This window comes from Halomonas kalidii, from assembly GCF_030010475.1.
Classification (GTDB): domain Bacteria; phylum Pseudomonadota; class Gammaproteobacteria; order Pseudomonadales; family Halomonadaceae; genus Halomonas; species Halomonas heilongjiangensis.
In genome coordinates this window covers 395,606-510,948 of the sequence record NZ_JASCQN010000051.1, presented here as the reverse complement: position 1 = coordinate 510,948, position 115,343 = coordinate 395,606, and the positions used below count along the sequence as shown (strand labels likewise).

Below are 115,343 nucleotides of genomic sequence, written 5' to 3'. Positions count from 1 at the left end.
TGTCGGCGTAGGGCAGCAGGTCGGTATCGGCCACGCACTCGGAGACGATCACCAGCGGACACTTCGCCAGGGCCCGGCGCACCCGGTGAACGTCGGGCAGACTGACCGCCGGGTTGGTGGCCATGATCCATACCGCCCGCACCTCGCCTCGTTCGATCGCCTCGAACAGCTCCAGCGCCTTGTGGCCCGGCCCGTCCGGCACATCCGGCGCCAGGTGCTGCGTGGCCCAGAAGCGGGTGACGCGGTCGATGGCCCCGGGACTGTGGTAGTCCATGTGAGCCGCCAACTGGTTGGCCAATCCGCCCACCTCGCGGCCCCCCATGGCGTTGGGTTGGCCGGTGATCGAGAAGGGCCCGGCGCCCGGCAACCCGATCTTGCCGCCGGCCAGGTGGCAGTTGATGATGGCATTGCACTTGTCGGTACCGCTGGAGGACTGGTTGATTCCCTGGGAGTAGAGGGTCACCACGTGCAGTTGGCTGGCGAACCAGTAGAAGAAGGTCTCGAGGCGTTCCGGGTCGACATCGCAGTCGGCGGCGATGGCCTCCACCGCGCCGTCGCCCTCCCGGGCCGTGGCCAGGGCGTCATCGAAGCCGGTGGTGTGCTTCTCGAGATAGACGCGGTCCAGCCTGCCCTTGTCGGCCATCCAGGCCAGCAGGCCGTTGAACAGCCGGGCGTCGCTGCCGGGCTTGAGGCCCAGGTAGAGGTCGGCGATCTCGCAGGTGTCCGTCACCCGGGGATCGATCACCACCACCCGCATCAGAGGGTTGCGACTCTTGGCGGTGCGCAGGCGCTGGTAGAGCACCGGGTGGTTCCAGGCCAGGTTCGAGCCGACCAGCACCACCAGCTCGGCCTCCTCGATGTCCTCGTAGTTGCAGGGCACCGCATCGGCCCCCAGGGAGCGCTTGTAGGCGGCGACCGCCGAGGCCATGCAGAGCCGCGAGTTGGTATCCAGGTGTGGCGTACCGAGAAAGCCCTTGAACAGCTTGTTGGCGACATAGTAGTCCTCGGTGAGCAGTTGCCCCGAGAGATAGGCCGCCACCGCCCCCTTGCCGTGGTCGCGGCGAGTCGCCTGCAGTCGATCGGCCACGGCGTCGAGTGCCGTCTCCCAGTCGACCTCGGCACCGTCGACCCGCGGGCGGGTCAGTCGGCCGTGGTCTCCCAGGGTCTCGTGCAGTGCCGAGCCCTTGACGCACAGCCGCCCGAAGTTGGCCGGGTGATCGGCATCGCCGTCCACCCCGGTGATCCGGTCGTTCTCCACGCAGGCCAGCACGCCACAGCCGACGCCGCAGTAGGGGCAGGTGGTTCGGGCCTGATGCATGACGATCTCCTGTCGCGGTAGGTCTGGAAACGGCGACGCCCGCCAACACCCCCCTGAGCAGGGGACCGTTGGCGGGCGTCGTTGCCTGGTCGGAGAGCCGGCATGGCTCTCCTTACCGTGTGATCAGCTAGTGCCACCCCTCAAGCAACACACATGCCATGCTGTAATTTCTGCTGTCACTCCAAAGACCTGAGGCTCCCTCGCCCCCCCTGCCGGGAACCTTGGCTCTCGCCCACCGCACCAATGACTATCATGACCGGCCACACCATGCACCACCCTGGTGCCGACAGCCCTCGACACGACGGCCACGCTTCCCTCCCACCCGCCCGGGACTGGCGTCCCGCCTCGAGGTAGCGGTAACTGGAATGCATCTTGCAGTGCAGTAAACGCACGCAACACGACGAGCGACACAGCCATGCCACCACCCCTGAACATCCTGCTGATCGACGACGAGGTCGTGCGCGCCGCCATGGTCGAGGAGGCCCTCACCAGCGAGGGTCATACGGTCATCTGCCATCTGCAGAGCCCGGCGAGCCTCAACGAGATGGTCGCCCGCCACCAGCCCGACGTGGTGATCATCGACATGGAATCGCCCGATCGCGACACCCTGGAGAGCATGGCCCTGCTCAATCGCGAGAACCCGCGTCCGGTGGTGTTCTTCGCCGACCAGCACGACCCCGATACCATGCAGGCGGCACTGCAGTCGGGCGTCAGCGCCTACGTGGTCGATGGCCTGGTGCCCGGCCGGGTCAAGGCCATCATCGAGGTCGCCATCGCCCGTTTCGATGCCTTCCAGTCCATGCGCCAGGAGCTCGACCAGGCGCGTAACCAGTTGGCCGACCGCAAACGCATCGAACGCGCCAAGGGCCTGCTGATGAAGCACCAGGACTGCGACGAGGAGCAGGCCTATCGCATGCTGCGCAAGCTGGCCATGGATCGCGGCCAACGACTGGCCGAGGTCGCCGACAGCGTCATCGACATTCTCGAACGCCTGAACCCTCGATCACCCGAGTAGGGGCCCCTGTCATGAACGAGACAGCCATGAGCACGACGGCCATGCCGCCATCCCCCGAACTGGAACGCCTGACCCTGGGCTTCATTCCCCTGCTGGATGCCGCCCTGCTGATCATCGCCCGGGAGCGGGGGTTCTTCGCCGAGCAGGGCCTCGAGGTCTCGCTGTCGCGGGAGAACGCCTGGTCGACGCTGCGTGACAAGGTCGCCGCCGGCCTGCTCGATGGCGCCCAGATGCTGGCGCCACTACCGCTGGCCATGAGCCTGGGACTGGGCCGGGCGCCCTGCGATGCCCGGGCACCGATCATCCTGAGCCGCAACGGCAATACCCTCACGCTCTCCGAGACGCTCTGCCGCGACAGCGGCGCGGCACTCGGTGAGGATCCCGCGATGGGCGCACGCGCGCTGGGCGACTGGCTGCGCCGGCAAGCGGGCGAACGTCGCCCCCGCCTGGCCATGGTCTATCCCTTCTCCTGCCAGCACTATCTGCTGCGCGAGTGGCTCTCGCTGGCGGGCATCGACGCCGAGCGAGAGGTGGAGCTCATCGCCCTGCCGCCCCCCCGCATGGTGGAAGCCCTGCAGGAGGGGCGCATCGACGGCTTCTGCGCCGGCGAGCCCTGGGGGACCCTGGCCCGCCACCGCGGCGCGGGGCGGCTGGTCGCCACCGGCGCCCAGTTGTGGCCCGACCATCCGGAGAAGGTGCTCGGCGTGACCGGCTCCTGGGCGCGGCGCTACCCGGCCACCCAGGCGGCGCTGATCCGCGCCCTGGAGCGGGCGAGCACCTGGCTCGCCGAATCCCCCGAGCATGGGCGCCGGGCACGGGACTGGCTCGCCCTGCCGCCCTATCTCGACCGCTCGATCTGCCACCTCGACGGCCTGGGGCTGGACAGGGCGCCGATTCACCAGCGCCTCCACGGCGAGGGTGTGCTCCGCCCCTCCCCCGCGACAGCGGGCCGCTTCGCCGAGCACATCGGCCGGCACATGCGCGACCACGGCCGCACGCTCGATCTGCACACCCTGGAGGAGTGCTACAGCCCTGTGCATTTCGATGCGGCCACGCACCACTGATGTGCAACAGCACGCCTGACCAGGCTGGCATTGGCACACCAGCCCGCTCACAACCACATGAATTAACTTAAAAAAACTGAGCTTCCTGGCATTCTGGCCGGATTCTTGACTGAGTAACGGCACCAGGCGATCAATGGCGATCGCACGCCATATCATGACGAAGACGTCTCTGCGCACTCCCCGAAGGGAGGCGGCGCCGAGGCGTCTTTTTCGTTTCATCATTTCTGCATCAAAGAAGAGAGGTGTCAGGACATGCGTCATCGACATCCCGACTCCCCGGCGACCGAGCACCTGGTGATCGTTGGTAACGGCATGGCCGGCCACCGGCTGGTCGAGACGCTGCTCAAGCGCGACGACCGCCCCGCCCGCATCACCGTGATCGGCGAGGAGCGGGTAGCGGCCTACAACCGCATCCTGCTCTCGCCGCTGCTCGCCGGTGAAATGACCCGCGATGCCCTGACCCTGCGCGAGGCCGACTGGTACGCCGAGCAGGGCGTGGAGCTGATCCTCGGCGAGCGTGTGGCGACCCTCGACGGCGAGGCACGCCGCCTCACCACCGATGCCGGTCGCACCCTCGGTTACGACCGCCTGGTACTGGCCACCGGCTCGCGCCCGGCCATGCCGCCGCTGCCCGGCCTGGAGCTCGACGGGGTACGCGCCTTCCGCGACCTGGACGACGCCGCCGCCCTGACCCGCACCGCCGAGGCCGGCGGCAACGCCGTGGTGATCGGCGGCGGCCTGCTCGGCCTGGAGGCCGCCGAGGGGCTGCGCAAACGCGGCATGGACGTCAGCCTGATCCAGCGCGACGACCGGCTGATGAACCGCCAGCTCGACGCCACCGCCGCCACCCTGCTGGAGGCGGAGTTGACCCGCCGCGGTCTGACCATCTTCACCGAGGCCAACATCGCCGCGCTCCTCGACGACGGCCAGGGCCGGGTGCACGAGGTGCGCCTCGAGGACGGTACCCGGCTGCCCGCCGACTGCGTGGTGGTGGCGATCGGCATCACCCCCAACGCCGAGCTGGGCCGCCAGGCCGGACTCGCCACGGAGCGCGCCATCCTGGTGGACGCCCACCTGACCACTTCCGACCCGGCGATCCACGCCCTGGGCGAGTGCTGCCAGTTCGAGGGCCAGCTCTACGGCCTGGTCGAGCCGATCTGGCGTCAGGTTGACGTCCTCGTCGAGCGGCTCTGCCAGCGTCCCGGCGACGCCCCCGTGGCCGGCTACCGGGAGGCCCCCACCGCCACCAAGCTCAAGATCAGCGGCGTCTCGCTCTATGCCTTCGGCCCCATTGATCCCGACGACGACCACGAGGTGCTCGCCTACCACGACCCCGAGCAGGGTGATTACCGCCGCCTGCTGCTGCGCAACGGACGCATCGAGGGTGCCGTGCTCTATGGCGACACCGCCATGGGGCCCTGGTACTTCGAGCGCTCCCTGGCCGGCACCGATCTCGGCCCCTGCCGCCAGGCGCTGCTGCTCGGCGCCGCCGACGCCCAGTTGCTTCTCGACTCCCCCGAACCCCAGGACAGCCCCCTGAAGGAGGCCGCATGAACACGCCAAATTCCGACAAACAGCAGTTGATCATCATCGGTAACGGCATGGTCGGCCACCACCTGGTCGAACAGCTGGTCGAGCGTGGCGCCACCGAGCGCTACCACGTCATCGTCTTCGGCGAGGAGCGCCACCTGGCCTACGACCGGGTGCACCTCTCCGAGTACTTCAGCGGCCGCGATGCCGACTCGCTGGCGCTGTCCACCGCCGACTACTACGCCGAGCACGGCATCGAGCTGCGCCTTGCCGAGGCGGTGACCGCCATCGACCGCGACGGCAGCGAAGTGCTGACCCCCCAGGGCCGCTACCGCTACGACCGACTGGTGCTGGCCACCGGCTCCTACCCCTTCGTGCCGCCGATTCCCGGCAACGATCGCGACGGCTGCCTGGTCTACCGCACCCTGGAGGATCTCGACGCCATCCGTGAAGCGGCCGAGACGGCCACCACCGGCGTGGTGGTGGGCGGAGGCCTGCTCGGCCTCGAGGCGGCCAACGCCCTGCGCGGGTTGAATCTCGACACCGCCGTGGTGGAATTCGCCCCGCGCCTGATGCCGATGCAGGTCGACAGCGAGGGCGGCGAACTGCTGCGCGAGAAGATCGAGGCGCTCGGCGTGCAGGTGCTTACCGGCCGCGCCACCCAGGAGATCGTCGACGGCGAGGCCAGCCGCCACCGCATGGTGTTCCAGGACGAGAAAGTGCTGGAGACCGACCTGATCGTGTTTTCCGCCGGCATCCGCCCCCGCGACGAACTGGCCCGCGACGGCGGCCTGGAGATGGGCGAACGCGGCGGCGTGGTGATCGACGACAACTGCCTGACCAGCGACCCGGCGATTCTCGCCGTGGGTGAAGTCGCACTCTGGAACAACAGCATCTTCGGCCTGGTGGCTCCCGGCTACCAGATGGCCAAGGCCGCCGCCTCCACCCTGCTGGAAGGCGGCATGACCTTCGGCGGCGCCGACATGAGCACCAAGCTCAAGCTGATGGGCGTCGACGTGGGCTCCATCGGCGACGCCCACGGCGACCGCACCCCCGGCGCCCGCATGTATCGCTTCCTCGACCCCATCAAGCAGCAGTACCGCAAGCTGGTGGTCTCCAGCGACGGCAAGCGCGTGGTGGGCGCCATGCTGGTGGGCGACAACAGCTACTACGACACCCTGCTGCAGTACTACGCCAACCGCATGGAACTGCCCGAGGACCCGGCCGCACTGATCCTGCCCGCCGGTGGCGAAGCCGCCCCGGCGCTGGGGCCGGACGCCCTGCCCGAGACCGCGACCATCTGCTCGTGCCACAACGTCTCCAAGGGCGACGTGTGCGCCTCCATCGACGCCGGCGCCGTTGACCTCGGCGCGGTGAAGGGAGCCACCAAGGCCAGCACCGGCTGCGGCGGCTGTGCCGCCCTGCTCAAGAACCTGGTGGACCATGAACTCGAGAGCCGCGGCGTAGAGGTCGACAAGTCGCTCTGCGAGCACTTCGCCCATACCCGTCAGGAGCTCTACGACATCGTGCGAGTGGAGGGCATCAAGACCTTCGGCGAGCTGGTCGAGAAGCATGGCGCTTCACACACCCCGGGCCTCGGCTGCGATATCTGCAAGCCGGCGGTGGCCTCGATACTGGCCTCCTGCTTCAACGAGCCGATCACCGATGCGGCGCACATCCCGCTGCAGGACACCAACGACACCTTCATGGCCAACATGCAGAAGAACGGCACCTACTCCGTCGTTCCCCGCGTGCCGGGCGGCGAGATCACCCCCGACAAGCTGGTGGTGCTGGGCCAGGTGGCGCAGAAGTACGAGCTCTATACCAAGGTGACCGGCGGCCAGCGCATCGACCTGTTCGGCGCCCGCCTGGAAGACCTGCCGGCGATCTGGGGCGAGCTGATCGAAGCCGGCTTCGAGACCGGCCACGCCTACGGCAAGTCGCTGCGTACGGTGAAGTCCTGCGTGGGCAGCACCTGGTGCCGCTACGGGGTGCAGGACAGCGTGGGCATGGCGATCCAGCTGGAGCACCGCTACAAGGGCCTGCGCGCCCCGCACAAGATCAAGTTCGGCGTTTCCGGCTGCACCCGCGAGTGCGCCGAGGCCCAGAGCAAGGACATCGGCGTGATCGCCACCGAGAACGGCTGGAACCTCTATGTCTGCGGCAACGGCGGCATGCGCCCGCGCCACGCCGAACTCTTCGCCACCGACCTCGACGACGAGCAGCTCTACCGCATCATCGACCGCTTCCTGATGTTCTACATCCGCACCGCCGACCGCCTGCAGCGCACCTCGGTATGGCGCGAGAACCTCGAGGGCGGCCTGGACTACCTCAAGCGGGTGATCCTCGAGGACAGCCTCGGCATCGGCGAAGAGCTCGATCGGCAGATGCAGGCCGTCATCGACGCCTACGAGTGCGAATGGGCCAACGCCATCAGCGACCCGGAAAAGCTCAAGCGCTTCCGCAGCTTCGTCAACGACGCGCGCCCGGACCCGGACATCATTTACACCACCGAGCGCGGCCAGCTCCGCCCTGCCTGATGAGCCGGGCCCAACGCCCCTGGTCAGCCGATAAAAGGCGCCGAGGCCGCCCCTCCGGGGTCAGACCCCAACCGGGTTACCGAGGCCAGTGTCGTGCCGTTCGCGGGCGGCATCACCGCCGCCGGGGTCTGACCCCGGAGGGTCTCCCAGCGCCGGCAACTCGCCAACCGAACACAAGGAGTTTTCCATGTCCAACGCAACTGCAGCAGCCAAGACCATGACCCAGACCTGGCAAACCCTCTGCACCCACGCCGACCTGGTGCCCTTCTCCGGCGTCGCCGCCTGGGTGGAAACCGCCGAAGGCCCGGCCCAGGTCGCCCTCTTCTACCTCCCCGGCCACGAACAGGAACTCTACGCCCTGGACCATCACGACCCCTTCTCCAACGCCAACGTCATTGCCCGCGGCATCGTCGGCGACCTCAAGGGCCAGCTCGTCGTCGCCTCACCGATCTACAAGCAGCACTTCCGCCTGGAAGACGGCCAATGCCTGGAAGACGACAGCGTCGCGCTGCGCAGCTGGAAGGTAAGCTTCAAGGGCGATGAGGTGTGGATCGAGGCGTGAGGAAGCCGCCGGTACTCGGGGAGTGCCGGCGGATAGAAGCGGTGGATGCTGGTGGTGAGACTGGTGAGTGTTCGTTACCCATGGCCGATTCCCTGGCAAGGACTTCGCATCAGGTAGCAAGGCTGCAACAAGCCCTCCAGTCAGTACTTACTCACCTGACATACCCGGGATCAGCGATCGTTCAAGCCCTTTCCCTCGAGAATGCTCGGGATGCACTTCTCGATTCTCGACGTTCGCGTACTGGACTGCTTGGCGCCGGAGAAATGCAGGATATAGCCCCTTTGTCGTCCCGGCGTGAGTGCTTCGAAGGCGGCTTTCAGGGCAGCGTTGTCATCCAGCACGAGCCGGAACTCCTCCGGGTATTCCAGCTCGTGCTTCTCCTTGAAATCCACTGATAGGCCGGCCTTCTCCACGTCGACAGCTTCCTGGAGATAGGCCTTCAAGGTGGCTTCCCGCGCATCGATCTCTTGCGCCTGGGCAAAGCGAATCTGGCGCATCGCCTGGGAATGCTCTCCCGGTGCGACGAGAATGCCTTCGGGGTCCTGCAACAAGCTACCCTTGAAGAAGCCCAGCGCACAGTATGTCTTCATACCGAAGATCATGGCCACGTTGCCTTTCTGGAACGAATAGCACAGCTTTCCCCATTTCACCTCTTCGTCCAGTTGGCAATCAAGGAGCACCGCCCTCAGCTTCTTTCTCTCTTCCTGCCACTCGGTCTTGTTCAAGAGCGCTTCCACTTTTGGATTTATTCTTTTCATTGCATCCTTGCTCCTTGTCAATGGGCTGACGGCTTCACCCCAGTCAGCGCTTACTTACACCGCAGCCCTTTCAACACGATTCGCCACCTTCGAGAGCGCGTATCACCCGGCACGGATTGCCAGCGGCAAACACATCCTCGGGGATGTCCTTGGTCACCACGCTGCCGGCGCCGATGACCGAGCGGGCGCCGATCGTGACGCCGGGACAGAGGATCGCCCCGCCGCCGATCCAGACATCATCGCCGATGGAGATGGGCCTGGCGGCTTCCAGGCCGCTGCGGCGCTGCTCGGCATCGAGCGGGTGGGTGGCGGTATAGACCTGCACATTGGGGCCGAACAGCACGTGGTTGCCGATGGTGACCTGGGCCACATCCAGGATCACGCAGTTGAAGTTGAAGAAGACCCGCTCGCCCAGGGTGATGTTGCTACCGTAGTCGCAGTAGAAAGGCGGCTCGAGGAAGCTGCCCTTGCCCATGGCGCCGAACAGTTCGAGCAGCAGCCGCTTGCGCTCCCTCCCCTGGTCGTCGCGGGAGTCGTTGAACGCCTTCATCAGCAGGCGGGCGCGATGCCGCTCTTTGGCCAACTGCGGGTCGAGCGGGTCGTACAGATCGCCGCTCAGCATCTTCTCTTTTTCCGTGCGCATCGTTTCCTCATCCGTTGGCGGTAAGCAGCCCACCCATCCAGCAAGCACTGACTCACTCTAGATCACCCGATGGGAACGGTCTCGTGCTGGGCGGACCGGCGAACGCACCGTCCAACGGCAGCGTCACGTCACAGGCCCAGCAGGCGCCACGCCAGCGGCAGGAACAGCGCGGTGAACACCCCCGTCAGGCTCATGCCGAGCGAGGCGAAGGCGCCGGCCGTGGGGCCGAGTTCGAAGGCGCGGACGATGCCGATGGCGTGGCCGTTCACGCCCAGCGCGAAGCCGAGGATACGTTGATCGGTGATTCTGAGCAGTCTGGCCAGCAGCGAGACGAAGATGGTGGTCAGCACGCCAGTGATCAGCAGGCCACCGAGCATCAGCGAGAGTGAGCCGCCGATCTGCTCCAGGATGCCCATGGCCAGGGGGGCGGTGACCGACTTCGGCGCCAGCGAGGCCAGCACGACAGGCGGCGCCCCCAGCAGCCAGGCGATCAAGACGGAATACAAAGCCGCCAGCACAGCGGCGAGCGGCAGGCAGCACAGGATCGGCTTCCATAGCGCAAAGATATGCTGTCGCTGCTGGTAGAGCGGTACCGCCAACGCCACGGTGGCGGGGCCCAGCAGCAGGGTCAGCCAGGCGACGTTGCGCTGGTAGTCGGCGTAATCAAAGCGTAGCAGCCACAGGCTTGCCGCCGTCAGCACGGCGCCGATCAGCACCGCCGGGCACCAGCTTGGCCGGCCGAGCCGCTCGAAGAGGTGAATACCGCCGAGATAGGCCGCCAGGGTCAGCGCAACGGCGAGTATCGGGGTATTCAGCAGCGAGGCGTGGAGCCCGTTCATGCCCGGGGATTCCGTTCGTCCATGTTCGCGGCTTCCCTGGGCATGAAGCGCCACATCAGCCAGAGCGTGGTCAGCACGCTGAGGAAGGTGCCCACGGCCAGGGCGACCATGACCGCGGTCCAGTGGCCGGCGAACTCGTCGATCACGAAGAAGACGCCCACCACCCCGGGCATGATCAGCATGGCGAGCAGCGGTATCAGCGCCTGGCTCGCCGTGGCCACGCTTTCATTCAACCGTCGCTTCACCAGCAGCCAGGCCAGCAGCAACAGCAGCCCGGCCATGGCGTGGGAAACAGGAAGGGACAGCAGTTCGACGACGACATGGCCGAGCAGTTGGAAACCGAGCAGCCACAGGAACCCACGCAACAGCTTCATGCCATCTCCGCAATAGCAACGACAGGTGGAAACCGCTTGCTGCCGGCGTTTGGCAAGGCAGCGAGATTCTGAACGAATCGCCAATTATGTTAACACGCTATCGTTCTGGCGCGAGTAGGCCGGCGCGGGCATCGGCTGCCATCGCGATACCCTCTTCCACCGGATCGACACCGATGGCACTCTTGGCGTGGAGAGCGTCTACACGGATACGGAGGCATCTCGCTGAGAGAGCGTTGATCGCACTGCTTTGCAGCATAAACAATTCATGTCCATGCTGATCGCATGGACATATCCAGTGTCCAAGCAGAAACAGGAGGTGAACAGACGCGCTAAGTAGGACGGCACGACCAGCGCCCTGTCACATGGTTGACATCGTGCGCGGTGAGTGTCGACACCATGACGACAAGGAGAGCTGCGCCGATGGTACGCATCGACAAGAAGGCCACCCGGCTGTATGTGCTGGACACCAATGTCCTGATCCACGACCCCGCCGCCCTCTACCAGTTCGACGAGCACGAAGTGGTCATCCCCATGACCGTGCTCGAGGAGCTCGACAAGCACAAGAACGGTATCCGCGAGATCGCCCGTACTGCCCGCCAGGTCAGCCGCACCCTCTCGGACCTGACCGCCAACGTCAACGTCGACCTGATTCGCGACGGCATTCCCATCACCCGGCTCGCGGGCCCCGAGGGACGCCTGCGCCTGCTGTGCTACAACGACCTCAAGCCCCTGGACCCCCTGCCCGACAGCCCCGACAACCGCATTCTCGCCGAGACCTTCCGGCTGCGCGAGGAGCGCACCGATGCCTCGGTGATACTCGTCACCAAGGACATCAACCTGCGGGTCAAGGCCGCGGCGCTGGGCGTGCCGGTGGAGGACTACCTCAACGACCGCGTCTTCGACGACTCCGACGCCATGATCGATGGCGCCCGGATCTACCCCGATGCGGGTCACGACGGCAGCGGCCTGTGGGACAGCCTGAAGGTCGACGTACGGGTCGAGCGCCATGCTGACAAGGTGGTCTATCAGCTCGCCGGCGACATCCCCGCCGAGTGGCACCTCGGCATGCTGGTCTCCGACAGCGACAACGGCGCCAGCTTCGAGGCCATCGTGCGCGAGGTCAGCCCGCAACAGGCCAGCCTCGAACTGCTGACCAACTACCGTCACGGCGCCAGCGTGTGGGGCGTGCATGCCCATGACAGCCGCCAGAACTTCACCCTCAACCTGCTGATGGACGACGACATCGACCTGGTCACCATCGCCGGCAGCGCCGGTACCGGCAAGACCTTCATGACGCTCGCCGCCGCCTTCCAGCAGACCCTGGACACCAAGCGCTTCGAGCGCATCGTCTTCACCCGGGCGCCGATCTCCATGAGCGAGGACATCGGCTTCCTGCCCGGCACCGAGGAGGAGAAGATGTCGCCCTGGATGGGCGCCTTCCACGACAACATGGACAACCTGCTGCGCGACGAGGATGGCGGGAGCAACTGGGAGAACGGCGCCACCCGTCAACTGCTCGGCTCGCGGGTGCAGATCCGTGCCCCCGGCTTCATGCGCGGGCGCACCCTCAACGACACCTTCCTGATCATCGACGAGGCACAGAACTTCACGCCCAAGCAGCTCAAGTCGCTGGTCACCCGGGCCGGCCGCAACACCAAGATCGTCTGCCTGGGCAACGTCGGCCAGATCGACACCCCCTACCTGACCGCCAACACCTGCGGCATGGCGGCCGTGGTCCAGCGCTTCCGCGACTGGCCCCACGCCGGTCACGTCACCCTCAAGAGCGTCGAGCGCTCGCGTCTGGCGCTGGCCGGGGAGGAGATGCTCTAGACCCACCGGGGCGCCACGGGTCGCTCGGGCACGTCGACCGGCCCTCAGGCAGGGCCCAACATGGTCATCGCCAGCACGATGGCGATGACCATCATCCACACCGCCGCGTAGCGGCGTAGCCACCCCTCGGCACGGACCGCGACACGAGCCGACATCCCCTCGGGTCAGTCGGAGGGGCTGTTGGCGGCCTTCTCGATCAACGCTTCGCTGTCACTGCCCGGCCCCTGCTGCAGCACGGTCTGGGCCTCGTGATAGAGACAGACGTAGCGTTTGCAGGACGCACAGAACACCTTGTCGTCGGGATTCTTCACCTGGGAGACCCGCATGCGATGGCTCCCACAGTTGGGACAGGCCACCGGCAGGCGAAAATCGGTAGACAGATCGGGCATGCTCACCTCCTCCATGCCATGGCGGGAAACGAGGGCTCTTCTCCAGTCATGGGGGTTATCCTGCGCCCTTCAAGGTGAGGATGCCAATCCGGTCACGTCACGAAACACCGCGGGGCGTGACGGAGGGGCCCTGGCCGCTGATACGGTTGCGGCCTTCGCGCTTGGCGCGGTAGAGCGCCCGATCGGCCCGGGATAACGCACCGTCCAGGCTGCCGCCCGGCTCGAGGATAGTGAGCCCGAGGCTCACGGTGAAGCGAAGCATCACGCCATCCACTTCCAGCTCGATGGCTTCCACCGCCTGACGCAGACGCTCGAGAATCTCCCAGGCCTGATCGGGGTCGCTGTCGACCAGTATCACCGCGAACTCCTCGCCACCGATGCGGGCGAAGAGATCGTACGGTCGCAGGCTGTCACGGCAGCTCATGGCGAAGGCCTGCAGCGCCAGATCGCCGGCCGCGTGGCCATGGGTGTCATTGAGGTGCTTGAAATGGTCCAGGTCGAGCATCGCCAGCGGCACCCGACGACCATGACGCTCGGCAAGGGCGAGCACGGCCTCCCCCTGCTCGAAGAAGGCGCGACGATTGAGCGCGCCGGTGAGCATGTCGGTGCCGATCAGTTGCTGGACCCGCAGCTCGGCCTGCTTGCGATCGCTGATGTCGATGAGCAGGCCATCCCAAAAGGTCTGGCCGTCACGCCGGCGACGAGGTACCGCCCGGCCCTCCAGCCAGCGCACGCCGTCCGGCACGACCAGCCGGTACTCCAGCCACCAGGGCTCCAGGCTCACCGACGACTGGGCGATCGATGCGGTGAGCCGGTCGCGATCCTCCGGGTGGACCCGCTTGAGCAGCCGAACGGCATCGTCCAGCACCGCTTCCGGACTCAAGCCACAGAGCCGCTGCAGCTCCTCGCTGAGGTAGAGGAAGCCGATCCGGCCACTGGTATCCTGCCGGGCCTGGAAGATCACCGCGGGCAGCCGGGAGACGGTACCCTGCAGTTGCTCGAGCAGCATCTGATCGTGGAGGTAGCGCTGGCGCATGCGGGTAACGTCGCGCTGGACGAGCAGCAACCGCCGTCGGCCGTCGGGCTCCTCGAGCAGCGGCAACACCACGGTATCCTGATAGCTTCGCTCGCCATCGGCACGCCGACAGGCCAGCACCCCCTGCCACGGCTGGCCACGGGCGGCGGCGAAGTTCAACGCATGGTGCATGTCGCCATGCAGCGGCTTGACGTCCAGGGTGGTGACACGCCTGCCGAGCAGCTGTCCGGGCGGGTAGCCCGCATGGTGCTCGAAGTCGGGGTTGAGTTGTTCCACCACCCCCGCGTCATCGACCAGTATCACCGCCCCGGGGAAGCCGGCCAGCAGGCGGTCGGCCAGGCGTTCCTCGGCGCTGCGTCGCCGATCGCGGGCGCGGGCCTCGAGGCGCCGGATCACCACCAGGGTGACGGCCAGGGCCAGCCCCACCAGCCCCAGGGCCGGCCAGACACCGAACAGGGCACCGGCGCCGCCGACCATCAACGCCAGGGCAAGCGCCGCCATGGCGCCGAACGCCCAGCGGCGTCGCACCCGATGCTGACCCTCATGTCTTTCCCTACGCCCTGGTCTGGCTCTATCCATGCGCCACAAATACCCCGGGATGTCTCGCCAACGAAAGCGATCGGCCTCTCGTGGGCCTTCTCGGCCTACAGTACCCCAACTTCGGCGGCAAGACATCCTGACCCGTCGTACCGAGCCCGCCGACGCGAGCTTGGCCACGGCGTCAAGCGGCGAGCCGCTCGGAGAGCCAAGTGCCGATATCCGTGACCTGCTGCGGGCAGACCGCATGGGCCATGGGATAGCGGCGGTAGTTCGCCGGGTAGCCCAGCGACCGGACCTTCTCGAAACCGGCCCTGCCCAACGCCTCGGGCACCACCGGATCGAAGCTGCCGTGATGCACCTCGATGGGCAGGCCGCGGTTGGCCTCGGCGAGCTCGATGCTGTCGGCGGTGGCGAAGTAGGTCGACAGGGCCAGCAGCCCCCCCAGCGGCTGGGCGAACGACAGCGCCGCCTGGTAGGCGACGGCGCCCCCCTGGGAGAAACCGGCGAGGATGATTCGGCGGCTGTCGATGCCCTGTGCGATCTGTTCGCTGATCAGGGCCTGGATGCGCTCGGCCGAGGCCATCAGCTGCCGCTCGTCGATGCGGCGGTCGAGGTTCATCTCGAGGATGTCGTACCAGGCCGGCATCACCATGCCGCCGTTGATGGTCACCGGCAGGCGTGGGGCATGGGGCAGGATGAAACGCACGGCGTCGTCGCTGGGCAGCGGGAGCGCCGGCACCAGCGGCTCGAAATCGCTGCCGTCGGCACCGAGGCCATGCAGGATGAAGACACAGGCGTCGGCAGGCCGGCCGCTGCGCGGCTCGATGATCAGTTCACCAGGAGTGCTCATGGGGTCGGTTCCGGGGACAGTGAATGGGGCGATCGAAAGCCGACACCCTACCGCAATCGACGAACGGCGGCGAGATGACGGTGCGCCTCAGAAGGGCCAGATCAGCGGAATGAGGGTCAACGCCACTGCCCCGGTGAGCAGGTTGAGCGGCCCGCCGAGGCGCAGGAAGTCGCTGAAATGGTAACCTCCCGGGCCGTGGACCATCAGGTTGGTCTGGTAGCCGATCGGCGTGAGGAAGCTCGCCGAGGCGGCGAACATCACCGCCACCACGAAGGGCATGGGATCGACCCCCAGGCTGTCGGCACTGGCCATGACGATGGGGAAGGTGATCACGGCGGCCGCATTGTTGGTGACCAGGGCAGTGAGCAGGGCCACCAGCACATAGACCGCCACCAGCAGCGTCCACGGGTTGCCGTCGGCCAGGTCGAGGACGGCGCCAGCCAGGACGGCCGCCGCCCCGGAGGCCTCGAGTGCGGCGCCGAGCCCGAAGGAGGCGGCGATGGTCAGCAGCACCTGGGCGTCGAGGCCACGCTTGGCCGCTCCCACCGAGCAGCAGCCGGTCAGTAACGCCAGGGCCGCCCCCAGCATCGCGGCATTCATCATGCTCATCACCCCCAGGGTGGCCAGCAGCACCACGCCACCGAGGATGCTCCAGGCCAGCCGGGCCTTCTCGTGAACCGGACGCGCCGCCCCATTGACCTGGCTGATCAGCAGGAAGTCCCGCGACTGGCGATGGCGCTCGATGAACGGTGGCCGAGCCTCCAGCAACAGCACGTCGGCGGGCTGCAGGCGGACCTGGCCGAGGTTGCCGGCGACCCGCTCGCCGCCACGACACACCGCCAGCACGGCGGCGCCATAGAGGGTGCGGAAATGGCCGTCCCGGATGCGCTGGCCGACGAACTGGCACTGGTTGGAGACCACCGCCTCGACCAGGCGGCGCTCCTTGAAGTCCTTCTCCAGGCTGGATTCGCCCTGGCGCGTGGGCACCAGGCCGCGCACCTGCTGCAGTTCCACCGCGCCCTCGCTGGTGCCGGCGAAGACCAGCCGGTCGCCGCCCTTGAGACGCTCACCGGGGCCCACCACGCTGACCACGTTGCCATCGCGCTCGATCTCCACCAGGAACAGCTCCTGCAGGTGGCGCAGGCCGGCCTCCTCCACCGTGCGATCGACCAGCGGACCGGAGGCATCGACCTCCATCTCGATGGTGAACTCGCGGGGGTTCTCGAAGACCGCCTCGGCCCCTCGCCGCGCCGGCAGCAGCCGTGGCCCCACCAGGATCAGGTAGGCCAGGCCGACCACGGCCACCGGTATGCCCACCCAGGCGATGTCGAACAGCCCCATGGCCAGCGAGGGGTCACGATCGATCAGCAGGCCATGCACCACCAGATTGGTGCTGGTGCCGAACAGGGTGATGGTACCGCCGAGGATCGAGGCGAAACTGAGCGGCATCAGCAGCCGATGCGCCGGCACGCCCACCCGTCGGCTCCAGCTCAGCACCGCCGGGATGTAGGTGGCGACCACCGGCGTGTTGTTGAGGAAACCGCTCAGCGAGGCCACCGGCAGCAGCAGGCGAGCCAGCGCCTTGCCCTCGCCCCGAGGCCGCCCCAGTACATGGCGGATGATCAGATCGATGCCACCGGTCTCGCGGATGCTGGTGACCAGCACGTACATGAAGGCCACGGTGAACAGGCCACTGCTGGAGAAGCCGCCGAGCGCCTGATCGGCGTCGATCACCCCAAGTGTCAGCAGCAGGATCACTGCCCCGAGCAGGACGATATCGGGGCCGAGGCGAGAGAAGGCCATCAGCGGGAAGACGGCGATAACGACGACGAGGGAAATCCAGGCATCCAGCGGCATGGGGCATCCGATCACTCAGGAGGACAACCGGCCTATTGTGAACGCCATCGTATATTCTAAAAAGTTATTTTTAGAAATTCATCTATTCGATAAATGAATAATAAAAGCGAGTCTCCGCACAGCAAAAAGGCCCGCTTGCGCGGGCCTTCTTCGACTGCCGTGAGGCAGTCACATCAAGATCGAATGGCGATTAGCCGATGACCTGGATGTTGGAAGCCTGGAGGCCTTTCTTGCCCTGGGTGACGTCGAAGGAGACCTTCTGACCGTCCTGCAGGGACTTGAAGCCTTCGGCCTTGATCTCGGAGAAGTGAGCGAACAGGTCGTCACCGTTGTCGTCCGGAGAGATGAAGCCGAAGCCTTTGGTGTCGTTGAACCACTTGACAGTACCGGTAGCCATTATCGAATTCCTCGAATAGCGTTTGATTGTGCCGGGAAATACCCGAGTTGCAGTGGGTAAAACAAGAAACTTTCACCGGGAAATCGACGCCATGAGCATTTCGATGACCGCTTGCGATGTTCCACTTGCTAACCAACTGCACGCAGCATGCCCCCTTGCCGGGCGCACGTCAAATCTTATTTGCACCGCATGACAAGAAAGTTACGCGCCGGCAAGGATCCAGCCCGCCGCCTTCTCGGCGATCATCAGCGTCGGCGAATTGGTGTTGCCGCTGGTGATGGTCGGCATGACGCCGGCATCGACCACCCGCAGGCCCTGTACGCCGCGCACCCGCAGGTGCGAGTCGACCACCGCCCGGGGATCGTCGTCACGGCCCATCCTCGTGGTCCCCACCGGATGGAAGATGGTGGTGCCGATATCGCCGGCGAGCCGCGCCAGGTCATCGTCGCTCTGGTACTGCACCCCGGGCTTGACCTCCACCGGCTCGTATCTCGCGAACGCCGGCTGCTCGGCGATGCGCCGTGTCACCCGCAGCGAGTCCGCCGCCACCTGGCGATCCTCCGGTGTGCTCAGGTAGTTGGGCGCGATCGCCGGCGCCTGGTGCGGGTCGCGACTGCGGATGCGTACGGTGCCGCGGCTGGTCGGGTTGAGGTTGCAGACGCTGGCGGTGATCGCCGGGAAGTCGTGCAGCGGCTGGCCGAAGGCCTCCAGGCTCAGCGGCTGGACGTGGTACTCGAGATTGGGGTGCTCGTACTCGCTGGAGCTGCGGGTAAAGGCCCCGAGCTGGGAGGGCGCCATGCTCATGGGGCCGGTGCGGCGCAGCAAATACTCCAGCCCGATGCGCGCCTTGCCCAGCCATGACGCGGCCAGGGTGTTGAGGGTCCTGGCCCCGGTGAGGCGGTAGACAGAGCGGATCTGCAAGTGGTCCTGCAGGTTCTCGCCGACCCCGGGCAGCTCGCACACCACGGGAATGCCGAGCTCGGTGAGCAGGTCGACGGGGCCGATGCCGGAAAGCTGCAGCAGTTGTGGCGAACCGATGGCGCCGGCGGAGAGGATCACCTCGCCACGTACCTTCACCCTGTGGGCCTGGCCGCCACGCTCGACCTCCACCCCGCTGACCCGCGGCCGGCCGCCCTCCCCGTCCTCGAACAGCAGCCGCCGCACCTGGGTCGAGTGCCAGAGCACGAAGTTGCTGCGCTTCGCGCAAACCGGGCGCAGGAAGGCCTTGGCGGTGTTCCAGCGCCAGCCCGCACGCTGGTTGACCTCGAAGTAGTCGACGCCCTCGTTGCAGCCGCGGTTGAAGTCGTGGGTGCGGGGAATCCCGGCCTGGACCGCCGCCTCGGCGAAGGCGTCCAGCACCTGCCATCTCAGGCGCTGCCGCTCCACCCGCCACTCGCCGCCGTGGCCATGGAAGCGCCGGTGCTCGCCGTCGGCGTCGGCGTTCTCATCCAGGCGATAGTGGTTCTCGTGCCTGATGAAGTCCGGCAGGCAGTTCTCCCAGCGCCAGGCCTCGTCACCGGTCGCCTCGGCCCAGCCGTCGTAGTCCCTGGCCTGCCCACGCATGTAGATCATGCCGTTGATGCTCGAGCAGCCGCCCAGGGTCTTGCCCCGCGGATAGATCAGCGAGCGACCGTTGAGGCCGGCATCCGGCTCGGTGCGAAAGCACCAGTCGGTACGCGGGTTGTTGATGCAGTAGAGGTACCCCACCGGGATATGCACCCAGTGGTAGTTGTCGCGCCCGCCCGCCTCGATGAGCAGCACCCGGTTGGCGGGGTCGGCGCTCAGGCGGTTGGCCAGCAGGCAGCCGGCGGTGCCGGCGCCCACCACGATATAGTCGAATTCCTGCTCGGCCATGACGTGCTCTCTCTCGCTGGCCCGGGTTCGGCGTGCCGGGCCAGCGCCTCGTTGTTGTGGATGACGACTATACGCCCTTCACGGCACCGGCCGCCTCACGCCGCCGCTTCACCTCGTAGGCAACGGCCAGCACCACGGTGAACAGGATCAGGACCAGCCCCAGGGCGTTGACAGCCGGGGTCAGGCCGGTGCGGACCTTGGAGGCGATATAGACCGTCAGGGTGGTGTCATAGCCGACCACGAACAGCGTGGTGTTGTAGTTCTCGAAGGACTGCAGGAAGGCGATCACCGCCGCCGAATAGATCGCCGGCTTGAGATAGGGCAGCAGGATGCGGCGAAACATCTGCCACTGGCTGGCGCCGAGATCGAGGGCGGCGCGCTCCATGGTGCGGTCGAAGCGCTGCAGCCGGGCGGTGACCATCAGCATCACGTAGGCGGCGATGAAGGTCGCCTGGCCCAGCACCGTGAGAAAGATGCCGCCGCTGACGCCGAACTGGCGCCAGAAGATCAGCGTCGAGATACCGATGATCACCCCCGGGGTGAGCAGCGGCGAGAGGATCAACGCGTAGAGGAAGGGCTTGGCGCGGCTCGAGACGGTGTTGAGGAACAGCGCCGTGGCGATGCCGATGGGCACCGCCACCACCAGCACCCCGACGGCGACGATCAGGCTGTTGGTCAGCGCCTGCCACATGCCGCCGTCGGCGGCGAGCTCGCCGAACCAGCGCAGGGTGGTGCCGTCCCAGGGAGTCACGGTGGGAAAGCGGCTGTCGTTGAAGGTGGCCGCCCCCATCACCAGCAGCGGCAGGAACAGATAGGCGAAGAACACCACCACATAGAAACGCAGCCCGAAGGCCAGCAGTCGCTGAGAGCTCATCCTGCCCCCGCCTGACGCCTTTGCCACGCTGCTCATTTGGCCCAGTTCCTCATTTGGCAATGTCCCCCAGCCCTACCTTGAAGACCTTCATCACCAGCGACATGAAACCGATGCACAGCACCAGCAGCAGGAAGGCGTAGGCCGCGCCCTGGTTCCAGTTGCCGCCCTCGAAGAACCAGTTGTAGATGATCTGGGTGAACCAGCGGCTGCCCGGCGAGCCGAGCAGCGCCGGCACCGCGTAGCTGCCCGCCGCCAGCATGAAGGTCATGATGCAGCCGGTGGCGATGCCCGGCTTGGCGTGGGGGATGACGATGCGCCGATGGGTGCGCACCGTGCCCGCCCCCAGGTCACGGGCGGCGCGCACCTGGTTGTCGTCGAGGCTCTCGATGGCGTTGTAGACCGGGAAGACCATGAACAGGATGTAGGCGTAGACCATGCCCACCATCACCCCGCCGTCGCCGCTGAGGAAGCGGATCGGCCGATCGATCAGCCCCAGCATCATCAGCACCTCGTTGAGCGGGCCGCGAAACGCCAGGATGATGAACCAGGAGTAGGTGCGCAGGATCTCGTTGATCCAGAAGGGCACGATCAGCAGCAGGATGCACAGCGCCGCCTGCCGCGGCGTGGCCACCTTGGCCAGGTACCAGGCCAGCGGATAGCTCACCGCCAGGGTCAGCAGGGTGACCAGCACGCTGGACCACAGGGTCTTGAAGAAGATCCCCCGGTGGATGTCGTTGGCGAACAGGGTGGCGTAGTTGGCCAGCGTCCAGCCGTCCTCGGGCCCGCCCACCTGGGCCGGCAACAGGTTGGGCCGCAGCGAGTAGTCGATCATCTGCAACTGCGGCAGGGTGACCATCACGATCAGCCAGATGCCGAGCAGGGTCAGGATGGCCGCCGCCAGGGGGCCGCCGAAACGCGCCCTAAGCTGACGGAACATGGGCCCCTCCCGCTGGCGCGGCATCGCGATCCGTCTCCACCACCTCACCGGTGGCCTCGTCGACCACCGGGCTGCCGTCATCGGGCAGCACCACCGCATCGGCCGGGTCATAGCCGAAGGTCATCCGCCGGCCGACGGCAAGCGAATCGGCAGACTGCCGCGAGACCTCGTGGCCGAGCTGTACCCGCAGCGTCTCGCCGGAGGCGAGCAGTCGTGTCTCCAGCATCACCCAGGCCCCCTCGAAATGCACCGCCGAGATCTCGGCCTCGAATCGCGGGATGCCGGTGGTATCGTTGACCGGCCGCAGATGCTCGGGCCGCACATAGAGCGCGACTCGCTCGCCATTGCCCAGTCGCGCGCCCTCCCCGGCATAACCGCTCAGTTCGCCCAGCGCCCCGCCGTCGAGGCGCACCCGCTGGCGCTGGCCCTCGACATCGATCACCCTGGCCTCGAGGCGATTGTTCTCGCCGACGAAGGCGGCGACGAAACCGGTCGCCGGGGCACGGTAGAGAGTCATGGGATCGGCCACCTGCTGGATGCGCCCCGCCGACATCACCGCCACCCGATCGGACATGGTCAACGCCTCGCCCTGGTCGTGGGTGATATAGATGAAAGTGATGCCGGTCTTGCGCTGGATCGCCTTGAGCTCGGCACGCATGTGCTGGCGCAGCTTGAGGTCCAGCGCCGAGAGCGGTTCGTCGAGCAGCAGCACCCGCGGCTCCACCGCCAGCGCCCGGGCGATGGCCACCCGCTGCTTCTGGCCGCCCGAGAGCTCGGTGACCCGCTTGGGGCCGCTACCCTCCAGCGCCACCAGCGCCAGCAGCCGCTCCGACACCTCGCGGCGCTGCTTCCTGCCGACCCCGCGCACCTCCAGGCCGAACTCGATGTTCTCGAACACCGTCATCAGCGGGAAGAGCGCCAGGTTCTGGAAGATCATCGCCGTGGGCCGACGATTCACCGGCACCCCGGCCACCGGCTCGCCACCGATGAACACCTGCCCCTCGCTGGGCACCAGGAAGCCGCTGACGATATTGAGCAGGGTGGTCTTGCCGCAGCCCGAGGGGCCGAGGAAGCTGAAGAACTCCCCCGACCCGATCTCGAGCGTCGTCCTCTCGATGGCGGTGAAGTCGCCGAAGCGCATCACCACCTCCTCCAGCCGGACGCTGCCGTCCATGGTCACCTCGCTGTCGATGCCCGCATCAGGCGGAGAGATAGCGGTCCTGATACTCGTTGCGAAGCGCCACGTACCAGGGCTCCTGGATCGGCCACCACCAGAGGTTGGCCAGATCCTCCTCGGTGTAGGAATCGGTGAAGAACTGGCGGGTCGCCTCGGGCAACAGCTCGGTGGCGCCCTTCGAGGTGGAGTTGTAGCCGGTGGCCTCGACGAACATGGCGCCGGCCTCCGGGGTGTAGTACCAGTTGATCAGCTCGTAGACGGCATCGGGATTCTGGGCGTTCCTGGGAATCACGAAGCCCTCCATCCACGCCAGGGCCCCCTCCTTCGGCGCCCCGTAGGCGATGTCCTCGCCCTCCTGCTGCAGGCGGAAGGCGGTGGAGTCCCAGGTCTGGCCGATGATGGCGCCGTTGGTGCGGAAGGCCGCCTGGGCCTCGTTCTCGGTGTCCCAGAACTGCACCAGCACCTGCTTGTGCTTGACCGCCTCCTCGAGGATGACGTCGAAGTTGGCGCGCATCGCCTCTTCGCTCTTGTAGGAGTCGAGCAACGGGAACGGCAGCCGCCCCTCGCGCTCCAGCCACAGGCCGATGCCCACCAGCGCCGAGTGACCGCGCACCGTCACGCCCTGGCCGTGCTCGGGGTTCCACAGGTCGGCATAGCTGAGGTCGGCGCGGTCGACCTGGGCATCGCGACGGTGCCAGGTGATCGCCTCGGTGCCCCAGTCGCTGGGGGCGAAGTAGCGCTTGCCGTCGACCACGCCGCCGACCTCGGAGCCCTCGATGGCACTGTCGAGCGCGCCGTTCCAGTTGATCCGGGACTCGTCGAGCGGCTGGACGAGGTCATAGTCGAGATACCCCGGCACCCTGTCCACGGTGGGCATGATGACGTCGAAGCCGCTGCCGTCGGCGGCCCGCAGCGAATTCATCAGCTCGTCGTTGGTGCCGTAGGGGGTGAAGGTGGCGCGAATGCCGGTCTTCTCGGTGAAGTCGGCCAGCATGGCGTCGGAGAAGTAGCCCGCCCAGGCATAGATGCGCAGGGTCTGCTCCTGGGCCAGCACCTTGTTGATATAGAAGGACGGCACGGTGGCGGCCGCCCCGGCGGCCAGGGTGCCCTGCAGGAAACGGCGACGAGTGAACGACATGACGAGCTCTCCATAGATGGGTCAGGCACAGGGTCATCGGATCGGATGCCCAGGCTGCTGCCACCCGACCCTTATCTCGCGATTTCATGACGGCGGGATGAACATTGAATGGCCGTTCAATGCCGTTGGAATCTAGAGTAGCACCCCGTGCCGAAAGCCCCAGTCGCCGTTTCAACGTTGCTCAGCTGGCGGAGATGGCCACCTTCAGCACGCCGTCGCGCTGGTGGGAAAAGAGCTCATAGGCCTCGACGATCCGCTCGAGCGGGTAGCGGTGCGTGACCATGGGGCCGAGGTCCAGGCGGCCCGACTCGATCACCTGCATCAGCCGGCGCATGCGCTCCTTGCCGCCGGGGCAGAGCGAGGTGATGATCCGGTGGTCGCCCAGCCCGGCGCAGAAGGCATCCAGCGGGATGGTCAGGTCGCCGGAGTAGACCCCGAGGCTCGACAGGGTCCCGCCGGGCTTGAGCACCCGCAGCGCCGACTCGAAGGTCGACTGAAGCCCCAACGCCTCGATGGAGGCATCGACGCCGCGGCCGCCGGTGAGCCTGAGGATCTCCGCCACCACATCGACCTTGCGGAAGTCCAGGGTGATGTCGGCGCCCATCTGCCTGGCCATCGCGAGGCGCTCGTCGACGCCGTCGACGGCGATGATCAGCCCCGCCCCGCGCAGCCGTGCCCCGGCGGTGGCGCACAGCCCGATCGGCCCCTGGGCGAACACCGCCACCGCATCGCCGATCCGGATGCCGGCGGACTCGGCCCCGGCGAAGCCGGTGGACATGATGTCGGGGCACATCAGCACCTGCTCGTCGGAGAGGCCGTCCGGCACCGGCGAGAGGTTGGCCTGGGCGTCGGGCACCCGCAGGTACTCCGCCTGGGCACCGTCGATGGTGTTGCCGAATCGCCAGCCGCCCATGGGCTTGTAGCCATGGGCGTGGTGACCGCCGTCCTGGGCGCTGCAGCCGTCCTGGCAGGCGTAGGAGGTGAAGCTCGGGCAGATGGCCCCGGCGATCACCCGCTGACCCTCGGCATAGCCCTGGACGTTGGCGCCGAGCTTCTCGATCACCCCCACCGGCTCGTGGCCGATGGTGAGCCCCTTCTCCACCGGGTACTCGCCCTTGAGGATATGCACGTCGGTGCCGCAGATGGTGGTGGTGGTCACCCGGATCAGGGCGTCGTTGGGGCCGATCTCCGGAACCGGCTTGTCATCGATCTCGATGCGCCCCGGCTCGACGAAGATCGCGGCTTTCATCATGGCAGGCATGGTCGTGGTTCCCCCTGGTCGGCTGGTCGTTGGCGAAGGTGGATCGCTGCCCACTACTATCCATGACAGGCAGCACCCCGCACCTTGATGCAGGTCAAGATAGCCCGGACGGCCGACACGCAACGCGGAGGCCGGCCGCACCGGCACACCGCCAATCGCCTTCACGGAGCTTCGCGCCCGCCCAGGCCCTCGTCTTGCCGCCGTTTGACACCCAAGGGTCGAATTCATCGCCACCCGGCCGACAGGAAGGTGCCAGACTGACGGCAGACCCTAGACGAATCGACCCGAGGAGGTGACCCATGACGACCCATATCGGCCTGTCCGCCGAGGCCGCGGTGCTGGAACAGCTGGAGAGCTGGGTGGCCGCGGTACGCGACCAGGACATCGACGCCATCGTCGCCCACTATGCGCCGGATATCGTCGCCTTCGACGCGGTGACGAAGCTGCAGTTCAAGGGCGTGGAGGCCTACCGCGACCACTGGCTGGCGTGCATGGAGCTGTGCCCGGGGCCGATGGTCTTCGAGCTCCACGAGGTCACGATCCACGCCGATGGCGAGGTCGCCTTCTGCCACGCCCTGCACCGCTGCGGCGGTACCAACGACAAGGGCGAGACCGAGGCTGGCTGGCTGCGCATGACCAGCGGCTACCGGCGCCTCGAGGGCGAGTGGAAGGTGGTCCACGAGCACTTCTCCGTCCCCTTCGAGATGGAGAGCGGCAAGGCGTTGTTCGACCTCGAACCCTGAGACTCGACGCCGCGAGGGTGTCGAAGGCGTCGCCTGCCCCGCCATGCACGGGGGAGGCGACGCGTTCGACGGCCTTACATCACCGGCACACCGGCGACCCACACGTGCAGATGGAAGGCGAAGAGATAGTAGGCGACCAGGCCGCCCACCACGGTGATGGCGGTGCCGGCCATGCCCGGTGTGGCCACACTCGGCCGCGGGCGACGGCGGGCGGCGCGGAAATCGAACACCGCCCAGAGCAGGAAGGCGCCGAAGAAGACGATATCGCCCAGCCGGCCGTTGGCCAGCAGGTGGGCGAAGGCCCAGAGCTTCACCGCCAGGATCATCGGGTGACCGAGCTTCGCCTTGATGTGGTTGCCCGGCACATAGGTGGCCACCAGCAGGATGAAGGCGGGAATCATCAACAACGCGACGGCGTGGCGCAGCCCGACGGGCGGGGACCACACCCAGGTCGGGTCGAGGCGCATCTGGCCATAGCCCCAGATCGCCAGGGCCAGGCCGATGACCGCGATCACCGAGTAGGCCCCCTTCCAGGGCCTCTCTCCCCGACGCTGGATCTGCGCGGTACGCCAGTCGTCGGCGACGATGCGCACCGAGTGCACTCCCAGGAAGATCAACAGGCCGAGAATCATCACGGTCATGGGCAAGGACTCCATCCATCAGCGATTAGGGGAACGAACCGTTGCCAGCCTAGTCACTTGATCTGATCCCGACCAGCATTGTCCGCCAGGGCGGCGGCATTTCGGCAACGGATGGCCCATGACACACGACACCTCCACGCTTCCCGATGTGCTGGCCGGCCCGCTGCTGCGGCGAATCACCCCGCAGCGCCTGGTGCTCTGGCTGGTGGGCACGCGCCGGCTGGACCTGCGGTTGATGCTGCACCCCACCGGCCAACCACCGCGTCGGCTGACGCTGCACGAACACCGGCTCAGGCGCGTGCCGGTGGGCCGTCACGCCTGGCTGCACCTGATCGACCTGCCCCTCGCGACACCGCTGCCGAGGGGGGTGAGCATCGACTACGACCTGAAGGTCGTCGGCGACCAGGGCGAGGCCGGCATCGCCGACTGGGCCCCCCACCTGCTGCACGCCGGGGCCGCGCACCCCACCTTCGTGATCGCCGAGCGTCACCACCGCCTGCTGCACGGCTCCTGCCGCAAGCCCCACCACGACGGCCCCGACGGTCTGGTGCGCGCTGATGCCTGGCTGGGCGAGCGACGCGATACCCCCGCCGAGTGGCCCGCCTGGCTGCTGATGACCGGCGACCAGGTCTACGCCGACGATGTCGCCGGCCCCATGCTGGTGGCCGTCCATGCGTTGATCCGCCGCCTGGGCCTGTTCGACGAACCCCTCCGGGGCGCCACGGTGACCGACAGCCAGGCCCTGTACGGTGCCGCTGCCACCTACTACCGTCGCGAGGAGCTACTGCCCGACATCGAGAGCACCGAGGATCTTCGCGAACGTTTCTTCGGCGGGGTGTGCAAGCCGGTGTTCACTTCGGCCAATGCCCACAACCACCTGATGACCTTTGCCGAGGTCATCGCCGTCTATCTGCTGTCGTGGTCGCCGGTACCCTGGCGCCTGATCGAACCGCAGGCGCCGGCGCTGGACGAGACGAACGCGACGACCTTCGCTGCCGAGCAGCGCATCATCGACCGCTTCGTCGAGGGGCTCCCCGCCTGCTCCCGGCTGCTGGCACACCTGCCGTCGCTGATGATCTTCGATGATCACGACATCACCGACGACTGGAACTTGACCGCGGACTGGGAACAGGCCGCCTATGGCCATCCCTTCTCGCGGCGCATCATCGGCAATGCCCTGATGGGCTACCTGCTCTGCCAGGGCTGGGGCAACGACCCGGACCGCCTGGCCGGCCCGCTGGAGGAGATCGCCGCCCTGCTGCAGCAGGCCTGGGAGGGAGGGGGCTGGCTGGAGGAACAGGCCCACGACGCCCATGTCCAGCGGCTGCTGCGCTTCGAGGGCTGGGAATACCAGGTACCCGGCTCGCCGCCGCTGCTGGTGCTGGATACCCGCACTCGACGCTGGCGCAGCGAACGCAGCCCCAAGCGCCCCTCGGGACTGATGGACTGGGAGGCACTCACCGAACTGCAGCAGGCCCTGCTCGATGCCCCCGCAGTGATCATCGTCTCGCCGGCGCCGATGTTCGGCGTCAAGCTGATCGAAACGGTCCAGAAGCTCTTCGCCCTGGCCGGCAAGCCGCTGCTGGTGGATGCCGAGAACTGGATGGCCCACCGGGGTGCGGCCAGCGTGATGCTCAACATCTTCCGCCACAGCCGCACGCCGGGCAACTACGTGGTGCTCTCCGGCGACGTGCACTACTCCTTTGCCTACGACATCCATATCCGCCAGCGCCGCGAGGGCCCGAGGCTGTGGCAGATCACCTCCAGCGGCATCAAGAATGCCTTCCCCGACACCCTGCTCGACTGGTTCGACCGCCTCAACCGCTGGCTCTATGCCCCCCGCTCGCCGCTCAACTGGTTCACCCGGCGACGGCGCCTGGCGATCCACCCCCGCGACCCCGACCGCGCCAAGGCCGGCGAGCGGCTGTGGAACGGCAGCGGCATCGGCCTGGTCGACTTCGACGACCAGGGACGGCCGCGCGAGATCCGCCAGCTCGATGCCCGGGGCTTCGACGTGTGCTTCCCCCCGACGCGAGGCCATGAACGCGACGCCCTCGCCGCCCCGGCCCGGGGGAGCGTCACCGGGCCAGGGTGGTGAGCGCCCCCACGCTCAGCCGGCCGCCAGCGCCTGGCGCTCCAGCTCCCCGGCCAGCGCCGGCTCGAGGTCCAGCGCCTTGGCCAATTGATCGAGCCAGGCCCGCTCCATGGGGTTCTGCTCGTCGATCACCGCCACGCTGACCAGGTAGATCTCGCGGGCAGCCTGGGGCGAGTCGGCCTGGCGGGCCAGCGCCTCGGCGTCCAGCGGCGCGCGGAGCTGCTGCTCCACCCAGTCATGCAGCTCCCGGTCGGCGCCCAGCGCATCGATCTGCTCGGTGATCAGCGCCTGCTCGCTCTCGTCGATATGCCCATCGGCCCGCGACGCCAGGATCACCGCCTGCAGCAGCTCGAGGCTGCGCTGCTCGTGTGCCTGGCCCCCCAGACGCTCCACCGGCTCGCCCTCCGCCGGCGCCGCCGGCGCACCGCCGCGGGAATTCTGCCAGGCCTTCCAGGCCAGCGCGCCCACCCCGGCGATGGCGCCGTACTTGAGCGCCTTGCCGCCCAGCCGGCGGCCGCGCTTCGAGCCCACGAGCAGCCCCAGGGCACCGCCACCGAGCAGGCTCTTCATGTCGATACCGCCGCTCGCCTGTCCGCCCTGCTGGCCACCCTGCTGGCCGCCGCCGAACTGGCGCGACAGCCCCTCCAGCATGCCCTTCACGTCCACCCCACCGGCCGCCTGCTTGCCGCCGGCCTGCTGCATCAGTTGCCCGAGAATCCTGCTGGCGTTCATCCTGCTCTCCTTGGCGTCATGATCGAGTAAAGGTCGAGGATGCCTCGACAAGCATCACGTTGACCCGCCGAAACCCGACGAGTTTCGACATTCGTCACCGTGCATCGCATCATGGCGGATAATGCCGACACCTGCCGATGCTATCCATGACCCTCGACACCACCCTGCTCAACCGGCGCATGACCCATTTCGACGGCCACGACGAGATCTGGCTGTTCGGCTACGGCTCGCTGATCTGGAAGGCGGACTTCCCCTTCCTGGAACGCCGCCCGGCGCACATCCATGGCTGGGTGCGGCGCTTCTGGCAGGGCTCCCACGACCACCGCGGCACCCCCGAGGCACCGGGGCGGGTCGCCACCCTGGTCCGCGAGCCCGGCGCCATCTGCCACGGCATGGCCTATCGCATCGCGCCCGAGGTGCTGCGTCCCCTGGATGTGCGCGAGAAGAACGGCTACCTGCGCGAGGTCATCCGGCTGCACTTCGATGACGGCCAGGGCGAGGGGGAGAGCGCCGAGGGGCTGCTCTATCTCGCCAGCGAGGACAACGCCGCCTTTCTCGGCGAGGCACCGCTCGACGCCATCGCCGAGCAGATCGCCATGGCGCATGGCCCGAGCGGGCCGAATCGCGACTACCTGCTGAACCTGGTCCAGGCACTTCGCGACCTCGGCGTGGACGACCCCCACGTGTTCGCCCTGGCACGGCGGCTGCCCCACCCGTCAGCTGCCTCCGGCCCCTGAACCACGACCACGGAGAGGCACCGGACAGGCGCAAGGAACGCACATGAACAGGACATCACGGCAACACCCATCGACACGTCAGCGTCAACGGCCCACCGGGGACGTACGCTGATGGCGGACCTGGCATGGTACCAGCTCGCCCTCATCGGCCTGATCTTCGTCTGGAGCGGCTTCGTCAGGACGAGCCTGGGCTTCGGCGGCGCGGTGCTCTCCCTGCCGTTCCTGCTGCTGGTACTGAACGAGCCGCTGGTGTTCCTGCCGATCATCGCCGTTCACCTGATGATCTTCTCGAGCTGGATCGCCTGGCGCGGCCACCGACAACTGGTGGCCGAGAGCGAGAACGGCCGGCCCGCCGCCAGCAACATCGACTGGGCGTACCTGCGCAAGGCGATGAAGGTCATGATCGTCCCCAAGCTGGTGGGGGTCGTGGGGCTGCTGACGCTGCCCGGCAACGTCATGACCAGCATCATCTTCGTGATCGTGCTGGTCTATGCGGTCGGCTACGTGCTCGACAGGCCGTTCCGCAGCAACCACCGCTACGTGGACTACGCCCTGCTGGCGATGGGCGGCTACGTCAGCGGCACCTCGCTGATCGGCGCCCCGCTGATCGTCGCGGTATTCGCCTCGCATGTGGCCGCGCACCAGCTGCGCGACACCCTGTTCGTGCTCTGGTTCATCCTGGTGGTGATCAAGATGGTGTCGTTCGTGATCGCCGGCGTGGACCTGCAACTCATCCACCATCTCTGGCTGCTGCCCTGCGCCCTGGTCGGGCACCTGCTCGGCGAACGCGCCCACCGCTACATGCTGGCCGGCACGACGAGCCTTTACTTCCGGGTGCTGGGCGTGGTGCTGATCATCGTCAGCGTGGTGGGGCTGCTCAACCCGGCGGGGTGAGGCGCGCGGCCCGGCACTCGCCAAACCGGCGTCCTGCTGCTAATGATGAGGGTGTCATCCCCAGCGGAGGGTGAACCCAGTGCCCCAGCACGAAACGACCATCATGGCCTTCGACGACCAGGGCCGCGAGTACATCATCGACGTCTTCGTCAGCGTCCGGGACATCAGCGACCTCCAACACTCCGGCGCCACCCAGCGTGGGCTGCCCTCCTTCAGGACCCGGGAGGGCCACGAGGTCACCTACCTGGGCGGCGGCGAGTTCTCGGTCATGGTGCCGGGCGACGAGGTCGGCGTGACGGTCAGGACGGACGACCCAGAGTTCGTGTGACGGCGCGACCGGCCGCGAGGAACGGCTCCTGCCGCGCCTGGCCGCCCTTCACAGAAGGGCACGCTCTGCCTTGATCCCGGTCACGGATCGACGCCCCGGCCACGGATAACGCGGCCCTCAAGCCGCGTGGATCAAATTTCCTTCATGACAACATGAAGGATGCTGCCTTCACATTCATGGTGCAGTCTGCGAGACTCGTGCACTCATTTTGTGCACCCCCCCCCCTGACAATGAAGACATATCTGGACAAGATGCGCGGAGAACGCGCACAGCCAGGCAGCGCCGACTGGCAGGACGCCCTCTGGTCGTGGCTCGGCGCCTTCACCGGCATGGGCGCCATCTGCTGGCTCAGCACCCACTGGCTGTCACAGCACCTGCTGATCGTGGCCTCCTTCGGGGCCACCTCGGTGCTGATCTATGCCGCCCCCGAGAGCCCCTTCGCCCAGCCGCGCAACGTGCTGGTGGGCAGCGTGCTGTCGGCCCTGACCGGCGTGGCCTGCTTTCAGCTGTTCGGCTCCACGGCGCTGGCCGTGTCGCTCGCCGTGTCGCTTTCCGTCCTGCTCATGCAGCTCACCCACACCGTGCACCCGCCGGGCGCCGCCGCGGCCCTGGTGGCGGTGATCGGCGGTCCCCAGATCACCGCCCTGGGCTGGTGGTATCCGCTGATGCCGATCGGCATCGGCTGCGCGGTCATGCTGGTGGTCGCCATCCTGGTGAACAACCTGGCGCGGCATCGCCGCTATCCGCGTTTCTGGTAGGGGTGGGGGCGGTCGCCGCCTCGGCACCCGGCCGGACGTGAGCCGGGAGCGTTTGCCGAGGGTACATCGAGGGCTTACTCTGAACCGAATGAGCGGCAGTCCCGATACCACCTCGTGAAGAGGAGGCAGGCGATGAGCGGCAGGATCAAGGTGACCTCACCACTGGTCATACTGCACGGCGACGAGATGGCCCAGGTGGCCTTCGAGAAGATCCTCGAGAAGTTCGTGAGCTCACCCCTGGATATCGGGCTCGTCGAGATCGACCTCTCCGCGGAGCATCGCTTGCTCACCAACGGGCAGGCGGTGATCGACGCCATCGAGGCCCTCAAGCGGTTCGGGGTGGGCGTGAAGAACGCCGGCATGACGGTCAACCGCGCGCAGTTGGGAGAGTTGCTCGCCAAGCACCCGGAGCTGGACGGCACCCGCCTGCATCCGCTCGCCACCCGGTCACCCAACGGCGCCATCCGCAAGGGCATCGGTGGCAACATCACCCGGGAGGACATCCAGTTCCGCAACCTACAGGTCCGGCGGCCCGACTGGATCGGTCGCGACATCGAGGTCGACACCATGGAGCGCGGCGGCATCAAGGACAGCTTCAACGCGCTCTCCACCGCCACCGGGGTGATCAAGCTGATGTTCGTCGGCGCCAGTGGCGACCCGGTGGAGCTCCACCGCCGCGAGGTGAACAAGGGCGACCCCTGGCTGCTCGCCACCAACGACCTGGATGACGTCAAGGCCTGGGCCCACCACTTCTTCCAGCGCGCCATCGACGAGCAGCGCGATGCCTACCTGGGCCTGAAGGACACCGTGATCGCCGGCTACGACGGGGTGATGCGGGCCGCCATCGAGCGCATCTTCGAAGCCGACTACCGCCGGCGGTTCGAGGCCCTGGGGCTCGAGTACCACTACGAACTGATCGACGCCCAGGCCGCGCGCCTCGTCGCCAACCCGCCGGAGCGGGCGCTGTGGGGCGTGCCGGACAACAACACCGGCCGCAAGCTCTTCAAGCTCGTCAACCAGCTCAAGCAGCACGGCATCCCCACCCGCAAGGCCCATGTCTCGCTGTCACGGATGAGTGCCGGCGGCGGCGACCAGTACGGCAGCTACAACATGCCCGCCGAAGAGGACGGCATCCTCAAGGTCGTCGTCGATGGCGACGAGAAGCACGCCCGGCGCGTCAAGAAGGGCGACCCCATCCTGCTGATGTCCAACGACCGCCAGGCGATCAAGGACTGGGTCGGCCAGGTGTTCCGCGACGCCTCGCGCAAGGCGAAGGAGGTCTACTTCGGCCTCAAGCGCGAGTACATGGAGTACGACGAGGTCTTCAGCACGGTGATCACCGAGGTGCGCCTCGAACTGGCCCAGGCCGATACCCCACCGCCCTCTTTCATGATCATGCGGCCCTCCAGCCAGCTCATCAAGATGATAACCGACCCGCCGCGCAATGCCCTCTACCCGGCGCAGAACCTCGACGGCGACATCTTCTCGGACATCTCCGCGGCGCTCGGCGGCAGCCTGGCCACCGCCAGCTCGATCATCGAGAGCCGAAGCGGCACCATGCTCTTCGAAGCCCCCCACGGCACCGCCCATGACCTCTACCTGACGTACCTCGAGAGCGACGGCAAGGAGGCACACTTCAACTCCTCGGCGCTGATCTACGCCGTGGCCAACGCCCTCGAGACGCTGGCCGAGCGCGAGGGCAACGACGCGCTGATCGACTACTCCCAGCGACTCAAGGCCGCGCTGATCGACACCGTCGCCGACGGCATCATCACCGGCGACCTCAAGGGCAAGACCACCGACCCCACCAGCGAGACCCTGGTCGACATGGAGGGCTTCCTCGATGCCGTGGAGATACGCCTCACGATGAGCCTCGACGGCCAGGGGTGATCGCTCGCAGGTATCAGCCGGCGTGCCATCGCCGGCGACGTGCCCGGGTGGCCCTTCGCGGCGCCCCCAATCGATCTCACGCTAACAATGCCGAACAGGCGAAAAGAATCTCTATCTTTCGCCTAATCACTAGAACTATCACCCACTCGTCTCGAGAATCTTGCTAGAATCCCGCGCGTCTTGCAGGCGCCCCTGCCCTGGGCCACCCGCCTGGAGCGGCTCGCTCGGATCGTCCATGCACTTACCCGTGCCGGCGGCTCGACCGCCCGAGCTCCCGGCAGCGTGGCGCCTGCCCGCTCATTACAACTCCCGAGAGACGCTTCATGATCACCACCGTCCAGAATCTCAGCCGCCCGTTGCTACGCCTGGGGCTGATCCCCCAGATCGCCATCGGCATCGTCTGCGGCATCCTGCTCGCCTCCGTCTCGCCCGAGGCGGCCCAGTCGGTATCGCTACTCGGCCAACTGTTCATCTCCGCGCTGAAGGCGGTCGCCCCGATCCTGGTGTTCGTGCTCGTGGCGGCGGCCATCGCCAGCCACCGGCAGGGCCAACCCACCCATATCCGCTCGGTCCTGATGCTCTATGTGATCGGTACCCTGACCGCCGCCCTGGTGGCCGTCGTCGCGAGCTTCGTGTTTCCCACCACCCTGGCCCTGGATATGCCCGAGGTCAGCGGCAACCCGCCGGGCGGCATCGTCGAGATCCTCAGGAACCTGCTGCTGAGCGCCGTCACCAACCCGGTCAGCGCCCTGATGGAGGGCAACTTCATCGCGATCCTGGTGTGGGCCATTGGCCTCGGCATCATGCTGCGCCAGGCCGAGGAGAGCACCCGGACGATGCTGAGCGACCTCTCCGAGGCCGTGTCGAACATCGTCCGGATCGTGATCCGCTTCGCCCCGCTGGGCATCTTCGGCCTGGTCGCCACCACCCTGGCGGAGTCCGGCATGGGCGCCCTGCTCGACTATGGCCACCTGCTGATGGTGATCGTCGGCTGCATGCTGTTCGTGGCGCTGGTCACCAACCCGCTGATCGTCTACTGGCAGACCCGTCGCAACCCCTACCCGCTGGTCTTCACCTGCCTGCGCGGCAGCGCCATCACCGCCTTCTTCACACGCAGCTCGGCGGCCAACATCCCGGTCAACCTGGAGCTGTGCAAGCGGCTGAAGCTGCACGCCGACACCTACGCGATCTCGATCCCGCTGGGCGCGACCATCAACATGAGCGGGGCCGCCATCACCATCAGCGTGATCACCCTCGCCGCCGCCCACACCCTGGGCATCGGCGTCGACTTCCCCACCGCCCTGCTGCTGTGCATCGTCTCCGCCCTGGCCGCCTGCGGCGTCTCCGGGGTGGCCGGCGGCTCGCTGCTGCTGATCCCCATGGCCGCCAGCCTCTTCGGCATCTCCACCGACGTGGCCATGCAGGTGGTGGCGATCGGCTTCGTGATCAGCGTGGTGCAGGACGCCACCGAAACGGCGCTGAACTCCTCCACCGACGTGCTGTTCACCGCGGCCGCCTGCCAGAACGAGGAGAACCGGCAGGCGTGACATGACGACGCCGGCCCCGCGAGGTAGTGGGGCCGGCGCGTTTGGCCCCAGGCCTGACGCTCCCCGCCTTACCAGCGCCCCTCCCGCCGCCCGGCGAGAGGGGCGTTTTCGCACCGGGCGCGTTCACTCAGGGCAAAGCCGACGGGAAACGATTGACAGCCGCCTGTTCCTTTAATAGAACGTTCGTTAAAAGGAACGGCAAAGAGGCTTCCCATGGACAAGCTTTCGCTCGGCACCCTCGGCCAGCACCTGCAGACCCTGCGACTCGCCCAGGGCTGGTCGCTGTCGCAGCTGGCCGCCGCCGCCGGCATCGCCAAGTCGAACCTGTCGCGGCTCGAGCAGGGCAACGGCAACCCCACCCTGGACACCATCTGGCGACTGGCGGTGCAACTCAACGTGCCCTTCGGCACCCTGGTGGCGCCGATCCGCGTGCCGCTGGGCGAGGACGGCGTGGAGGTTCGGCTGCTCGACCAGGGCAAGGACACGCCCCAGGTCGACGCCTACTGGATGCGCTGCGCGCCCCACACCGTACGCCACGCCGAGGCGCATACGCCGGGGGCCCGCGAGTCGCTCACCCTCATCAGCGGGCGGCTGGAGGCCGGCCCGGAAGGCGCCATCGAGACGCTCTCGGCCGGCGACACCCTCACCTTCGCCGCCGACCGGCCACACCTCTATCGCACCCAGGACGCCTGGGCCACGCTGCTGCTCACCATCGTCTACACCGGCCAAGGAGACCCCCCATGAGCCAGCAAGCCACCCACGCCCTACCCCGCCCCTGGCTCGCGGGCCTGCGCGAGGCCATCCCGCTGCTGGGCGGCTATGTGCCGGTCGCCATCTCGTTCGGGCTGATCGCCATCCAGGCCGGCTTCAGCACCTGGGAGGCGGTGATCATCTCGACGCTCGTCTACGCCGGGGCCTCGCAGTTCCTGTTCGTCGGCATGGTCGCCGCCGGCGCACCGCTGTGGCTGGTGGTCGTCATGACGCTGCTGATCAACGCACGCCACGTGGTCTATGCCCCCAACCTGGCGCCCTGGCTGACCACCAGCCGCTGGTGGCCCTGGCTGATGCACGGCCTGACCGATCAGGTCTTCGCCCTGGCCCACAGCCGCCTGCCGCAGCTGCCGGCCTCGCAGCGCCTCGGCTGGTTCACCGGCGCCGCGCTGCTGGCCTGGGCCAGCTGGATCGGTGGCACCGCGCTGGGTGCCGTGGCCGGCGACGAGCTGACCACGCGCTGGCCGCTGCTCGGCGAGGTCATGCCCTTCGCCCTGCCGGCCCTATTCCTGGTGCTGGTGGCGCCGCGCTTCACCTCCCGGCGCTGGTCGCTGGCGCTGGGCAGTGCCATCGCCATCGCGGCGCTGCTCACCGTGAACGGGCTGACCAACGCCGCCATCCCCCTCGCCGCCGCCTGCGGGGCCCTGTGCTTCTACCTGGTGAAGTTCGACGTGACAACGAGAGGAGAACGAGATGAGTAGCGCACTCTGGCTGGCGGTCATGGCCACAGCCGTGGGAACCCTGCTGATGCGCCTGCTGCCGCTGCTGTGGATGCAGCGCCGTCTCCAGAAGTCCGCCAATGAAGACGGGGTCGAGGCCATGCCCCAGTGGCTCGGCATCCTCGGCCCCTTGATGATCGCCGCGGTGCTCGGCGTCTCGCTGGTCCCGGCGACCACCGACGCCAGCTCCTGGCTCGCCACGGCGATCGGCGTGCTCGTGACCCTGCTGGTCTGGTGGCGACTGCGCTCGCTGGGCTGGCCGGTGGCCGCCGGCGTGGCGGCCTATGGGGTGGTGGTGATGCTACTCGGGTGAACCATCAACCCGCAATTGGACGGGGCATCAGCCAGCAATTGGACGGTACCAGGCAGCTCATCGCTACAGTTTCCCCCCACCTCGCCGATACTGCATTGACCAAATGGTCAACAAGAGCGCATCCGCCCTGACGATGCGCGAGCCTGGGGGAAACAGTGAAGCATCTAACCATTGCCCAAAAGCTGATGATCGGCATCAGCATGTGCATGATCCTGATCGTCGGCGGTGCCACGGCCATTCAGTATCGCCTGTTCAGCGACCTGATCACCGACCGGGTCACCCGCGCCGAGTTGCCGGCGACCCTCGAAAGCATTCGCAATGACATCGAAGCCACATTGACCGGGCCGATCACCACGGCCCAGAGCCTCGCCAATAACGGCTATCTGCACGAGTGGCTGGCAGAGGGTGAGTCGCGGGCGGATGGCGAGCGCGCCGTGAACCACTTCGAACGGCTGCAGCAACGCACTGGGGCCAACACCGTCTTCTACGTGTCGGCGCTCAGCGGCAACTACTACACGGCGGGTGGGATCGAACGCACGCTGAACCGCGAACGAGACCCATGGTTCTACCACCTGGTCGACGATGCCGGCAGCCCCGACTACACGCTGGATGTCGATTCCGACGAGGGCGAACTGAAGGTCTTCATCAACCACGTGGTCGAGCTGGACGGCGAACGCGTGGGGGTCGCCGGGGTCGGCTATACCCTCGACGCCATGGCCGAGACGATCAGCAACTACCAGCTCGGCGAGACGGGATCGGTGTTCCTGGCAAGCCAGGACGGCATCATCAGCGTTCACCCCGAGGGGGCCTCCATGGCCGGCCAGCCGGTAGCGAACCTGCCCGGATGGGAGACCCAGGCCGACGAGCTGCTGTCCGGGGACGGCTATCGCTACGCCACCATCGCCGACGAACACGGCGCCGAACAACTGGTCGCGGCGATCGAGGTGCCCGGCACCGACTGGATCGCCTTCGCCCGGATACCCCGCAGCGAACTGTTCGCCGACCTTAATCGCGCGGTGCTGCTGGTCATCCTGATAGTGGCGGTGATCATGCTGGCGAGCCTGGTGGTCTTCGCGCTGCTGCTGCGCGCCCTGTTCCGCCCCATTCGGCGCACCGCGGAAGCCATGCGCGAGATCGCCGAGGGGGATGGCGACCTGACCCTGCGACTGCCCATGCAGGGCAGGGATGAAGCGAGCGAACTCGCCATCCAGTTCAACGCCTTCGCCGACAAGATGCATGACGTGCTCGCCCAGGTCAGGAGCAGCAGTGACGCCGTTCGGCATGCCGCCCAGGAGATCGCCAGCGGCGGGCAGGACATGTCGCGACGCACCGACCAGGCGGCGTCCAGCCTGCAGCAGACCTCGGCCTCGATGGAGCAGATCACCGGCACGGTGGAGAACACCTCGGCCTCCTCACGCGAAGCGAGCCACCTCTCGCAATCCGCTGCCCAGCTCGCCCAGGGCACCGGCGACACGGTATCGCACGTGGTAACGACGATGGGCGATATCCAGCACGCCTCCGAGCGTATCGGCGACATCATCAAGGTCATGGATGACATCGCCTTCCAGACCAACCTGCTGGCGCTCAACGCCTCGGTGGAAGCGGCCCGCGCCGGCGAGAGTGGCAAAGGTTTCGCCGTGGTGGCGGGCGAGGTTCGTCAACTGGCCACGCGCAGTGCCCAGGCCTCACGGGATATCCGCGGCCTGATCGAGGCCTCCGGCGAGAAAGTACAGGACGGCACACGGCTGGTGCGCGACGCCGGCAGTGCCATGCACGAACTCGTCGAGGTGGTGAACCGCGTGGCGGGCATGCTGGGAGAGATCAGCCACGCCACCACCGAACAGAGTGATGGCATCGGCCAGGTCAACATCGCCGTGGCCGAACTCGACCGCATGACCCAGCAGAACGCCTCGCTGGCGGAGGAATCCACCTCCGCTGCCGAACAACTCCGCGAACAAGCCGACCGCCTCGCGGAACTGGTCGGCAGCTTCAAGCTCAACGACGCACGGCAGGAAAGCCAGCGATACCTGGCATTGACGTAGATCCGCGAACCGGACGAAAGATCGTGGGCGACCGACATGGAGGTCGCTCGCCCTATCAGCCCATCCGGAGCAGTCCGGTAGGCAGCCTGCCGCAGCGACAGGTAAGTGAGTTATGGTGGGCCCAGCTGGACTCGAACCAGCGACCAAAGGATTATGAGTCCTCTGCTCTAACCAACTGAGCTATAGGCCCTTCCGGAAAGCGCCGAACAGCGCTGCCGTATGATAGCGAATGCCGATGCGCGAGGCCAGAACCTCGGTGCCGTGGCTCGTTCTTCTCGCCCCCTTCGGGCACTTCCGGCCAGTTCCCGTGTCTTCATGCCAGGACATGACCCCTCTGGAGATTTGCTGGTGACGAAACGACTTCTTGGCCTCGGCATGGGGCTCGGTGCGGTATTGCTGCTGGCGCTGCCGGCGGTGGCGGCGGCGTGGGAGCTGGACCCGGCGCAGTCGCGGGTGGCGGCGACGGTGGTGCAGATCGGCCCCGACGGGCCGGTCCCCCGCCATCACGAGGTGCGCCGGCTGGCCGGCAGCGCCGATGCCAGCGGTGCCCTGGAGCTGCCGTTACGGCTGAACCAGAGCGACGTGATCGAGAAGCTGGGGCCGCTGCCGCCCTGGCTCTCGGGCCTCACCGAACGCCCCCTGGCCACCCTGACCACCCGCTTCCCCCCCGAGCGGCTGGAGCGGCTGGCCGTGGGCGAGTCGCTGGTGGAGGTGCTCGAGCTCTCAGTGCAGTCGGGCAATGCCACCCGGCAGGAGCCGCTGGCGGTGCGCTTCACCCGGGAATCCGCCGACCGGATCCGGGTGACCAACGCCGAGCGGGTGGCGCTGGACGGCCAGGAGCTGATGGCCGACCCCACCCTGCGCTCTGTACTGCTGCTGCTCGGCTACGAGCGGATCGGCGACGAGGTACCGGTCAGTCTCGATGCCGTACTGGTACGGCGCTGATTCGCTGGCCGGCGGCTCGCGCTTTCGGCGTCTTCTTGCGGTGCATCTTGCCTTCAGCGAAGATGCCTCTGCCGTCACCCACGGCAGCCCCAGGCCACCAAATGAGACCCCATGTTGCTGCTCGTTGCATTCGCGACCCTGTCCATCGTCGTTTCCTTCCTCTGCTCGCTGCTGGAGGCCGCACTTCTCTCCATGACGCCCAGCTATGTGGCACAACTGCGTGACACGCGCCCGGAGCTTCACCAGCGGCTCACTCGACTCAAGCAGAATATCGACCAGCCGCTTGCCGCCATCCTGACCCTGAACACCATTGCCCATACGGTGGGCGCCACCGGCGTTGGCGCCCAGGTCACCGTGGTGTTCGGCGAGGCCTGGCTGGGTATCGCCTCCGCGGTGATGACGCTGCTGATCCTCTTCGTCTCCGAGATCATCCCCAAGACCATCGGCGCCACCTACTGGCGGCAGCTCTCCACGGTGATGGCGCCCATGCTCGACGGCATGGTCTGGATCCTCAAGCCCTTCATCTGGCTCTCCGAGCGCATCACCCGGCGCATCGGCAAGGACGTCCTCGACACCGACATGCGCGGGGAGATCAAGGCACTGGCCCAGATCGGCCAGGAGGAGAAGGCGCTGGACCCGGAGGAGACCCGGGTCATCGTCAACATCCTCAACCTCCACGACATCCTGGTGAAGAACGTGATGACCCCGCGCACCGTCTCGGTCACGGTCAGGCCCGGCATGACGGTGGCCGAGTTCGATGTCGAACTCGGCCGCTCACCCTTCACCCGCTTCCCTGTGATGGACGGCGGCGAGCAGGCGCTGGGCTACGTCCACAAGGCGGACACCTACCACGCCGAGGGCGACACCGACCTCAAGTCGCTGATGCACCCGGTCAAGTCGGTGCTCGCCGACGACAATGTCGAGCAGATCTTCACCACGATGGTGCTGGATCGCCAGCACCTCTGCGTGGTGTATGACGACCTGGGCACCTGGGTGGGCATCATCACCCTGGAGGACGTCATCGAGACCATCTTGGGTCAGGACATCGTCGACGAGACCGACAATGTGGCCAACCTGCGCAAGTACGCCCGGCAGCGCTGGACCAAGACCCTGAAGAAACAGGAAAGCTGAGCACGGCCCACCCGGACGAGGGGAGGCCGCAGCGATGCACGCCTCCCCTCCCGAGGCACCTCGGGAGGCTCACCCCATCGTTGCGCCTTCCGCCACGGCCCCGGTCTGCACCCGCCACTGGGCGGCGTAGCGGCCATCCCGGGCGAGCAGGTCGGCGTGGGTGCCCTGCTCCGCCACCCGGCCGGCGTCGATCACCACGATCTCGTCGGCGTGGACGATGGTCGAGAGGCGGTGGGCGATCATGATCACCGTGCGGCCGTGGCCGATCTTGCGCAGCGAGCGCTGGATCGCCGCCTCGGTCTCGTTGTCCACGGCGCTGGTGGCCTCGTCGAGCACCAGGATCGGCGGGTCCTTGAGCAGCGCCCGGGCCAGCGACAGGCGCTGGCGCTGGCCGCCGGAGAGGCGCACGCCGCGCTCGCCCACCGGGGTGTCGAGCCCCTGGGGCAGCGCCTGGATAAACTCCCAGGCTTCCGCCGTCTTGGCGGCATCCACGACCTGCGCCTCGTTCGCCTCCGGCCTGCCATAGGCGATGTTGTCGCGGATCGAGCCCTCGAACAGGTAGACGTCCTGGCTGACCAGGCCGATGGCCCCGCGCAGCGAGACCAGGCTCACCCCATCGATCGGCTGGCCGTCGATGCACACCCGCCCCGCGCTCGGGTCGTAGAAGCGCAGCAGCAGCTTGATCAGCGTCGACTTGCCGGAGCCGGTGGCGCCCACCAGCGCCAGGGTATGGCCCGCCGGCACCCGCAGGCTGACATCGTCGACCCCCACCCCACTTGCCGCATAGTGGAAGCGCACCGCCTCGAAGCTCACCTCACCGCGCACCGGTGCGGCCAGCGGCCGGCCGTGGTTGTCGCGCACGGTGATCGGCACCGCCAGCAGGTCGAGAATGCGTCGGGTACTGGCCATGGCGCGCTCGAACAGGTCGATCACCTCGGCCAGGCCCGTCAGCGGCCACAGCAGGCGCTGGGTGAGGAACACCAGCACGCCGTAGGCGCCGACGTTGAGGTCGCCGCGCAGCGCCAGCATGCCGCCCACGGTGAAGGTGGCGAGGAAGCCGGCGAGGATCGCCATGCGGATTACCGGGATGAAGGCCGAGCTGACCCGGATCGCGCGGCGGTTGGCCTCCACGTAGGCCTCGCTGGTGGCGCGCAGCCGCTCGGCCTCGCGGGCTTCGCTGGTGAAGCTCTTGATGGTGGCGATGCCGGCCAGGTTGTTGGAGAGCCGGCTGGCGAGATCGCCGACCTTCTCGCGCACGTCGGCGTAGAGCGGCCCCGCCTTGCGCTGGAAGAAGAAGGCACCCCAGATGATCAGCGGGATCGGCGTGAAGGCGAGCAGCGCGATCAGCGGCGAGATGACGAAGAACACCGCGCCCACCGCGACCACGGTGACCCCCACCTGGATCAGCGAGTTGGCCCCGCCGTCGAGGAAGCGCTCGAGCTGGTTGACGTCGTCGTTCATGGTGGCGACGAGCTGCCCGGAGCTCTGCGACTCGAAGAAGGCCATGTCGAGGCGCTGGGCGTGCTCGTAGGTGTCCAGGCGCATGTCGGCCTGCAGCCGCTGGGCCAGGTTGCGCCACAGGATCTTGTAGAGGTATTCGAAGATCGATTCGCCGGCCCAGATAAAGAAGGTGAGCACGGCCAGCATCAGGATCTGCTCCTGGGGCGTGTCGAAGCCGAGCCGGGCGACGAAGCTGCGCTCCTGGTTGACCACCACGTCGATGGCCACCCCGATGAGGATCTCCGGGGCGATGTCGAAGAGCTTGTTGATGATCGAACAGGTGGTCGCCGCGACGATGCGACGACGGTAACCCCGGGCATAGCGGAGCAGGCGCACCAGCGCCTGGAAGCTGTTGGCGGAAGCGGTGGAGGGCATGAATGTTTCCTTGTCGACAAGGGGAGCAGCTTACCGGAGAGTCGCCCGCCTCCACCAATGCCGCGCGCCGCTTCGGCTTCCGGGCGCGGCCCGGCGCTTGCATCGCCACTCGCCGATTCACCACAATGATGGGCTTCCCCCTCTCGCAAGGACGCTCGATGCTCGCCGAACTCTTTGCCGTCATGGCCCCCGTACTGGCCGGTGCCGGGCTGGGTTTCACCTGGATCCGTCTCGGCCATCCCTACCCGGTGGAGTTCGTCACCCGACTGGTCTTCAACATCGGCACCCCGGCGCTGGTGCTTGCCTCGCTCTCCGGCGCCGAGATCGATGCCGGTAGCTTCGGCCGCACCATGCTGGCCACGGCCCTGGTGCTGATCAGCATGGCGGGCCTGGCCTTCGTGCTCGCCAGGGTGCTGCGGCGCGACTGGCGGGTGCTGCTGGCCCCCACCATGTACCCCAACACCGGCAACATGGGGCTGCCGGTGGTGCTCTACGCCTTCGGCAGCGCCGGCTTCGCCTTCGGCATCACCGTGATGGTGACCGTCTCGCTGTTCCAGTTCACCGTCGGCAGCATGCTCGCCAGCCGTGGCAACCCGCTGAAGACGCTGGTCAAGACGCCCACGGTCTACGCCATCCTGATCTCGCTGGGCCTGCTGATCACCGACACCGCGCTGCCGCTGTGGCTGCACAACAGCGTCGACCTGATCTCCGGCTTCACGGTGCCGCTGATGTTGATCACCCTCGGGGTCTCGCTGGCCAGCATCCAGGTGAAGGGGCTGAAGTCGGGCATCGGCTTCAGCCTGATCCGCATTCCCGTCGCCGCCCTGGTGGCCTGGGGCATCGGCACGCTGCTCGGCCTGCCGCCGCTGGCCCAGAGCATCCTGATCCTGCAGATGAGCATGCCGGTGGCGGTGTTCAACTACCTCTTCGCGCTGCGCGCCGGCCAGGGGGCCGCCTATACCGCCAGCCTGGTGTTCTGCTCGACCCTGCTCTCGCTGCTCTATCTGCCGGCCCTGCTGGCGCTGCTGATGTACTGAGCCCGACCGGGCACCCAAGGCCGCCGAAGACCTGAGTGCCCATGCATCGCCCGGCAGCCTCAGCCCTGGCGGCGGCGGGCCAGGTGGGCGTGGAGCGCGCGCAACCCGAAGGTCCAGGGCGGCAGCCGATCGCTGCGATCGACGACGTTGACCAGGGCGCCGAGGCTCGGGGTGGCGATGGTCACCCGGTCGTTCAGATGGTGGGTGAAGCCCTGGCCCCGGCCATCGCGGTCCTTGATCGGCGAGAACATGGTGCCGAGGAACAGCATGAAGCCGTCCGGGTACTGATGGTGGGCACCGATGGTCTGGTCGACCAGTTCCAGGGGGTCGCGGCTGATCTCGCGCATGTCGCTGGCGTCCTCGAGCACGAAGCCGTCGTCGGCGCCCTCGATGCGCAGTGCGACCCGCGCCTGGCGCACGCTGTCGAGGGTGAAATGGTCGTCGAACAGGCGGATGAAGGGGCCGATGGCGCAGGAGGCGTTGTTGTCCTTGGCCTTGCCCAGCAGCAGGGCGCTGCGCCCCTCGATATCGCGCAGGTTGACGTCGTTGCCGAGGCTGGCACCACGCGGCGTGCCGCCGGGGTCCACCGCCAGCACGATCTCCGGCTCGGGGTTGTTCCATTGTGATGCCGGGTGCAGGCCGACCCGGTCGCCGAGGCCCATCGAGGAGAGCGGCTGGGCCTTGGAGAACACCTCGGCATCGGGACCGATGCCCACCTCCATGTACTGGGACCAGGCCCCCTTGGCCTGCAGCTCGGCCTTGAGCGCCATGGCCTCCGGCGAGCCGGGACGGATCTGCGACAGGTCGCCGCCGATCAGCGCCTGGATCTCCTGGCGGAGCTCATGGGCACGCCGGGGACTGCCGGCGGCCTGCTCCTCGATGACGCGCTCGAGCAGGCTGACGGCGAACGTCACCCCGCAGGCCTTGATCGCCTGGAGGTCACAGGGGGCCAGCAGCCGGGGGGTGATCCCGGGGTCGGCCAGGGAGTTGGCCAGCAGGGCCTCGACCGGCCCCAGGTCCTCGCCTTCGGCTCCGGCGGCGAAGGCGGCGGCATCGTCACGGTCGAGCAGGTCCGCCATGGTGGCGACGCGGGCCGAGATGTCATGCACCCGACCGTCGCGGACCACCACGATGGCCGGCCCGGGGGGCGGGGTGTCGCGCCACACCCGGCCGACCAGCAGGGCGCGGTCGAGGTCCTCGGGCAGGCAGTGACTCGGGGTGATGGCTTGCATGGTGGCTCCTGTCATGACGGTGGAAGGGAGAGCCTCCCGGCCGGGGTCACGGGCCCCCGACGGCGACGCTCGTCGAGCAGCGTGCCACAACTTTCGAGTGGAGGGTTATCGCGCCTCCCATCTAGGCTGTCACCATGACGCCACCACCAAGGAAGCCAACCGCGATGACCTCGATCACCCGCCTGGACGTACAGGACATCCGTTTCCCCACCTCACGCTCGCTCGACGGGTCGGATGCCATGAACGCGGCCCCCGACTACTCCGCCACCTACGTCACGCTGCACACCGAGGCAGGCCTCGAGGGCCATGGCCTCACCTTCACCATCGGCCGCGGCAACGAGATCTGCGTCAAGGCGGTGGAGTCGCTGGCGCCGCTGATCGAGGGGCGCACCCTGGCCTCGATCACGCGGGACATGGGGGACTTCTGGCATCACCTGACCAGCGGCGACAGCCAGCTGCGCTGGATCGGCCCCGAGAAGGGAGCCATCCACCTGGCCACCGCGGCCATCGTCAACGCCATCTGGGACCTGTGGGCCAAGTCGGAAGGCAAGCCGGTCTGGAAGCTGCTCGTCGACATGTCGCCCGAGCAGCTGGTGAGCTGCCTCGACTTCAGCTTCGTCACCGACGCCCTGACGCCGGGCGAGGCCCTGGCCCTGCTCAGGCGCCATGCCGCCGGCAAGGCAGCGCGGGAGCGAGAGATGCTCGAGCATGGCTACCCCGCCTATACCACCTCGGCCGGCTGGCTCGGCTACCCCGACGACAAGGTACGGCGCCTGGCCCGCGAGGCCCTGGCGGAGGGCTGGACCCACTTCAAGCAGAAGGTGGGGGGCGACCTCGAGGAGGACCGCCGTCGGGCACGAATCCTGCGCGAGGAGATCGGCTGGGAACGCCCGTTGATGATGGACGCCAACCAGGTGTGGGACGTCGACGAGGCGATCGCCAACATGCGCGAGCTGGCCGAGTTCGACCCGCTGTGGATCGAGGAGCCGACCAGCCCGGACGACATCCTGGGACACGCCGAGATCCGCCGCCGGCTGGCGCCGATCGGCGTCGCCACCGGGGAGCACTGCCACAACCGGGTGATGTTCAAGCAGCTGCTGCAGGCGGGCGCCATCGACTACTGCCAGATCGACGCCGCCCGCCTGGGCGGGCTCAACGAGGTCATCGTGGTGCTGCTGATGGCCGCCAAGTATGGCGTGCCGGTCTGCCCTCATGCCGGCGGCGTGGGCCTGTGCGAGTACGTGCAGCATGTCTCGCTGTTCGACTACATCGCCGTCTCCGGCTCCCTGGAGGGGCGGATCCTCGAGTACGTCGACCACCTGCACGAGCACTTCGTGGATCCCGTGGTGATCCGCAACGGCCGCTACCAGGCCCCGCGAGCCCCCGGCTACGGCATCACCATGCACCCGGAGTCGCTCTCCCGCCACGCCTATCCCGGCGGCGCCGCCTGGGCCCGGTAGTCGCTGTTCGGCTCGGCGGTGAAGCGCCCCCGGCGGCCCCGGCTCCGCCGCACCACGGCAGCCGGGAACACCACGCCCCCGAGAGAGTCCCTATGCTGGTAGGGGCATGCTGGTAGGGGCACGCCGCGCTGCCATGGAAATCACGCAAAGGGAGAACGGAATGGACAGGTCAGTGAAGCCGCCGCGGAGTTCGTTGCCGTCGACCACGTCACTGTCGACCGCCCTGCTGCTAAGCGGCGCCCTGCTGGCCGCCCCGGCCCAGGCCGTCGAGGTGCTCGAGGAGCGCATCGCCACCGACCACCATGACCTGCGCCTGGAGCGTGTCGCCTCCGGCCTCGAACACCCCTGGGCCATGGCGATGCTGCCCGACGGCCGCTACCTGGTCAGCGAACGCCCCGGCCGCCTGGCGCTGATCGACGAGACCGGCGAGATCACCCACCTCGACGGCGTCCCCGAGGTCAATGCCCGCGGCCAGGGCGGGCTGCTGGATGTGGTGCTGCATCCGCAATACGGGGATGGCGACCATGACTGGCTCTACTTCACCTGGAGCCAGGCCGGCGACGGCGGCACCGCCACCACCCTGAGTCGTGCCAGGCTCGACGGCGAGGCGCTGGCCGAGGTCGAGGAGCTGTTCGTCCAGAGCCGCTATTCCGATCCCGGCCGCCACTACGGCTCGCGGCTCGCCTGGCTACCCGACGGCAGCCTGCTGATGAGCATCGGCGATCGAGGCCGTGAGCCGCCCAGAGCCCAGGATGGCGGCGACCATGCCGGCAGCATCCTGCGCCTGACCGAGACCGGTGGCGTCCCCGAGGACAACCCCTTCGTCGACGATGAGACGACCCTCGACGAGCTCTACACCCTCGGCAATCGCAATCCCCAGGGGCTGACGGTGGCCGCCGACGGCACCCCCTGGTCGACGGAGCACGGGCCACGCACCGGCGACGAGCTCAACCGCCTCGAACCCGGCGAGAACTACGGCTGGCCCGAGGTATCCCTGGGATTCGCCTACACGAGTGACAAGCGTATCGGCCGTGACAGTGCCCCCGGGATGCGCGACCCGGTGCATGTCTTCGAGGGGCGTTTCGCGCCGTCCGGGCTGGCCGAGGTAACCGGTGATGCCTTTCCCGCGTGGCAGGGCGACCTGCTGGCCGGCGGCCTGCTCAGCGAGCGCCTCATCCGCCTCGATCTGGAAGAGGGCGCCGCCACCGGCAGCGAGGTGATCCTCGACGGCCAGATCGGCCGCATCCGCGACGTGCGCCAGGGGCACGACGGCTACCTCTACCTGCTCGAGGACGCTGCGCGCGGCGGCCTCTACCGGCTGGTGCCTGCCGACTGACCATCGACGCGCCCGCCAGCCTGGCCGCCGTCGCCTGGCTGGCCGGCATCCGCGCGCCCCGCTCCCGCCCACCCGATCGGATAATGCCATGCGCCTGCGCAACATCATCATCCTCACGGTCATCGTGCCGCTGTTCCTCATTCTGGTCGTCTTCAGCCTGGTCGCGATCAAGTCACTGGAGGACAACGTACGCTCCAAGCTGCAGACCGAGGTGCAGATCATCACCCACGCCATCGGTACCTCGCTGGGCTATGCCATGGAACGCGACACCCCGGTAGCACTGCAGGAGTCGCTGCACTCGGCCTTCTCCTTCCACCGCATCTACGGCGCCTATGTCTTCGACACCGAGGGCGAGGAGATCTATGGCCTGGGCCTCGGCAGGGCACTGTTCGACGCCGAGGACATCCGCGCCGTGGTCGACGCCGGCGAGCTCTCCGGCCACTACCGCCAGCACGATGGCTGGACCTACTACTCGGCCCTGCTGCCGTTGACCACGCCCGACGGCGAGATTCGCGGCGTGTTGCAGGTCAACCGGCTCAACACCGGTATCGAGAACTATACTGGCTTCATCAGCCTGCTGGCGGGGCTGGTCTTCGTCATCGGTGCCGGCGGTATCGTGTTCAGTATCTGGTGGGGCTTTCGCCGCCATATCGAGCAACCCCTCAACCGCCTGCTGGCGGTGATGGCCCGGGTCGAGGAAGGCGACCGCAGCCAGCGTGCCGTGATCGGCGGCCCCCAGGAGTACCGTCGCCTGGCCGGCGCCCTCAACGGCATGCTCGATGCCATGGCCGGAAAGGACGCCGATATCGAGGCGCGCCGGCTCAAGGAGATCGAACTCGAGAAGCGGCTGCGCAAGTCCCGCAAGCTCGCCGAGCTGGGGGTGCTGGCCACCGGTGTGGCCCACGAGATCGGCGCCCCGCTCACCGTGATCAATGGCCAGGCCCAGCGCCTCGCGCGCCACGGTGCGATCGGCGACGACGAGCGTGCCCGTCTCGATCGCATCCGCGGCGAAGTGGACCGCATCGTCGAGATCGTGCGTCAACTGATGGAGCTCGGGCGTCGCCACAACGTCGAGAAGGAGCGCCTGCCGCTGGATGCCCTGATCGAGTCGGCGCGGGAGCTGGTCGAGGAGGACCTGGAACGACGGGCCATTCGCCTGGAGGTGGACCTGCCGGAGCCGACGCCGCAGTTGCTGGTCAACGGCCAGCAGCTGATCCAGGTGCTGACCAACCTGCTTCGCAACGCGACCCAGGCCGACGAGGTCCACCGGGTGTGCCTTCGCGCTCGGGTGGAAGGCGATGAGCTTCGCCTGTGGCTCGAAGACGATGGCCCTGGCATCCTCGATACCGACAAGTCGAAGGTGTTCGATCCCTTCTTCACCACCAAGCCGGTGGGCCAGGGCAGCGGGCTCGGGCTCTCCATGGTCCATCGCATCATCAACGACCATGGCGGTACCATTGGCGTATTCGACAGCGAACTGGGCGGTGCCGGTTTCGAGATCGGCCTGCCGCTGTACGACACCATGCACAGCGATATCATCGAACGAGGAAGCGTGACGTGACGCGGAAGCACGCCTCTCCCCCCCCGGCCCCCATCCTGATCGTCGAGGACGATCCGGCAATCCTCGAGCTGCTCGAGGAAGAGTTACAGGACGCCGGTCATCCGACCCTCGGCGCAGGCAGCGCCGAAGAGGCCATCGCCACCCTCAGTCACAGTGAGGTGGCCCTGGTGATCAGCGACGTGCGCCTGCCCGGCATGAGCGGCATGCAGTTGCTGGAGCAGTTACGGGCGGACGGCAACCCAGTGGGCTTCATCGTGATCACCGCCTTCGGCACCATCGACCAGGCGGTAGAGGCGCTGAAGATCGGCGCCGACGATTTCCTGACCAAGCCGCTCGACCTGGAGGGGGTGCGCGAGGCGGTCTACCGGGTACTCGAGCATCGCCGACTGGCCGCGCGCTTCCGTCAGGATGCCCCCCCCGACCACTTCCACGGCATCGTCGGCGAGAGCGAGACGATGCAGACGCTGTTTCACGACGCCGCCCGCCTGGCCAGAAGCGATGCCCCCATCCTGATACTCGGCGAGAGCGGCACCGGCAAGGAGCTGCTGGCCCGGGCCATCCATGCCGAGAGCCCCCGCGCCGATGCCCCCTTCATCGGGGTGAACTGCGCCAGCATCCCCGCGGAACTGATGGAGAGCGAGTTCTTCGGCCATGTGAAGGGGGCCTTCACTGGTGCCGGCGACTCCCGCCAGGGGTTGTTCCAGGCCGCCCATGGCGGCAGCCTGTTCCTCGACGAGATCGGCGAGATGTCGCCCGGGCTACAGGCCAAGCTGCTGCGCGCCCTGCAGGAGAAGACCATACGCCCGGTGGGCGCCGAGCGGGAGGAGCCGGTGGACGTACGCATCATCGCCGCCACCCACCGCGACCTCGAGCAGGAGATCGAGGACGGCAACTTCAGAAGTGACCTCTTCTATCGCCTGGAAACCTTCTCGCTGCGCATCCCACCGCTGCGCGAGCGCAACGGCGACATCGATCGCCTGGTCGCGGCATTGATCGACAAGCATGCCGAGGCCCAGGGCAAGACCATCGACAAGGTCGACCCCACCGCGCTCCAGGCGCTGCTCTGCTACCCCTACCCGGGCAATGTGCGCGAGCTGGAGAACGCCATCATGCGCGCCGTGACACTGGCCGAAGGTGGCCGGCTCAGCCACGCCGACCTGCCCGAGCGCATCCGTGGCCATGGAGCAGAGCAGCGCCGCAGCGCCAGCGAGGCCCAGGCCAGCCATGCCCTGGCCCCGAGCGCCGCGCAACAGGGCTGGCCGAGCCTGGAAGACGTCGAGAAGCGCTATATCCGCAAGGTGCTCGAGGCCACCGGCGGCAACAAGCGCCGCACGGCCGATATCCTCGGTATCGCCAGGCGCACCCTCTATCGCCGCCTGGAAGAGGAGGAGTAAGACGACCGGCCCGAGAGGTGCCTGCCTGGAACCAAAAAAGGCCCTTGCGGGGAGCAAGGGCCGACGGGGCGTCAACTCGGTCAGCGGCTAGCTGAGGGGATGGCGGCGGGACCGCCGACCGCGCCATGCGACGCCAAGAGGTTTCGTCAAGAAAAGCCTCTTCCCTGAAGCCTCCATCCCTGGAGTGCCCCGGTGGTAACCACCGGGGCGTGCTCCCTACAGCTGCTTACCAGCTGCTGTCCTCGTCATCTCCTGCGGGATTGTCCCACTCCTCTTCCTCGTTCTCTTCCTCGATCATCGGATCGTTCGTGGGATCGCTCTGCGCGCCGGCGCCGGGATCGGGACTCGGCATGGGCTCGCCGCCATCGCCGAAGCCGGGCTCATCGGACGGTGCGGCCTCCCCCGGTGCGGCCGGATCGGCCGGGGCAGTCGGATCCATGGTCGGATCGGACGGTGCCGCCGGGTCAGCCGGCGCCCCCGGATCGGCCGGTGCCGCCGGATCGGCCGGAGCAGCCGGATCGGCAGGGTCAGCCGGGGCAGTCGGATCCATGGTCGGATCGGACGGGGCCGCCGGGTCTGCCGGCTCAGCCGGCGCCGCGGGGTCGGCCGGTGCCGCCGGATCCTCTTCGTGAAAATCGGCGAAGGCCAGCGGGCTAGCCATCAGGCCGAAGGAAACACCGAGAACACCGAGCTTCTTGAGAAAGTCCTGAGACATCATCTTGCACCTCCATTCACTTCCATTCGCTGGAGAAACAGCTTGTGTCGCCGGCCGCCGCGACGGCCGGCATGCGTGGAGTCGGGCAACCATCATCAGGAGTCTTCCTGTTCCTCCTCGTCACCCAACGTCGGTTCATCACTACTCATGGGGGCCTCTTCTTCCACCGGCTCATCTTCTTCCACCGGCTCATCGCTCCCCATGGGCTCCTCTTCCACCGGTTCATCGCTCCCCATGGGCTCCTCTTCCATCGGTTCCTGGCTCCCCATGGGCTCCTCATTCTCTCCGGCACCATCCTGCATGCCGGGATCCTGAGCCGGTTCCTCCATGGGAGCATCCTGCTCCAGCGGCGGCATGTCGTCGTCGTTGTCACAACCGGCCAGGGCCAGGCTGCCCAACGACAGCGCCACAATGGAGGCGGCGGCTGCCAGGCGGCGTCCAGTGCCGGGGATACGAGTCTGCTTGTCGTGCGTCATGTGAAAGGTCCCCCCTGTCGTTCCATGTTCACCCTGAAGCAGCACAAGGCATGCCAGTCTCGGTCATTTCAATAAAGAACCTTTAATATCATGAGAAAGCAAAGATCCTGCAGCCCTCTCCTCGCCTGCCAGGTGGGCTGATACGCTGGTGCAAACTGACACATGGGTCAGGACTGCCTCATCGCGGCGGGCACGACCGGCTCGCGGCACCGGAGCAACGTCAAAAAGCGACGGGGAGGCATCCGCTGGATGCCTCCCCGTCGTCATCGAGTGCTGGCCCCGAGATCAGCCGGGCGAGAGTCCCCGCAGCCGCTCGCCGCGACGCCGCAGCAACTCGAGGGTGGTGAGCAGCAGCATCGAGAGCACCACCAGCAGGGTGGCCACGGCCAGGATGGTGGGGCTGATCTGCTCGCGGATGCCCGACCACATCTGGATCGGCATGGTGCGCTGCTCGGGACCGGCGATGAACAGCACCACCACCACCTCGTCGAAGGACGTGATGAAGGCGAACAGCGCCCCCGACACCACGCCGGGCGTGACCAACGGCAACACCACCTTGAAGAAGGTCCGGGTTGGGTTGGCGCCCAGGCTGTGGGCGGCGCGGATCAGGGTGGTATCGAAGCTCGACAGCGTCGCCGTGACCGTGATCACCACGAAGGGAATGCCCAGGGCGGTATGGGCCAGGATCACCCCCAGGTAGGTCTGGGCCAGGTTGATCTTGGAGAAGAAAAAGAACATCGCCGCGGCGGAGATGATCAGCGGCACGATCATCGGCGAGATCAGCAGCGCCATGATGGCTCCCCGGGCCGGCATGTGACGGCTGGAGAGCCCCAGCGCCGCGATGGTCCCGAGCACCGTCGCCAGGATCGTCGAGGCGATGCCGATGATGAAGCTGTTCTTGATGGCACCGAGCCAGGCGCTGGAGGTGAAGAAGTCCTGGTACCAGCGCAGCGAGTAGCCGGCTGGATCGAACCGCAGCATCGCCTCCGAGAAGGTGAAGTAGGGCTCGGCGTTGAACGACAGCGGAATGATCACCAGCAGCGGCCCGATCAGGAACAGGAAGATCAGTGCGCAGAGGCCCAGGAAGACGTAGTGCCAGAGGCGTTCGCCACGGGTGGCATAGGAAGGAATGGCCATCGGATTACCCCAGCTTGACCTTGTCGACGCCGATCAGGCGATTGAAGACCAGATAGAAGACCACCACCACGAACAGCAGGATCGAGGCGATCGCCGCGGCGAGCCCCCAGTTCAGCGAGGTCTGCATGTGGTAGGCGATGTAGTTGGTGATGAAACGACCGGACTGACCACCCACCAGCGCCGGGGTGATGTAGTAGCCGATCGACAGGATGTACACCAGGATGCCGCCGGCGGCGATGCCCGGGATGGTCAACGGGAAGTAGACCCGACGAAAGCTCAGGAAGGGCTTGCCGCCCAGCGAGCGCGCCGCACGCATGTAGCTCGGCGGGATGGTCTTCATCACCGAGTAGAGCGGCAGGATCATGAACGGCAGCAGGATATGCGTCATGGCGATGATGGTGCCGGTCTTGTTGTGGATCATCTGCCAGCGCGCCTCGTCGGCGATCACCCCGATGGCCACCATCATGTCGTTGAGCACCCCCTGGGACTGCAGGATGGCGATCCAGGTGGTGGTGCGCACCAGCAGCGAGGTCCAGAACGGCAGCAGCACCAGGATCATCAGCAGGTTGGAGTGGCGCAGCGGCAGGTTGGCGAGCAGGAAGGCCACCGGGTAGCCGAGCAGCAGGGTCAGGCCGGTGATCACGGCACTCATCCAGAAGGTGCGCCAGAACAGTGACACATGGATCTCGAGATGAGGCGGCACCTTGACGAGCTCGCCGTCAGGGGTCAACTGGCGATCCACCGCCGCCAGGTAGTAGGAGGGTGTATAGGGCGAGGCTTCGCGCTGGATCAGCTTCCAGGTGTCGAGCTCCCCCCAGGTGTCGTTGATCTCGATCAGCGACTTGCGGTAAGGCGGTTCGACGCTGCGCAACGATCGCGCGGTGCGGGTGATCGTCGAGCGCATGCCGGACTTCTCGTAGTTCAAGCGGCTCGACAGCAGCCCGAGGTTGCGGGCCGCCTGGCCTTCGCGCAGGTCCTCCACCAGGGCGGCGAAGACCGGCTCGTCGGGTAGCGACTCGCCATCCCACCCCTCCAGGGCCGCGACGGTACGCGACAGCTGGGTGGAGACCTCGGGGTTGTCGACGCTGCGCCACAGCATGTCGAAGATCGGCATGACGAAGGCGACCACCAGGAACAGCAGCAACGGCGACACCAGCAGGAAGGCCTTGACCTTCGAGCGGCGCACGGCGCGGCGCAGGCTGACCTTGAGCGGCACGCCATCGGCGGTGGTCAGGGAAGCAGGGGGTGATTCGGACACGCAGGCCTCTCCATCGAGCGAAGAAAGCGATCGGAATGCATCGGCGGGAACGACGGGCGCCGCCACCCGCGAGACGGGTGGCGGCGCGGCCTCACTGGGCCAGCCAGGCGTCGAAGCGCTGAGTCAGCTCGTCGTTGTAGTCGGCCCAGAACTCGTCATCCTTCTGGATGGCGGTGGCGAAGTTGGGACCGTAGGTCGGCATGTGCTCTTCCATCTCGATGCCGGTCTCGGCATGGGTCGAGACGAACTCCGCCGAGGACTTCCGCGCCGGGCCGTAGGAGATGTACTTCGCCTGGTCGGCGAGGCGCTGGGTATCGGTGGCGAAGTAGAGATAGTCCTTGACCTTGTCGAGCTTGCCGGTGGGCACCACCCAGCCGTCGAGCTCGAACACCTGGGCGTCCCAGATGATCTCGAAGGGCTGGTCCTCGGTGACCATGGCGTTGAAGATGCGGCCGTTGTAGGCCGACCCGAAGGCCACCTCCTGGTCGGCGAGCAACTGCGGCGGCTGGGCGCCCTCTTCCCACCAGATCACCTCGTCCTTGATGGTGTCGAGCTTGGCGAAGGCACGCTGGATGCCCTCCTCGGACTCGAGCACGTCGTAGACGTCTTCCGGTGCCACGCCGTCGGCCACCAGTGCCCACTCGAGGTTGTTGATCGGCTTGCGTATCAGGGTCCGCTTACCCGGGAAGTTCTCCAGGTCGAAGACATCGGCGATGGTGCTGGGCTGGTTGTCCTCGGGAAACATCTCGGTGTTGAAGGCGACGACGTTGGAGTAGACGATCGAGGCGACGAAGCACTCGCCCAGGGCGCCGTCGACGAAATCCTCGCTGGGCGGGGTGCCGTCGGGGGCGTCGGCCAGCAGCTCGTCATGGTCCAGGGGTTCGAGCAGCCCTTCGGCGCAGGCGATCATGGCATCCGACGGCAGCATGTCGACCAGGTCCCAGGTGACGTTGCCCGCCTGAAACTGGGCACGCAGCCCGGCCAGAGCGTTGCCGCTGCGGTCGATGTTGACGACCTCGCCGCCGTTCATCTCCATCCAGGGTTCGTGATAGGCCTTCTGCTGGCTCATGCTGTAGGCCCCGCCCCAGGAGACGATATTGAGCGTCTCCTGGGCCTGGACCGTGGCCGCCAGGCCAAGGCCGGTCATGCCCGCCATCGCGATGGCGATGCCCAGGCGTCCCTTGCGACTGTTGATGTCTTGCTGTGTCATGCTGCTTCTCCACGCCTTGTTGTTCGTTTGTGTGACATCGTTGTTCGTTCGTGTGACATCGATCCACCGGCACTCCCGCCGGCCTCGGGCCGCAACCCTGTCCTTCCTCTCTGCTCGGTCTCGCTACGACATCTCGCCGAGACGCCCTCAGGCATCCAGGGCGCGACAGTCGCCCCAGGACCAGCCGACCTCGATGGTCTGCCCCGGTGTCAGCGCCGGGTGTCCCTTGGCGTTGGGCGTCTTGATGATGAATTCGTCGTTGCCGCAGACACGCAGCCGTGTGCGCAGGTGGTCACCGAGATAGATGACCTCCATCACCTCGCCGTGGAACCGGTTGTCGTGGTCCGTGCCCTCGCCGCCGACGAGGATATCGACCCGCTCCGGGCGCAGCGAGAGCGTGGTGCGCGACCCGGCCTCTCCCGAGGCCACGGCCCTCGCCAGTACCGTGTCGCCGTTGTCGAGGCGTACCCGGCAGCGTGCGCCGCTGTTCTCCACCACCTCACCGATCAAGCGATTGTTCTCACCGATGAAGTAGGCGACGAAGGCATTCTCCGGCTCCTCGTAGAGGGTCTCGGGGGAAGCCAGTTGCTGCACGACGCCATCGTTGAACACCGCGATGCGGTCCGACATGGTCAGCGCCTCGGTCTGGTCGTGGGTGACGTAGATCATGGTCACGCCGAGGCTGGCATGAATCCGCTTGATCTCGTACTGCATCTCCTCGCGCAGATTCTTGTCCAGCGCCCCAAGGGGCTCGTCCATCAGCACCAGGTCGGGTTCGAAGACCAGGGCGCGGGCCAGGGCGACGCGCTGCTGCTGACCGCCGGAGAGCTGGGCCGGCCGGCGGTCACCGAACTCCTCGAGGCGCACCATCGCCAGGGCATGGGCCACCTTGCGCTTGATCTCCTCCTTCGAGAGATGGCGCACTTCCAGCGGGAAGGCGAGGTTCTCGGCCACTGTCATGTGGGGAAAGAGGGCGTAGTTCTGGAAGACCATGCCGATGCCCCGCTTGTGGGGCGGCAGGCCGCTGATCGGTTCGTTCTTGAGCAGGATCTCGCCGTGGGTCGGGGTCTCGAAGCCCGCCATCATCATCAGGCAGGTGGTCTTGCCCGAGCCCGAGGGCCCCAGCAGGGTGACGAACTCCCCCTGCCGAATGTCCAGGTTGAACCCCTTGACGACCAGTTCGACACCGTCATAACTCTTCTGGACATTGACGAAACGGGCAAAGCACGACGAGGCTTCTGTCATCGCTATCGTGTCCTCCTCGACTGCGAGGGTCTCGTTCATGAAAACTCCCTGGTGAGGGCCCGCTGGAGTAAAGCATGATCCGACCTGGCGTACGGTCGCATCACGGGGCCTGCATGATTTATTCTTGTAACTTAATGTGTAATGCCGACCATAAGGGTTGCATGGGAGCACCGCAATCCCCGCTGTGGACAATTAGCGTTGAACACCTGTTTACACACCCCCCCTGGAAAGTCTGCTACGTCCGCCTAGCACCTGGAGACTCGGAGGCAGGTGCCCGGCCCTTGACCACCAGCACCACCCCGGCGATGGCGATGGCCATGCCCGCCAGCGCCGGGAGCGGTAGCCGCTCGTCGAAGAGGATCCAGGCTTCCAGCGCCGTCACCGGGGGTACCAGGTAGAAGAGGCTGGCGACCCGCGAGGCCTCGCCGCGCTTGATCAGCGCCATCAGCAGCAGGATGGCGGCGATCGACAGCACCAGCACCAGCCAGCCCAGGGTCAGGGCGAAGGTCGGGGTCCAGTCGATGCGGCGCTCCTCGAACAGCAGCGCCCCCAGCCCGAGTACCACCCCGGCGCCCAGGTATTGCACCACGGTACCCGAGAGCAACGGCATCCCCACGCAGTGGCGCTTCTGGTAGAGGGTACCCAGCGAGATGCCGACCAGCGCCACCACCACGCTGGCGAGCGCGCCGATGCCGAATCCCTGGAAGAGGCCGTCACCCGGATCCAGCTTGCCGCCGAGTACCAGGGTGATGCCGGCGAGCCCCAGCGCCAGGCCGAGCCACTGGCGGGGTGCCAGCCGCTCGTCGAGCAGCGGCCCGGCGAGCACGGCGGTCAGCAGCGGCTGGAGCCCCACCAGCAGCGAGGCCAGTCCCGCCGGCATGCCCTGGTAGATGCCGTAGAAGACCCCGCCCAGATAGGCGCCGTGGACCAGCAGCCCGGAGACGGCGATATGCCCCCACAGCCGTGCTCCCCGGGGCCAGCCGCCTCCCAGCAGCTGGACCAGCGGCACCAGCAGCGCCAGGGTCAGCACGAAACGCACGAACAGGAAGGTGAAGGGTTCGGCGTAGGGCAGGCCGAACTTGGCGCCGATGAAGCCGGTGCTCCAGAGCGCCACGAACAGGATGGGCATGGCGGCCAGCCAGGCCGAGGAGAGCGGGGAGGCGGACGATGAGGTCATTTCGAGAGCGACATCCGGGTCAGGGGGTCCAGGGGCATCGATGGAGACGGCTTCGACCATACTGTGCCACCGCGGTTTAGCAAAGCACGATGTCCCGGCGGAGTGATTCATTTCGATAACGAATCCCATTATCGACTTTACCAATGGGTGCAGAAAGCGTTCATGGCGCCTCCCCAGGCGGAGCACCTGCTCACGCCGTCTCTTAATGGAGACGATTGTTAATATTTATGTACTTTTTGTTTCATTTAATTACATAAAAATTCTGAACGGGGTCCGCTCGCCGTCGTCTCAGGGAAGCCATTCATACCGCAACACCCTGGAGGTATTCATGAAAAGGATGACTGCACTGTTCTCGGCTGCCCTGCTTTCCGCGGGCATGATGACCGCCACGGCTCATGCCCAGCAGGACCCGGCCCAGGCCCCCGAGCAGCCGCAGGCGGCGGCTCCGGCCCAGGACTTCTCCGACGAGCAGCTGCAGCAGTTCGCCGATGCCTCCCAGGAGATCGCCGTGATTTCCCAGGAGTACACCGAGCGTCTGCAGGCTGCCGAGGACGAATCCTCCCAGCAGGAAGTGCGCATGGAAGCCAACGACAGGATGGTCGAGGTGGTCGAGGACAGCGGTCTCGACGTGGATACCTTCAACGCCATCGGCCAAGCCATCCAGCAGGACCCCGAGCTGATGCAACGGGTTCAGGAGATGGCGAATCCCTCCTGAGGGAATCCTGCGCTCACCGCGGCCACCAGGGCCGGCGGTATCGAGGGCCACCCCGTCACGGGGTGGCCCTCGTCGTATGGGGCGGCTTTACAGCCCGGGGCCGAGCCCCCAGACTGGTCGGGACCGAGACGATTGCCGGAGTCTGACGCATGGACGTTGAACTGCTGGAGATTCGCCAGCACATGGGGCGCTTCCCGCCCTTCGATGCGATTTCCGACGATCTGCTCGACGAGCTGGCGGGTAGCGTGGAGGTGGCCTACTTCAAGGCCGGCAGCGACATCCTGCTCCTCGACCAGGAACTCCACGAGCTCTGCTACATCCGCAGCGGGGCGGTGGAGGTCTACCGCCGCAACGGCGAGCTCTACAATCGTCGTGGTGAAGGCGACATCTTCGGGCAGTTCAGCCTGCTGCGGAACCATCGGGTCCGTTATCCCGTGCGGGCGATGGAAGACACCCTGATCTATTTCATCCCCGAGGCAATCTTCCATCGGCTTTGCGAGGAGGACGAGCTCTTCGCCGACTTCGTCGAGTTGCTGCGTCCCCGTCTCGAGAGCGCGGTGGAGCAGCAGAAGAAGAACAACGACATGATGATCACTCGGGTGCGCAAGCTGGTCACGCGCTACCCGGTCATGGTGGAGGCTGCCACCACGGTGCAGGAGGCGGCCCGCCAGATCACCGATTACGGAGCCTCGGCGATACTGGTGCTCGATGCACCCGGCGACAACCCGCGCTATACCTTCCGCGACAGCGAGGAGCGCGCCTGGCAGGTGTGCGGCATCCTCACCGACAGCGACTTCCGCAAGCGGGTGGTGGCCGAGGGGCTGCCGCCCGACACGCCGGTGGGCGAGGTGATCGGTGACCGGCCGATCGCCATCCAGTCCGACGAGTCGGTCTACGAGGCGATGCTCACCATGCTGCGCAATAACATTCACCACCTGCCGGTCATGCACCGCCGCCATCCGGTGGGCATCGTCCACCTCTCCGACATCATCCGCTACGAGACCCACTCCAGCCTCTACCTGGTCAACAACATCTACAGCCAGCCCAGCGCCGCCGGGCTGGCACGGCTCGCCCCGGACGTTAGCGCGACCTTCGTGCGCATGGTCGAGGACGGCGCCGACTCGCGGATGATCGGCAGTGCGCTCTCCACCATCGGGCGCAGCTTCACGCGCAGGTTGCTGGAACTGGCCGAGGAGGAGCTGGGACCGCCGCCGGTGCCCTACTGCTTCATGGCGCTGGGCTCCATGGCGCGCAACGAGCAAAGCGTCGTCACCGACCAGGACAACGCCCTGGTGCTCGCCGACGATTTCGATCCCGAGCGGCACGACGCCTACTTCCTCGAACTAGCCAAACGGGTCAGCGACGGCCTGGATGCCTGCGGCTATCCCTACTGCAGCGGCGACATCATGGCCACCAACCCGCAGTGGCGCCAGCCGCTGTCGGTGTGGAAAGGGTACTTCCGCGACTGGATCCGTGACCCCACCCCCGAGCGCCTGCTGCACAGCTCGATCTTCTTCGACCTGGACCCGGTGTATGGCGAGAACGTCTTCGTCGAGCAGCTCCAGGACCTGGTGGCCGAGCTGGCGCCGAAGAGCCCGCTGTTTCTCGCGGCGATGGCGCGCAACGCCCTGAACCGCACACCGCCGCTGGGCTTCTTCCGCACCTTCGTGATGGAGAAGGACGGCAAGCACAACAACTCGATCAACCTCAAGCGGCGCGGCACCGCCCCGCTCACCGACCTGATCCGCATCCATGCCCTGGCCTGCGGCTCCCGGGCCCAGAACAGCTTCTCGCGGCTCGACGACATCGACCGCACCCAACTGCTGGCCCCCGGGGTGAGCGACAAGCTGCGCTACGCCCTGGAGTTCCTCAGCATGTCGCGCATTCGTCACCAGGTGATCGACCTGCAGCACGAGCACGCCCCCGACAACAACATCGAGCCGGGGAACGTCGCCGACGACGAGCGGCACAACCTGAAGGATGCCTTCCAGGTGCTGAGCAATGCCCAGAAGTTCCTCAAGTTCCGCTACCCCATCCCCTCCACCGCCGACCGCCGGAGGCACTAGGGCGATGGTTAACCTGCGTCCGGCTCGCCACCGCGCGTCGTCCGACTGGCCGGCCTACCTGGCCGACCGAGCGGCACGGAGGCGCCATCCGCTGCTCGCCGACTATTTCGCCACCGGTTGCCCGGCCGCCGAGACGCCCATCGCCGAGGTCCCCATGGTCGCCATGGACATGGAGACCACCGGGCTCGATGCCCGGCGGCACGCCATCGTCAGCATCGGCCTGGTGCCCTTCAGCCTGTCGCGTATCCGCCTCGCCGAGCGGCGGTACTGGGTGGTGCGGCCGTCCCGCCCGCTGAGCCACGAGTCGGTGACCTATCACCATATCACCCATTCCGAGGTGGCCGCCGCCCCGGACCTGGCGGCGATACTTCCCGACCTGCTCGAGGCCCTGGCCGGACGCCTGGCGGTGGTCCACTACCGCCATATAGAGCGGCCCTTCCTCAGCGAGGCGGTGCGGGCGCGGCTCGGAGAGGGGCTGCGTTTCCCGATGATCGACACCATGTCGCTGGAGGCGCGGATCCATCGCCAGTCGCTGTGGGCCCGGTTTCGTCGCTGGCTGGGCCGCCCGCCGGTCTCGATCCGTCTGCAGAACAGCCGGGCACGCTACGGCCTGCCCGCCTACCAGGGGCACCATGCCCTGACCGATGCCCTGGCCACCGCCGAGCTGCTGCAGGCGCAGATCGCCGCGCATTACACACCCGAGACGCCGGTGGGGCAGTTATGGAGCTAGCGGCTCGGGAGGAAGGCAGGTACCGAAACGAAGGAGGGCGGCCCGCAGGCCGCCCTCGTCGTCGCTGGCTTGAGTCGGGTCAGGCCCTGGGCTCGCTCATCAGGCCCTTGACGATGGCGTAGCAGGCCGCCAGCAGCACCAGGGTGAAGGGCAGGCCGGTGGTGATCACCGCGGTCTGCAGGGCCGTGAGGCCGCCGCCCAGTAGCAGGGCGATGGCGATGGCACCCTCGATAACGGCCCAGAACACGCGCTGGGGCTTGGGTGCGTCGACCTTGCCACCGGCGGTGATGGAGTCGATCACCAGCGACCCGGAGTCGGAGGAGGTGATGAAGAACACCATCACCAGCACGATGGCCACGAAGGAGGTGATGGCCGTCAGCGGCAGCTGGCCGAGCATCTCGAAGAGCTGCAGCTCGAGGGCCGCCTCCCGGACGCCTTCGAAGCCCTGGTTGACGGCCTGGTCGATGGCGGTGCCGCCGAAGGAGGTCATCCACAACACCGAGACGATGGACGGCACCAGCAGCACGGCGATCAGGAACTCGCGGACCGTGCGCCCACGGCTGACCCGGGCGATGAACATGCCGACGAACGGCGACCAGGCGATCCACCAGGCCCAGTAGAAGGCGGTCCAGCCCTGGCTGAAGTTGGCGTCCTCACGCCCGAAGGGGTTGGACAGCGCCGGCAGGTTCACGGCATAGGAGAGCAGGTTCTCGAAGAAGCCGGTGATGATCATCAGGGTCGGGCCCACCAGGATCACGAACAGCAGCAGCAGGGCAGCGAGCACCATGTTGAGCTGCGACAGCCGCTTCACGCCCTTGTCGACGCCGAGCACCACCGAGACCAGTGCCACGGCGGTAATGCCCATGATCAACAGCACCATGGTGGTGTTGGTGGCGGGCACGCCGAACAGGTAGCCAAGCCCCGCGGTGGCCTGGGTGGCACCCAGCCCCAGCGAAGTGGCCAGCCCGAACAGGGTGGCAAACACCGCCAGGATGTCGATCACGTGCCCTGGCCAGCCCCAGACGCGCTCGCCCAGGATCGGGTAGAAGATCGAGCGCATGGTCAGTGGCAGCCCCTTGTTATAGGAGAACAGCGCCAGCGCCAGGGCCACCACGGCATAGATCCCCCAGGGGTGCAGCCCCCAGTGGAAGATGGTGGCGGCCATGCCCAGCGAAATGGCGCCCGACTCGTTGCCGGCGGCGGCACCCAGCGGCGCCCAGTCGGTGCGTGCACCATTCTCCGCGGCAACGCCGCCGAGGGCGGTGTCGAAGTGCGTGATCGGCTCTGAGACCCCGTAGAACATCAGGCCGATGCCCATGCCGGCGGCGAAGAGCATGGAGAACCAGCCCAGGTAGCTGAAGTCCGGCTTGGCATGCATGCCGCCGATCCGAACCTTGGCCAGGGGGGTGAAGATCAGCACGATGGAGAGGACCACGAAGATATTGGCGGCCAGCAGGAAGAACCACGACAGGTTCCCGGTCAGAAAACTGAACATGGCATTGAAGATGGGCTCGACCTGGTCCTGCAGGGCCAGCGTGATGATCACGAAGAACAGGATCACCAGCGAGGAGAAGGTGAAGACCTTGCCGTGCAGGTCGAGGTTGATCCCCAGGGGGCTGGCGGTGATGTTGTCCTGACCGATCACGTAGTCGGTATCGATCAGGTTGGCGGGCCCTTCCGGGGCCGGGATGCCTTCCGAAGGCTGGCTCGCTGCCGCGGCGCCTTCGTCTTGAGAATGCTTTTCCATGGAGCGTTCTCCCCTCAGTTCGTCAGGTTCTTGTTGTCGGGCGGTTTCGAGGACAGGCGCTCACTGCTTGGCGGGCCTGACCAGGAACACCGACACGTCGGTATGGGTGGCGACCTTGCCGCCGTGGGATGTCATCAGCACGTCCAGGTGCTGCGGCGGGTGGGTCGGCATGACCACCAGGTCTGCGCCCACCGCATCGATGGCCTCGATCAAGAGATTGTCGAGGTCGGCGATCGGATCGGGGTCGGTGATGAGGTGCGTGCTGACGGGCTGGCCGTGCACCTGGGAGCGCTGCTCGGCGAAGGTCTCGAGTTTCTGCTGGTACTCCTCGGGGGTTCTGGCCACGCTGCCCGGCGTCGTGGCAGTGACCCCGACATAACAGACCTCGGCGTCATAGTGACGCGCCAGATCGGCCACCGTCTTCAGGGCGGGCTCGATAACGTCGAGGTGTGCCAGGTCCACCGGCACCATGATCTTGCGATACATGTTCAGTCTCCTTGCTCCCTATGGGGCTATTATTGTGGATGGTTTTTGTTGTGGGTGGTATCGATGCGGTCTCCATGCTCTCCAGTGTGGTGCGTCTTGAGGGTAACGCCATTCATTTCGTCAAACGATCGTGGCCGACCGTTGGGCATGCCCTGACGATGGTACGCCATGAGCAGGGCTTACCCAACGGTCGGCGCCCGGGTTCTGTCTGCACCGCCAGGGAAGGTTTAGCGAGAGAAGACCACCGTGCGGTTGGCATGCAGGAAGACCCGTCGCTCCACGTGCAGGCCCACCGCCCGGGATAGGGTCAGGCATTCGATGTCGCGCCCCTTGGCCACCAGGTTCTCGGGGTAATCGGCGTGGCTGACCGGCTCCACCCCCTGGGTGATGATCGGGCCCTCGTCGAGATCGTCGTTGATGTAGTGGGCGGTGGCCCCGACCAGCTTGACCCCTTTGTCGTAGGCCTGATGGTAGGGCCGCGCGCCCTTGAAGCCGGGCAGCAGCGAGTGGTGAATGTTGATCGCGCGCCCGCTGAGACGGCGACACATCTCGCTCGAGAGCACCTGCATGTAGCGCGCCAGGATCACCAACTCGGCGCCGGTCTCCTCGATCACCCGCCAGACCCTGGCCTCCTGCTCGGCCTTGGTCTCCGGGGTGATCGGCAAGTGGTGGTAGGGCAGGTCGTGCCAGGCCGCCAGCGGTTCCAGGTCCGGGTGGTTGGAGACCACGGCCCGGATCTCGATCGGCAGCTGGCCGGTGCGATAGCGATAGAGCAGGTCGTTGAGGCAGTGATCGGCCTTCGAGACCATGATCACCACCGGCATGCGTGCCCCCGGCGCGGTCAGCTCGAAGGTCATGGCGAACTCGGCCGCCCGCTCCGAGAACGCCTCGCGGAAGGTCTCGGCGTCGAAGTCGGGCGCTGGCGGCCGGAACTCGGTTCGGATGAAGAAATGACCGCTGAGCCGGTCATCGAAGGATTGCTGCTCGGTGATGTAGCAGCGCTGCTCCTTGAGGAAGCGGGTGACCACGTCCACGGTGCCCAGGCGACTCGGGCACTGGGCGGCCAGGATCCAGGTATCGGCGGGTTGGCTCATTCTCGGCCCCTCCAGTACATCGGGCCGGGGCATGCCCCGGCCCGACCGGGTTGTGACCCCTCGGGGTCGTCGAGTCACGCCGCCACGACGCCGATGGCGTACTCCTCGCCGGCATCCAGCAGCCAGCGATAGCAGTAGTCGGCGAAGCTGCGCCGGATCACCAGTTCCCAGCGTGACTCGTCGGGGCGCCGCAGGATCGTGGTGGTCTTGGCGAACACCGTGGTCACCCCCTTGCCAACCGGGAAGTGCTGCGGATCCGCGTCGTAGATCACCGACTTCATCAACAGCTCCGGCACGGCGTCTCCCTCCAGTTCGAGCAGGGTTTGGCCGCCGCTGACGTTGACGATGGCGAAGCTGGCATCGCCGAGGCGTTCGCGCAGGCGACCCTCGAGCGCGAACTCCTCGCCACCGGGTACGATCAGCAGCCACTCGTCGGGCGAGAGCCACTGGATCGACCGCTCGCCGGAGGCATCCAGCACCAGCCCCTGCGGCCGGCCGGGCAGGTTCATGCCGAGCTCGTCACGCACCGCCTCGTCGAGCACGATGGCCCCGCCGCGCAGGATCAGGTGGCCGAGGAAGGGTCGCTCGCGCATCACCACCCGGCTGGCGGCGCCGGCCGCCGGCGCCCCGCTGCGATGGAAGGAGTAGGCCAGCGGCGATTCGGCCGGAATGGCCGCATCGGCTCGGGAATCGTACAGGTTTACGTTAGACATGCTGACGCTCTCCCTTGGGATCGACGAAGATCGGGCTCGTGATCTCGGCTGCGTGGGTGGTGCCGTCGGCCATGGGCAGGTAGACGGTCTCGCCGAGCTTCTGGTGGCCGCCCTTGACCACCGCCAGGGCGAAGCCGCTGTCCAGGGTCGGGCTGTAGTAGCTCGAGGTCACGTGGCCGACCATCGGCACGGGAACCGGATGCTTGGGATCGAGGACGATCTGGGCGCCCTCCTCCAGCACCACCTTGGGGTCCTTCGGCTTCAGGCCCACCAGCTGCTTGCGGTTCTCCCGCGCGGTGTCGCTGCGGGTCAGGGCGCGCTTGCCGATCCACGAGAACGGCTTGTCGTAGCCCACGCACCACTGCATCCCCAGGTCCTCCGGGGTCACCGAGCCGTCGGTGTCCTGGCCGACGATGATGAAGCCCTTCTCGGCGCGCAGGACATGCATGGTCTCGGTGCCGTAGGGCGTCAGGCCATACTTCTCGCCGTGCTCGAACAGCGCCTTCCAGACGTGCATGGCGTAGTGGGCCTGGACGTTGATCTCGAAGGTCAGTTCGCCGGTGAAGGAGATGCGGAAGACCCGCGCCGGCACGCCGGCGACCTTGCCCTCGCGCCAGTCCATGAACTTGAAGCTATCGCGATCCAGGTCGATGTCGGTGAGTTCCGCCAGCAGCTTGCGCGACTCCGGCCCGGTGATGGTCATGGTCGCCCAGTGATCGGTCACCGAGGTGAAGGTCACGTCCAGCTCCGGCCACTCGGTCTGATGCCACAGCTCCAGCCACTCGAGGATCGCCGCGGCGCCGCCGGTGGTGGTGGTCATCACGAAGTGGTTGTCGGCCAGGCAGCTGGTCACGCCGTCGTCGGTGACCATGCCGTCGTCCTTGCACATCAGGCCGTAGCGGCACTTGCCGACGGCGAGCTTCTCCCACTTGTTGGTGTAGATGCGGCCGAGGAACTCCCGGGCGTCCGGTCCCTGGATGTCGATCTTGCCGAGCGTCGAGGCATCGAGGATGCCGACGGCCTCGCGCACCGCCCGGCACTCCCGGGCCACCGCCTCATGCATCGTCTCGAGCTTGCCGGCGACACGCAGGGGATAGTACCAGGGGCGCTTCCACTGGCCCACGTCCTCGAACTCGGCGCCGTGCTCCACGTGCCACTGATGCAGCGCGGTGTAGCGCTCGGGGTCGAACAGTTCGCCGCAGTGACGCCCGACGATGGCACCGAAGGTCACTGGCGTATAGTTGGGGCGGAACACCGTGGTGCCGACCTCGGGGATCGTGCGTCCCAGGCAGCGCGCGGCGATGGCCATGCCGTTGATGTTGCCGAGCTTGCCCTGGTCGGTGCCGAAGCCCATGGCGGTGTAGCGCTTGACGTGCTCGATGGACTCGAAGCCCTCGCGGGTGGCGAGTTCGATACCCGCCGCGGTAACGTCGTTCTGCAGGTCGACGAACTGCTTGGGCGCGCGCAGGGTCGGCTTCTCGTGGGGCACCTGGTAGAGCGCGCAGGCCCGGCCTTCGCGGATGGCATCGACCCGCGGCAGCTCGACGCTCGCGGCGGTATAGCCGCAGGCCGCGGCGGCCTGGCTACCCGTCTCGACGCCATCGGCCAGCACCTGGGGCAGCGCGTAGGTGCCCCGGGCACCCCCGGTGGCAGAGACGCCCTTCACCAGGCTCGGCACGAAGCCGAGGATCTCGTCGTTCCAGGTGGGCCGGGCACCGGTGTGCGAGGCCAGGTGGATCACCGGGCTGTAACCGCCGGAGCTGGCGATGGTATCGCAGTGGAGCTCCTCCACCGCACCGGCGACCGCGAAGCGGTCGAGATCGACCCGGGCGACGCGGGCCGCGGTGACACGCTTGTCGCCCTTGGCCTCGATCACCGCACTGCCGGTGACCACCCGAATGCCTCGGGAACGGGCCTGATCGACCAGTTCACCGTCCGGCGCTTCGCGGGCATCGACGATGGCCACCACCTCGCGGCCCGCCTCCTGCCAATCCAGGGCGGCGCGGTAGGCGTGGTCGTTGCTGGTGGAGAGCACCAGTTTCTGGCCCGGCACCACCCCGTAACGGCGGATATAGGTGGAGACGGCACCGGCCAGCAGATTGCCTGGCACGTCGTTGCCCGCATAGACCAGCGGCCGCTCATGGGTGCCGGTGGCGAGGATCACCCGGCCGGCACGCACCCGATGCAGGCGAGACCTCACCTGGCGATGGCCATTGGCGAGCGGCGCGGTCTCGGCCAGGTGCTCGGTGCGGCGCTCGTGCAGGGTGACGAAGTTGTGGTCGTGGTAGCCGTTGGCGGTGGTGCGCGGCAGCAGGGTGACGTTGTCGCGCCCACTCAGTTCGGCGACCACCGTGGCCAGCCACTCGCTGGCCGACTCGTCGTCGAGCAGTTCGCGGGAATCGAGCAGCGAGCCGCCCAGTTCCTCCTGCTCGTCGCAGAGGATCACCCGGGCACCGCTGCGGGCGGCGGCCAGCGCCGCCGTCAGCCCCGCCGGACCGGCGCCGATCACCAGCACGTCGCAATGCCGGTGCAGGTGATCGTAGATGTCCGGATCGGCTTCCGCCGGGCTACGGCCCAGGCCGGCGCTCTTGCGGATGTACTTCTCGTAGGTCATCCACAGGGAGGCCGGGGCCATGAAGGTCTTGTAATAGAAACCCGGCGGCATGAACTGGCCGCCCAGCTTGCCGACCAGGCCCATCAGGTCGCGCTGGACATTGGGCCAGCCGTTGGTGCTGCGCGCGGAGAGGCCATCGAACAGCGCCTGCTGGGTGGCGCGTACGTTGGGCACCTGGCCGGCCTCGGAGGCCCCCAGTTGGACGACCGCATTGGGCTCCTCGGCGCCGGCGGCGACGATGCCGCGGGGCCGCGAGTACTTGAAGCTGCGGTTGACGATGTCCACGCCGTTGGCGAGCAGCGCCGAGGCCAGGGTATCGCCGGCATAGCCCTTGTAGGCCTGGCCGTTGAAGGTGAAGCTCAGGGTGCGGGTGCGCTCGATGCGCCCGCCCCGGACGAGACGGTTCGGCTGGCTCATGCCTTGACTCCTTCCTGACGGGCGGTGGCGGCGGACTCGCGCCCGGCCAGCCCCTCGGCGGTGATGGTCGGTTGTTCGCCCATCCGGTAGGTCTCGAGGATCTCGTAGCTCACCGTATGCCGGGTGATGTTGAAGAACTTGCGACAGCCGACGGCATGCACCCACAGCTCGTGGTGCACGCCCCGGGGGTTGTCGCGGAAGAACAGGTAGTCGCCCCACTCCTCGTCGCTGCATGCCTCGGGGTCCAGCGGGCGGGCGATATGCGCCTCGCCCTTGGGGTGGAACTCCTCTTCCTCGCGGAGCTCCTCGCAGTAGGGGCAGTAGATCTGAAACATGTTTTTGTTCCCCCGTCATTCGGGATGAAAGCTATGGGCATCTGCGCCAATCAGTGGGCAACGCCGGCGGCACCGTGCTCGTCGACCAGCGCCCCAGTATGGAAGCGGTCGATGGAGAACGGGGCGGCGATCGGGTGCATCTCGCCCTTGGCCAGGCTGGCGGCGAAGACGTGGCCGGACCCCGGGGTGGCCTTGAAGCCACCGGTGCCCCAACCGCAGTTGAAGAACAGCCCCTTCACCGGGGTCTTCGACAGGATCGGGCAGGCGTCCGGGCAGGTGTCGACGATGCCGCCCCACTGACGGTTCATGCGCACCCGGGAGAAGATCGGGAACATCTCGACGATCGCCTGCAGGGTGTGCTCCACGGTGGGGTAGCTGCCGCGCTGGCCGTAGCCGTTGTAGCCGTCGATGCCGGCACCGATCACCAGGTCGCCCTTGTCCGACTGGCTGATGTAGCCGTGGACGTGGTTCGACATCACCACGGTGTCGAGAATCGGCTTGAGCGGCTCGGAGACCAGCGCCTGCAGCGGATGGGACTCCAGCGGCAGCCGGAAGCCGGCCATCTTCGCCAGCACCCCGGAGTTGCCGGCGGCCACGCAGCCCACGGTCTTCGCCTCGATGTCGCCACGGTTGGTATGCACCCCGAAGATCCGACCGTCGCGGATCTTGAAACCGGTGACCTCGGTGTTCTGCAGCAGGTCGACGCCAAGCGCATCGGCGGCGCGAGCGTAGCCCCAGGCCACGGCGTCATGACGGGCCACGCCGGCGCGGGGCTGCCAGGAGGCACCGAGCACCGGGTAGCGGGCGCGCTTGGAGCAGTCGAGGATCGGTACGATCTCCTGGACGCCCTTGGCGTCGAGCACCTCGCCGTCGATGCCGTTGAGGCGGTTGGCGTTCACCCGGCGCTGGATGTCGCGCATGTCCTGCAGGGTATGACCGAGGTTGAGCACGCCACGCTGGGAGAACATCACGTTGTAGTTGATGTCCTGGGACAGGCCTTCCCACAACTTCATGGCGTGCTCGTAGAGCGCCGCGGCCTCGTCCCACAGGTAGTTGGAGCGCACGATGGTGGTGTTGCGGGCGGTGTTACCGCCACCCAGCCAGCCCTTCTCGAGCACGGCGATGTTCTTCACGCCGTGCTCCTTGGCCAGGTAGTAGGCGGTGGCCAGGCCATGGCCGCCGCCGCCGACGATGATCACGTCGTACTGCTTCTTCGGCGCGGGATTGCGCCACTGACGCTGCCAATTCTCGTGGTGGCTCAGTGCGTGCTTGACCAGCCCGAAGCCTGAATAACGTTGCATGCTGTCTCTCCTCGATCGGTCCCCGACCGGCTGGCCGGGGACCACCCCGACGAACGGGTTCAGGCGATGGATGTCTCGTGCGCCAGCGGGGCGGTGTCACCGTAGACCGGATAGCGCGCGCAGAGCGCCTCGACCTTGTCGCGCACCTCGGCTTCCACGGCCTCGCTGTTGCCCTGCTCGGCCAGGACATCGAGGATGTCGCAGATCCAGCCGGCCAACTCGGTGCACTCCTCGACGCCGAAGCCGCGGGTGGTCACCGCCGGGGTGCCGAGGCGCAGGCCCGAGGTCACGAAGGGGCTCTGGGGATCGTTGGGCACCGCGTTCTTGTTGACGGTGACATGGGCCCGACCGAGCGCCGCATCGGCGTCCTTGCCGGTGACGCCTTGGCGGATCAACGAGACCAGGAACAGATGATCGTCGGTGCCACCGGAGACGACGTCGTAGCCGCGGTCGAGGAACACGCTGGCCATCGCCCGGGCGTTGTCGATCACCCGCTGCTGGTAGCGCACGAAGTCCTGGCTCATGGCCTCCTTGAAGGCCACCGCCTTGGCGGCGATCACGTGCATCAGCGGGCCGCCCTGCTGGCCCGGGAAGACCGCGCCGTTGAGCTTCTTGTACAGCGTTTCATCCGCGTGCGAAGACAGGATCAGGCCGCCGCGCGGACCGCGCAGGGTCTTGTGGGTGGTGGTGGTCACCACGTGAGCGTGGGGCAGCGGGCTCGGATAGAGGCCGGCGGCGACCAGGCCCGCCACATGGGCCATATCGACCAGCAGCCAGGCCCCCACCTCGTCGGCGATGGTGCGGAAGCGGCGCCAGTCGACCACCCGTGAATAGGCCGAGAAGCCGGCGATGATCAGCTTGGGCTGGTGCTCCCGGGCCAGGCGCTCGACCTCGGCGTAGTCGATTTCGCCGGTCGCCGGGTCCAGGCCGTACTGCACGGCGTGATAGTGCTTGCCGGAGAAGTTGGGGGCGGCGCCGTGGGTCAGGTGGCCGCCGTGGGCCAGGCTCATGCCCAATACGGTATCGCCCGGACTGACCAGGGCCATGAAGGCCGCGGCGTTGGCCTGGGCACCGGAGTGGGGCTGGACATTGGCATAGTCGGCGCCGAACAGGTCGCAGGCGCGTTCGATGGCGAGTTTCTCGACCTTGTCGACGAACTCGCACCCGCCGTAGTAACGCTTGCCGGGATAGCCCTCGGCATACTTGTTGGTCAGCTGGGAGCCCTGGGCCGCCATCACGTGCCGGCTGGCATAGTTCTCGGAGGCAATCAGTTCGATGTGGGCCTCCTGGCGCACCGCCTCGTCGGCGATGGCGCTGGCCAGGGCGGGGTCATAGGCCTCCAGGGCGGCCTGGGGGCGGTATCCTTCACGGTCGGTCATCTCGGGGCTCCGGCTTGTTGTCGTTGGCGATTCAGTGGGTGCGTTCACCTGCGGCGATGGTATCCCTGCGATCGAGAGACCATGCAGCTTGCAAGCGTCACGACCCGATGCATTTGCGACATCGCTGTCGTCTTTCCGACATCCGGTTCGGATGGCGGCCCGTCCTTCAATAATCCACCACCACGTCGCCCAACGGCTTGCTGCAGCAGGAGAGGATATAGCCCTCGGCGACGTCCTCGTCGGTGATGCCACCGTTGTGTTCCATGTCGACCTGGCCCGAGCTCAGCGGTACCCGGCAGGTGCCGCAGATACCCATGCCGCACGCCTTGGGAATGTGCAGCCCGAGCTTGGCGGCGGCGGCATGCACCGTCTCGCCCGGCTGGATACGCACGCTCTTGCCGGTGGCGGCGAAGTCGACGCTGAGCAGCTCGGCGACGTCGAACTCCTCGGCCTCCACCTCGGCCTGCTCGGCATGCTCGAGCGCCTCCTCCTGCACATCGGCCGGGGTCTCCCCGAACGACTCCTCGTGGTAGTGGCTCATGTCGAAGCCGTTGTTCTTGAGCAGGTTCTTGACGGCGTTCATGTAGGGCGTTGGGCCACAGCAGAAGATCTCCCGCTCCAGGAAATCCGGCGCCATCAGCTCCAGCATCTGCTGGCTGAGGTAGCCACGGAAGCCGGCCCAGGCCTCGCCCAGCGCGTCGCTGTGCTCGCAGACGATATGCAGCCTGAATTCGGGGATCCGCGAGAAGATGTGCTCCAGCTCGCGATGGTAGATGATGTCCTTGGGGGTGCGCGCGCTGTGCACGAACTCGATATCCACGGCAGCATTGGTATCGAAGAACCAGCGTGCCATGGACATCAAGGGGGTAATGCCCACGCCGCCGGAGAGCATCAGGATCTTCTCCGCCGGGTAGTCGATGGCATTGAAGTTGCCCACCGGCCCGTGCACCGCCAGCTCGTCACCCGCCTTGAGATTGTCGTGCAGCCAGTTGGAAACCTTGCCGCCGGGCACCCGCTTGACGGTGATCGAGAAGCTGTAGGGCACCGAGGGGGAGCTGGAGATGGTGTAGGAGCGCATGATCGGCTCGCCGTCGATCTCCAGTTCCAGGGTCACGAACTGGCCCGGCTTGAAGAAGAATAGCACCGGCTGCTCGGCCATGAAGCAGAAGGTGCGTACGTCCCAGGTCTCCTGGATCACCTTGACACAGCGTACCGCATGGCGGCCGTTGGTCCAGGTCTGGGTCGTGACGGTGTTAAGGAAGTTCATTGTCATGTTCGTGTCGCCTGGGCTGCACCATGGGAGGCTCCGACCGCGGTGCCACCGCCTGTCGTTGGCCGGAATTCTGCGCCAGTTGAGGGCGTCCCCACTTGCCTGTTAGCGACACGGGCATGCCCGTGATTTCCACTCGTCGCGCTTTTTCATGATTCGGCTGTCGCCCCCGCATCGACGCCTGTCGCCGGCAGACAACTCCTCATTCGCGTGCTGATCCACACTCGCCCTGTTTTCATCCAACACCGCGACTGGCGTATGCGGTCCATCACACGACGCCATTCCTCTCACAACACCGATAATCCGACCGATGCCGCATGCGCGGCCTGCAAGAGGTAGTGTTTCCATGGATCCGATCTCCCCCCTCCATCTGGACGATGACCTGGCCCCGGCGCGCCAGGCCACCAGCGCCATGCTCGCGGGCCGCGCGCAAAACCTCTCGCTGCCCCAGCCCTTCTACAACGATGCCCGCCTGTTCGCTCTGGACATGCAGGAGATCTTCGGCAAGGAGTGGCTGTTCGCCGGCATGACCTGCGAGATTCCTGCCAAGGGCAACTACATGACCCTGGAGATCGGCGACAACCCGGTGATCCTGGTGCGTGGCAACGACGGGGCGGTGCACGGCTTCCACAACGTCTGCCGTCACCGCGGCTCGCGGCTGTGCGTCAGCGACAAGGGCAAGGTCGCCAAGCTGGTCTGCCCCTATCACCAGTGGACCTACGAGCTCGACGGCCGGCTGCTGTTCGCCGGCACCGACATGGGCGAGAATTTCGATCTGAATGCCTACGGCCTGAAGCCGGTACACGTGCGCACGGCGGGCGGCTTCATCTTCGTCAGCCTGGCCGAGCAGCCGCCGGCCCTCGACGACTTCCTGGAGACCCTCGAGCACTACCTCGAGCCCTACGACATGGCCAACGTCAAGGTGGCGGTGGAGTCCTCCATCATCGAGCAGTGCAACTGGAAGCTGGTCATCGAGAACAACCGCGAGTGCTACCACTGCAACGGCGCCCATCCGGAACTGCTCAACTCCCTGCAGGAGTTCGATGATACCGATGACCCGCGGGCCACGCCCGCCTACAAGGCGCTGGTGGCAAAGAAGCAGAGCGACTGGGACGACCAGCGGGTGCCCTGGCAGCTCAAGCGCTTCGGCAAGCGCAACCGCCTGACCCGCACGCCGCTGCTCGACGGCATCGTCTCCATGACCATGGATGGCCAGCCGGCGTGCAACAAGCTGATGGGCCGGCTCGAAAGCCCCGACATGGGGTCGCTGCGCATCCTGCACCTGCCCAACTCCTGGAACCACTTCATGGGCGACCACGCCATCGTCTTCCGGGTGCTGCCGCTGGGCCCCCAGCAGACCCTGGTGACCACCAAGTGGCTGGTGCACAAGGACGCCGTGGAGGGGGTCGACTACCACACCGAGACCATGCGCCGGGTGTGGGACGCCACCAACGACCAGGACCGTCGCCTGGCCGAGGAGAACCAGCGCGGCATCAACTCCAAGGCCTACCAGCCCGGCCCCTACTCCGAGACCTACGAGTTCGGGGTGATCGACTTCATCAACTGGTACAGCGAGCGGATGCAGGAGAACCTGGGGAATAGCGCCCCGAGCCTGCAGGTGGTCCGCAGCTAAGCCTTCCGCCATACCCGACGGGGCCCGCCATCGAGCGGGCCCCGTCGTTTCGGCCCCCACACCGTGGCCAGCCCCTTGTCCATGCCGCCGTCCCCGAGGGACGCGGACTCGGGCTCTGAACCTGCAGGCAAGCAATAAGCGAGCGCCCCCGGCTCTCTCGAGCCGGGGGCGCCTCGGTCTTCGGGCTCGGTTCCGCTATCGCAGGGCCGGCAGGAGGAACCGCTCCAGCTCCGCCCGTACCGAGGGCAGCATGATATCGGTCTGCTCGCCGAGCTCCTGCACCAGCTCCTGTTACCCGGGCACCCCCATCTCGGCATGCTTGAGCAGCGCGTCTTCTTCGCAGTCGCGCTCTAGAAGGTAGCGGTCTGGTAGGACGAGATCGCTCACAACCACTCCGTGATCCACAGGATGATGCCCGGGAAGGCCGTGAACAGTCCCACCGCACCGAGCAGAATCAGCCAGTAAGGCAAGGAAGCCTTGGCCGCGGCGGGCAAGTCGACGTCGTTGTTCGAAATCGACGACAGCACGAAGAGGTTGAGTCCCACGGGGGGGGTGATCATGCCGATCTCGATCAGCAGCGTGACAATGATGCCGAACCAGATCGGGTCGAAGCCCAGGCTGGTGACCATCGGGAAGGTGATCGGCAGCGTCATCAGCAATAGCGAGATACCGTCGAAGAAGCATCCGAGCACGATATAGACGATGACGATCATCAGCAGGATGCCATAGGGCCCCAGGCCGAAGCCGCCGATCGCGTCGAGGGCGGCGCGCGGAATGCCCAGCAGACTGACGGCCTGCGACAGGATCACCGTGCCGATCAGGATCATGCCGATGGCGGCGAACATCAGCGAGGCATGCTTGAACGCTTCCCACAGGCGCTGCAGGGTCAGGTCTCCCCAAGTCATCCCCAGCACGATGCTGGCGACGACGCCCAACGCCGCGGCCTCGGTGGGTGTCGCGATGCCAAGGTAGATAGTGCCCAGCACGAAGAAGATGAGAATGGGCAGCGGCCAGATCTCCAGCACCCCACGGCGAACCGCGGCCCAGTCCATCCTGCCTTTCGACGACGGCGTCACCGCCTCCCCGATGTTGGAGCGGATCATGATCCACAGCGAGAACGCACAGGCGATCATCAGGCCCGGCAACATTCCGGCGATGAACAACTTGCCGATAGATACGTTCTGGGTAGCGCCATAGATGATCAGCGCCAGACTCGGGGGAATCAGCAGCCCCAAGGTGCCGCCAGCAGCCAGGGTGCCCACCACCATGCTGGGATTATAGCCGCGCCCAACCAGCTCGGGATAACCTACCGAGCCGATCGCGGCCGCGGTGGAGGTACTGGAACCGCTGACGGCCCCGAACAGGGTACAGACGGCGATATTGGTGTGCAGTAGTTGCCCATGGACACGCGCAAACAACGGCGTCAGGCCGTTGTAGACCCGCTTCGATACCCCGCTGGCCAGCAGGATCTCGCCGAGGAAGATGAACAGCGGTACCGCACTGAGCGTGAAGTCGGTGAGCATGTTCCAGGAGGCATTGATCGCCAGCGGCGTGGCGCCGTTGGCCTGGAAATGCAGCAGGAGCATCCCGGTGAGACCGAGGGCGGCGCCCAGAATCGCTCCACTGGAGAGCAACACGATCAGGCTGCCACTGAGTAGTAGCCAGCTCATGACGAGACCTCCTCTTCCGAGGCCCGGTCAGCGAGGGGCTGGCGTGTGCCGTGACGGAGCTGCACCAGTAGGCACAGCAGCATGGAGAACGGCATGATCGCCATCCATGGCCACAGCAGGATACCGCTGATATCGGCCCGTGAGCTGATGGAGCGCGAGAAGTCCATGAAGTCCCAGGCCTCATAGGCGAAGACCACACAGAACGTAACGAGCGTGATGGTGCCGATCACATCCATGATCCGCGCCATGGGTGCAGGCACGAGGTTCAGGAGTATCTCGATACGCATGTGTCTGCCCTTGTCCAGCACATATGGCAGGCACAGGAAGGTCAACGATAGAAAAAGTAAACCCGCCAGCTCATCGGAGAAACGCAGGGGGCTACCGCCCAGGTAACGCATCAGCGTGCTGACGAAGATCAATCCCGTCATGACCACGCCACCGAACACGCCGAGCAGAAAGGCACCGTATGCCGTTCTCGCGATCAGCAGATTGAATTTTCGCAGCATCGATATCGCCCATCCCGGAAATGAGGAGGGAGCCGGCAAGGATTGCCGACTCCCGGCCTGGCGTTACTCGGATAGTGCCTGCGTGACGGTGTTGTAGTAACGCATGCCGTCTTCACCGGCGTTTTCAGCCATGGTTTGCCAGGTACTCCATGCCGCCGTGACAAAGGTGTCGACGTCGGCGTCGGAGAACGGCGGCAGGACAGTGATGCCCAACGATTCGCGCTCTTCCCGCGCCAGGGCCTCGCGCTCAGGGTCGACGGCGAGATCTCGGGTCGTTGCCCAGATCTCCTGCCCCGCCTCCTCGAGGGCTTGGCGCTGATTGTCGTCGAGTCGGCCCAGGGCACGCTCGCTGATGCCGAATATCCACGGCGCGGCGGCCCAGGGATGCAGATACGACTCATATTCCGTGACCTCCTGCAGGGAGACGGTCTTGGCCACGGTAGAGAGGTAATAGGCACAATCCACGACACCCGTCTGCAGTGCCATGTACATGTCATTCTGGGGAATCACCTGCGCCGCAATGTCCAGCGCATCGAAGGTTTCGACCAAGTGCCTGGACCACACGCGCACCTTCTTGCCCTGAAGGTCCTCGAGGGAATCGACAGGTTCCTTGCAGTGCAGACCGACGTCGAAGATCGGTGCCACCACACCACCTACCGTATGGATGTTCCATTTGGCGAAGCCGTCGTCGTACATCTCCTTGATAACCGGCAGGATGTCGAGGTGCTGATCCGCTGCGGTGATCGCGCCCTGAGCGTAGACCGAGGCCAGCGCCGGTGCGTCGCGGGTATAGTACTCGCCATACAGCAACGCCATGTCGACCATTCCACGTTGCAGGGTACGCAGGATGTCGGCCTCTTTCAGGCCGAGGGCGCCGGCATGGTAGACTTCGATCTTCAGCTCGCCACCGGACTTCTCCTCCACCAGGCTGGCGAAGGCCTCGATATGCTCGGCTTCCGGCCGCGACTGCGCGAGTCCGCTGTGGAAGTTCAGGGTGACGGCATCCGCCTGCGCCGTGGCTATTGTCGTGGTCAGACCCAGCAGGGTTACGGCACTTGCCAGTCTGTTGAAATTGTTGTTTCTCATTGATTTTGGCTCTCACGAGGGATGAGTGAGGCCATCTTGATCGGTAACCTTCGCTTACAGAGGGCCGCCTGCGACATTTACGTGCCGCTTAGCGACATATTTAAATCGGCAGCACAAAACGTATTTTCACTCAACATAGTGGTTTGCGCTTACCATGTGTCCGGTGCTGCGCCATTTAACTCTATCGGGAAGACTTTCCATCATGGGATCGCACTTCGAGAGTTTGTTGAAGAATAAGAACATGGCGTATATCGAACCCGATCTGCGTGACTCGACGTCGACCCAGGTCAAGCGCGTCGCCTTCGTGTTGGTGGAGCACTTCTCGATGATGGCCTTCACCGGGGCGGTCGATGCCTTGGTCACCGCCAACCTGATGCGACCCGCCACGCTTTACGAGGTGCTGGTGGTGGGCAGCGAGGGCGAGACCGTGCTCAGTGACCTGGGCATCGAGATCCCGGTCGATTGCCAGCTGTCGCAACTCGACGAGCAGCAATTGGATATCCTGATCCTGTGCGGCGGCTATCGCGTGCAACCGCACGCCAGCCCGGCCATGCGCGCCAAGCTCAACGCCGCCAACGGTGCCGGGGTGATGCTCGGCGGCCTATGGAACGGTGCTTACTTCCTTGCCCAGGCCGGCCTGCTGGATGGCTACGAGTGCGCCTATCATCCGGATGGTCGGGCGATGATGAGCGAGGACTTTCCGAAGGTCAGCATTTCCAACCACAGCCATGTGCTGGATCGGGATCGCATCAGTTGCGCCGGCGCCAGCAGCTCCCTGGACATGATGCTGGCGGTAGTGAGAAACGACTGCGGCAAGCCCTTTGCCAACGCCATCGAGGAAGTGCTGAGCTGCGACAAGATGACCGATGTCATCGATGTCTCGGTGGCCAGCGTCGACCGCAACCCGACCCTGCCACAGCCGCTGAAGACGGCGCTGGAGCTGATGCGCCACAACATCGACGAACCACTGTCGATCATTGAGGTCGCCCACTGCGCCGGCATCTCCAGGCGCCAGCTTGAGCGGCTGTTCTGCCACCATCTCGACGCCAGCCCATCACGCTACTATCTGGAGCTGCGCCTTACCTACGCCCGCCAATTGCTACAGCAAACCAACAAGCCGATCGCCGACGTCGCCGTGGCCACCGGCTTCGTCAGCATCTCCCACTTTCGGCGCTGCTTCCATCAGCTGTTCGATATCTCGCCCGGGCGCTTCCGCAAGGGGTTTCTGCAACAGATGCCGTGAAGCACATTCATCCGTGCGTATTGCGCTCCTCCTCAAGCAGCGATTCGGCCCGAACATCCTGTCGCGAATACACCCCTAATTGTCGCAACTACACACAATCCCATGAGAGGAATGGACGATATTTACATTGACTAACAATAACTGGAGTACCCTATATGCCCTTATTTCGTCCCGCCTCCATGTTTCATCACCTGCGTTACAGACTCTTCCGTCCAGGGCTAGGCCTTGCACTATGTATCGGCATCGCAGCCCCAACCCAGGCGGCCACGCGTATGGATTTCTCCAACGAATACAATGCCAACTCCATCCATGCCCAGGGCGATGCCTACTTTATCGAACAAGTCAGGGAGCTCACCGACGGCGAAGTCGATATCACGCTGCACACTGGTGGCGCCCTGGGGTTCAAGTCGGGCGACCACTTCTATGCGGTAGCCGACAATGCCATTCAGATCGCCGACACCCTCTCCGGCACCATGAGCGGCATTGACCCCATTTTCCTGCTGTCTTCGCTGCCGTTCCTGGTGGATAGCGTCGATCAGGCCCACCAGCTGTACGAAATCGCACGCCCCCATTATGACGCAGTCTTCGAAGACAATGACCAGATCCTGCTCTATGCCTCTCCCTGGCCGGCCAGTGGCATCTGGTCACAAGAGGCCGTGACCTCCAGCGAGTCTCTCGAGCAGCTTAAAATCCGCACCTTCGACCGCAGCGGCACCGAAACCCTGCGCAATGCTGGGGCGTCACCGGTGAGCCTGTCCTGGGCCGATGTAGTGCCGCAACTGGCCACCGGCGGCATCGAGGCGGTGTTGACATCGGCCGAAGCCGGTGCCAACGGCAGCTTCTGGGAACACCAGGATCACTTCAGCGGCATCCAGTACGCCATTCCCCTCAACATGGTGCACATGAACCGCGATGCCTTCGACGCCCTGTCGCCGGCGCAACAAGACGCCATTCGCGAAGCTGCCCTGCGGACCGATGAGCACAACTGGCAGGCCGTTCGCGAGCGTACCCAGACCAACTATGCCACGCTCGAGGAGCACGGCATTACGATTCACGATCCGGTTCCCGCCGACTTCCAGCAAGCGCTGGCCGACGCCGCCGCGCCGGTCATCAGCGGCTGGCAGGAAGCCATCGGCGAGCGCGGCAAGACCATCTTCGATTCCTTCCATAACGGCAACACACCGTGATCGGCTGGCTGACCACGCTGTCGCGAGGCTTGAATCGCCTCGCGGCAGGCATCGCCATCGCACTGATCCTGTACATGTTCGTGCATATCATCCTCGAAATCGCCTTGCGTCTGTTCGGATACTCCACCTTCATCCTCGATGAGTACATCGGCTATGCGGTCGCCGCCATGACCTTCCTCGGCCTGCCTTATGTCCTGGAAAGGGGCGGGCTGATCCGGGTCGCCCTGGTCCTCGACCGGCTGCCGTCCCGGTGGCACTGGCCGCTGGAGTTGGTGATCGCCGCCAGCACCCTGGCAGCCTTCGGCTGGTTGTCTTACTTCTGGTGTCTCAACGTGGTGCGCAGCTTTCAGCGCGGCATTACCAGCGACACCCTGGCCGCAACCCCGCTATGGCTACCCGAAGGCGCCGTCCTGATTGGCCTGTGGCTGCTGTGCCTGACACTGGTGGTCCGCAGCCTGCAACTGCTGACCCAGCGCTCACGCATGACCTACCCGATACAAGTTGCTGAGGAACCGTAATGGACATGGTATGGATTGCCGCTGGTGTCGCAGCGCTGCTATTGACGGTACTGGCGATGGGCACCTGGGTCTTCGCCGCCTTGGTGGTCGTGGCGATGAGTTCGCTGTGGTGGCTGGGAGATTTCGACCTCGACCGGATCGGCCTGATCTTTTCTCGAATCCTGTACCGTGCGGGTAACAGCTGGGAACTGTCTGCCATACCGCTGTTTATCCTGATGGGCGAGCTGATCTTCCGCTCCAACGTCTCCGAGCGGCTATTCAAGGGACTGACGCCTCTCACCCGCCCCTTCCCCGGCGGCATCCTGCACACCAATGTCTTCGGCTGCGCGCTATTCGCCGCGGTCAGTGGCTCCAGCGCCGCCACCACGGCCACCATCGGCAAGATCACCACCCGGGAACTGGCCGACCGTGGCTACGACCGCAACCTGGCGATCGGCTCGCTGGCCGGGGCAGGCAGCCTGGGGTTGTTGATTCCGCCTTCCATCGTGATGATCGTCTACGGCGTGCAGGCCGAGGTCTCGATCAGCAAGCTGTTCATGGCCGGCGTGCTGCCGGGCCTGCTGATCGCCGCGCTGTATAGCGGCTTCATCATCCTGCGCAGCATGACGCAGCCGCGGCTCGCGCCTCGCCAGGCAACAGGCGGTATCGGCCTTTGGCAAGCGCTACCGCTGCTGGCCCCGGTGGCCGTGCTCATCACCATCGTCATGGGGTCGATCTATTCGGGAATCGCCACCCCCTCCGAAGCCGCCGCCGTAGGTGTCGCCGCCACCCTGGGGCTGCTCGCACTGGAGCGCCAGCTCAGCGTCGCGCTACTGATCGACGCTCTCAAGGGCACCCTGATCAGCGCCACCATGGTCTGCAGCCTGCTGGTGACCGCCATGCTGCTGTCCACGGCCATGGGCTACCTGCATCTGCCAAAGGAGCTGGCCGCCTGGATCGCCGCCCAGCAGTTCACACCCCTGGTCCTGCTGTTGGCATTGGCGGTGTTCTATATCGTACTGGGGCTGTTCCTCGACGGCATCTCGATCACCGTCATGAGCCTGCCCATCACCCTGCCCATTGTGGTCCTGGCCGGCTTCGATCCGCTCTGGTTCGGCGTTTTTCTGGTGATCATGGTGGAACTGGGGCAGATCACCCCACCGGTGGGCTTCAACCTCTTCGTGCTGCAGGGCATGACCGGCGAAAGCATCGGCCGTATCGCCTGGGCCGCCTTTCCCTTCTTCCTGTTGATGTGCCTGGCCGCCGCGATGATCAGCCTGTGGCCGAGTATCGTGCTGTGGCTACCCCAGCAGCTTGCGGGCTAAGACAAGCCACTCCATCGGGCAACCCAAGAGTCTCCCAAACGCATGAACCCGGCAGCAGGAAACTCCAGCCACCGGGTTCTCGCCGCCGTTGCCCCCGGCTCTCTCGATCCGGGGGCGCTTGTTTCAGGCTCGATTCCGCTATCGCAGGGCCGGCAGGAGGAACCGCTCCAGCGCCGCCCGCACCGAGGGCAGCATGATATCGGTCTGCTCGCCGAGCTCCTGCACCAGCTCCTGCAACCCGGGCACGCCTACCTCGGCATGCTTGAGCAGCGCCATGCGGGCGCAGGTTTCCGGACTGGCCCCCTCGGGGATACGGATGCCGAGCGCCACCAGGCGATCACGGAAATCATCGCCATCGATCAGGTCGACGATCATCATGGGGCTACCCTCCTACGGCTCAGTCGTGGCCGTCTGCGTGACATGGCGCGGCCTCCTCATTCGCTTTCCACCAGCACCGGTGCTTTCGCGCGGCTCAGGCGGCAAGCGGCGTACTTGAACTCCGGGATCTTGCCGTCGGGATCCAGCGCCGGGTTGGTCAGGATGTTGGCCGCCGCCTCCACGTAGCAGAAGGGCACGAACACCAGGCCCTCCGGCATCAGCGGATCGACCCGCGTCTTCAGGGTGATGGCCCCGCGCCGGGTGGTGATGGTCATCGGCTCGCCCGGCGCCATGCGCAGGCGCACCAGCTCCGCCGGCGCCAGGCTCGCCACCGCCTCGGGCTCGAGGTCGTCGAGCACCCGGGAACGGCGGGTCATGGAGCCGGTGTGCCAGTGTTCCAGCTGGCGCCCGGTGATGAGCACCGTGGGGTAGTCGCCATCGATGGGCTCGTCCGGCGGCAGCGGCCGGGTCGGGGCGAACTTCGCCCGCCCGCTCCCGGTGGGAAAGGCATCGCTGAACACCACGTCCGCGCCAGGCGCGTCGTCGGCCGGACAGGGATAGGTTACCGAACTCTCCCGTTCCAGGCGCTCCCAGGTGATGTGGTCGAGCGACGGCATGCCCTGTTTCATCTCGGCGAACACCTCGCGGGGATGGGTGTAGTGCCAGCCCAGGCCGAAGCGGTTGGCGATCTCCTGGATGATCCACCAGTCGGGCTTCGCCTCACCGGGCAACGGCACGGCGGCACGGCCCAGCTGCACCTGGCGGTTGGTGTTGGTGACGCTGCCATCCTTCTCCGGCCACGCCGAGGCCGGCAGGATCACGTCGGCGAACTGCGCGGTCTCGGTGACGAACAGGTCCTGCACCACCAGGTGCTCGAGCTTGGCCAGGGCCGCCCGGGCATGGTCGAGGTCCGGGTCGGACATCGCCGGATTCTCGCCCTGGATGTACATCCCCTTGATGGTCCCCGCCGCGATGGCATCCATGATCTCCACCACGGTGAGCCCCGGCGTTTCGTCGAGCGGTGTGTTCCACAGCTCCTCGAAGGCGGCACGCACCTGGGCGTCGGTCACCGGCTGGTAGTCGGGCAGCACCATGGGGATCAGGCCGGCGTCCGAGGCCCCCTGGACGTTGTTCTGGCCACGCAGCGGGTGCAGGCCGGTGCCGGGGCGGCCGGTCTGGCCGCAGGCCAGCGCAAGCGAGATCAGGCAGCGCGCGTTGTCGGTGCCATGCACGTGCTGGGAGATGCCCATGCCCCAGAAGATCATCGCCTTGTCGGCGGTCGCGTAGAGCCGGGCGATCTCGCGAATCAGCGCCGGCGCGACGCCGCAGGCGGGCGACATGGCCTCGGGGGTCAGGTCGCGCACATGGGCCTTGAGCGCCTCGAAACCCTCGGTGTGGGCGTCGATGTAGTCCTGATCGTAGAGCTCCTCGCTGACGATCACGTTGAGCATGGCATTGTAGAGCGAGACGTCGCCGCCGGGGGTGAAGCGCACGCTGCGGTGGGCATAGGCGTCCAGCGCCTGGCCGCGGGGATCGAGGATGATCAGCTTGGTGCCATTGCGCGCCGCCTGCTTGAAGTAGGTGGCCGCCACCGGATGGTTGATCGCCGGGTTGCAGCCGGTGAGGATCACCACGTCGGACTGCAGTGCCTGCATGAAGGAGGCCGTCACCGCCCCCGAGCCGATGCATTCCATCAGCGCCGCCACCGAGCTGGCGTGACACAGCCGGGTGCAGTGGTCGACATGGTTGGAGCCGAAGCCGGTGCGCACCAGCTTCTGGAACAGCCAGGCCTCCTCGTTGGAGCACTTGGCGCTGCCGAAGCCGGCCAGGGCATCGGGCCCATGGGCCGCCTTGAGGTCGACGAGCCCCTTGGCGGCGACATCCAGCGCCTCTTCCCAGCTCGCCTCGCGGAAATGGGTCAGCGGCGCGAGCGGGTCGAAGTCGGGGTCGAGCCCCTTGGGCACCCCCGGCCTGCGGATCAACGGCCTAGTGAGCCGCGAGGGGTGGCTGGGGTAGTCGTAGCCGAAGCGCCCCTTGACGCACAGCCGGTTCTGGTTCGACGGCCCGTCACGCCCCTCGACGAACAGGATCCTCTCGTCCTTGATGTGGTAGGTGAGCTGGCAGCCCACCCCGCAGTAGGGACAGACCGAGTCGACGGTGCGATCGGCCGCCTTGGAGTCGCCGCGACCCGCGGCGTCGATCAGGGTCGCCGGCATCAGCGCCCCGGTGGGACAGGCCTGGACGCACTCGCCGCAGGCCACGCAGGTGCTATCGCCCATGGCATCGTCGAAGTCGAAGACGATCTTCGAGGCCGCCCCGCGATGGGCCAGGCCGATGACGTCGTTGCCCTGCACCTCGCGGCAGGCGCGAACGCAGAGGTTGCACTCGATGCAGGCATCGAGATTGACGTTCATCGCCGAATGGCTGGTGTCATGGCCGTGGGCATGGGGGAGTGAGGCCGCCCGCTCGGCAACATGATGCACCGTGGGCGCCTCTCGCTCGGCCCGCGCCGGCAGCCGCTCGCGCACCGCGGTGGCGTCGATGGCCAGTTGATCGGCCATGGCCCAGAAGTGGCTCGAGCGGTCGGGGCTGTCGTCGCGCTCGGGCTGGTCGGCGATCAGCAGCTCCATCACGCCTTCGCGGGACACCCGCGCCCGCTCGGAGGTGGCGCTCCTGACCACCATGCCGGGGGTCGCCTCGCGCAGGCAGCTCGCTGCCAGCACGCGTTCGCCCTCGATCTCCACCATGCAGGCGCGACAGTTGCCGTCGCTGCGATAGCCGGGAGCATCCTTGAAGCAGAGGTGGGGAATGGTCTCGCCGGCGCGCTTGGCCACCTGCCACAGGGTCTCGCCGGGGTGAGCGCTCACCTCGGCGCCATCCAGGGTCAGGGTAAAGGTCTCTTGTGCCATCGTCAGTCTCCCTACCCTTTCACGATCACGTTCTGGCCGGCGAGTTCACCGCGGAAGTCCCGCAGCAGCCCCAGCACCGGATTGGGCGCCGCCTGGCCCAGGCCGCAGATGGAGGCATCCATCATCACCTGCGACAAGCGCTCGAGCTCCTCGACCCGCCACTCGTCGCGCTCGAGCAGGGTGAGCATCTTCTCGGTACCGACCCGGCACGGCGTGCACTGGCCGCAGGATTCGTCGGCGAAGAAGGCCAGCAGGTTGGTGGCCACCGCCCTGAGGTCGTCCCGGTCGGAGATCACGATGACGGCCGCCGAGCCGATGAAGCAGCCCGCCTCCTGCAGGGTGTCGAAGTCCAGCGGGATATCGGCCTTGCTCGCCGGGAGTATCCCCCCGGAAGCGCCGCCGGGCAGGTAGCCGGCGAGTCGATGCCCCGCGGCCATGCCACCGCAGTACTCCTCGATCAGCTCGTTGAGGGTGATGCCGGCGGGCGCCAGGTGCACGCCCGGACGCCTGACCCGGCCGGAGACCGAGAAACTCCTGAGCCCCTTGCGGCCATGACGGCCGTGGCCGGCAAACCAGTCGGCGCCTTTTTCCCAGATCAGCGGGATCCAGTAGACGGTCTCGACGTTGTTGACCAGGGTCGGGCGGTCGAAGAGCCCCCTCTGGGCGACGAAGGGCGGGCGGTGGCGCGGCTTGCCGGGCTTGCCCTCCAGCGACTCGATCATCGCCGACTCCTCGCCGCAGATGTAGGCACCGGCGCCGCGGCGCAGCACGATGTAGCCCGGCGGCACCAGGCCGGCGGCCTCGAGCTCGTCGATCGCCTCGTGAAGCACCCGGTGCAGCCCGGGGTACTCGTCGCGCAGGTAGATGTAGAGCGCCTCGGCCTCCACCGCCCAGGCGCTGACCAGCGCCCCCTCGAGGAAGCGGTGCGGCGAGCGCTCCAGGTAGTAGCGATCCTTGAAGGTGCCGGGCTCGCCCTCGTCGGCGTTGATCGCGCAATAACGCGGGCCCGGCTCCTGGCGTACGAAGTGCCACTTCTTGAAGGTGGGGAAGCCGGCGCCGCCCAGGCCGCGCAGATTGGCGGTCTCCAGCGCCTGCATCAGCGCCTCCACCGTCACCCGGCCGGCGCGGCAGTCGGCGAGCAGCCGGTAGCCCCCCGCCTCGCGATAGTCGCCGAGGCGCTGCCAGAGGATCGCCTCGGGGTGGAAGTGACCGGTATCGACCACCGACTCGACGCCCTCGCGAGTGGCGAACAGCACGTGGTGGTGCCCCACCTCGACCACCGGCGCCGTCTCGCAACGGCCCATGCAGGGGGCGCGCACCACCCGCACCCGGGCCGGGTCGACGCCCGCCTTGAGCTCGGCCTCGAGGGTGGCGGCACCGGCCAGCTGGCAGGAGAGCGAGTCGCAGACGCGGATCGTCGTCTCCGGCGGTGGCGTCTGGTCGTCGTGGACCACGTCGAAGTGGGCATAGAAGGTGGCGGTCTCGTAGACCGCGGCCATCGGCAGGTTCATGTAGGCGGACAGCGCCCGCAGGTTCACCAGCGACAGGTGACCATGGGCATCCTGGATGGCGTGCAGGTGTTCGATCAGCAGGTCGCGACGGCGCAGGCCGGCATCCTTGCGTTCGTCGCCGAGCAGCTGACGCAGCGACGCCAGGGCGACGGGGGGCAGATCACGGCCACGGGGCTTGCCGCGGAAACGGCGCTTGGGGGTGACGGTCTCGACGGTCATGAGGGGCTCGTTGTTCTCGGTTGGCGCTTGCCTGTCTTGCATGTTCGCACCGGCTTCGGGCAGGGGCAATGCCCGGCCGACCCGGAAGGCAGCCCCCGGACATGCAGAGGTCGTTTCGGGAATGGCCCCGGCATCCTGCCGGGGCCGCTCACAGGCGGTCGGACAGCTTAGGCGGCGACGCTGCCGTGGGGGTCGATAACGAATTTCTTGGCCGCGCCGCCGTCGAAGTCGGCGTAGCCCTGCGGGGCTTCATCCAGGGTGATCATCTGGACGTTGACCGCATCGGCGATCTTGACCTTGCCGAACAGGATCGCCTGCATCAGCGGGCGATGGTAGTGCATCACCGGGCACTGGCCGGTATGGAAGGAGTGAGACTTGGCCCAGCCGAGGCCGAATTGCATGCTCAGCGCGCCATGCTTGGCGGCGTCGTCGACAGCGCCCGGATCTTCGGTCACGTAGAGGCCCGGGATACCGATCTGGCCACCGGCACGGGTCAGCTGCATCGCCGAGTTCAGTACGGTGGCCGGTGCTTCCTTGCCGTGGTTGCAGCCACAGGCATGGGCTTCGAAGCCGACGCAGTCGACGAAGCAGTCGACTTCACGCTCGCCGAGGATGACCTCGAGCTTGTCGGCCATGTCGCCATCCTGGGTCAGGTCGAGGGTTTCGCAACCGAAGCTCCTCGCCTGGGCCAGACGGTCTTCGATCATGTCACCGACGATGACGCAGGCTGCCCCGAGCAACTGGGCGGAGACCGCCGCGGCCAGGCCCACGGGGCCGGCGCCGGCGATATAGACGGTGCTGCCCGGCCCGACCCCGGCAGTGACACAGCCGTGGAAGCCGGTGGGGAAGATGTCCGAGAGCAGGGTCAGGTCGCGGATCTTCTCCATGGCCTGGTCGGCGTCCGGGAACTTCAGCAGATTGAAGTCCGCGTAGGGCACCATGACGTATTCGGTCTGGCCACCGACCCAGCCGCCCATGTCGACGTAGCCGTAGGCCGCGCCGGGCCGCGCCGGGTTGACGTTCAGGCAGATGCCGGTGCGGCCCTCCTTGCAGTTGCGGCAGCGGCCGCAGGCGATGTTGAACGGCACAGAGACCAGGTCGCCGGGCTTGATGAACTCGACGTCGCGGCCGCACTCGACCACCAGGCCGGTGATCTCGTGGCCCAGCACCAGACCGGAGGGCGCGGTGGTGCGGCCGCGCACCATATGCTGGTCGCTGCCACAGATGTTGGTGGTGACGACTTTCAGGATCACGCCGTGGTCGCATTTGCGATTGCCGAGGGCAAGTTCCGGATAGGCGATGGATTCGACGGCGACCTCACCAGGACCCTTGTAGACGACTCCGCGGTTGGCTGCACTCATGGCTGGCTTCCTCTGTCTTGTTGTCGGGGGCGGCGCAAACGCCACTCAGAGAGTTTACCGGCACTACTCACCGGAATGTTCCCCGATGAGTCATCGCTATGCTCAAACACGACATCCCCTTCAGCATGATTAATCGCGTGTGCGGGTGGATAGCCGGAGGTCGTTTTCACGACACACCCCTTTCCCGGCAGGCCCAACAATGCGCAGGCCCGGGCATGCCGGAGCATCCCCGGGGCCAACAACAACACTCGAGGACCCCCTATGACGAGCGATGATGACCCGATCCTGTCCCCCGGACAGGACAATACTCAGATCCTGGGGCTGGATTTCCACCACCCCGTCTTTCCCCTCTCGGCGCTGGCCATCCTGGCCTTCATTGTCTACGCGCTGGTCTATCCCGATGCCGCCAACACCCAGCTGACCAGCGCCCGGGGCTGGTCCATCGAGCACTTCGACTGGCTGTTCATGATCGCCGGCAACCTCTTCGTGCTGTTGTGCATCGTGCTGATCGTGATGCCGGTGGGCCGGATTCGCCTCGGCGGCGACGGGGCCCGGCCGGAGTACTCGACCACCTCCTGGTTCGCCATGCTGTTCGCGGCGGGCATGGGCATCGGCCTGATGTTCTGGAGCGTGGCCGAACCGGTGGCCTACTACACCGACTGGTACGGCACCCCGCTCAATGCCGAGGCACACACCCCGGCCGGGGCCAGTGCGGCCATGGGCGCCACCATGTTCCACTGGGGCCTGCACCCCTGGGCGATCTACGGCGTGGTCGGCCTGTCGCTGGCCTTCTTCGCCTACAACCGCGGCCTGCCGCTGACCCTGCGTTCGGCCTTCACACCGATCCTCGGCGAGCGGGTGCGTGGCTGGTTCGGCCATGTCATCGACATCGTCGCGGTGCTGGCGACCATCTTCGGCCTGGCCACCTCGCTGGGCTTCGGCGCCTCCCAGGCGGCGGGCGGCCTCAACTACCTGTTCGATGTCCCCAACACCATCGGCACCCAGCTCGCCATCATCGTCGGCGTCACCGTGGTCGCGCTGTTCTCGGTGTGGCGGGGCATCGACGGCGGGGTGAAGCTGTTCTCCAACATCAACATGGTGATCGCCCTCGCGCTGCTGCTCTTCGTGGTCATCACCGGCTCCACCCTGCTGTTCCTCAACGGACTGTGGAACACCACCCTGGCCTATGTCAGCCATATCGTGCCGCTCTCCAACTGGATCGGTCGCGACGACACCACCTGGTACCACGGCTGGACGGTGTTCTACTGGGCCTGGTGGATCTCCTGGTCGCCCTTCGTCGGCATGTTCATCGCCCGGGTCTCGCGTGGGCGCACGGTGCGCGAGTTCCTGACCGCCGTGCTGGTGGTACCGACCCTGGTCACCATCGTCTGGATGAGCGCCTTCGGCGGCACCGCCCTGGCTCAGTCCGCCGCCGGCGTCGGCGAGCTGGCCAACGGCATCAGCGACGTCTCCCTGGCGATGTTCCAGATGCTCGAGCACCTGCCGCTGACCACCTTGACCTCCAGCCTGGCGATCCTGTTGGTGCTGATCTTCTTCATCACCTCCTCGGACTCCGGCTCGCTGGTGATCGACAACATCACCGCCGGCGGCAAGACCGATGCGCCCCGCAGCCAGCGTGTCTTCTGGGCCACCCTGGAGGGAGTGATCGCCGGCATCCTGCTCTACGGCGGCGGTGACACCGCGCTGGGCGCCCTGCAGGCCGGTGCGGTGGCCACCGGCCTGCCCTTCACCCTGATCCTGCTGGTGATGGCCTACAGCCTGGTCAAGGGCCTGATGGAGGAGCAGCGTGGCCTGGTGATGACCAGGGTGAGCGACTGATTTCGCTCGTCCTGGCACAGAAGCCTCAGCCCGACACGCAGCGGCCCCGGCATTGCCGGGGCCGCTGCGTGTCGGGCCTCACTCGACGGCCCCCCCAGCGTGACGCTCTCTGGGACTCGACCTCGAGGAGGCGAGCGGGCATCGTAGTGCTCTCCCTTCTGGCCACTCGTCGGACACCCATACGCCTGTCGAAGACGCCACGGAGAGACGACCCGATCGAGAGTTCATGGCCATCGAGGCCGAGGAGGTACCACCGATGTCGAACCGTTCCACCCGATTCCTGTGCCTGGCCGGCCTGTTGTCGCTGCTGGCCCTGGCGCCCCATGCCTTCGCCCAGCAAGCCCCGCCGGGGGCCGCCGACGCCGATGTCACCACCGAGCAGTTCCGTGACTGGGAGGTGGTCTGCCCCAGCGAGGGCGGCGGCAACTGCACGATGTACCAGGTGGTCAACCACCCGGAGGGCGACCAGCCCCTGATGCAGGTGGTCGTGACGTATCCGCCGCAGCTCGACGGCCCGGCGATGACCTTCCTGCTGCCGCTGGGCGTGCATCTCGCCTCGGGCCTGCAATTGAGCGTGGACGGCGTCGAGCCTGCCCAGTTCCCCTACCAGGCCTGCCTGCAGCAGGGCTGCCGTGCCGACCTTCCCGTCGAGCCGGCCCTGCTCGAGGCATTGCGCAGTGGCAGCACGGCCACGCTGAGCCTGATCGATCCCCGTGGCGATCGCATGGATCTGGACATCTCCCTGATGGGCTTCACCGACGCCCAGGGCCGTATCGCCCGCTGACGCTGGAGCATGCCCTGCACACACGACAGCCCCGGCACGCTGGCCGGGGCTGTCGTCGCTTGGCATGCCGAGTCGTGACTAGCGCAACACGCCCTCCTCCCCGAGCAGCTTGAGGATGGCCTCGGCGCCCTGCTCCGCCGAGACGCCCTCCAGCACCTGGCCGCTGCCACCCTCCGCCTTGGCGGCGGCGGCCTTGAAGCGATCCCGGGCCGAGGCGGCCTTGACGATCTTCAGGCGCTTGGGGCGCTTGCGGGCCGGCGCCAGCCGCCACTCGGCCAGCTCCCGATCGGGCTCGGCGGGGACCGAGGTCGCCTCGAGCTCGGCCCGGCGGGCCGGGCCGAAGGCGCTCTGGCGCGCCACCGGGGCCGCCCCATCCACGCTGACGATGGCCGGCAGGCGTACCTTGAGGCGCCGCCGCTGGCCCCGGGGCAGGGCCTGCAACAGGGTCGCCACGCCGTTCTCGACCTTTTCCACCGCGGCCAGGCCATTGACCAGCGGCCAGCCCAGGCGCTCGGCCAGGGCATAGGGCAAGAGTCCCGAGCCTTCGCCGCGCTCCGCCCGGGCGCCGGTGATCACCAGCTGCGGCGGCGCCGCGGCCAGGTGCTCGACCAGAGCCGGGATGGCATCGCTGCCCTCGGCCTGCTCCAGCAGCGTCAGGCTCTCCAGCCCCATGCCCAGGTAGCCGCGCAGCGCCGCTTCGCTCTCCTCGCCGCGCGGGCCGGCATGCAACAGGCTGACCCGGCTGCCGGGCAACTGGCGCCCCAGGCCCAGGGCCAGCTCCAGGCCCCGGGCATCCTGATCGGCGCGGCGGGCGCGCCCGGTGATGGGGTGGCGACCCACCGAGACCAGTACCGCCACCTCGACTCCCTGCTGTTCAGGCCGCATCGCGCTGCCCTCCTCGCTGCTGTTCCACCTTGGCCACCAGGGCGGCGAGGATCTCGCCGCTGTCGCCGATCACCGCCAGGTCGGCGCGCTTGATCATGTCGCATCCGGGGTCGAGGTTGATGGCCACCACCTTGTCGCAGCTCTGGATGCCCTGCAGGTGCTGGATGGCCCCCGAAATGCCCACCGCCAGGTAGACCCGGGCGGTGACCCAGGTGCCGGTGGCCCCCACCTGACGGTCTCGTGCCATAAAGCCGTCATCGACAGCCACGCGGGAGGCACCCTCGGTGGCCCCCAGCACCCTGGCGGCATGATGGAAGCCGTCCCAATCCTTGACGCCGTTGCCGGCGGAGAGGATGAACTCCGCCTCGGCGAGCGCCACCCCGGCGGGATCCACCGCCACCTGGCCCAGGTCCTCGATCCGCGAGAAGGCGCTGGGAATCGCCTCCGCCAGGTTCAGAGGCTCGGCGGCATGACGGGTCTCGTCCACCGGCTCGGAGCACTCGGCCAGGGCCAGGGCGACCCGCGGCAAGGGGCGCTGGATATCCAGGCTCTCCGCCGCGCCGCGGGCGGTACAGCGCCAACCCAGCGGCGCCTCGCCATCGGCCTCGATCTGCCAGACGCCGGTGGCGGGGCGCTCGCCCAGGCGCAGCGCCAGGCGCCGCCCCAGGTCGGCCCCGCCCAGGGGCGAGTCGGGCAGCAGCCAGTGATGCGGCGCCAGCTCCCGCTCCACGGCGGCGAGCGCCGCCAGGCGCGCCTCGGGGGCGAAGCCGGCATAGGCGTCGTCGGTGAGGTGCAGCAGGCGATCGATGCCCGCCTCGCCGAAGCCCTCCTCCTTGTGCTCGCCGAACACCACGGCCAGCACGGCACCGGGGCGCTCGGGGTCGGCATCCGCCAGGCGCCGGGCCAGGCCCAGCAGGTCCTTGTCGTGGCCGGATAGACGCCCGCCGGAGAGCTCCGGCACCACCGCCACCAGGAAGGCGGGATCCTCGATGGTGACGTTGCGACGGCTATCCTGGGCCGCCTGGCGGGCAGCGCCCGCGGCCTGGCCACCCTGCTGGGCGCCGCTGCGGTCGATACGCTTGACGCCATTGGGGCCGATAAAGCCGATGGCATGGGGGTTCTTGCGAATCACCCCGTTGGGCCCCAGCCACTCGCTGGCGGCCCCGCCCCCCTGCTCGGCGAGCACGCTGAGGTGCTCGGGATGCAGGCGATTACGGGCGATCCACTCGCGACGTGGATCGCGGCGACGAATCTCGCTCATCAGATCACCTCCTCGGCCTGGGGCCGGTGGGTCGCGCCTGCGGCGGGACGCGCCACCAGGGCATCGGCCACCAGCTCGGCGATATCGCGCACCTCGGCGGTGGCATCCACCACGCCCTCCAGCATGGCGGTGCACTGGGGACAGCCCACCGCCACCAGCTCGGCGCCGGTCTCCTTGACGTCGTTCATGCGCATATCGGGAATCCGCCGCTCGCCGGGAATATCGGTGATCGGCGCCCCGCCGCCACCGCCGCAGCAACGCGAGCGGAAGCCGGAGCGTTCCATCTCCTTGACCTCGATGCCAAGCGCCTTGAGCACGTTGCGCGGCGCCTCGTACTCGCCGTTGTAGCGGCCGAGATAGCAGGGGTCGTGATAGGTGACATTGCCGCCCTTCCAGGGCGCGAAGGCCAGCCGGCCGGCGTCATACAGTTCGGCGATAAAGGTGCTGTGGTGACGCACCTCATAGTTGCCGCCCAGCTCGCCGTACTCGTTGCCCAGCACATGGAAGCTGTGGGGGTCACAGGTGACGATGCGCTGGAAGCGGTACTGGGCCAGGGTGGCGATATTGCGCTTGGCCAGGGACTGGAAGGTCGCCTCGTCGCCCAGGCGCCGCGCCACGTCGCCGCTGTCGCGCTCCTCGTTGCCCAGCACCGCGAACTCCACCTCGGCGGCGCGCAGCACCTTGACCAGGGCGCGCAGGGTGCGCTGGTTACGCATATCGAAGGCCCCGTCGCCCAGCCACAGCAGCACCTCGGCCTGCTTGACGTCGGCCATCAGCGGCAGGTTGAGGTCCGCCGCCCAGTGCAGCCGCGAGCCCGGATCGAAGCCGCCGGGGTTGTCGGTGGCGATCAGGTTGTCGAGCACCTCGGCGCCCTTGTTGGGCGTATTGCCGTGCTCCAGGGTCAGGTGGCGGCGCATATCGACGATGGCATCGACGTGCTCGATCATCATCGGGCACTCCTCCACGCAGGCGCGGCAGGTGGTGCAGGACCACAGGGTCTCGGCATCCACCAGGGCCTTGCCCTCCCGGGCCACGATGGGCCCATGGGGAGAACCAAAATGCTCGCCCACCGGCTTGCCGGGATAAGGGGAGCCGGCATAGGCGGCATCGCTGCCGCCGGCCAGGCCCACCACCATGTCCTGGATCAGCTTCTTGGGGTTGAGCGGCTGGCCGGCGGCGAAGGCCGGGCACACCGCCTCACAGCGACCGCACTGCACGCAGGCATCGAAGCCCAGCAACTGGTTCCAGGTGAAGTCGCTGGGCGTCTCGACGCCCAGGGGCGCCGCCTCGTCGTCCAGGTCCAGCGCCTTGAGGCCGGTGGAGCGGTTGCCCTCACCGAAGCGCTCGGCGCGACGGTGGAAGGCCAGGTGCAGGGCGCCGGCGAAGGCGTGCTTCATGGGCCCGCCCCAGGTCATGCCGAAGACCATCTCGCCCAGCCCCCAGACCACCACGGCGGCCAGCAGCAGCGCCAGCAGCCAGTGGCCGAAGTCGGCAGGCAGCAGGCCCACCGCCGGCAGGGTGATGGCAAAGACGCTCAGGGAGAAGGCCATCAGGCTCTTGGGCAGGCGCATCCAGGGGCCCTTGGAGAGCCGCGCGGGCGGGTTGCGGCGGCGCCGGGCCACGAACAGGCTGCCCACGAACATGGTGGCGCTGGCCGCCAGCAGCAGCCAGCCCAGCACGCCCTGGGCCAGGCCCAGGCCATGCACCAGGATCATCAGCACGGCGGCGGCCACGAAGCCACCGGCGGTGGCCACGTGGGTATTGGACATCACCTTGTCGCGCCCCACCACATGGTGCAGGTCCACCAGGTAGCGGCGCGGCATGGCCGCCAGCCCCTTGAGCAGCGGCACGGCAGAGGGCCGCCCCTGGCGCCACAGGCGGACACGCCGCCAGGCGCCGATCACCGCCAGGCCCAGGGCGGCGAAGATCAGGATCGGCAAGAGCGTCTCGAGCATGGTACTCACCTCATGTCTGGAACAACTAGCTTGAGCGACGGGGCTGCTCCGGCGACAGACCTCTGCGAGGGCGCTGTGAACCCGTCCCTGGGCGCTACATTTGCCATCCATGGCAAATGACCCTCGCTACGGCCTGCCCCCGGCGCCCGCATCTCCGGCTTCGCGCTCGAGTTAAAAGTCCTTGCAGATCCGCAGGGCGTCGTAGATGGCCGCGTGGGTGTTACGCGGCGCCGTGCAGTCGCCCAGGCGGAACAGCAGGAAGCCGTCCCCCGCCTCGCTCAGGCAGGGCTGGGGCTGGATGGCGTAGAGCGCCTCCAGATCCACCTGCCCCTTGTTGCGGGACTGCTCCTTGAGGGCGTAGTAGAGGGCCTCGTCGGGACGCACGCCGTTCTCCACCACCACCTGGTCGACCACGCGCTCCTCCAGGGCGCCGGTGTATTCGTTCTCGAGCACCGCCACCAGGCCGTCGCCCTCCCGGTAGACCTTGTGCAGCAGCAGGTCGGAGGACATGATCACCTCCTTCTCGTAGAGGCTGCGGTAGTAGGTCGGGAAGGTGGTCCCCCCCACCGCGGCACCCGGCTTGATATCGTCGGTGACGATCTCGACCTTGGCGCCCTTGTCGGCCAGGTAGTCCGCTGCCGAGAGCCCGGAGAACTCGCAGATGGTGTCGTAGATCAGCACGTTCTTGCCCGGGGCCACCTTGCCGTTGAGCACGTCCCAGGTGCTGACCACCAGGCTCTCCTCGGGATTCTCGGAGTAGCCCCACTGCGGATCCTGCTCCAGGAAGGGATGACCGCCGGTGGCCAGCACCACGATATCCGGGCGCAGGTCGAGCAGGGTCGCCTCGTCGGCACGGGTGCCCAGGCGCAGGTCCACGTTCAAGCGCGCCAGCTCCAGCTGATACCAGCGGGTGATGCCGGCGATCTGGTCGCGCTGCGGGGCCTGGGCGGCGATGGTGATCTGCCCGCCGAGGGCCTCGGCGGCCTCGAACAGGGTCACCTCGTGGCCGCGCTCGGCGGCGACGCGGGCCGCCTCCATGCCGCCGGGGCCACCGCCCACCACCACGACCTTGCGCTTGGGCCCTTCGCTCTTCTCGATGATATGCGGCAGGCCCATGTACTCGCGGGAGGTGGCGGCGTTCTGGATGCACAGCACGTCGAGGCCCTGGTACTGGCGGTCGATGCAGTAGTTGGCGCCCACGCACTGCTTGATCTGGTCGATCTGGCCCATCTTGATCTTGGCGATCAGGTGCGGGTCGGCGATATGCGCCCGGGTCATGCCCACCAGGTCCACATAGCCGCCTTCCAGGATGCGCTGGGCCTGGTTAGGGTCCTTGATGTTCTGGGCGTGGATCACCGGCACGCTGACCACTTCCTTGATGCCCGCCGCCAGGTGCAGGAAGGGCTCCGGCGGGTAGGACATGTTGGGAATGACGTTGGCCAGGGTGTTGTGGGTGTCGCAGCCGGAGCCGACCACGCCGAAGAAGTCCACCTGGCCGGTGGCATCGTAGTAGGCGGCGATCTGCTTCATGTCCTCGTGGGAGAGGCCGTCCGGGTGGAACTCGTCACCGCAGATGCGCATGCCCACCACGAAGTCGTCGCCGACCTCGGCGCGCACCGCCTTGAGCACTTCCATGCCGAAGCGCATGCGGTTTTCGAAGCTGCCGCCCCACTGGTCCTCGCGCTTGTTGACCCGCGGGCTCCAGAACTGGTCGATCAGGTGCTGGTGCACGGCGGAGAGCTCGACGCCGTCGAGGCCGCCTTCCTTGGCCCGGCGTGCGGCCTGGGCGAAGTCGCCGATGATGCGCCAGATCTCCTCCTCCTCGATGGTCTTGCAGGTGGAGCGGTGCACCGGCTCGCGGATGCCGGAGGGCGACAGCAGGGTCGACCAGTCGTAGCCGTCCCAACGCGAGCGGCGCCCCATATGGGTGATCTGGATCATGATCTTGCCGCCGTGCTTGTGCACGGCATCGGCGAGGTTCTGGAAGTGCGGGATGATCCGGTCGGTGGAGAGGTTCACCGAGCTCCACCAGCCCTGGGGGCTGTCGATGGAGACCACCGAGGAGCCGCCGCAGATGCACAGGCCGCAGCCCCCCTTGGCCTTCTCCTCGTAGTACTTGACGTAGCGGTCGGTGGTCATGCCGCCGTCGGTGGCATGCACCTCGGCGTGGGCGGTGCTGACGACCCGGTTACGGATGGTGAGCTTGCCGATCTCGATCGGCTGGAAGATCGCGTCGAATGCCATGGTTCTCTCTCCTCGTCCCCGGGATTAGTGGGCGGCGCCGGTCAGCGGCTTGGTCTCGAAATAGCCCACCTCGCAGCCTTCCTCGGCGGCGCTCTGGGTCTGCTCGGCGACGGTACGCAGGCTGCTGCCGCGGGCAGCGAGGATCTGATCCATGGCCCCGGCGAACCAGCCGGTGAACATGTACTCCACCTTGCGACCGACCTTGCCCAGCTGGTAGACGAAGGCGCTATGCTCCAGGCGCACCCGGCAGGTACCCGCCTCGAGGTCGATGGCCTCGGTGATGAACTTTCCCCAGCCGCGCTGGGAGAGCCGCGTCATGTAGTGTTCGAAGACGTCCACGCCCTCGAGGCCATGGCATTCGGCCTCCTTCTCGCACCAGTGCCAGGCGCTCTTGTAGCCGGCGTGGTAGAGGATCTCGGCGTATTTCTCTGCGCCCAGGGCCTCTTCGACGGCGACATGGTTGTTGATGAAGAAGTGCCGCGGCACATAGAGCATCGGCAGGGCGTCGGTGGTCCAGACACCGGTCTCGGTGTCCACGTCGATGGGCAGTTCGGGGGCCATCTTGGTCACGGTGGTAGTCCTCTAAACTCGTTGTTCTTGGCCGTCAGTCGACAGGGGCTTTCCGGCGGCAGGCCTGCCGCCGGCGCCCCCCTCGGGCGATGCAAAGTGGGAAGGGTGTTATCAGTCGCCCCAGACGTCTTTCAGCACGCGCACCCAGTTCTCGCCCATGATCTTCCTCACCTGGGACTCGCTGAAGCCGCGGCGCAGCAGCGCCTCGGTGAGATTGGGGAACTCGCCGATGGTGCGGATGCCCTCGGGGTTGATGATCTTGCCGAAGCGGGTCAGGCGGCGGGCATAGCCCTTGTCGTGGGTGAGCCACTCGAAGAAGTTCTGGTCGTGGCCCTGGGTGAAGTCGGTGCCGATGCCGATGGCGTCCTCGCCGACGATGTTCATCACGTACTCGATCGCCTCGACGTAGTCGTCGACGGTGGCATCGATGCCGGCACGCAGGAAGGGGGTGAACATGGTCACGCCGACGAAGCCGCCGCGATCGGCGATGAACTTGAGCTCGGCGTCGGACTTGTTGCGCGGGTGCTCCTTGAGCCCGGAGGGCAGGCAGTGGGAGTAGCAGACCGGCTTGGTGGAGGCCTCGATCACCTCGGTGGAGGTCTTCTCGCCGACATGGGAGAGGTCGCACATGATGCCGACGCGGTTCATCTCGGCGACGATCTCGCGGCCGAAGCCGGAGAGGCCACCGTCGCGCTCGTAGCAGCCGGTGCCCACCAGGTTCTGGGTGTTGTAGCACATCTGCACGATGCCCACGCCGAGCTGCTTGAAGACCTCGACGTAGCCGATCTGGTCCTCGAAGGCATGGGCGTTCTGGAAACCGTAGAGGATGCCGGTCTTGCCCTCCTCCTTGGCCCGGGTGATGTCGGCGGTGGTGCGCACCGGACGCACCAGGTCGCTGCACTCGGCCATCAGGGTGTTGGACTTGACGATGTTGTCCACGGTGGCCTGGAACCCTTCCCACACCGAGACGGTGCAGTTGGCGGCGGTGAGGCCACCGCGCCGCATGTCCTCGAACAGCTCGCGGTTCCACTTGGCGATGATCAAGCCATCGATGACGATGGCGTCGTCGTGCAGCTCTCTGGGGGTCATGTCGGGGGCTCCGGGGTTGTGAACGACTTGCCGGCAGCATAGCCCCGGCTCACCCCGGTCCGGCGCTTGGAAGCGACGGGGAGAATTCCAAAAACGTCATCGCTGTCGCGATCGCGACGATAGTCATGGGCAAGAGCGAAAATAGTGCTAGAGCTGTTCCAGGTAGGCGATGCCGCCCAGGTTGTTCATCTGCTGGCGGATCCAGGCGCTGCGTCGCTCCACGTGGGGAGCGGGGCGGGCGGCGTCCCAGCCTCGCGGATTGGGCAGGATGGCGGCCAGGCGGCTGGCCTGGTGGGCAGTGAGCTGGTCCGCCGAGACGCCGAAATAGTGCTGGGCGGCGGCCTGCAGACCGAAGACGCCGTGATCCCACTCGACGATATTGAGATAGACCTCGAGGATGCGCTCCTTGGGCCACAGCGTCTCGATCAGCAGGGTGAACCAAGCCTCCAGGCCCTTGCGCAACCAGCTGCGTCCGGTCCACAGGAAGAGGTTCTTGGCGGTCTGCTGGCTGATGGTGCTGGCCCCGCGCAGGCGGTTGCCGTTGCGGCTGGCTTCCCAGGCGCGACGCATCTCGTCGACATCGAAGCCATGGTGCCTCGGGAAACGCTGATCCTCGGCGGCGATCACCGCCAGCTTGGCATGGTCTGAGAGCGCCTCCCGGGCGCGCCACTGGTGCTCGATGCGGATCGGCTCACCGGCCACCCAGGACTGCACCTTGCGCTCGACCATCACCATGGAGCCGAATACCGGCAGCACCCGGAACAGCAGCACCAGCAGCAGCGAGAGCCCCACGAAGCCGAGCAGCATCAACGCCAGCAGGCGTCCTGCCCGGTGCCATGGCACGATCATCGCGTCGGGGCCTCGCAAGGGGGAAAACCGGATGGCCGCGGGATGACGGCAAACCGCATCAAGCCCTCCTCATGGCTTCAACCGCACGCTGGCATAGGTGGGCTCGCCCCGCGCCTGGTCGAGGGCGACCACGGCGCTGGAGACCGGCTCCAGCGGCACGGCCTCGAAGGACGCGTCCTGCAACAGGGGCGCCGCCCCCTTCTCCATGGCCACCGGCGAGAGGTTGATCGTGCCGCTGCCCAGCCGCTCGTCGCGGGGCGGCATGCCGAAGAACTCCCGGTAGCACTTGGAGAAGTGCGGCGTCGAGACGAAGCCGCAGGCCGAAGCCACCTCGATGATCGACATCGTGGTCTGCTTGAGCAGTTGGCGGGCCCGGGTCAGGCGCAGCTTGAGGTAGTAGCGCGACGGCGAGCAGTGCAGGTATTTCTGGAACAGCCGCTCCAGCTGGCGGCGGGAGACGTCCACGTAGTCGGCCAGTTCGTCGAGGCCGATGGGCTCTTCCAGGTTGGCCTCCATCAGGGCGACGATCTCCAGCAGCTTGGGCTGGGTCGTACCCAGCACGTGCTTGAGCGGCACCCGCTGGTGGTCATGCTCATTGCGCACCCGGTCGCAGATGAACATCTCCGAGATCCCGGCGGCGAGTTCCCGGCCGTGGTCGCGACCGATCAGGGTGAGCATCATGTCGAGCGGCGCCGTGCCCCCCGAGGCCGAGGCCCGGTCGCGGTCGATGGAGAACAGCCGGGTGGTCAGCACCACCCGTGGGAAGGCCTCCTGTATGGCGGCCAGGCACTCCCAGTGGATGCTGGTCTCGTAGCCGTCCAGCAGCCCGGCCTTGGCCAGGGCCCAGCTGCCGGTGCAGATGGCACCGAGCCGCCGGGAAAGCCGCGCCTGGGCCTGCAACCAGGCCACGTGCTCGCGCTGCACGCTGCGATTCGGCCCGACACCACCGCAGACGACCACCATGTCCAGCGTCAGCGGAACCGAGATCGCCACATCCGGGGTCACCTGCAGGCCGTCGCTGGCCCTGACCGGCTCGCCGTCGACGCTCAGGGTGTACCAGCGGTAGAGCTCACGGCCGGCCAACTGGTTGGCCATGCGCAACGGCTCGATGGCGGAAGCGAGAGAAATGAGCGTGAAGTTGTCCAGCAGGAGAAAACCGAGGGTCTGTGTCCTGTCATGTTCAGCAGGGGCTCGAGGATCGTCTTTCATCGTCATCCCTCCACACCCCGACGCCCCGTGGGGGCCGGTGTCACGGAAGTCAAGGTTGTCATTGTCTGCAGAAGGCCATGGTCATGCCGGTGATCCCGGCCCCACTGGCTGCCACCTGCAATACTGCAGATAGTTGCATGCCATTGGGGGGAACACAATCGTTCGATGCCCCGTCACCGGGACACTATCACCGCCGCGCCGGCACCATCGCGATGCCGGCGCGGAATATCCGACCCCGCCCCCTCAGCCCTTGTTCAGGTGCTCGGCATGATAACGCAGGTGGTCCTCGATGAAGGAGGCGATGAAGAAGTAGCTGTGGTCATAGCCGGGTTGTCGTCGCAGCGTCAGCGGATGCTCATGCTCGGCACACACCGCCTCCAGGCGCTCGGGCCTGAGCTGCTCCTCGAGGAAGTCGTCCGCCTCGCCCTGATCGACGAACAGCGGCTGGCTCGAGGCCCCCCGTGCCACCAGCTCGCAGGCGTCGTATTGGGTCCAGCTGCCGGCGTCGTCGCCCAGGTAACCGGAGAAGGCCTTCTGGCCCCAGGGGCACTGGGTCGGATTGACGATCGGTGAGAAGGCCGACACCGAGCGGTAGTGACCGGGCCGGCGCAGGGCCATGATCAGGGCGCCATGGCCACCCATGGAGTGGCCGCTGATCGATTCGCGGCCGTTGACCGGGAAGTGCTGCCGTACCACCGACGGCAGCTCCTCGGTCACGTAGTCATACATGCGGTAGTGCTGCTTCCAGGGTTCCCGGGTGGCATTGACGTAGAAGCCAGCGCCGGAGCCGAAGTCATAGCTGTCATGCTCGCCGGGCAGGTCGGTGCCCCGGGGGCTGGTGTCCGGGCAGACGATGGCGATGCCCAGTTCCGCGGCGAGGCGGTGGGCACCGGCCTTCTGCATGAAGTTCTCGTCGGTGCAGGTCAGCCCGGAGAGCCACCACAGCAGCGGGACGCGCCGGGTCTCCGCCTGGGGCGGCAGGAAGATGGCGAACACCATCTCGCAATCCAGCGCCCGGGAACGGTGGCGGTAGCGCTTGTGCCAACCACCGAAACTCTTGTTGGCCGACACCAGCTCGAGGTTTTCCATCATGGTCATGGCGATCGCCCCTCAGTAATGGAGCACGCTGCGGATGCTCTTGCCCGCGTGCAGCAGCTCGAAGGCCTCGTTGATCTGCTCGAAGGGCAGGTCATGGGTGATGAAGTCGTCGATGTTGATCTCGCCGTTCATGTAGCGCTCCACATAGCCCGGCAGCTCGGTGCGCCCCTTGACCCCGCCGAACGCCGAGCCCTTCCACACCCGCCCGGTGACCAGCTGGAACGGCCGCGTGGAGATCTCCTCGCCGGCCCCGGCCACGCCGATGATCACCGACTCGCCCCAGCCCTTGTGGCAACACTCCAGCGCCGAGCGCATCACGTTGACGTTGCCGATGCACTCGAAGGAGTAGTCGACCCCGCCGTCGGTCAGGTCGACGATCACCTGCTGGATCGGGTCGGCGTGGTCCTTGGGGTTGACGAACTCGGTGGCACCGAACTGGCGCGCCAGCTCGAACTTGTCCGGGTTGACGTCGATGGCGATGATCCGTGACGCCTTGGCCATCACCGCGCCCTGGATCACCGCCAGGCCGATGGCGCCGAGGCCGAACACCGCTACGGTCGAGCCCGGCTCCACCTTGGCGGTGTTGAGCACCGCGCCGATGCCGGTGGTCACGCCGCAGCCGAGCAGGCAGATCTTGTCCAGCGGCGCTTCCCGGGAGACCTTGGCCAGCGATACCTCGGGCAGCACGGTGTACTCCGAGAAGGTGGAGCAGCCCATGTAGTGGTGCAGCATCTTGCCGTCGAGCGAGAAGCGCGAGGTGCCATCGGGCATCAGGCCCTGGCCCTGGGTGGCGCGCACCGACTGGCACAGGTTGGTCTTGCCGGAAAGGCAGAACTTGCACTTGCCACACTCGGCGGTATAGAGCGGAATGACATGATCGCCGGGCTTGAGGCTGGTGACGCCTTCGCCCACCTCCTCGACGACCCCGGCGCCCTCATGGCCCAGCACCGAGGGGAAGAGCCCCTCCGGGTCGGCCCCGGAGAGGGTGAAGGCATCGGTGTGGCAGACGCTGGTGGCCGCGATGCGCACCAGCACCTCGCCGGCCCTGGGTCCCTCGACGTCGATCTCGGTCAGCTCGAGCGGCTGGCCCGCGGCCAGGGCGACGGCGGCGCGTGATTTCATGGGGACTCTCCTGATAATAGGCGTAGGGGGTAAAGGACACTCCTCAGTCTAGGTAACCGGGCGCCATGAGATAAACTGCACCAACTACACTACATTATTGCCAATGAGCAATAATCCACCCGCCCTGGAGCGCTGATGCAACGCTGGGATCGAATCGAAGCCTTCGTGGAGGTGGTCCGCCTCGGCACCTTCGCGGCGGCGGCAAGCCACCTCAAGGTCTCCAACTCCCATGTCAGCCGGCTGGTCAGCCAGCTGGAGAACCAGTTGGGTACCACTCTACTCTACCGTACCACGCGCCAGATCCGCCTGACCGATGCCGGCGCCCTCTACTACGAGCACTGCCATCACCTGTTCGACGGCTTCCGCGAGGCCGAGGCCGCCATCAACGACCTCCAGGCCCGACCGCGCGGGATACTCAAGCTGACCTCGGCCACTACCTTCGGCGAGCGCTTCATCGCACCGCTGATCAACGACTTCCTCTGCCTGCACCCCCAGCTCGAGGTGCGCATGCATTTCACCAACCGCCAGGTGGACATCATCGACGAGGGCTACGACATCGCCATTCGCATGGGCACGCTCAAGGACTCGACGCTGATCGCCCGGCGGATCTGCGAGCGGCGCGAATACGTGGTGGGTTCCCCGGCCTACTTCACGCGGATCTCGCAGCCCCATTCCCTCGCCGAACTGGCCCACCACCGCTGCCTGATCGGCTCCCGGGACCACTGGCGCTTCGATGTCGACGGCGTGCGCCGGGAAGTCCGCGTGGAGGGGGCCTGGGAGGCCAACTCCGGCCCGGCCCTGCTGGATGCCGCTCTCAAGGGGCTGGGGCTCGCCCAGTTGCCCGACTACTACGTGGAGGAGTACCTGGACAGCGGCGCGCTGGTGGCGGTGCTCGATGCCTATCGGCACAGCGATACGGCGGTGTGGGCGGTCTATCCCCGCCACCGCCACCGCTCGCCCAAGGTACGCCAGTTCATTGACTACCTGGTCGAGCATATCGCCGAGACGCTGCCGACTCAGCGCTGCACGGCCTGAGTGTCGTGAGCAAGAAGGGCGCCCCGCAGGGCGCCCGGACGGCCAGACACAGGCTCACTTGAAGTTCTTGCGCACGCTCTTGGCGATCTCGCCGACGATCCCGCTGCGGAAGCTCAGCACGCAGAGCACGAAGATCAGGCCCAGGATCACGCTCACCCAGTTGCCGAGTGGCGACTGCGCCAGCATGTGCTGCAGGCTGACCACCAGGCCGGCGCCCACCAGTGGGCCGAACAGCGTGCCCACCCCGCCCAGCAGGGTCATCAGGATCACCTCGCCGGACATGTGCCAGTGGGCGTCGGTCAGCGAGGCGAGCTGGAACACCACCGTCTTGGTGGAGCCAGCCAGGCCGGCCAGGCCCGCAGAGAGCACGAAGGCCACCAGCTTGTAGGCGTCGACGTTGTAGCCGAGCGAGACGGCGCGTGGCTCGTTCTCGCGAATCGCCTTGAGCACCTGGCCATAGGGCGAGTGCACGGTGCGCTGGATGATGGCGAAACCGATCAGGAAGACGGCGAACACGAAGTAGTACATGGCCAGGTTGCTGCGCAGGCTGATCAGGCCGAACAGCGCGCCGCGCGGCACGCCGTGCAGGCCATCCTCGCCGCCGGTGAAGGGGGCCTGGATGAAGACGAAGAACATCATCTGCGCCAGGGCCAGGGTCACCATGGCGAAGTAGATCCCCTGGCGGCGGATCGCCAGGGCCCCGAACAGGGCGCCTACTACCACGGCGGCGAGGGTGCCCACCAGGATGCCCAGCTCCGGCGTCAGCCCCGGATAGCTCGACAGCAGGAAGCCGGTGACGTAACCACCGGTGGCCAGGAAGGCCGCGTGACCGAAGGAGAGCAGCCCCGCATAGCCGAGCAGCAGGTTGAAGGCGCAGGCGAACAGCGCGAAGCACAGCACCTTCATCAGGAACACCGGGTAGGCGACGAAGGGCGCCGCGAGGCCGATGGCGATCAGGACCAGATAGAGCATGCCACGGCGCAGACGGGCATTGCGCTGCCGCTCCATGGCCGGGGTCAGGGTTTGCGTGGTGGCCATGTCGTCATGCCTCCTTGCCGAAGAGTCCCGCGGGACGCAGCATCAGCACCAGGATCATCACCAGGAAGATCACGGTGTTGGCGGCCTCGGGATAGTAGACCTTGGTGAGCCCCTCGATCAGCCCCATGCCCAGGCCGGTGAGCACGGCGCCGAGGATCGAGCCCATGCCGCCGATCACCACCACCGCGAAGACCACGATCAGCAGGCTCGAGCCCATGGTGGGCGAGACCGGGTAGAGCGGCGCGGCGAGCACCCCGGCGAAGGCAGCCAGCGCCACGCCGAAGCCGTAGGTCAGGGTGACCAGCAGCGGCACGTTGACGCCGAAGGCCTGCATCAGCGCGGGGTTCTCGGTCCCCGCCCTCAGGTAGGCCCCGAGGCGGGTACGCTCGATGACGTACCAGGTACCCAGGCAGACCGCGAGGGCCGCCACCAGCACCCAGGCACGATAGGTGGGCAGGAACATGAAGCCCAGTTGGAAGCCGCCCTGCAGTGCTGCCGGCGTCGGGTAGCTGGAGCCCGACACCCCGAAGACGTTGATCAGGGTGCCCTCGAAGATCAGCGCCAGGCCGAAGGTCAGCAGCAGGCCGTAGAGATGATCGAGGTGGGCGATACGGCGCAGGATCAGGCGCTCGATCACCATCCCCAGGCCACCCACCACGATGGGCACCAGCAGCAGTGCCACCCAGTAGCCGATGCCCAGGTAGCGCATCCCCAGCAGGGTGGCGAAGGCCCCCAGCATGTACATGGCCCCGTGGGCGAAGTTGACGATCTTCAGCAGGCCGAAGATCACCGCCAGCCCCAGGCTCAGCAGGGCGTAGAAGGCGCCGTTGATCAGGCCCAGCATCAACTGGCCCATGAATACCGCCAACGGCACTCCGAATATCATCGTCATGTCATGGACCTCTCGTCAGAGGGGCGGCGGCCGAGGCCACCGCCGCTTCGGGCTCTACTCAGTTCTGGACCAGGTCGCACTGGCTCTCGGAGAGCGGCCGATAGGCATCCTCTGCGGGGATCGTGGCGAGGATCTCGTAGACATCCCACTCGCCGGTGGACTCGGCCGGGGACTTCACCTGGGCCAGGTACATGTCGTGGACCATGCGGCCATCCTCGCGGATGTGGCCATTACGGGAGAAGAAGTCGTTGACCGGCGTCTCGGCCATCTTCGCCTTGACCGTCATGGGATCGTCGGTGCCGACCTCTTCCATGGCCTTCAGGTAGTGCATGGTGCTGGAGTAGATGCCCGCCTGGACCATGGTCGGCATGCGCTCGGTGCGTTCGTAGTAGCGCTCGGCCCACTCGCGCGCCTCGTCGTCCATGTCCCAGTACCAGCCGGTGGTCAGCAACAGGCCCTGGGTGGCCTCGAGGCCCATGGCATGAACGTCGTTGAGGAAGATCAGCAGGCCGGCGAGCTTCTGGCCCCCCTGCACCACGCCAAACTGGCTGGCGGCGGTAATGGCATTGACGGTATCGGCGCCGGCGTTGGCCAGGCCGATGATCTTGGCCCCCGACCCCTGGGCCTGGAGGATATAGGAGGAGAAGTCACTGGTCGGAAACGGATGGCGGATCTTGTCGACGATGGTGCCGCCGTTCTCGGTGACCACCTTCTCCACATCGCCCTCCAGGGCGTGGCCGAAGGCATAGTCGGCGGTGAGCAGGAACCAGCTGTCGCCGCCCTGGTCGACGACCGCCTTGGCGGTGCCGTTGGCCAGCGGGTAGGTGTCATAGACCCAGTGGATGTGATTCGGCGTGCAGTGCTCGTTGGTGATGCTCGAGGCCGCAGAGCCGGAGACGATGCCCAGGCCGTTGTTCTCCTCGAGCACCTTGGTCACGGCGATGGTCACCGAGGATGCCACCAGGCCGGCGACCAGGTCGACGTTGCGCTCATCGACCCAGCCGCGCACGGTGTTGGCGCCGACGTCGGCGCTATTGCGGTCGTCGGCGCTGAACACCTCGATGGGGGCGCCGTTGACGCTGCCACCGAAGTCCTCCACGGCCATGCGCAGGGCTTCCAGGCCGCCCGGACCGGCCAGGTCACGGTAGGTGCCGGACATGTCGGCCAGATAGCCGATGCGCACCTCGTTGTCGCTGATCTCGGCCTGGGCGCCGGTGGCCATCATGGCGGTGGCGGCGAGGGCGATGCTGCTGGCGAGGGTCTTCCTGATGAAGGTCATCTTCGTCTCCATGGGCCCGACAGGGCCCTTTGTTGTTGTTGCAGTGGTAGGTAACAAGCGTTGTCGTGGCGATTGCCGGAAAGTGCGACCTGCGCGGGGCGGGAGCGCGAACGCCGCTCAGACCCCCAGCATCGAGTTGAGATCGTCGCGGCGCGAGGGCAACTCGGCCGCCGAGATCTCCTCGATGATCCGGCCGTGCTCCATCACCAGATGACGATCGGCCAGCGGCGCGGCGAAGCGGAAGTTCTGCTCCACCAGCACGATGGTCATGCCGCGATCCCTGAGCTTGACCAGCACCTCGCCCAGCGCCTGGACGATGACCGGGGCCAGCCCCTCGGTGATCTCGTCGAGCAGCAGCAGCCGTGCCCCGGTGCGCAGGATGCGCGCCATGGCCAGCATCTGCTGCTCGCCCCCGGAAAGCCGGGTGCCCTGGCTGCGCCGGCGCTCGAAGAGGTTGGGGAACATCGCGTAGATCTCGTCGATGCCCATGCCGCCGGAGCGCACCGTGGGCGGCAGCAGCAGGTTCTCCTCGACGTCGAGGCTGGCGAAGATGCCGCGCTCCTCGGGGCAGTAGCCGACCCCCAGCCGCGGGATGCGGTGCGGCTTCATGCCGAGGGTCTCGGTGCCGTTGATCATGATCGAGCCGGTGCGCCGCCCCACCATGTTCATGATCGCCTTGAGGGTGGTGCTGCGCCCGGCGCCGTTGCGCCCCAGCAGGGTCACCAGCTCGCCGCGCTTCACGTCGAAGTCGACGCCGTGCAGGATGTGCGACTCGCCGTAGAAGGCATGCAGGTCACTGACCCGCAGCATCTCGGCGCCGTCCAGGTCGCGGTACTCGCTGATCGCCTCGGCTGCCTGGCTCATGCGCTGGCCTCCTCTTCCGTCGCCTCGCTGCCCATGTAGGCCTCCCTGACCCGCGGGTCGGCGGAGACGCTGGCGTAGTCGCCCTCGGCCAGCACCGCCCCGCGGGCCAGCACGGTGATGCGGTCGCACAACCGGCTGACCACGCTGAGGTTGTGCTCCACCATCAGCACGGTGCGGCCCCTGGCCACGCGCCGGATCAGCTCGACGATGCGGTCGACGTCCTCGGCGCCCATGCCCTGGGTCGGCTCGTCGAGCAGCATCATGGTGGGCTCCAGCGCCAGGGTGGTCGCCACCTCGAGCGCCCGCTTGCGGCCGTAGGGCATCTCCACGGTGAGCACGTCGGCGTACTCGCGCAGGCCGACCTCGTCGAGCAGTTCCATGGCCCGGTCGTTGAGGTGATCGAGGGTCCGCTCGGACTTCCAGAAATGAAAGGAGGTGCCCAACCGGCGCTGCAGCGCCACGCGCACGTTCTCCAGTGCGGTCATGTGGGCGAAGACCGCCGAGATCTGGAAGGAGCGCACCAGCCCCAGGCGGGCGATCTGGTTGGCCTTCATGCCGGTGATCGGCTTGCCGCGGTAGAGGATCTCGCCGCGGGTGGGCGGCAGGAACTTGGTGAGCAGGTTGAAGACGGTGGTCTTGCCGGCGCCGTTGGGGCCGATCAGGGCGTGGATATGCCCTTCCCGGACCTGCAGGTTGACGTCGTCCACGGCGGTGAAACCGCGGAATTCCTTGGTCAACCCGCGAGTCTCCAGTATCAACTCCTGGGTCATGTGTCGTCCTCTCTGGATCGCCTCGAACGATCCGCCGTTGATGCGTTTATCGTTGTTGTCGCCGTTGTCGTTGTTATGGCCTTGCCGGCATGGATCCGGTCACCTCGTGTACCGGCCCGGAGAACCCTCTAACCTTTACGTTAACGTAAGCTAGAGGAGTCGAAACCGCTCGGCAACAGTTGAATGGCCGAACTCGACCAATGGCGTAGGAACAAGGAACTTCAATAGCTTGCAAACAAAAAGCGCGATGCCCGGGGAGGGCATCGCGCCGCAATGCAATCATCGCTGTTCTGCAAGGTGTTTTCGCTGTGAGGCCTCAGCACTCGATGGCATTGACCGCGAGACCGCCGCGGGAGGTCTCCTTGTACTTCTCCTGCATGTCGGCCCCGGTGTCGCGCATGGTGCGGATCACCTTGTCCAGCGAGATGAAGTGCTCGCCGTCGCCGCGCAGGGCCATCTGGGCGGCGTTGATCGCCTTCACCGAGGCGATGGCGTTGCGCTCGATGCAGGGTACCTGCACCAGCCCGCCCACCGGGTCGCAGGTCAGCCCCAGGTTATGCTCCAGGCCGATCTCGGCGGCATTCTCCACCTGGGGCACACTGCCCCCCATGACCTCGGCGAGGCCCGCCGCCGCCATGGCGCAGGCCGAACCCACCTCGCCCTGACAGCCCACCTCGGCACCGGAGATCGAAGCGTTCTTCTTGCACAGGATGCCCACCGCCCCGGCGGCGAGCAGGAAGTCGACCACATCGCGCTCATCCGCACCGGACTGGAACTTCATGTAGTAGTGAAGTACCGCGGGAATGATGCCGGCCGCCCCGTTGGTAGGCGCGGTGACCATGCGGCCACCGGCGGCGTTCTCCTCGTTCACCGCCAGGGCGAAGACATTGACCCAGTCCATGGCGGAGAAGGTCGAGGCGATCAGGCTGCCGTCATTCTCCGTGGCCAGCAGGCGACGATGCAGCGCCGCGGCACGCCGGCGCACGTTGAGGCCGCCGGGCAGGATGCCCTCGTTGTGCAGGCCGGTCTCCACGCAGGCCTGCATGGCCTGCCAGATCTCCCACAGCCCGCTGCGGACCTCGGCCTCGCTGCGCCACGCCTTCTCGTTCTCCAGCATCAGTTCGCTGATCCGCAGGTCATGCATGCGGCACAGCGCCATCAGTTCGGCGGCGGAGTTGAAATCGTAGGGCAGGGCCGTCCTGTCGCTGTCCAACTCGCCGGAGCGGGCCTGCTCCTCATCGACCACGAAGCCGCCCCCCACCGAATAGTAGGTGTTGCGGTGCAGCTCATCGCTGTGCCCATGGGCGATCAGGCGCATGGCATTCGGGTGATGCGGCAGGCTTTCGTCGTGCAGCTGCATGTCCCGGGCCCAGTGGAAGGGAATCGCCAGGTGGCCATCCAGCAGCAGGGTGCCGGACTCCAGCAGTTCCTCGATGCAGGGGCCGATGATCGCCGGGTCGATGTGGTCGGGGCGCTCACCCATCAGCCCCACGATCACGGCCCGGTCGGTACCGTGGCCGATGCCCGTGGCCGAGAGCGAGCCGAACAGCTGCACCTCCAGTCGAGCCACCCGCTCCAGCAGGTCCCGCGCACGCAGCTCCTCGAGGAAATCATAGGCAGCCCGCATGGGCCCCACGGTATGGGAGCTCGACGGGCCTACGCCGATCTTGAACAGGTCGAACACACTGATGGACATCTCGCTTGCTCCAGGGCGACACCGGCCGTCGCCATCAAGACCATTTCGACACAATACATGAGCCTGACTAAACCACTGAGCCCATCATCGTGCATGCATGGGTGCCTCGACGAGGCATTTACGCTATGGTCACTCTGTTCGCCGGTCGCCCACAATCGATAATATCTCCTTCTCAATTTAGCAGAACTGAACCATGAGCCGTCATCTCAATGCCCAGACCCATGCCTGGCTGAAGGTCTTCGCGATCAGCGCCCGCCATCTCTCCTTCACCCGCGCCGCCGAGGAGCTGCACGTCACCACCGGCGCGGTGAGCCAGCAGATCAAGCAGCTGGAGGAGCGCCTGGGGTTCAAGCTGTTCCGGCGCCGGCCACGCCAGCTGGAGCTCACCGAGGAAGGCAAGCGCCTGGCGGCGGTGGTGGACCAGGCCTACCAGGCGGTGGGGCTCGAGGTGAAGCGGCTGCGCAGCGGGGTGATGAGCGGTATCATCCGCCTGCGCTCGGTGCCCTCTTTCCTGGCCCGCTGGTTGATGCCGCGACTGCCGCGGCTGCAGGCGCGCTTTCCCGACATCGAGCTGCACGTGATCGCCGAGGACAGCAACATCTCGCTGCGTGAAGGCGACTTCGACCTGGCCATCGATCTCAACGACGGCCACTACCCCGGCTTCTCGATCACACCACTGATGGAGGAGCGGATCTTTCCGGTCTGCTCGCCTTCCCTGCTGCGCGGTCGCCCGCCGCTGCGCCGACCCGAGGACCTGGCCTGGTACCCGCTGCTGCACGATGTCACCGCCTGGCGCGGCAGTCACGACTATGCCGAGTGGGAGCATTATCTCCGAGCCATCGAGGCCCCCCATGTCAACGTGCGCCGTGGCTACACCTTCAACCGCAACCAGCTGATCATGGAGGCCGCCACCGCCGGCATGGGGGTGGCCATCGCCCGCCAGACACTGATCAGCGGCGAGCTCGGCAGCGGTATGCTGATCGCCCCCTTTGCACAGCGGGTGGCCACCGGCATGCATTACGGCATCGTGCATGCCCAGGGAGCCCTGGACGATCGCCGGGTCCTGGCGGTGCACGACTGGATCGTCGAGGAAGCGAGACGAACCGCCACGCCGGACTGAACCGGCCATAGGCAGCATGGCACGATGGCGATACAATGCGATACAACATTGCATGCCATTATCACCGCGGAACTCCCAGATGCCCCATGAGCTGCCTCCCGGCCAACCCTGGCCGATCGGCTTCGCTGCCACCTGCCTGCGCGCCACCCTCTATATCCTGTTCATCGCCGCCCTGGCTCAGGGCGCCTACCTCGAGGCCCTCCACTTCCACGGTGTGCGCTTCACGGAGCGCGGCTTCACCGAGCTGGCCCAGAGCGCCTTGCTGCTCACCGCCTCGGTGCTGCTGCTCTACACCCGTCAGGTACTGAAGGTGCTGCCCACCCTTACCCTGCTGGTGTTCGCCTTCGTCTTCAGTTCACTGATCCGCGAGCAGGATGCCGTCCTCGACCGCTACGTCTTCGACGGCGCCTGGCAACTGCTGGTGACCCTGGTGATCGTGCCGTGCCTCTACCTGGTGATCCGCGCACGGCGCCGCTTCCTGGCCGAGTTCGCCGCCTACGCCAATAGCTTCTCCTTCGGCCTGTTCGCCGCCGGGGTGCTGACCACCTATGTCTTCTCGCGACTCTACGGGCGCAGCGCCTTCTGGGAAGCGGTGCTCCAGGAGCACTATGCACGCACCTTCAAGGATGCCGCCGAGGAAGTGGTCGAGCTGTTCGGCTATGCACTGATCCTGATCGCGGTGATCGAGCTGACGCTGCTCGCCCGGCGCTGGCACCTGGCCCGCCGGGCAGGGTAGCTCACGAGGCAGGCCGAAACGACGACGCCCGCGGCCTTGGCCACGGGCGTCGTCGTTGGTACCGAGCTCCAGGCTCACTCGTCGAGGAACGAGCGCAGCGGCTCCGAACGGCTGGGGTGGCGCAGCTTGCGCAGCGCCTTGGCCTCGATCTGGCGAATCCGCTCGCGGGTGACATCGAACTGCTTGCCGACCTCCTCGAGGGTATGGTCGGTGTTCATGTCGATGCCAAAGCGCATGCGCAGCACCTTGGCCTCGCGGGCGGTGAGGCCGCCGAGCACGTTGCGGGTGGCCTCGATCAACCCCTCGCCGGTGGCCGAGTCGATGGGCAGCAGGATACTGCCGTCCTCGATGAAATCGCCCAAGTGCGAGTCGTCGTCGTCACCGATGGGCGTCTCCATGGAGATCGGCTCCTTGGCGATCTTGAGCACCTTGCGCACCTTGTCCTCGGGCATCTCGAGACGCTCTCCGAGCTCTTCCGGTGTCGGCTCGCGCCCCATCTCCTGGAGCATCTGCCGCGACACGCGGTTGAGCTTGTTGATGGTCTCGATCATGTGCACCGGGATACGGATGGTGCGCGCCTGGTCGGCGATCGAGCGGGTGATCGCCTGGCGGATCCACCAGGTGGCGTAGGTGGAGAACTTGTAACCACGACGGTATTCGAACTTGTCCACCGCCTTCATCAGGCCGATGTTGCCCTCCTGGATCAGGTCCAGGAACTGCAAGCCGCGGTTGGTGTACTTCTTGGCGATGGAGATCACCAGGCGCAGATTGGCCTCGACCATCTCCTTCTTGGCCCGGCGCGCCTTGGCCTCGCCGATGGAGAGGCGACGATTGACCTCCTTGATCTCGGTCACCGGCAGCCGGACCATCTCCTCCTCGAAGGCGATCTTGCGCTGGGCGCGCTGGATATCGCCACGCAGCGGTTCGAGGCGGTCGGCATACTTCGGGTTCGCGGCGGCAAACTCGTCCAGCCACTCCGGACGGGACTCGCTGCCGGGGAAGGTCTTGATGAAGGTCTTGCGCGGCACCCGAGCCTTCTTGACGCAGAGCTGCATCACGGCCTTCTCCTGAGCACGCACCTGCTCGACGCTGATGCGAACCTGGTTGACCAACCGCTCGAAATGCTTCGGCACCAGCTTGATCGGCGAGAACAGCTCGGCCAGGCGCGCCTGCTCGGCCAGGGCCTCCGCGGAGCGACGACCGTGCTTCTCGATGGCAGCCTGCACCAGGGCATTCTGCTCACGGATCTGCTCGAAGCGCGCCTTGGCCTCTTCGGGATCCGGGCCGCCCTCACTGCTGCTGGTATCGTCGTCCTCGGCGTCCTCATCGCCGTCGCCGTCCACGTCGTCACCGAGATCGTCACTGACCTCGGGCTCGGGGATCTCGGCCTCGGCCACCCCGGGGATACCCTCGTCGGGATCGATGAAGCCGGAAAAGAGGTCGGACAGACGCCCGGGCGCCTCCTCGTCCTGGGTGGCGTCATAGGCCTCGAGGATGGACTCCACGGCACCGGGCAGGTAGGCCAGCGCCGACATCACTTCGCGCGTGCCCTCCTCGATGCGCTTGGCGATCTCGATCTCACCCTCGCGGGTCAGCAGCTCCACCGTGCCCATCTCGCGCATGTACATGCGCACCGGGTCGGTGGTCCGGCCCACATCGCTTTCCACCGCTGCCAGCGCCGCCACGGCCTCCTCGGCGGCCGACTCGTCGGTGGAGTGATCGGACATCATCAGGGTATCCTCGTCGGGAGCCTCCTCGACGACGCTGATACCCATGTCATTGATCATGCCGATGATGTCTTCCACCTGATCCGGGTCGGCGATATCCTCGGGTAGATGGTCGTTGACCTCGGCATAGGTCAGGTAGCCCTGTTCCTTGCCGCGCGCGATCAACTCCTTCAGACGTGACTGCTGCTGCGCATTTCCAGCCATAGAAACCCTATCTCGACGAAGAAGAATGAAGCACCTGAAGCACTGAGGCGGAGAAAACTCGATAAGCCGAACAGTATAGCGGGGTAGACCGCCCTTTTGCCAGTTCGATGTATTTGCGCGGTCATTCAGGTGTGTTAGGTTGTCAGGTTGCGTCCCGCTCATGTGACGCTGGTGTATATGGTGATGGTAGGAGGAAAATCAACCCCGTGGCCAATTTCCGGCGATCGCCACGCCCCTTCCCACATGCGACGGCCAGTCTCACCCCTTCAGCTCCATCAACAGCCCGTTCAGCCGCTGACGCTCCTCTGGCGACAGCCGCTCCCCGGCCTGCATCCGGGCCAGCAGGGCGTCGTACTCCTCCTGAGGCGAGCGCCGCCGGCGATGGCGCTGGAAGTAGGCCACCCAGTTGTCCAGCTCCGTCCCCCGCAGCGCCCTCGGGACCAGGGGCTCGCGACGCGCCAGCTCCGCCAGCCGCTCGCCCTCGCGACTGCCGTGAAAGTGCG

99 protein-coding genes and 1 tRNA gene (2 of these 100 running past the window's edge) are annotated in these 115,343 nt (G+C 66.7%); 38 read left to right on the top strand and 62 right to left on the bottom strand.

The features are described 5' to 3' along the window. Positions 1-1,318, bottom strand: the 5' end (the start) of a protein-coding gene (locus QLQ85_RS18960; RefSeq protein WP_282740416.1) for a nitrate reductase. 1,445 nt of this gene lie to the left of the window's left edge; 1,318 of the gene's 2,763 nt are visible here — the first part of the coding sequence; its start codon is at positions 1,316-1,318; its stop codon lies off the left edge, out of view. A gap of 415 nt (positions 1,319-1,733) precedes the next feature. Between QLQ85_RS18960 and QLQ85_RS18955 the strand changes: the two genes are divergently transcribed. The 5 genes from QLQ85_RS18955 (at position 1,734) to nirD (ending at position 8,029) form a co-directional block, all read left to right on the top strand. Further along, entirely contained in the window at positions 1,734-2,333 is a 600-nt protein-coding gene (locus tag QLQ85_RS18955; RefSeq protein ID WP_282740415.1) for an ANTAR domain-containing response regulator, read from the top strand. 26 nt (positions 2,334-2,359) lie between these two features. Continuing rightward, positions 2,360-3,397, top strand: a complete 1,038-nt coding sequence (locus QLQ85_RS18950) for a CmpA/NrtA family ABC transporter substrate-binding protein (RefSeq protein WP_282740414.1) — start codon at positions 2,360-2,362, stop codon at positions 3,395-3,397. A gap of 252 nt (positions 3,398-3,649) precedes the next feature. Continuing rightward, complete coding sequence (locus tag QLQ85_RS18945; RefSeq protein ID WP_282740413.1) at positions 3,650-4,951, top strand: NAD(P)/FAD-dependent oxidoreductase; 1,302 nt, start codon at positions 3,650-3,652, stop codon at positions 4,949-4,951. Next, positions 4,948-7,467, top strand: coding sequence for a nitrite reductase large subunit NirB (gene nirB, locus QLQ85_RS18940; RefSeq protein WP_282740412.1), 2,520 nt, complete (start codon positions 4,948-4,950; stop codon positions 7,465-7,467). Before QLQ85_RS18945 ends, nirB begins: the two co-directional genes overlap by 4 nt. 187 nt (positions 7,468-7,654) lie before the next feature. Further along, the gene (nirD, locus tag QLQ85_RS18935; protein ID WP_282740411.1) at positions 7,655-8,029 is read left to right on the top strand and encodes a nitrite reductase small subunit NirD; all 375 of its coding nucleotides are present in this window, start codon (positions 7,655-7,657) and stop codon (positions 8,027-8,029) included. Positions 8,030-8,199: 170 nt separating this feature from the next. On the opposite strand, the gene QLQ85_RS18930 is transcribed toward nirD, so the two are convergent. The 4 genes from QLQ85_RS18930 to QLQ85_RS18915 all read right to left on the bottom strand — a co-directional run bounded on the left by QLQ85_RS18930 (position 8,200) and on the right by QLQ85_RS18915 (position 10,643). Continuing rightward, on the bottom strand, positions 8,200-8,754 hold the full coding sequence (locus QLQ85_RS18930; protein ID WP_282740410.1) for a YdeI/OmpD-associated family protein: 555 nt from the start codon (positions 8,752-8,754) through the stop codon (positions 8,200-8,202). Positions 8,755-8,857: 103 nt separating this feature from the next. Continuing rightward, positions 8,858-9,430 (bottom strand): sugar O-acetyltransferase, encoded by a 573-nt coding sequence (locus QLQ85_RS18925; RefSeq protein ID WP_282740409.1) that lies wholly within the window; start codon positions 9,428-9,430, stop codon positions 8,858-8,860. Positions 9,431-9,558: 128 nt separating this feature from the next. Then, positions 9,559-10,269 (bottom strand): LrgB family protein, encoded by a 711-nt coding sequence (locus QLQ85_RS18920; protein WP_282740408.1) that lies wholly within the window; start codon positions 10,267-10,269, stop codon positions 9,559-9,561. Next, entirely contained in the window at positions 10,266-10,643 is a 378-nt protein-coding gene (locus QLQ85_RS18915) for a CidA/LrgA family protein (protein WP_282721169.1), read from the bottom strand. Before QLQ85_RS18915 ends, QLQ85_RS18920 begins: the two co-directional genes overlap by 4 nt. A gap of 420 nt (positions 10,644-11,063) precedes the next feature. On the opposite strand from QLQ85_RS18915, the gene QLQ85_RS18910 reads away from it, so the two are divergent. Further along, on the top strand, positions 11,064-12,473 hold the full coding sequence (locus tag QLQ85_RS18910) for a PhoH family protein (protein WP_282740407.1): 1,410 nt from the start codon (positions 11,064-11,066) through the stop codon (positions 12,471-12,473). A 164-nt stretch (positions 12,474-12,637) separates the two neighbouring features. Here QLQ85_RS18910 and QLQ85_RS18905 read toward each other — a convergent pair whose 3' ends face one another. The 11 genes from QLQ85_RS18905 to QLQ85_RS18855 all read right to left on the bottom strand — a co-directional run bounded on the left by QLQ85_RS18905 (position 12,638) and on the right by QLQ85_RS18855 (position 24,783). Further along, entirely contained in the window at positions 12,638-12,862 is a 225-nt protein-coding gene (locus QLQ85_RS18905) for a hypothetical protein (RefSeq protein ID WP_282740406.1), read from the bottom strand. A 97-nt stretch (positions 12,863-12,959) separates the two neighbouring features. After that, positions 12,960-14,426, bottom strand: coding sequence for a sensor domain-containing diguanylate cyclase (locus QLQ85_RS18900; protein WP_282740405.1), 1,467 nt, complete (start codon positions 14,424-14,426; stop codon positions 12,960-12,962). A gap of 193 nt (positions 14,427-14,619) precedes the next feature. After that, positions 14,620-15,288 carry an alpha/beta hydrolase gene (locus QLQ85_RS18895; RefSeq protein ID WP_282740404.1) on the bottom strand — a complete coding sequence of 223 codons (669 nt, stop codon included), beginning with the start codon at positions 15,286-15,288 and terminating at the stop codon, positions 14,620-14,622. A gap of 87 nt (positions 15,289-15,375) precedes the next feature. Further along, positions 15,376-17,145 carry an SLC13 family permease gene (locus QLQ85_RS18890; protein WP_282721164.1) on the bottom strand — a complete coding sequence of 590 codons (1,770 nt, stop codon included), beginning with the start codon at positions 17,143-17,145 and terminating at the stop codon, positions 15,376-15,378. Between the two features lie 190 nt (positions 17,146-17,335). Next, positions 17,336-17,542 carry a cold-shock protein gene (locus QLQ85_RS18885; protein WP_040185674.1) on the bottom strand — a complete coding sequence of 69 codons (207 nt, stop codon included), beginning with the start codon at positions 17,540-17,542 and terminating at the stop codon, positions 17,336-17,338. 201 nt (positions 17,543-17,743) lie between these two features. Next, positions 17,744-19,396, bottom strand: a complete 1,653-nt coding sequence (locus QLQ85_RS18880) for a GMC family oxidoreductase (RefSeq protein ID WP_282740403.1) — start codon at positions 19,394-19,396, stop codon at positions 17,744-17,746. A gap of 67 nt (positions 19,397-19,463) precedes the next feature. Continuing rightward, positions 19,464-20,270, bottom strand: coding sequence for an ABC transporter permease (locus tag QLQ85_RS18875; protein WP_282740402.1), 807 nt, complete (start codon positions 20,268-20,270; stop codon positions 19,464-19,466). 49 nt (positions 20,271-20,319) lie between these two features. After that, positions 20,320-21,207: an ABC transporter permease gene (locus QLQ85_RS18870; protein ID WP_282740401.1), complete on the bottom strand. Its 888-nt coding sequence runs from the start codon at positions 21,205-21,207 to the stop codon at positions 20,320-20,322. Further along, positions 21,191-22,381 carry an ABC transporter ATP-binding protein gene (locus tag QLQ85_RS18865; RefSeq protein WP_282740400.1) on the bottom strand — a complete coding sequence of 397 codons (1,191 nt, stop codon included), beginning with the start codon at positions 22,379-22,381 and terminating at the stop codon, positions 21,191-21,193. Before QLQ85_RS18865 ends, QLQ85_RS18870 begins: the two co-directional genes overlap by 17 nt. Before the next feature lie 25 nt (positions 22,382-22,406). After that, entirely contained in the window at positions 22,407-23,522 is a 1,116-nt protein-coding gene (locus tag QLQ85_RS18860) for an extracellular solute-binding protein (protein ID WP_282740399.1), read from the bottom strand. A gap of 181 nt (positions 23,523-23,703) precedes the next feature. Next, positions 23,704-24,783 (bottom strand): NAD(P)-dependent alcohol dehydrogenase, encoded by a 1,080-nt coding sequence (locus tag QLQ85_RS18855; RefSeq protein WP_282740398.1) that lies wholly within the window; start codon positions 24,781-24,783, stop codon positions 23,704-23,706. Between the two features lie 299 nt (positions 24,784-25,082). Here QLQ85_RS18855 and QLQ85_RS18850 point away from each other — a divergent pair, with 299 nt between their 5' ends. Further along, a complete protein-coding gene (locus tag QLQ85_RS18850) occupies positions 25,083-25,526 on the top strand; it encodes a YybH family protein (protein ID WP_282740397.1) in 444 nt (147 codons plus the stop codon). Between the two features lie 74 nt (positions 25,527-25,600). On the opposite strand, the gene QLQ85_RS18845 is transcribed toward QLQ85_RS18850, so the two are convergent. Then, positions 25,601-26,167 carry an NnrU family protein gene (locus QLQ85_RS18845; RefSeq protein ID WP_282740396.1) on the bottom strand — a complete coding sequence of 189 codons (567 nt, stop codon included), beginning with the start codon at positions 26,165-26,167 and terminating at the stop codon, positions 25,601-25,603. Between the two features lie 118 nt (positions 26,168-26,285). Here QLQ85_RS18845 and QLQ85_RS18840 point away from each other — a divergent pair, with 118 nt between their 5' ends. Continuing rightward, positions 26,286-28,265 (top strand): metallophosphoesterase family protein, encoded by a 1,980-nt coding sequence (locus QLQ85_RS18840; protein WP_282740395.1) that lies wholly within the window; start codon positions 26,286-26,288, stop codon positions 28,263-28,265. 12 nt (positions 28,266-28,277) lie between these two features. On the opposite strand, the gene QLQ85_RS18835 is transcribed toward QLQ85_RS18840, so the two are convergent. After that, a complete protein-coding gene (locus tag QLQ85_RS18835; RefSeq protein ID WP_282740394.1) occupies positions 28,278-28,994 on the bottom strand; it encodes a tellurite resistance TerB family protein in 717 nt (238 codons plus the stop codon). Between the two features lie 146 nt (positions 28,995-29,140). Between QLQ85_RS18835 and QLQ85_RS18830 the strand changes: the two genes are divergently transcribed. The 10 genes from QLQ85_RS18830 (at position 29,141) to QLQ85_RS18785 (ending at position 38,993) form a co-directional block, all read left to right on the top strand. Continuing rightward, complete coding sequence (locus QLQ85_RS18830; RefSeq protein ID WP_282740393.1) at positions 29,141-29,731, top strand: gamma-glutamylcyclotransferase; 591 nt, start codon at positions 29,141-29,143, stop codon at positions 29,729-29,731. Positions 29,732-29,842: 111 nt separating this feature from the next. Further along, positions 29,843-30,625, top strand: coding sequence for a TSUP family transporter (locus tag QLQ85_RS18825; protein WP_282740392.1), 783 nt, complete (start codon positions 29,843-29,845; stop codon positions 30,623-30,625). A 79-nt stretch (positions 30,626-30,704) separates the two neighbouring features. Continuing rightward, on the top strand, positions 30,705-30,953 hold the full coding sequence (locus tag QLQ85_RS18820) for a hypothetical protein (RefSeq protein WP_282721146.1): 249 nt from the start codon (positions 30,705-30,707) through the stop codon (positions 30,951-30,953). 230 nt (positions 30,954-31,183) lie between these two features. After that, positions 31,184-31,711, top strand: coding sequence for an HPP family protein (locus tag QLQ85_RS18815; protein WP_282740391.1), 528 nt, complete (start codon positions 31,184-31,186; stop codon positions 31,709-31,711). Between the two features lie 132 nt (positions 31,712-31,843). Beyond that, positions 31,844-33,601: an isocitrate/isopropylmalate family dehydrogenase gene (locus QLQ85_RS18810; RefSeq protein ID WP_282740390.1), complete on the top strand. Its 1,758-nt coding sequence runs from the start codon at positions 31,844-31,846 to the stop codon at positions 33,599-33,601. 323 nt (positions 33,602-33,924) lie between these two features. Further along, entirely contained in the window at positions 33,925-35,148 is a 1,224-nt protein-coding gene (sstT, locus tag QLQ85_RS18805; protein WP_282740389.1) for a serine/threonine transporter SstT, read from the top strand. A 213-nt stretch (positions 35,149-35,361) separates the two neighbouring features. Then, positions 35,362-35,892 (top strand): helix-turn-helix domain-containing protein, encoded by a 531-nt coding sequence (locus QLQ85_RS18800; RefSeq protein ID WP_282740388.1) that lies wholly within the window; start codon positions 35,362-35,364, stop codon positions 35,890-35,892. After that, positions 35,889-36,620 (top strand): AzlC family ABC transporter permease, encoded by a 732-nt coding sequence (locus QLQ85_RS18795; RefSeq protein ID WP_282740387.1) that lies wholly within the window; start codon positions 35,889-35,891, stop codon positions 36,618-36,620. Before QLQ85_RS18800 ends, QLQ85_RS18795 begins: the two co-directional genes overlap by 4 nt. Next, positions 36,613-36,951: an AzlD domain-containing protein gene (locus tag QLQ85_RS18790; protein ID WP_282740386.1), complete on the top strand. Its 339-nt coding sequence runs from the start codon at positions 36,613-36,615 to the stop codon at positions 36,949-36,951. Before QLQ85_RS18795 ends, QLQ85_RS18790 begins: the two co-directional genes overlap by 8 nt. 155 nt (positions 36,952-37,106) lie before the next feature. Then, a complete protein-coding gene (locus tag QLQ85_RS18785; protein WP_282740385.1) occupies positions 37,107-38,993 on the top strand; it encodes a methyl-accepting chemotaxis protein in 1,887 nt (628 codons plus the stop codon). Between the two features lie 113 nt (positions 38,994-39,106). Here QLQ85_RS18785 and QLQ85_RS18780 read toward each other — a convergent pair. Further along, a tRNA-Ile gene (locus QLQ85_RS18780) sits at positions 39,107-39,183 on the bottom strand. 158 nt (positions 39,184-39,341) lie between these two features. Here QLQ85_RS18780 and QLQ85_RS18775 point away from each other — a divergent pair. Then, positions 39,342-39,938: a hypothetical protein gene (locus QLQ85_RS18775; protein ID WP_282740384.1), complete on the top strand. Its 597-nt coding sequence runs from the start codon at positions 39,342-39,344 to the stop codon at positions 39,936-39,938. Between the two features lie 111 nt (positions 39,939-40,049). Then, positions 40,050-41,069: a CNNM domain-containing protein gene (locus QLQ85_RS18770; protein ID WP_282740383.1), complete on the top strand. Its 1,020-nt coding sequence runs from the start codon at positions 40,050-40,052 to the stop codon at positions 41,067-41,069. Positions 41,070-41,138: 69 nt separating this feature from the next. On the opposite strand, the gene QLQ85_RS18765 is transcribed toward QLQ85_RS18770, so the two are convergent. After that, positions 41,139-42,944 (bottom strand): ABC transporter ATP-binding protein, encoded by a 1,806-nt coding sequence (locus tag QLQ85_RS18765; protein WP_282740382.1) that lies wholly within the window; start codon positions 42,942-42,944, stop codon positions 41,139-41,141. Positions 42,945-43,102: 158 nt separating this feature from the next. Between QLQ85_RS18765 and QLQ85_RS18760 the strand changes: the two genes are divergently transcribed. Beyond that, complete coding sequence (locus QLQ85_RS18760; protein WP_282721121.1) at positions 43,103-43,981, top strand: AEC family transporter; 879 nt, start codon at positions 43,103-43,105, stop codon at positions 43,979-43,981. A 59-nt stretch (positions 43,982-44,040) separates the two neighbouring features. Here the strand turns inward: QLQ85_RS18760 and QLQ85_RS18755 are convergent, their stop codons facing one another. Beyond that, positions 44,041-45,213 carry a fumarylacetoacetate hydrolase family protein gene (locus QLQ85_RS18755; protein ID WP_282740381.1) on the bottom strand — a complete coding sequence of 391 codons (1,173 nt, stop codon included), beginning with the start codon at positions 45,211-45,213 and terminating at the stop codon, positions 44,041-44,043. Positions 45,214-45,377: 164 nt separating this feature from the next. Here QLQ85_RS18755 and QLQ85_RS18750 point away from each other — a divergent pair, with 164 nt between their 5' ends. The 4 genes from QLQ85_RS18750 to QLQ85_RS18735 all read left to right on the top strand — a co-directional run bounded on the left by QLQ85_RS18750 (position 45,378) and on the right by QLQ85_RS18735 (position 50,964). After that, positions 45,378-46,673: an L-fuconate dehydratase gene (locus QLQ85_RS18750; RefSeq protein WP_282740380.1), complete on the top strand. Its 1,296-nt coding sequence runs from the start codon at positions 45,378-45,380 to the stop codon at positions 46,671-46,673. Positions 46,674-46,833: 160 nt separating this feature from the next. Continuing rightward, positions 46,834-48,009, top strand: a complete 1,176-nt coding sequence (locus QLQ85_RS18745) for a PQQ-dependent sugar dehydrogenase (RefSeq protein ID WP_282740379.1) — start codon at positions 46,834-46,836, stop codon at positions 48,007-48,009. Between the two features lie 88 nt (positions 48,010-48,097). Beyond that, the gene (locus QLQ85_RS18740; RefSeq protein WP_282740378.1) at positions 48,098-49,570 is read left to right on the top strand and encodes a sensor histidine kinase; all 1,473 of its coding nucleotides are present in this window, start codon (positions 48,098-48,100) and stop codon (positions 49,568-49,570) included. Next, positions 49,567-50,964 carry a sigma-54-dependent transcriptional regulator gene (locus tag QLQ85_RS18735; protein ID WP_282740377.1) on the top strand — a complete coding sequence of 466 codons (1,398 nt, stop codon included), beginning with the start codon at positions 49,567-49,569 and terminating at the stop codon, positions 50,962-50,964. The genes QLQ85_RS18740 and QLQ85_RS18735 overlap by 4 nt, the downstream gene beginning before the upstream one ends. 226 nt (positions 50,965-51,190) lie before the next feature. On the opposite strand, the gene QLQ85_RS18730 is transcribed toward QLQ85_RS18735, so the two are convergent. The 7 genes from QLQ85_RS18730 to QLQ85_RS18700 all read right to left on the bottom strand — a co-directional run bounded on the left by QLQ85_RS18730 (position 51,191) and on the right by QLQ85_RS18700 (position 58,182). Continuing rightward, positions 51,191-51,682, bottom strand: coding sequence for a hypothetical protein (locus tag QLQ85_RS18730; protein ID WP_282740487.1), 492 nt, complete (start codon positions 51,680-51,682; stop codon positions 51,191-51,193). Between the two features lie 92 nt (positions 51,683-51,774). After that, positions 51,775-52,155, bottom strand: coding sequence for a hypothetical protein (locus QLQ85_RS18725; protein ID WP_282740376.1), 381 nt, complete (start codon positions 52,153-52,155; stop codon positions 51,775-51,777). Positions 52,156-52,440: 285 nt separating this feature from the next. Further along, positions 52,441-53,292, bottom strand: a complete 852-nt coding sequence (locus QLQ85_RS18720; protein ID WP_282721115.1) for an ABC transporter permease — start codon at positions 53,290-53,292, stop codon at positions 52,441-52,443. Between the two features lie 4 nt (positions 53,293-53,296). Next, entirely contained in the window at positions 53,297-54,550 is a 1,254-nt protein-coding gene (locus tag QLQ85_RS18715; RefSeq protein ID WP_282740375.1) for an ABC transporter permease, read from the bottom strand. A 91-nt stretch (positions 54,551-54,641) separates the two neighbouring features. After that, on the bottom strand, positions 54,642-55,760 hold the full coding sequence (locus tag QLQ85_RS18710; RefSeq protein WP_282740374.1) for an extracellular solute-binding protein: 1,119 nt from the start codon (positions 55,758-55,760) through the stop codon (positions 54,642-54,644). A 147-nt stretch (positions 55,761-55,907) separates the two neighbouring features. After that, the gene (locus QLQ85_RS18705) at positions 55,908-57,044 is read right to left on the bottom strand and encodes an ABC transporter ATP-binding protein (RefSeq protein ID WP_282740373.1); all 1,137 of its coding nucleotides are present in this window, start codon (positions 57,042-57,044) and stop codon (positions 55,908-55,910) included. Positions 57,045-57,240: 196 nt separating this feature from the next. After that, complete coding sequence (locus QLQ85_RS18700; RefSeq protein ID WP_282740372.1) at positions 57,241-58,182, bottom strand: DMT family transporter; 942 nt, start codon at positions 58,180-58,182, stop codon at positions 57,241-57,243. 328 nt (positions 58,183-58,510) lie between these two features. Here QLQ85_RS18700 and QLQ85_RS18695 point away from each other — a divergent pair, with 328 nt between their 5' ends. The 3 genes from QLQ85_RS18695 to QLQ85_RS18685 all read left to right on the top strand — a co-directional run bounded on the left by QLQ85_RS18695 (position 58,511) and on the right by QLQ85_RS18685 (position 61,693). Beyond that, positions 58,511-58,897 carry a DUF4168 domain-containing protein gene (locus QLQ85_RS18695; protein ID WP_282740371.1) on the top strand — a complete coding sequence of 129 codons (387 nt, stop codon included), beginning with the start codon at positions 58,511-58,513 and terminating at the stop codon, positions 58,895-58,897. Between the two features lie 149 nt (positions 58,898-59,046). Further along, entirely contained in the window at positions 59,047-60,963 is a 1,917-nt protein-coding gene (locus tag QLQ85_RS18690) for a DUF294 nucleotidyltransferase-like domain-containing protein (RefSeq protein ID WP_282740370.1), read from the top strand. Between the two features lie 4 nt (positions 60,964-60,967). Continuing rightward, the gene (locus tag QLQ85_RS18685; protein WP_282740369.1) at positions 60,968-61,693 is read left to right on the top strand and encodes a 3'-5' exonuclease; all 726 of its coding nucleotides are present in this window, start codon (positions 60,968-60,970) and stop codon (positions 61,691-61,693) included. A 79-nt stretch (positions 61,694-61,772) separates the two neighbouring features. Here the strand turns inward: QLQ85_RS18685 and QLQ85_RS18680 are convergent, their stop codons facing one another. The 9 genes from QLQ85_RS18680 to QLQ85_RS18640 form a co-directional block, all read right to left on the bottom strand. After that, positions 61,773-63,440 carry a BCCT family transporter gene (locus QLQ85_RS18680; RefSeq protein ID WP_282740368.1) on the bottom strand — a complete coding sequence of 556 codons (1,668 nt, stop codon included), beginning with the start codon at positions 63,438-63,440 and terminating at the stop codon, positions 61,773-61,775. Positions 63,441-63,500: 60 nt separating this feature from the next. Then, positions 63,501-63,926: a universal stress protein gene (locus tag QLQ85_RS18675; RefSeq protein WP_282740367.1), complete on the bottom strand. Its 426-nt coding sequence runs from the start codon at positions 63,924-63,926 to the stop codon at positions 63,501-63,503. 227 nt (positions 63,927-64,153) lie between these two features. Further along, entirely contained in the window at positions 64,154-65,020 is an 867-nt protein-coding gene (gene purU, locus QLQ85_RS18670; RefSeq protein ID WP_282740366.1) for a formyltetrahydrofolate deformylase, read from the bottom strand. Positions 65,021-65,094: 74 nt separating this feature from the next. Continuing rightward, complete coding sequence (locus QLQ85_RS18665; RefSeq protein WP_282740365.1) at positions 65,095-65,733, bottom strand: sarcosine oxidase subunit gamma; 639 nt, start codon at positions 65,731-65,733, stop codon at positions 65,095-65,097. Continuing rightward, positions 65,726-68,764: a sarcosine oxidase subunit alpha gene (locus QLQ85_RS18660; RefSeq protein WP_282740364.1), complete on the bottom strand. Its 3,039-nt coding sequence runs from the start codon at positions 68,762-68,764 to the stop codon at positions 65,726-65,728. Before QLQ85_RS18660 ends, QLQ85_RS18665 begins: the two co-directional genes overlap by 8 nt. Continuing rightward, positions 68,761-69,099, bottom strand: coding sequence for a sarcosine oxidase subunit delta (locus QLQ85_RS18655; protein WP_282740363.1), 339 nt, complete (start codon positions 69,097-69,099; stop codon positions 68,761-68,763). Before QLQ85_RS18655 ends, QLQ85_RS18660 begins: the two co-directional genes overlap by 4 nt. Before the next feature lie 50 nt (positions 69,100-69,149). Beyond that, complete coding sequence (locus tag QLQ85_RS18650; protein WP_282740362.1) at positions 69,150-70,400, bottom strand: sarcosine oxidase subunit beta family protein; 1,251 nt, start codon at positions 70,398-70,400, stop codon at positions 69,150-69,152. 59 nt (positions 70,401-70,459) lie between these two features. After that, a complete protein-coding gene (glyA, locus tag QLQ85_RS18645) occupies positions 70,460-71,779 on the bottom strand; it encodes a serine hydroxymethyltransferase (RefSeq protein WP_282740361.1) in 1,320 nt (439 codons plus the stop codon). Between the two features lie 166 nt (positions 71,780-71,945). Then, positions 71,946-73,052, bottom strand: a complete 1,107-nt coding sequence (locus QLQ85_RS18640) for a hybrid-cluster NAD(P)-dependent oxidoreductase (RefSeq protein WP_282740360.1) — start codon at positions 73,050-73,052, stop codon at positions 71,946-71,948. Between the two features lie 343 nt (positions 73,053-73,395). Between QLQ85_RS18640 and QLQ85_RS18635 the strand changes: the two genes are divergently transcribed. After that, positions 73,396-74,682: an aromatic ring-hydroxylating oxygenase subunit alpha gene (locus tag QLQ85_RS18635; protein ID WP_282740359.1), complete on the top strand. Its 1,287-nt coding sequence runs from the start codon at positions 73,396-73,398 to the stop codon at positions 74,680-74,682. A gap of 383 nt (positions 74,683-75,065) precedes the next feature. Here the strand turns inward: QLQ85_RS18635 and QLQ85_RS18630 are convergent, their stop codons facing one another. From QLQ85_RS18630 to dctP, 3 genes are all read right to left on the bottom strand, one after another. Continuing rightward, positions 75,066-76,352 (bottom strand): TRAP transporter large permease, encoded by a 1,287-nt coding sequence (locus QLQ85_RS18630; protein ID WP_282740358.1) that lies wholly within the window; start codon positions 76,350-76,352, stop codon positions 75,066-75,068. Further along, positions 76,349-76,858 (bottom strand): TRAP transporter small permease, encoded by a 510-nt coding sequence (locus QLQ85_RS18625; RefSeq protein ID WP_282740357.1) that lies wholly within the window; start codon positions 76,856-76,858, stop codon positions 76,349-76,351. Before QLQ85_RS18625 ends, QLQ85_RS18630 begins: the two co-directional genes overlap by 4 nt. 63 nt (positions 76,859-76,921) lie before the next feature. After that, a complete protein-coding gene (gene dctP / locus QLQ85_RS18620) occupies positions 76,922-77,944 on the bottom strand; it encodes a TRAP transporter substrate-binding protein DctP (protein ID WP_282740356.1) in 1,023 nt (340 codons plus the stop codon). A 241-nt stretch (positions 77,945-78,185) separates the two neighbouring features. Here dctP and QLQ85_RS18615 point away from each other — a divergent pair, with 241 nt between their 5' ends. From QLQ85_RS18615 to QLQ85_RS18600, 4 genes are all read left to right on the top strand, one after another. Further along, on the top strand, positions 78,186-79,187 hold the full coding sequence (locus QLQ85_RS18615; protein ID WP_282740355.1) for a GlxA family transcriptional regulator: 1,002 nt from the start codon (positions 78,186-78,188) through the stop codon (positions 79,185-79,187). A gap of 272 nt (positions 79,188-79,459) precedes the next feature. Further along, positions 79,460-80,374 (top strand): TRAP transporter substrate-binding protein, encoded by a 915-nt coding sequence (locus tag QLQ85_RS18610; protein ID WP_282740354.1) that lies wholly within the window; start codon positions 79,460-79,462, stop codon positions 80,372-80,374. Further along, the gene (locus QLQ85_RS18605) at positions 80,371-80,892 is read left to right on the top strand and encodes a TRAP transporter small permease (protein ID WP_282740353.1); all 522 of its coding nucleotides are present in this window, start codon (positions 80,371-80,373) and stop codon (positions 80,890-80,892) included. Before QLQ85_RS18610 ends, QLQ85_RS18605 begins: the two co-directional genes overlap by 4 nt. Continuing rightward, on the top strand, positions 80,892-82,196 hold the full coding sequence (locus QLQ85_RS18600; protein WP_282740352.1) for a TRAP transporter large permease: 1,305 nt from the start codon (positions 80,892-80,894) through the stop codon (positions 82,194-82,196). The genes QLQ85_RS18605 and QLQ85_RS18600 overlap by 1 nt, the downstream gene beginning before the upstream one ends. Before the next feature lie 138 nt (positions 82,197-82,334). Here QLQ85_RS18600 and QLQ85_RS18595 read toward each other — a convergent pair whose 3' ends face one another. The 4 genes from QLQ85_RS18595 to fdhA all read right to left on the bottom strand — a co-directional run bounded on the left by QLQ85_RS18595 (position 82,335) and on the right by fdhA (position 88,574). Further along, positions 82,335-82,574 (bottom strand): hypothetical protein, encoded by a 240-nt coding sequence (locus QLQ85_RS18595; protein WP_282740351.1) that lies wholly within the window; start codon positions 82,572-82,574, stop codon positions 82,335-82,337. A gap of 56 nt (positions 82,575-82,630) precedes the next feature. Next, positions 82,631-85,483 carry a formate dehydrogenase subunit alpha gene (gene fdhF, locus QLQ85_RS18590; protein WP_282740350.1) on the bottom strand — a complete coding sequence of 951 codons (2,853 nt, stop codon included), beginning with the start codon at positions 85,481-85,483 and terminating at the stop codon, positions 82,631-82,633. Positions 85,484-85,494: 11 nt separating this feature from the next. Beyond that, positions 85,495-87,213 carry an NADH-ubiquinone oxidoreductase-F iron-sulfur binding region domain-containing protein gene (locus QLQ85_RS18585; protein WP_282740349.1) on the bottom strand — a complete coding sequence of 573 codons (1,719 nt, stop codon included), beginning with the start codon at positions 87,211-87,213 and terminating at the stop codon, positions 85,495-85,497. A gap of 167 nt (positions 87,214-87,380) precedes the next feature. Beyond that, entirely contained in the window at positions 87,381-88,574 is a 1,194-nt protein-coding gene (fdhA, locus tag QLQ85_RS18580) for a formaldehyde dehydrogenase, glutathione-independent (RefSeq protein WP_282740348.1), read from the bottom strand. Between the two features lie 261 nt (positions 88,575-88,835). On the opposite strand from fdhA, the gene QLQ85_RS18575 reads away from it, so the two are divergent. Both QLQ85_RS18575 and QLQ85_RS18570 read left to right on the top strand, forming a co-directional pair. Further along, the gene (locus QLQ85_RS18575; protein WP_282740347.1) at positions 88,836-90,413 is read left to right on the top strand and encodes a BCCT family transporter; all 1,578 of its coding nucleotides are present in this window, start codon (positions 88,836-88,838) and stop codon (positions 90,411-90,413) included. A 256-nt stretch (positions 90,414-90,669) separates the two neighbouring features. Further along, positions 90,670-91,197, top strand: coding sequence for an invasion associated locus B family protein (locus QLQ85_RS18570; RefSeq protein ID WP_282723375.1), 528 nt, complete (start codon positions 90,670-90,672; stop codon positions 91,195-91,197). Positions 91,198-91,275: 78 nt separating this feature from the next. Here QLQ85_RS18570 and etfB read toward each other — a convergent pair whose 3' ends face one another. The 10 genes from etfB to QLQ85_RS18520 all read right to left on the bottom strand — a co-directional run bounded on the left by etfB (position 91,276) and on the right by QLQ85_RS18520 (position 103,479). Continuing rightward, on the bottom strand, positions 91,276-92,082 hold the full coding sequence (gene etfB, locus QLQ85_RS18565; RefSeq protein ID WP_282740346.1) for an electron transfer flavoprotein subunit beta: 807 nt from the start codon (positions 92,080-92,082) through the stop codon (positions 91,276-91,278). Continuing rightward, positions 92,072-93,343: an electron transfer flavoprotein subunit alpha gene (gene etfA / locus QLQ85_RS18560; protein WP_282740345.1), complete on the bottom strand. Its 1,272-nt coding sequence runs from the start codon at positions 93,341-93,343 to the stop codon at positions 92,072-92,074. The genes etfB and etfA overlap by 11 nt, the downstream gene beginning before the upstream one ends. Further along, positions 93,343-95,298 (bottom strand): (Fe-S)-binding protein, encoded by a 1,956-nt coding sequence (locus QLQ85_RS18555; RefSeq protein ID WP_282740344.1) that lies wholly within the window; start codon positions 95,296-95,298, stop codon positions 93,343-93,345. The genes etfA and QLQ85_RS18555 overlap by 1 nt, the downstream gene beginning before the upstream one ends. A 171-nt stretch (positions 95,299-95,469) precedes the next feature. Then, positions 95,470-97,542, bottom strand: coding sequence for a dimethylglycine demethylation protein DgcA (dgcA, locus tag QLQ85_RS18550; protein WP_282740343.1), 2,073 nt, complete (start codon positions 97,540-97,542; stop codon positions 95,470-95,472). Between the two features lie 24 nt (positions 97,543-97,566). Next, positions 97,567-98,112 carry a DUF5943 domain-containing protein gene (locus QLQ85_RS18545; RefSeq protein ID WP_282740342.1) on the bottom strand — a complete coding sequence of 182 codons (546 nt, stop codon included), beginning with the start codon at positions 98,110-98,112 and terminating at the stop codon, positions 97,567-97,569. A gap of 111 nt (positions 98,113-98,223) precedes the next feature. Beyond that, complete coding sequence (locus tag QLQ85_RS18540) at positions 98,224-99,201, bottom strand: dipeptidase (protein WP_282740341.1); 978 nt, start codon at positions 99,199-99,201, stop codon at positions 98,224-98,226. A gap of 147 nt (positions 99,202-99,348) precedes the next feature. Further along, the gene (gene mtgA / locus QLQ85_RS18535; RefSeq protein WP_282740340.1) at positions 99,349-100,050 is read right to left on the bottom strand and encodes a monofunctional biosynthetic peptidoglycan transglycosylase; all 702 of its coding nucleotides are present in this window, start codon (positions 100,048-100,050) and stop codon (positions 99,349-99,351) included. A gap of 69 nt (positions 100,051-100,119) precedes the next feature. After that, positions 100,120-101,259 (bottom strand): choline metabolism transcriptional regulator GbdR, encoded by a 1,140-nt coding sequence (gbdR, locus tag QLQ85_RS18530; protein ID WP_282723367.1) that lies wholly within the window; start codon positions 101,257-101,259, stop codon positions 100,120-100,122. A 243-nt stretch (positions 101,260-101,502) separates the two neighbouring features. Continuing rightward, positions 101,503-102,357, bottom strand: a complete 855-nt coding sequence (fghA, locus tag QLQ85_RS18525) for an S-formylglutathione hydrolase (protein ID WP_282723366.1) — start codon at positions 102,355-102,357, stop codon at positions 101,503-101,505. Positions 102,358-102,369: 12 nt separating this feature from the next. Further along, positions 102,370-103,479, bottom strand: a complete 1,110-nt coding sequence (locus tag QLQ85_RS18520) for an S-(hydroxymethyl)glutathione dehydrogenase/class III alcohol dehydrogenase (protein ID WP_282740339.1) — start codon at positions 103,477-103,479, stop codon at positions 102,370-102,372. 135 nt (positions 103,480-103,614) lie between these two features. Here QLQ85_RS18520 and QLQ85_RS18515 point away from each other — a divergent pair, with 135 nt between their 5' ends. Further along, on the top strand, positions 103,615-104,514 hold the full coding sequence (locus QLQ85_RS18515) for a LysR family transcriptional regulator (RefSeq protein WP_282740338.1): 900 nt from the start codon (positions 103,615-103,617) through the stop codon (positions 104,512-104,514). Between the two features lie 54 nt (positions 104,515-104,568). Here QLQ85_RS18515 and QLQ85_RS18510 read toward each other — a convergent pair whose 3' ends face one another. From QLQ85_RS18510 to QLQ85_RS18485, 6 genes are all read right to left on the bottom strand, one after another. Continuing rightward, positions 104,569-105,552, bottom strand: a complete 984-nt coding sequence (locus QLQ85_RS18510; protein ID WP_282740337.1) for a branched-chain amino acid ABC transporter permease — start codon at positions 105,550-105,552, stop codon at positions 104,569-104,571. Positions 105,553-105,556: 4 nt separating this feature from the next. Beyond that, a complete protein-coding gene (locus tag QLQ85_RS18505) occupies positions 105,557-106,444 on the bottom strand; it encodes a branched-chain amino acid ABC transporter permease (RefSeq protein ID WP_282740336.1) in 888 nt (295 codons plus the stop codon). 58 nt (positions 106,445-106,502) lie between these two features. Continuing rightward, positions 106,503-107,723, bottom strand: a complete 1,221-nt coding sequence (locus QLQ85_RS18500) for an ABC transporter substrate-binding protein (RefSeq protein WP_282740335.1) — start codon at positions 107,721-107,723, stop codon at positions 106,503-106,505. Positions 107,724-107,840: 117 nt separating this feature from the next. Continuing rightward, positions 107,841-108,587 carry an ABC transporter ATP-binding protein gene (locus QLQ85_RS18495; RefSeq protein WP_282740334.1) on the bottom strand — a complete coding sequence of 249 codons (747 nt, stop codon included), beginning with the start codon at positions 108,585-108,587 and terminating at the stop codon, positions 107,841-107,843. Next, complete coding sequence (locus QLQ85_RS18490; RefSeq protein ID WP_282740333.1) at positions 108,584-109,357, bottom strand: ABC transporter ATP-binding protein; 774 nt, start codon at positions 109,355-109,357, stop codon at positions 108,584-108,586. The genes QLQ85_RS18495 and QLQ85_RS18490 overlap by 4 nt, the downstream gene beginning before the upstream one ends. 316 nt (positions 109,358-109,673) lie before the next feature. Beyond that, on the bottom strand, positions 109,674-111,053 hold the full coding sequence (locus tag QLQ85_RS18485) for an L-serine ammonia-lyase (RefSeq protein WP_282722944.1): 1,380 nt from the start codon (positions 111,051-111,053) through the stop codon (positions 109,674-109,676). A 193-nt stretch (positions 111,054-111,246) separates the two neighbouring features. Here QLQ85_RS18485 and QLQ85_RS18480 point away from each other — a divergent pair, with 193 nt between their 5' ends. Together QLQ85_RS18480 and QLQ85_RS18475 are read left to right on the top strand one after the other, a co-directional pair. Beyond that, on the top strand, positions 111,247-112,173 hold the full coding sequence (locus QLQ85_RS18480) for a LysR substrate-binding domain-containing protein (protein ID WP_282722945.1): 927 nt from the start codon (positions 111,247-111,249) through the stop codon (positions 112,171-112,173). 79 nt (positions 112,174-112,252) lie between these two features. Next, positions 112,253-112,909 (top strand): hypothetical protein, encoded by a 657-nt coding sequence (locus QLQ85_RS18475; protein WP_282740332.1) that lies wholly within the window; start codon positions 112,253-112,255, stop codon positions 112,907-112,909. Positions 112,910-112,983: 74 nt separating this feature from the next. Here the strand turns inward: QLQ85_RS18475 and rpoD are convergent, their stop codons facing one another. Together rpoD and dnaG are read right to left on the bottom strand one after the other, a co-directional pair. Next, positions 112,984-114,840 carry an RNA polymerase sigma factor RpoD gene (rpoD, locus tag QLQ85_RS18470; RefSeq protein WP_282740331.1) on the bottom strand — a complete coding sequence of 619 codons (1,857 nt, stop codon included), beginning with the start codon at positions 114,838-114,840 and terminating at the stop codon, positions 112,984-112,986. A 258-nt stretch (positions 114,841-115,098) separates the two neighbouring features. Beyond that, positions 115,099-115,343, bottom strand: the 3' portion of a protein-coding gene (gene dnaG / locus QLQ85_RS18465; protein ID WP_282740330.1) for a DNA primase. 1,597 nt of this gene lie beyond the right edge of the window; only the last 245 of its 1,842 coding nucleotides appear in the window; the start codon falls outside the window, past its right edge; the stop codon is at positions 115,099-115,101.

Coding starts and splice junctions, on each gene's coding strand:
- QLQ85_RS18955 (WP_282740415.1), top strand. CDS start 1,734: ATGCCACCACCCCTGAACATCCTGCTGATCGACGACGAGGTCGTGCGC.
- QLQ85_RS18950 (WP_282740414.1), top strand. CDS start 2,360: ATGAGCACGACGGCCATGCCGCCATCCCCCGAACTGGAACGCCTGACC.
- QLQ85_RS18945 (WP_282740413.1), top strand. CDS start 3,650: ATGCGTCATCGACATCCCGACTCCCCGGCGACCGAGCACCTGGTGATC.
- nirB (WP_282740412.1), top strand. CDS start 4,948: ATGAACACGCCAAATTCCGACAAACAGCAGTTGATCATCATCGGTAAC.
- nirD (WP_282740411.1), top strand. CDS start 7,655: ATGTCCAACGCAACTGCAGCAGCCAAGACCATGACCCAGACCTGGCAA.
- QLQ85_RS18925 (WP_282740409.1), bottom strand. CDS start 9,430: ATGCGCACGGAAAAAGAGAAGATGCTGAGCGGCGATCTGTACGACCCG.
- QLQ85_RS18920 (WP_282740408.1), bottom strand. CDS start 10,269: ATGAACGGGCTCCACGCCTCGCTGCTGAATACCCCGATACTCGCCGTT.
- QLQ85_RS18915 (WP_282721169.1), bottom strand. CDS start 10,643: ATGAAGCTGTTGCGTGGGTTCCTGTGGCTGCTCGGTTTCCAACTGCTC.
- QLQ85_RS18910 (WP_282740407.1), top strand. CDS start 11,064: ATGGTACGCATCGACAAGAAGGCCACCCGGCTGTATGTGCTGGACACC.
- QLQ85_RS18905 (WP_282740406.1), bottom strand. CDS start 12,862: ATGCCCGATCTGTCTACCGATTTTCGCCTGCCGGTGGCCTGTCCCAAC.
- QLQ85_RS18895 (WP_282740404.1), bottom strand. CDS start 15,288: ATGAGCACTCCTGGTGAACTGATCATCGAGCCGCGCAGCGGCCGGCCT.
- QLQ85_RS18890 (WP_282721164.1), bottom strand. CDS start 17,145: ATGCCGCTGGATGCCTGGATTTCCCTCGTCGTCGTTATCGCCGTCTTC.
- QLQ85_RS18885 (WP_040185674.1), bottom strand. CDS start 17,542: ATGGCTACCGGTACTGTCAAGTGGTTCAACGACACCAAAGGCTTCGGC.
- QLQ85_RS18880 (WP_282740403.1), bottom strand. CDS start 19,396: ATGGCCGAGCAGGAATTCGACTATATCGTGGTGGGCGCCGGCACCGCC.
- QLQ85_RS18875 (WP_282740402.1), bottom strand. CDS start 20,270: ATGAGCTCTCAGCGACTGCTGGCCTTCGGGCTGCGTTTCTATGTGGTG.
- QLQ85_RS18870 (WP_282740401.1), bottom strand. CDS start 21,207: ATGTTCCGTCAGCTTAGGGCGCGTTTCGGCGGCCCCCTGGCGGCGGCC.
- QLQ85_RS18865 (WP_282740400.1), bottom strand. CDS start 22,381: ATGGACGGCAGCGTCCGGCTGGAGGAGGTGGTGATGCGCTTCGGCGAC.
- QLQ85_RS18860 (WP_282740399.1), bottom strand. CDS start 23,522: ATGTCGTTCACTCGTCGCCGTTTCCTGCAGGGCACCCTGGCCGCCGGG.
- QLQ85_RS18855 (WP_282740398.1), bottom strand. CDS start 24,783: ATGCCTGCCATGATGAAAGCCGCGATCTTCGTCGAGCCGGGGCGCATC.
- QLQ85_RS18850 (WP_282740397.1), top strand. CDS start 25,083: ATGACGACCCATATCGGCCTGTCCGCCGAGGCCGCGGTGCTGGAACAG.
- QLQ85_RS18845 (WP_282740396.1), bottom strand. CDS start 26,167: ATGACCGTGATGATTCTCGGCCTGTTGATCTTCCTGGGAGTGCACTCG.
- QLQ85_RS18840 (WP_282740395.1), top strand. CDS start 26,286: ATGACACACGACACCTCCACGCTTCCCGATGTGCTGGCCGGCCCGCTG.
- QLQ85_RS18835 (WP_282740394.1), bottom strand. CDS start 28,994: ATGAACGCCAGCAGGATTCTCGGGCAACTGATGCAGCAGGCCGGCGGC.
- QLQ85_RS18830 (WP_282740393.1), top strand. CDS start 29,141: ATGACCCTCGACACCACCCTGCTCAACCGGCGCATGACCCATTTCGAC.
- QLQ85_RS18825 (WP_282740392.1), top strand. CDS start 29,843: ATGGCGGACCTGGCATGGTACCAGCTCGCCCTCATCGGCCTGATCTTC.
- QLQ85_RS18815 (WP_282740391.1), top strand. CDS start 31,184: ATGAAGACATATCTGGACAAGATGCGCGGAGAACGCGCACAGCCAGGC.
- QLQ85_RS18810 (WP_282740390.1), top strand. CDS start 31,844: ATGAGCGGCAGGATCAAGGTGACCTCACCACTGGTCATACTGCACGGC.
- sstT (WP_282740389.1), top strand. CDS start 33,925: ATGATCACCACCGTCCAGAATCTCAGCCGCCCGTTGCTACGCCTGGGG.
- QLQ85_RS18800 (WP_282740388.1), top strand. CDS start 35,362: ATGGACAAGCTTTCGCTCGGCACCCTCGGCCAGCACCTGCAGACCCTG.
- QLQ85_RS18795 (WP_282740387.1), top strand. CDS start 35,889: ATGAGCCAGCAAGCCACCCACGCCCTACCCCGCCCCTGGCTCGCGGGC.
- QLQ85_RS18790 (WP_282740386.1), top strand. CDS start 36,613: ATGAGTAGCGCACTCTGGCTGGCGGTCATGGCCACAGCCGTGGGAACC.
- QLQ85_RS18770 (WP_282740383.1), top strand. CDS start 40,050: ATGTTGCTGCTCGTTGCATTCGCGACCCTGTCCATCGTCGTTTCCTTC.
- QLQ85_RS18765 (WP_282740382.1), bottom strand. CDS start 42,944: ATGCCCTCCACCGCTTCCGCCAACAGCTTCCAGGCGCTGGTGCGCCTG.
- QLQ85_RS18760 (WP_282721121.1), top strand. CDS start 43,103: ATGCTCGCCGAACTCTTTGCCGTCATGGCCCCCGTACTGGCCGGTGCC.
- QLQ85_RS18755 (WP_282740381.1), bottom strand. CDS start 45,213: ATGCAAGCCATCACCCCGAGTCACTGCCTGCCCGAGGACCTCGACCGC.
- QLQ85_RS18750 (WP_282740380.1), top strand. CDS start 45,378: ATGACCTCGATCACCCGCCTGGACGTACAGGACATCCGTTTCCCCACC.
- QLQ85_RS18745 (WP_282740379.1), top strand. CDS start 46,834: ATGGACAGGTCAGTGAAGCCGCCGCGGAGTTCGTTGCCGTCGACCACG.
- QLQ85_RS18740 (WP_282740378.1), top strand. CDS start 48,098: ATGCGCCTGCGCAACATCATCATCCTCACGGTCATCGTGCCGCTGTTC.
- QLQ85_RS18730 (WP_282740487.1), bottom strand. CDS start 51,682: ATGATGTCTCAGGACTTTCTCAAGAAGCTCGGTGTTCTCGGTGTTTCC.
- QLQ85_RS18725 (WP_282740376.1), bottom strand. CDS start 52,155: ATGACGCACGACAAGCAGACTCGTATCCCCGGCACTGGACGCCGCCTG.
- QLQ85_RS18720 (WP_282721115.1), bottom strand. CDS start 53,292: ATGGCCATTCCTTCCTATGCCACCCGTGGCGAACGCCTCTGGCACTAC.
- QLQ85_RS18710 (WP_282740374.1), bottom strand. CDS start 55,760: ATGACACAGCAAGACATCAACAGTCGCAAGGGACGCCTGGGCATCGCC.
- QLQ85_RS18705 (WP_282740373.1), bottom strand. CDS start 57,044: ATGAACGAGACCCTCGCAGTCGAGGAGGACACGATAGCGATGACAGAA.
- QLQ85_RS18700 (WP_282740372.1), bottom strand. CDS start 58,182: ATGACCTCATCGTCCGCCTCCCCGCTCTCCTCGGCCTGGCTGGCCGCC.
- QLQ85_RS18695 (WP_282740371.1), top strand. CDS start 58,511: ATGAAAAGGATGACTGCACTGTTCTCGGCTGCCCTGCTTTCCGCGGGC.
- QLQ85_RS18690 (WP_282740370.1), top strand. CDS start 59,047: ATGGACGTTGAACTGCTGGAGATTCGCCAGCACATGGGGCGCTTCCCG.
- QLQ85_RS18685 (WP_282740369.1), top strand. CDS start 60,968: ATGGTTAACCTGCGTCCGGCTCGCCACCGCGCGTCGTCCGACTGGCCG.
- QLQ85_RS18680 (WP_282740368.1), bottom strand. CDS start 63,440: ATGGAAAAGCATTCTCAAGACGAAGGCGCCGCGGCAGCGAGCCAGCCT.
- QLQ85_RS18675 (WP_282740367.1), bottom strand. CDS start 63,926: ATGTATCGCAAGATCATGGTGCCGGTGGACCTGGCACACCTCGACGTT.
- purU (WP_282740366.1), bottom strand. CDS start 65,020: ATGAGCCAACCCGCCGATACCTGGATCCTGGCCGCCCAGTGCCCGAGT.
- QLQ85_RS18665 (WP_282740365.1), bottom strand. CDS start 65,733: ATGTCTAACGTAAACCTGTACGATTCCCGAGCCGATGCGGCCATTCCG.
- QLQ85_RS18660 (WP_282740364.1), bottom strand. CDS start 68,764: ATGAGCCAGCCGAACCGTCTCGTCCGGGGCGGGCGCATCGAGCGCACC.
- QLQ85_RS18655 (WP_282740363.1), bottom strand. CDS start 69,099: ATGTTTCAGATCTACTGCCCCTACTGCGAGGAGCTCCGCGAGGAAGAG.
- QLQ85_RS18650 (WP_282740362.1), bottom strand. CDS start 70,400: ATGCAACGTTATTCAGGCTTCGGGCTGGTCAAGCACGCACTGAGCCAC.
- glyA (WP_282740361.1), bottom strand. CDS start 71,779: ATGACCGACCGTGAAGGATACCGCCCCCAGGCCGCCCTGGAGGCCTAT.
- QLQ85_RS18640 (WP_282740360.1), bottom strand. CDS start 73,052: ATGACAATGAACTTCCTTAACACCGTCACGACCCAGACCTGGACCAAC.
- QLQ85_RS18635 (WP_282740359.1), top strand. CDS start 73,396: ATGGATCCGATCTCCCCCCTCCATCTGGACGATGACCTGGCCCCGGCG.
- QLQ85_RS18630 (WP_282740358.1), bottom strand. CDS start 76,352: ATGAGCTGGCTACTACTCAGTGGCAGCCTGATCGTGTTGCTCTCCAGT.
- QLQ85_RS18625 (WP_282740357.1), bottom strand. CDS start 76,858: ATGCTGCGAAAATTCAATCTGCTGATCGCGAGAACGGCATACGGTGCC.
- dctP (WP_282740356.1), bottom strand. CDS start 77,944: ATGAGAAACAACAATTTCAACAGACTGGCAAGTGCCGTAACCCTGCTG.
- QLQ85_RS18615 (WP_282740355.1), top strand. CDS start 78,186: ATGGCGTATATCGAACCCGATCTGCGTGACTCGACGTCGACCCAGGTC.
- QLQ85_RS18610 (WP_282740354.1), top strand. CDS start 79,460: ATGGATTTCTCCAACGAATACAATGCCAACTCCATCCATGCCCAGGGC.
- QLQ85_RS18600 (WP_282740352.1), top strand. CDS start 80,892: ATGGACATGGTATGGATTGCCGCTGGTGTCGCAGCGCTGCTATTGACG.
- QLQ85_RS18595 (WP_282740351.1), bottom strand. CDS start 82,574: ATGATGATCGTCGACCTGATCGATGGCGATGATTTCCGTGATCGCCTG.
- fdhF (WP_282740350.1), bottom strand. CDS start 85,483: ATGGCACAAGAGACCTTTACCCTGACCCTGGATGGCGCCGAGGTGAGC.
- QLQ85_RS18585 (WP_282740349.1), bottom strand. CDS start 87,213: ATGACCGTCGAGACCGTCACCCCCAAGCGCCGTTTCCGCGGCAAGCCC.
- fdhA (WP_282740348.1), bottom strand. CDS start 88,574: ATGAGTGCAGCCAACCGCGGAGTCGTCTACAAGGGTCCTGGTGAGGTC.
- QLQ85_RS18575 (WP_282740347.1), top strand. CDS start 88,836: ATGACGAGCGATGATGACCCGATCCTGTCCCCCGGACAGGACAATACT.
- QLQ85_RS18570 (WP_282723375.1), top strand. CDS start 90,670: ATGTCGAACCGTTCCACCCGATTCCTGTGCCTGGCCGGCCTGTTGTCG.
- etfB (WP_282740346.1), bottom strand. CDS start 92,082: ATGCGGCCTGAACAGCAGGGAGTCGAGGTGGCGGTACTGGTCTCGGTG.
- etfA (WP_282740345.1), bottom strand. CDS start 93,343: ATGAGCGAGATTCGTCGCCGCGATCCACGTCGCGAGTGGATCGCCCGT.
- QLQ85_RS18555 (WP_282740344.1), bottom strand. CDS start 95,298: ATGCTCGAGACGCTCTTGCCGATCCTGATCTTCGCCGCCCTGGGCCTG.
- dgcA (WP_282740343.1), bottom strand. CDS start 97,542: ATGGCATTCGACGCGATCTTCCAGCCGATCGAGATCGGCAAGCTCACC.
- QLQ85_RS18540 (WP_282740341.1), bottom strand. CDS start 99,201: ATGACCCCCAGAGAGCTGCACGACGACGCCATCGTCATCGATGGCTTG.
- mtgA (WP_282740340.1), bottom strand. CDS start 100,050: ATGATCGTGCCATGGCACCGGGCAGGACGCCTGCTGGCGTTGATGCTG.
- gbdR (WP_282723367.1), bottom strand. CDS start 101,259: ATGAAAGACGATCCTCGAGCCCCTGCTGAACATGACAGGACACAGACC.
- fghA (WP_282723366.1), bottom strand. CDS start 102,357: ATGACCATGATGGAAAACCTCGAGCTGGTGTCGGCCAACAAGAGTTTC.
- QLQ85_RS18520 (WP_282740339.1), bottom strand. CDS start 103,479: ATGAAATCACGCGCCGCCGTCGCCCTGGCCGCGGGCCAGCCGCTCGAG.
- QLQ85_RS18515 (WP_282740338.1), top strand. CDS start 103,615: ATGCAACGCTGGGATCGAATCGAAGCCTTCGTGGAGGTGGTCCGCCTC.
- QLQ85_RS18510 (WP_282740337.1), bottom strand. CDS start 105,552: ATGGCCACCACGCAAACCCTGACCCCGGCCATGGAGCGGCAGCGCAAT.
- QLQ85_RS18505 (WP_282740336.1), bottom strand. CDS start 106,444: ATGACGATGATATTCGGAGTGCCGTTGGCGGTATTCATGGGCCAGTTG.
- QLQ85_RS18500 (WP_282740335.1), bottom strand. CDS start 107,723: ATGACCTTCATCAGGAAGACCCTCGCCAGCAGCATCGCCCTCGCCGCC.
- QLQ85_RS18495 (WP_282740334.1), bottom strand. CDS start 108,587: ATGAGCCAGGCAGCCGAGGCGATCAGCGAGTACCGCGACCTGGACGGC.
- QLQ85_RS18490 (WP_282740333.1), bottom strand. CDS start 109,357: ATGACCCAGGAGTTGATACTGGAGACTCGCGGGTTGACCAAGGAATTC.
- QLQ85_RS18485 (WP_282722944.1), bottom strand. CDS start 111,053: ATGTCCATCAGTGTGTTCGACCTGTTCAAGATCGGCGTAGGCCCGTCG.
- QLQ85_RS18480 (WP_282722945.1), top strand. CDS start 111,247: ATGAGCCGTCATCTCAATGCCCAGACCCATGCCTGGCTGAAGGTCTTC.
- QLQ85_RS18475 (WP_282740332.1), top strand. CDS start 112,253: ATGCCCCATGAGCTGCCTCCCGGCCAACCCTGGCCGATCGGCTTCGCT.
- rpoD (WP_282740331.1), bottom strand. CDS start 114,840: ATGGCTGGAAATGCGCAGCAGCAGTCACGTCTGAAGGAGTTGATCGCG.